Genomic DNA, 113,999 nt, shown 5'->3' with positions numbered 1-113,999 from the left:
AGATCGCGCTGGGCCTCAAGCCCCTCCATCTCGAAATCCCGCAGGATCAGCTTGATCTCCATCTCGGAGGAGCCGCCATTCATGTCAGTGACATGGATGAACCCTTCGCGCCCGTCGGTGACTTCGGGGGTCAACGTCGCCTGCGGCAGGGTCTGTACGATCTTTGCGGCCAGATGGGTGGCATTGACCATCTTTTCCTTCGCCAGACCGGGATGGATCGACACGCCGGTGATCTTGATCACCGCACGGTCGGCCGAGAAGCTTTCATATTCGATCTCGCCCACCTCTTGTCCGTCCAGCGTATAGGCGAAATCGGCCTTGAGGTCCTTTGGCAGTTGCTCGGTAACGCCGCGCCCGATTTCTTCATCCGGGGTGAAAGCAATGCGGATTGGCCCGTGTGGAATGTCTGGATTTTCGATCAGGTGCCGCGCCATGGTCATCAGAATCGACACGCCGGCCTTGTCATCAGCTCCCAAAAGGGTGGTGCCCGAAGCGGTGACCAGATCATGACCTATCTTTTCGGCCAGATAAGGGTGTTCCTCCGGGGACAGAACCAAATCGGGATCGTCGGGAAAGGTGATCTCACCGCCGTTATACCCTTTGATGGCGCGCGGTTTGACACCGGTTGCATTGAATTGCGGGGCCGTGTCGACATGGGCGAGGAACCCCACTGTCGGCCCTTCGGCGGTGCCGGGAATGGTCGCCACAATGACGCTGTCGCCAGTCATCTCGACATCCTGCGCGCCGATTTCAGTCAGCTCCTGCTGCAGCAGGTTCAGCATGTCGAACTGAATGGGCGTACTTGGGGTCGAAGGTGATGTCTCATCGCTTTGGCTGTCGATAGCCGCGTAGCGCATCAGACGGTCTTCAAGTTCCTGATCGAATTTTTTGGTCATGGCACCTCTCCTGCGCGGAAGAAAGGGCGCAAAAGAAAACGGAGTCAAGCAGGTGGCCTGACTCCGTTCCATTCACTTAAAGGCGGCTTACGAACCCAGCTTTTGGCTCACCAATTCGTTGACGGCCTTGGGGTTGGCCTTGCCTCCGGTGGCCTTCATCACCTGACCGACGAACCAGCCTGCCAGCTTGGGGTTCACTTTGGCCTTTTCAACCTGCGCCGGGTTGGCGGCGATGATCTCGTCCAAAGCGGCCTCGATGGCGCCGGTATCGGTGACCTGCTTCATGCCACGCTGTTCGACGATCTGCGCCGGATCGCCACCTTCGGTGTAGACGATCTCGAACAGATCCTTGGCGATCTTGCCCGAGATTGCATCCGAGGAAATCAGATCAATGATCCCGCCCAACTGCGCCGGTGACACAGGCGAGTCGGTGATCTCGTGGTCTTCTTTCTTGAGGCGACCAAACAGTTCGTTGATGACCCAGTTCGCGGCCAGCTTACCGTTGCGGCCTTTGGCGACCTCTTCGAAATAGGCGGCGCTTTCGACCTCGGCGGTCAGGACAGAGGCGTCATAGTCGGTTAGGCCGAAGGCTTCGATGAACCGCGCTTTTTTCTCGTCTGGCAGCTCAGGAAGTTTGGCGGCGATGTCGTCGACCCATGCCTGTTCGATCTCCAAAGGCAGCAGGTCCGGGTCAGGGAAATAGCGGTAATCATGCGCTTCTTCCTTGGACCGCATCGAGCGGGTCTCACCTTTGTCCGGATCGTACAGGCGGGTTTCCTGGTCTACCGTTCCACCAGCTTCGACGATGGCGATCTGACGTCGGGCTTCGACCTCAATCGCCTGCTGGATAAAGCGCATCGAGTTCATGTTCTTGATCTCGCAGCGCGTGCCCAGATGCGAGAAGTCCTGCGTTTCCTGATACTTCTCATAAGCCCCCGGCAAACAGATCGAAACGTTCACATCCGCCCGCAGGTTGCCGTTCTGCATGTTACCATCACAGGTGCCTAAGTAACGCATGATCTGGCGCAGTTTGGCGATATAGGCGGCGGCCTCTTCGGGACCACGGATGTCGGGGCGCGAGACGATCTCCATCAGGCAAACGCCGGTCCGGTTCAGGTCGACGAAGGACATATGCGGGTCCATGTCGTGAATCGATTTGCCCGCGTCCTGCTCCATGTGGATGCGTTCGATACGGACCATACGTGCGGTGCCGTCGCCCATCTCAACCAGCACTTCACCTTCGCCCACGATAGGGTGGTACAGCTGAGAAATCTGGTAGCCCTGCGGCAGGTCAGGGTAGAAATAGTTCTTGCGGTCAAAAGCCGATTTCAGGTTGATATCCGCCTTCAGGCCCAGCCCGGTGCGTACAGCCTGTTCGACGCAATACTCGTTGATCACAGGCAGCATGCCAGGCATCGCCGCGTCCACGAAGGCCACGTTCGAGTTCGGCTCGGCCCCGAATTGGGTCGACGCGCCGGAAAACAGCTTGGCATTGGACGAGACCTGAGCGTGCACCTCCATCCCGATCACCAGCTCCCAATCGTGCTTGGCCCCGGCAATGGTTTTAACTTTGGGCATTTCGTATGTCAGGTCGAGCATGGCGCGCCTCATTTCCGCAGAAGTCTAAGCCTGCGTATTAGGCCCGGCGGGGCCTAGGGGCAAGGGGGAAAGGCGCGATTCAGTGCTGCGAGAATTGCAGACCGGTGGGTGTAAAAGTCACATCCTTGCCGCTGCCTAACTCATCCCGGAAGAAATCACCGATCGTACGCAGTGCATCGCGCTGTCCACGTGCTGCAAATCGCTCGGGTGAATTGATACGCACTGAGTTGTTGAAGCCCGCAGTTGCATGGGCCCAAATCAGCGGATGCAGCTCGGTCAGGTGGTCGCGGATCAGCCAATTGGCGGTCTCGCGCATCTGGCTGCGGACCTGATCGGCCTTCTCGTTCAAGCCCAGTCCATTTTGCACTGTAATCGCGCAATAGGCGGACAGCATATTAACCATTTGCTGACCGGGGTGCAGCCGCAGAATATCGCGCAGGCCTTCAAGGAAATACTCGACATCCACCCGCGCGCAAGCTTCGGCATCCATCGCGATGGCGTCGAACTGGACCCATGTGTAACCGCCTGCGCCCCATGTGTCGTGTGTTCTGGCCGCGTTGCGTAGGGCTTGTAGTTCAAGCTCCTCATAGCTGCCGAACCAGCGAGGCAGCAGATGACTGCCCATCGCGCGCATATGGCGCTGGTTTTTCGGGTCGAGGTCAATTAGGCGCTCATACCTATAGGCGACCCGAGCGGTCTCCTTGCGTTGACCGGCTAGCAACGCACAGTTGGCCGCAGCGATAAGCGGGCTATCGGGTGCGGTGGCTGTGCAGTCCGGTAGGATTTGCCCGGCGCGATCGAAATGGGCCGCGCAACGCGAACTGTGCAGCGCAGGCAAAGTCGCATCCGCCGAATTGCCTCGCCAAGCCCACGCAATATCAATATGTGCCAGCGCGACGATTGCAGCAATCATTGGATCACCCGGATGATCGCGCATCTCGGTTTCAAGTTCCGAAATTCCCCCCAGAAGATCATAGTCGGAAACGGCCTTGCCATCTGACAACGCATGTTCCGCCGCCAAAACCACGTCAGACCGGGCGCCAAAACCCAACAAATCGGCAATCGGCATCCCATCCGGCGCCGTCGCGCCTGTCTGATCTGCAGCGTGCATTTCTGCGGACAATTCATCCCACCGATCCTGACGCGCCAAATGACGCCCGCGCTCGATCGTCTCTCGGCCCACAAGATCCTTGGGGTCAAGCTTGGCAACGGGAATGTTCAACTGGCCCTGTTCGGGTAATGCTGCGGCCAAGGCAGAATTAGCTGGACAGAGATCAGGTGCAGCTTGCGGTTTCTGAGGTGAAAATCGGGCAGAGATTGCCCGTGCAATGCGGAACATAGTGGAACTCGAGAACTTAAAAACTGGTAACTGCAGGGTAGGCTGGCCGGAAAACCCGACGATTTCAAGTTAAATGCGCGTTACCTTCCATGAATCCTGTGCAATCGCACTCCGCTGCGCGGATCGTTTCAGAAAACAGAGAAATGATGGCGCTCAACGCGGAAACCGGCTTGGGTGACAACGTTTTCAAACTCTCGATGCGGCGGCAACGACTCATCGGGCAGGCGGATGCGCTTTTCCGATTTCAGCACCAGTGAGACGCGGACCGAGAAATCCCAGCGCGTATCAAATCGAAAGAAATCAACCTCTTCCAAAGCGATCTGGCCCTGCCGTTTGCCGGAATTCCAGCGCAGGCTATCCTGATCGAATTGAATACCTGCGCTGCTGTCGTGCAAAACATCCCATATCGCGGGCAGGGTCGTCAAAGCCAGCAAAGCCATCAGCCACCATACAGCGTCAAACAGAATAATCAGCGCAAGCAAAGCCGCGTAGATGCCGATCAGCAGAATGACAGTCCGAGGGTTCCGATTGCGCCGCGTGAACGCGTAGGTCGTCATGCGACCAGGATGCGCGAGATCATTTCGGTCGTGTCGCGCGACAGGTTTGGTGTTTCGGAGATGCGGGTCAGTTGCGCCTGAATCAGGTCCTGTCGGCCCGCATCATACCGCCTCCAGGTCTGGAAGGCCGAACACATGCGCGCCGTGGTTTGCGGGTTCACGGGGTCCAGTTTGATCAACCAATCGGTCAGTAGTTGATACCCTGCGCCATCAAGCTGATGAAAGCCTGCATGATTCATTGCCAAACCACCCATCACAGCGCGGAATCGGTTGGGGTTTTTCCAATTGAAATCAGCATGTTCCGTTAGCTTCTGTGCGACATCCGCCGTGACTTCGGGCGCGGCCATTGCCACTTGCAAACCGAACCATTTGTCGATGACCAACCGATCATGCTGCCATTGATCATAGAATCCGGCCAATTCCGCCTTGCCTTTCCGGGCGCGCAGAAGGCAGGACAGGGCCGAGAGTTGCAAGGTCATGTTATCCGACTTCGCGTAGGATTCAGCGGCCAGTGCGCCTCCATCCAGACGGGTGGTCAAAGCCAATGCCGCGCCGCCCAGTGCGCGCTTGCCAGATTGTTCGGCATCCGGCGCATAGGGCGCGTCTACGAGGGCTTCGCCATGAAGGCGGGGCAGCAGGTCTTGCAGGTGCTGGGCTGTGGCTTGTCGCAAGGTTTCGGTTGCGGTCCAGATCGCCATCGGATCGGGCGTACGGCCCCGTTCGTGCAAAGCCGCTGCAAGTTCCGATTGTGTGGGCAGGCCCAGCATCAGCGCTCGGTAGGCGGGGTCTAAATCCCTATCGCGTAGCACGGCCAGCAACCCGTCCAGGTAGTCGGTTCCTGGTGTTGCGTCCTCTGTAATCATGCGCAGTAGCGTATCTTCGGCCAGCGAACGCCCGGCTTGCCAGCGATTGAATGGGTCTGTGTCATGGGCCAACAAGAAGGCACGATCTGCGTTGATGTGATCGTGTTCAAGGATCACAGGGGCCGAGAAATCTCGCAGGATCGACGGTACCGGCTTGGCCGTGAGACCCGAGAAGGTAAAGCTCTGCTCGGTTTTGGTCAGTTCCAGCACTTCGGTGGCGCGCACTTCGTCCCCGTTTGGACCAAGCAGGCCGACCGCGATGGGGATGACCTGCGGCAGCTTTTCAGTCTGTCCTGGTGTCGGCTCTGTGCGCTGGCTCAGCGTCAGAGTATAGGTCCCATCGTTCCAGTCTTCGGCGACCGAAACCTTTGGCGTGCCGGATTGGCTGTACCAGCGCTTGAACTGGCTGAGGTCGCGGCCCGTCGTGTCTTCGAACACTTGTAGCCAGTCCTCGATCGTGCAGGCCTGCCCGTCATGGCGGTCAAAGTAGAGGTTTAGCGCTTTGGCATATGCCTCATCGCCGACCAGCCGTTTCAGCATACAAATCACCTCGGCGCCTTTCTCATAGACTGTTGAGGTATAGAAGTTGTTGATTTCCTGAAAGCTTTCCGGTCTCACTGGATGCGACAGCGGCCCATTGTCCTCGGGGAACTGGCGTGCGCGCAGGTCGATAGCATCGTGGATGCGCTTCACCGGGGCCGAACGCATATCGGAGGTGAACTGCGCATCACGGAACACCGTCAGCCCCTCTTTTAAACACAGCTGGAACCAATCGCGGCAGGTGATGCGGTTGCCGGTCCAGTTGTGGAAATACTCATGCGCGATGATGGCCTCGATCCGTTCGAAATTCAGATCGGTTGAAGTTTCAGGACTGGCCAGAACAGCGGAGGAGTTGAAGATGTTCAACCCCTTGTTCTCCATCGCGCCCATGTTGAAATCATCCACGGCGACGATGTTGAACACATCCAGATCGTATTCGCGGCCATAGACGTCCTCGTCCCATTTCATGGACTTTTTCAGCGCCTCCATCCCGAAGGCGCATTTGCCTTCGTCACCGGGGCGCACCCAGAGGTTCAGCGCTACCTCGCGGCCCGACATGGTGGTGAACTGGCCCGGATGCGCGATCAGGTCTCCGGCGACCAAAGCGAACAGATACGCGGGTTTGGGCCATGGATCGGTCCATTCGGCCCAGCCTTTGCCTTTGCCCGATGGGTTGCCATTAGAAAGCAGAACAGGAAGGTCGCCGTTGATCCGCACTGTGAATGTGGACATCACATCGGGGCGGTCGGGATAGTAGGTGATCTTGCGAAACCCCTCGGCCTCGCATTGGGTGCAGTACATGCCGTTTGACATGTACAACCCCTCCAGCGCGGTGTTGTTGCCGGGGTCGATCTCGACCTCGGCCTCCCAGATGAATGGCGCATCGGGGACATCGGCAGTCAAACCTTGCTCGGTCACCGCAGGGTTCACATCTGTGCCATCAATGGACGCACGTATCAGCTTTAACTCTTCCCCATGCAAAAAGAAGCGGTGGTCCGAGGCATCGGGGTTTGGTCGAAATGCGATGCGCGATTTCACACGCGTTGCATGTGGTGCGAGATCAAAGGTGAGATGAACGCTGTCCACCAGGAACCCAAAGGGCGTGTAGTCTTTCAGATAGATTGTCTTGCCAGTTTCGTCGCGCATCCGAGGCCTCGCATCGGTTTTGGGTTTTTCGCGACGTTATGAGCTTCGATCCGGGGCTGCAACCGGCCAGCGCGATTGCCTTGCCGCTCTTGAAACAGCTTTAGGCAAAATTGGGCGATGAGAAACCTTAGACAAAAGTTGCCTATCGGAAACATTCGGCCTAAGTCAATTTGGCATACATCGGCACACAAACGCGGGAGAGTAACATATGAGTGGCAGACAGACCCTGAGCGGGTTGCAGGTAGACCCAATACTGGTTGAGTTTATCGAGACGCAGGCGCTGCCAGGGACAGGAGTATCGCCCCAGCATTTCTGGGCTGGTCTTGCGCGTATGGCTCAAGAACTGGGCCCCAAGAATCGCGCCCTTCTGGCCAAACGCGCGGATATCCAAAGCCGTATTGATGGCTGGCATCTCGCAGAAAAATCACAACCCATGGATCCTTCCGCCTATCAGGCTTTCTTGAAAGAGATCGGGTATCTGGTCGATGAAGGCGAGGCGTTTCAGATCGAAACAGCAAATGTGGACCCAGAAATCGCGCTGACCCCTGGCCCGCAGCTTGTCGTGCCAATTACCAATGCCCGCTTTGCTTTGAACGCGGCAAACGCACGATGGGGCAGCCTATATGATGCACTCTACGGGACAGACGCAATGGGCGATCTGCCTGTGGGTGGGGGCTATGACGAAAAGCGTGGGGCGCGTGTAATTGCATGGGCCAAAGCGTTTCTGGATGAGGTTGCGCCGCTTGCCGAAGGATCATGGGCTGATGTCGCGGGGCTGACCATCGATGCCGGAGCGTTGACTCCCGCGTTGGCCAATCCTGCACAGTTTGCCGGTTTCGGCGGGGAAGCAAATAAGCCTGCGTTCGTATTGTTGAAAAACAATGGCTTGCACATTCAAATCATGATCGACCCGTCCAGCGCAATTGGGACGAGTGATCCTGCGGGCATTGCCGATATGCGCCTGGAATCGGCGCTGTCGACCATCATGGATTGCGAAGATTCGGTCGCCTGCGTGGATGCCGAAGACAAGGTTGTCGCTTATGGCAACTGGCTGGGCTTGATGAAAGGCGACCTGACCGAGGAGGTCACGAAGGGCGGCGAAACCTTCGCCCGTAAGCTTGCGGATGATGTGGAATACACCACAGCTGAAGGCGGTCAGGCGTGGCTAAAGGGCCGGTCGCTGATGTTGATACGGAATGTGGGCCACCTGATGACCAACCCGGCCGTATTGGACACTGAAGGAAATGAGATCGGTGAGGGGCTGATGGATGCGCTGTGCACCACGTTGATCGCAATGCATGACCTGAAGCGCGACGGCGGGAACTCGGTCGAAGGGTCTGTCTATGTGGTCAAACCCAAGATGCATGGCCCCGCAGAGGTCGCTTTCGCGGTTGAGATTTTCGACATGGTCGAAGATGTTCTGGGACTGCCGCGCAACACCGTGAAACTGGGCATCATGGACGAGGAACGCCGCACCTCGGCAAACCTGACCGAGTGCATCCGCGCCGCGAAATCGCGCGTGGCGTTTATCAATACCGGGTTCCTGGATCGTACCGGGGATGAGATTCATACCTCGATGGAAGCGGGTCCGATGCTGCCCAAGGGGGACATCAAAACCACGCCCTGGATTGCCTCATATGAGGATCGCAATGTCGATATCGGCCTAGCCTGCGGTCTTAAGGGCAAGGCGCAGATCGGCAAAGGCATGTGGGCGATGCCTGACCGGATGGGCGAGATGTTGGAGACCAAGATTGGTCACCCACAATCGGGCGCGACCTGCGCTTGGGTTCCATCTCCCACAGCGGCGACTCTGCATGCAACGCATTACCACAAGGTGGATGTGCTGGCGCGCCAGGATGAACTCGCAGCAAGTGGCGCGCGCGGCACTTTGGATGATCTGCTGACCATTCCATTGTTGGATGGTCGCAACCTCAGCGATAAGGAAATCACCCGCGAGATCGAGAACAACGCGCAGGGCATCCTGGGCTATGTGGTCCGCTGGGTCGATCAGGGCGTGGGCTGTTCGAAAGTGCCGGACATCCATGATGTCGGGTTGATGGAGGATCGCGCGACCTGCCGTATCTCATCCCAGGCGCTGGCGAACTGGCTGCATCATGATGTGGTGAGCGAGGCACAAGTGATGACCGCGATGCAGAAAATGGCAGCTGTAGTGGATCGCCAGAATGCGAACGATTCAAACTATGTTCCGATGGCGCCGGGATTTGACGGTGTCGCTTTTCAGGCTGCTTGCGATCTGGTCTTCAAGGGCCGGGTTCAGCCGTCAGGCTATACCGAGCCGGTTCTGCATGCGCGGCGGTTGGAATTCAAAGCCAGTCAGGATTGAGTGGTAGTTGCGGGAACGAGGGGGCTGTCTGCCCCCTCGCGCTCCCCCGAGGATATTTTTGGCCAGATGAAGGGATCAGGTATGGGTATTTCTTTGCGCAAGGCGCGGACCATTATACGTAAAGCGATGGAAAAAGGGCGGGAAGTGGAACTAAAACCACTGTCGGTTGTGGTTCTGGATGCCGGCGGTCATGTTATCGCGTTTGAACGTGAAGACGGTGCCGCCCCCGGCCGGTTCGCCATTGCGCAGGGCAAGGCATATGGTGCGGTCATGCTGGGCATGGCAGGCACGGCGCAGATGCAGCGGGCCGAAGCGCAGGACTATTTCATGGCTGCGGTGAACGGCGTGTATGGCGGACAGGTCGTGCCAGTGCCGGGTGGCATTCTGCTGCGCGACCGCAAAGGTGCCGTGATCGGTGCGGTTGGTGTGACAGGCGATACCTCTGACAATGATGCTGTTGCAGGCATGGCAGGGATCGAAGCAGCTGGGCTGACGGGCGAAATCTAAGCCGGCACTGTCCAGTTAATAGGCGTGTGCGCAATTGAACATTGCTTTGCGCTGTTATGCAGCCTGTGCTCTGTTGCACGGTCTGCTTTGTGTCGATAGCGTCAGTTCCAATCAATGCAAAAGCAAGGACATTGGAATGGTGCGACCCGTTGTTGGTATTATCGGCAATTCTTATCTGATGAATGATCAGTATCCCACACATGCGGGTGGGACGATGAATTCGGATGCAGTGGCCAATGTATCGGGTTGTCTGCCGCTGCTGATACCAGCTGATCCGCGGTATGTTTCGGTCGATGAATTGCTTGAGGTCTGTGACGGGTTCCTGCTGACGGGTGGTCGCCCCAACGTACACCCTGAGGAATATGGCGAAGCGGCCACAGATGCGCATGGAGATTTCGACCGGGCGCGGGATGCAATCACGCTGCCTTTAGTGCGCGCCTGTGTCGAACGTGGCCAGCCCTTTCTGGGGATATGTCGCGGGTTTCAAGAGGTGAACGTGGCCATGGGCGGCACGCTTTATCCCGAAATCCGGGACCTGCCGGGCCGCATGAACCACCGGATGCCGCCCGATGGGACGCTTGAGGAAAAATTTGCCCTCCGCCACATCGTAACCCTGTCGGAAAATGGTATGTTTCATGATCTTTTTGGTGCGACCGAGGTGATGACGAACACGTTGCACGGTCAGGGCATCAAACGGATTGGCGAACGCGTTGTGATCGACGGCCATGCGCCGGATGGCACACCTGAGGCGATCTATATCAAGGATGCGCCCGGTTTTACCCTTTCGGTTCAGTGGCACCCGGAATGGGATGCGATCAATGATCCGGTGTCTCGTCCGCTGTTTGAAGCGTTTGGGGCGGCTGTGCGGAACTGGGCTTCAGGAACCGCGCTGCAACAGATGCAGAGATTGGCATGATATTGTCAGCGGCCCGGCTATGGGTGCCGGGCCGCCACTCTGTCATCAGATCAACAGATCGAACTGATTAATCAAAGGCAGGCTGCGTGCGCGTTCCCCGGTCAGGTCGAACAAAGCGTTGCCGAGCGCGGGCATGGATGGCGGTGTGCCGGGCTCACCCGCGCCGCCCATATGGCGGTTGGTTTCCAGCACGCGCACCTCAACCTGTGGCGCAGTGTGCATGCGGATCGCATCATAGTCGGGGAAGTTGTACTGCTCCACTTCGCTGTCGGCAAAGGTAATCTCGCCGTAGCAGGCCGCTGACAGGCCATACATCATGCCGCCGAACATCTGGGCTTTGACATTCTCGGGATCCAGCGCCAGCCCCATGTCACAGGCGATCCACGCCTTGTTGATACGGATCGTGCCGTCTTCATCCACCACTTCGATGACTTGCGCAACAGGGGTGCCGAAGCTGTAGGTGAAGGCCACACCGCGCCCGACACCGCGGGGTGTCTGGCCCGTCCAGCCCGACATGTCGCGGACCGCTTCGAGGCATCCTGCGGATGGGGCGTGCTCGCCTTGCATCAGTTCCAGTCTGAACTCCAGAGGATCACGACCTGCAGCATGGGCCAATTCATCCATGAAGGTCTCATGAAAGAACCCGTTATGGCTGTTGCCGACTGAGCGCCAGAACCCGACAGGGATATCGAGATTGGCGATATGTCCGCTCATGCGGTAGTTCGGGACGCCATAGGGCTGGTTGAAGAAACCTTCGACCAATACCTTATCCGGGCCTGCGCCAGGTAAGCCGGTATACCGCTGAACAGCCTGTTGCGTGCAGGACTGTGAGGCGACGGCCCCTTCTATCAAAACCGCTTTGCCATCCTGAACCGCGCCCCGCATCCGGGCGATGGCACCGGGGCGGTAGTAGTCGTGGCGCATGTCTTCTTCGCGGCTCCAGGTGGTTTGGACCGGCGTTCCCGGCATCGCCATGGCGACCTTGGTGGCAATGTCACCAAAATCCAGCTCACCACGTCGGCCAAAACCGCCACCCAGATAGGTGGTATGAATTTGCACGGCTTCGGTCTCCAACCCGGCTGTGTTGGCAACCCGGAACTGGATCAGAGTGGGGGCCTGGTTGCCGCACCAAAGTTCCAGTGCGTTTCCGGTGTAAAGCGCGGTGGCGTTCATCGGCTCCATCGTTGCATGGGCCAGATAGGGCAGTTGATACTCGGCTGTGATCTCTGTTGCGCCCTCGGGCATAAAGCTGACATCACCATCGTCGCGCATTGTCGAGTTCGGGGCGTCGTCGAACGCCTTGGCGATCTCGGCAAAGACCTGATCGGTTTCGGGCGGGTAGGGGGCGTCGCCCCAATCCACGTCAATTGCGTCAACCGCCTGTTGGGCGAGCCATGTGTTGTTGGCGATGACCGCAACTCCGGTGCCCAGATCGACAACCTTCTCAACACCCGGCATCGAGGTTGCGGCACTGTCATCATATCCGTTCATCGCGCCACCCAGCTTAGGATTCATGCGCACAGCGGCGAATTTCATACCCGGCAAGCGGACATCGACGCCAAACTCTGCCGTACCCGTTGCTTTCTCCACCATATCCAGCCGCGGCTGGGACTGCCCCAGATAGCGCCATTCGGAGGGATCGCGCAGGGGAACCTCGACCGGCTCAAGATCGGCGACATCAACGGCCAAATCGGTGTAAGGGATTTTGTCACCATTGGGGGCGATTACATGGCCAGACGCGGTCTGCAACTCTGCTGGGTCAACGCCCAGCCGGTCGGCAGCGGCGCGTTTCAGGGTTTCGCGCGCCGAAGCCCCGGCCTGACGCATGCGTTCATACCCGTCCTTCATCGAAGTCGAGCCACCGGTGACCTGAAGGCTGAGTGTACGCCCCAACACCCCTAGCGCTTCACCCAAGTTGTACTGGATATCCGGGATGTCATAGCCCTTGTTGGGCAGGCCTTCGCCAATCAGGGCCGAGTTGTAGTAAGCCGCAGCAGCAGGCCCATGCAGAACGGTGACCTGATCAAGGTCAACGTCCAGTTCCTCGGCAATCAACGCGGCCCATGTGGTCTGTACACCCTGTCCCATCTCTGCGCGGGGTGCGAATAGCGTCACGCCGTTCTGATCGATGAGAATAAACGGGTTCAGCGCAGCCTCACCCTCGCTGGGTTTCAGCGGGTTCGCGGCGGGTCGGCTGACGTAATACGCACCGAAGGCCACACCGCCGACAATCGCGGCGGACCCGATCAGGAAGGTGCGGCGCAGGATTTTTCCAACTTTGCCCATCTCTTACGCCTCCTTCAGTTTGCCAGCGGCGTCGTGAATTGCTGCACGTATCCGGGGATAAGTGCCGCAGCGGCACAGGTTGCCCTGCATCGCGTCTTCGATATCGGCATCTGAGGGCGCGGGGTTTTCGGCCAGCAAAGCTGCGGCCTGCATGATTTGACCGGACTGACAATAGCCGCATTGCGCCACCTGATGGTCGACCCAGGCTTGTTGGAGTGCTGACATGGCCGCAGGCGTTCCGATGCCTTCAATCGTTGTCACGTCGCCCCAAACATCCGACAAAGCCACCTGACAAGAGCGCACGGCCTCGCCATCGATGTGCACGGTACAGGCCCCGCAGGCCGCGACACCGCAACCGAATTTGGTACCGGTCAAGCCGACCTCATCACGCAGCACCCAAAGCAGGGGGACATCATCAGGCAGATCCACCTGATGTGCGGTTCCGTTGATCTTAAGGGTGGTCGCCATGGCGCGCCTCTCGTTAGCTGTGGCAGTTTCTGACATAATTGGTGAAAAGTGTCAGTGTGTCAATTGACAAAATATACGAAAACTGTCAGAGCTTCTGAAATGAAGGATACGAGCGACGACATACGGCAAAAGGCTATTCTGGCTTCGGCTTTCCAGGCATTTTCGAAATACGGATTCCGCAAGACATCGATGGATGACATTGCGAAAGGCGCGGGTATGTCCCGGCCTGCTGTGTATCTGCATTACAAGAACAAAGAGGCTATCGTTCGCGAACTAACCAGGCTGCACTATGCTGACAAGACAAATGCCGTAGCCGCTGCATTGAAGAAGGCAGGATCAATCTCGCAGGTGTTGAACGCAGCGATTCAGGCGCAAATGGAGGGAATGGCGGCGATACTGGCGTCACCCCATGGGGTCGAGATGCTGGATACGACCAAATCCATGTCCACCGATATTGTCGAACAGGGTGAGGCAGAACTGACTTTGCTATTTGCGGAATGGCTGACCGATATGCAGGCCAAAGGGCGCGCCCGCGTGTTCGACACGCCCCACGACACCGCAAAGACGATTACGGCCAGCCTGAAAGGGATCAAGCTGACCGCCTCCAGCGCCGAAGAGTTCGAACAGCGCACCCGGCAGCTGGCTGCGATGATCGGCGCGGGGCTTGAAGTCAGGTAACCCGCTGACGGATTTTGTATTCGGGCCGATCCCACTGCCTGTTGCGCATGATATCGGCCAGAATATCAACCGCTTGCTCCACATCCGTTACATCAATGTAAAGCGGTGTAAAGCCAAAGCGCATGATATCCGGTGCCCGGAAATCTCCGATTACGCCGCGCGCGATCAAGGCCTGCATCGCGGCGTATCCTTCGGTGAACCGGAACGACACCTGACTGCCCCGTTGCAGCGGGTCGCGGGGGCTGGCCAGTGTCAGGCCAGGGCAGGTGGCCTCGACCCGTTGAATGAAAAGCTCGGTCAATTCGATGGATCTGGCACGGACATCGGCCATATCGGCCATATCCCAGACATCCATCGCCACCGAAAGTGAGGCCATCTGAATGACTGGAGGGGTTCCGACCCGCATCCGTTCGATCCCCGCGCCGGGGCGATAGTCGAGATCAAAAGCGAACGGAGCCTCGTGCCCCAGCCAACCAGACAGTGCTGGGCGCACCCGCTCCGCCAACCGAGGGGCCACATAGACAAAGGCCGGAGCACCGGGCCCGCCGTTGAGGTACTTGTAGGTACAGCCCACTGCAAAATCGGCATTGCAGACCGTCAGATCTACAGGAATCGCCCCAGCCGAATGGGCCAGATCCCAAACGGTCACCACGCCCAAAGAGTGCGCCAATTCGGTCAGGGTTTTCATGTCATGCATGCGCCCGGTCCGGTAATCGACCTCGGTCAGCATCAGTACGGCGACGTCATCCGTCAGGGCATCGGCCACCTGTTCAGGGTCGACCACGCGCAACTCATAGTCATCGCTGAGCGAACGCAAAAGCCCGTCAACCATGTAAAGATCGGTTGGGAAGTTGCCATTGTCTGACAATACAACTTTGCGATCCGGGTTTAGCTCCAAAGCGGATGCTACCGCTTGATAGACTTTGATCGATAACGTGTCGCCCACGACAACACTGCCCGGTTTTGCTCCGATCAGTTTGCCAATCCGGTCGCCCAACGCCGCGGGCATACCCATCCAACCGGCTTTGTTCCAGCCCGTGATCAGCATTTGCCCCCATTCGTCGGTCATCATCTGATGCACGTGATCCGCCGCCGCCTTCGGAACCGGGCCCAGAGAGTTTCCGTCGAGGTAGATCATCCCCTCGGGCAGAGTGAACATGTCTTTGGTCGTCGCGAAATCAGTCATGGCGGCCCGTTTTTTTGTATATTTGGATAGCATTGCCCCTAGGGCGTAAATCATCCCATCTCTGCTGTCCATTGATGCGACAACTGGGGTTTTGCCTTTTCGGTCCCAAAGCGGTAGGACAGCGCCCAGAAACGACACGTGCCCTTACGTGACGTCAGCCCCGAGGATTGACGATGCGCTGGATCGACCTTCCCCCTGTCTGGCTAGTGGGCTTTGCCCTGCTTGCCTGGTTGCAGGGGCGCTATATGGGATTTGGCCTGTCCCTTGACGGTGGGTTGACCGATCTTCTCAGCGGTGTGCTGATCGGGGGTGGCATCCTGCTGGCCGTATTGGCTGTTGCCGAATTCCGGCGCCACAAGACGACAGTCATCCCGCATGAAACACCCAGTGCAATCGTGCAATCCGGTATCTACAAACGCAGCCGGAATCCGATCTACCTGGGAGATGTTTTGATCCTGGCGGGCTTGGTTCTGCGCTTTGACGCCGTTCTGTCACTGGCTCTGGTGCCGATCTTTGTCTGGGTGCTTGAACGTCGTTTCATCCTGCCCGAGGAGGACCGCATGCGCCGCACCTTCCGCGCTGATTTCGCCCGCTATGAACAAAAGACAAGACGGTGGGTGTAGCCAGATCAACCGAATGACACAACGTAATGGATGCTGCGCTTGCGAAATAAAATTGCGCAAGATACATCTTTTCTTAACAATCCATACCCGAGGACCTGACCGGCCTTAGAAGCAAGGGGGACTGCCAGTGAAAATAGGCACACCAAAAGAAATACTGGATGGCGAGAACCGAGTGGCAATGACGCCAGACTCGGCCGTGCAGTTGCAGAAACTGGGCTATGAGTGCCTGATCGAAAAAGGGGCTGGTGCTGCGGCTGGGTTCTCGGATGCGGCATATGAGGCTGCGGGTGTTGAGGTCGTAAAAACTGCGGCGTCTCTCTGGAAAAGCTCGGACATTGTTGCCAAGGTGCGCATCCCGACTGAGACCGAGTTGAAACGGCTGACCAAGGGTAAGACGCTGATCTCGTTCTTCAACCCCGCGGGCAATGAAGAGGGGATGGAGCTGGCCAAATCCAAAGGCGCGAATGTCATCGCCATGGAGATGGTGCCGCGTATCTCTCGTGCGCAGAAGATGGATGCGCTGTCTTCGATGGCCAACATCGCTGGGTATCGTGCGGTGATTGAGGCCGGCAACAACTTCGGCCGGTTCTTCACCGGTCAGGTGACCGCTGCCGGTAAAGTACCACCTGCCAAGGTGCTGATCGTCGGCGCTGGCGTGGCGGGTCTGGCCGCTATCGGCACCTCGACCTCGCTGGGTGCGATCACTTATGCGTTCGACGTCCGCCCGGAAGTGGCCGAACAGGTCGAGTCGATGGGGGCCGAATTCGTCTATCTGGACTTTGAAGAAGACCAGCAGGACGGCGCGGCCACCGGCGGCTATGCCTCGGTTCAGTCGGAAGAGTTCCGCGAAGCGCAGCTGGCCAAGTTCCGTGAGTTGGCACCAGAGATGGACATCGTGATCACCACCGCGCTGATCCCGAACCGCGAAGCGCCCGAGCTTTGGACCAAGGATATGGTTGAAGCGATGAAGCCCGGCTCGGTTATCGTTGATTTGGCAGCGGAAAAAGGCGGCAACTGCAAGCTGACCGTCGCTGATGAGAAGATCGTGACCGACAATGGCGTGACCATCATCGGCTATACCGACTTCCCCAGTCGGATGGCGGCGCAATCGTCGTCTCTGTACGCGACCAATATCCGTCACATGATGACCGACCTGACGCCCGAGAAGGACGGTCAGATCAATCACGACATGGAAGATGACGTGATCCGCGGCGCGACCGTGACTCATGAGGGTGAGATCACCTTCCCACCGCCTCCGCCAAAGGTGCAGGCGATTGCGGCGCAGAAGAAACCCGAGGTCAAGGAACTGACCCCGGAAGAAAAAAAGGCGCAAGAAATCGCAGCCTTCAAGGCGCAGACTAAACAGCAGTTCACCCTGCTGGGTGTCGGTGGTGCGCTGATGCTGCTGGTGGGACTGATTGCTCCGGCCAGTTTCATGCAGCACTTCATCGTCTTTGTTTTGGCGATCTTTGTGGGCTTCCAGGTGATCTGGGGCGTTGCGCACAGCTTGCACACACCGCTAATGGCGATCACCAACGCGATCTCGTCGATCATTATCGTCGGGGCGTTGATGCAGATTGGGTCCGGGTCGTTCCTGGTCATTCTGCTGGCGGCGCTGTCTGTCTTCATGGCCGGGATCAACATCTTTGGCGGCTTCCTCGTAACCCGGCGCATGCTCGCCATGTTCCAGAAATCTTAAGGAGGTCGGGCATATGATTGGCTTTACTTCTGCCGCTTATGTAGTTGCGGCTGTCCTTTTCATCTTGTCGCTCGGCGGCCTTTCGAACCAGGAAAGCGCCAAGCGCGCGGTCTGGTACGGCATCGTCGGTATGGCGCTGGCGGTCTTCGCTACGCTGGTTGGTCCGGGTTCGGGCCTGTGGCTGCTGTCCATTCTGCTGATCATCGGCGGTGGTTTGATCGGTCAATACGTGGCGCAGCGCGTCCAGATGACCGAGATGCCGCAGCTGGTGGCTGCAATGCACTCGCTGGTCGGCCTGGCGGCTGTGTTCGTGGGCTTCAACGCGCATTTTGAGATCGGCAACGTGGCGCAGGTCATGGCGATTGCGGATAGTGCCAGCCAGGCGAACCTGTCTGATCTGGGCGCGTTTGCCAAGCTGATCGCCAAGAAAACCCCTGCGGAACTGGCGATCCTGCATGTTGAGTTGTTCCTGGGCATCTTCATCGGTGCGATCACCTTTACCGGCTCGGTCGTGGCCTATGGCAAGCTGGCTGGCAAGGTGACCTCGGCGGCGACCAAACTGCCCGGTGGTCATATGCTGAACGCGGCGGCTGCAGGTCTCTCGCTGATCTGTCTGATCTGGTATACCAGCTCGGGTGGGTTTTTCCCGCTGTTCCTGATGACGCTGGCGGCGCTTTTCATTGGTTATCACCTGATCATGGGGATCGGTGGGGCCGACATGCCGGTGGTTGTGTCGATGCTGAACTCGTATTCGGGTTGGGCGGCTGCGGCGATCGGCTTCAGCCTTGGAAACGACCTGCTGATTGTGGTTGGCGCTCTTGTCGGCTCGTCGGGTGCGATCCTGTCCTACATCATGTGCAAGGCGATGAACCGTCACTTTGTCAGCGTGATCCTAGGCGGCTTCGGTGGCCCGCAGGGCGAGCAGATGGCCGTCGAGGGCGAACAGATCGCGATTGAGGCGGACGGTGTGGCCGCTGCGCTGAACGATGCGGACAGCATTGTCATTATCCCGGGTTATGGCATGGCTGTGGCGCAGGCACAGCAGTCGGTGTCCGAGCTGGTCCGCAAGCTGCGCGCCAAGGGCAAAGAGGTGCGCTTTGCGATCCACCCCGTCGCGGGCCGTCTGCCTGGCCACATGAACGTTCTGCTGGCCGAGGCGAAAGTGCCGTATGACATCGTGCTTGAGATGGATGAAATCAATGACGATTTCCCGGACACGGATGTGGCCATCGTCATCGGCTCGAACGACATCGTGAACCCTGCGGCGCAGGAGGATCCCAACAGCCCCATCGCCGGTATGCCGGTGCTGGAGTGCTGGAAGGCCAAGCAGGTGTTCGTGTCGAAACGTGGTCAGGGAACCGGCTACTCGGGGATCGAAAACCCCCTGTTCTTCAAAGAGAACACGCGCATGTTCTATGGCGATGCCAAGCAGTCGCTGGACAAGCTGCTGCCGATGATCGACTGATCGACCGTCAGTACCAAATTGCAAAGGGCGCCTGCGGGCGCCCTTTTCTTTTTTGGGTAGAGTTGGGGGCTTTGCCCCCAAACCCCCAGGATATTTGTGGCCAGATGAAGCCTGCTTAATGTGCTATCCTGAGCCGGAACACGGTGACAGGAGGTGGCCATGCAGAAAGTGAATGGTATTGGCGGGGTTTTCTTTCGGGCCCGGGATCCTGAGGCGTTGCGGGATTGGTATGAAAGGCATCTGGGCGTTAACCATTATGATCCAGTGCCCTGGAAACAGCGCGAGGGTTATACAGTGTTTGCACCTTTTGCGCAGGATACCGAGTATTTTGGCCGCGCCGAACAGCAATGGATGATCAATTTTCGCGTTGACGATCTTGCGGCGATGACCGCACAGCTTGAGGCCGCGGGGATCAAGGTTGAGACCCATGCCGACTGGGACAGCGAGGTTGGCAAGTTCGCCCGCATTCATGACCCGGAAGGCAATCCGATCGAGCTGTGGCAGCCAAATCAATGAGATAGCAGGTTTGTATACCGTTGCATTCCTGTAAGTATATGAAATAAAAAGAGAATTGATGTATTTCAGCTGTGTCGTATAGTGCCCCGGATAAGACGGAGCCGAAAAATGACGCCGATTGATGATCATCCCTTGCGCTATGCGCTGGCCAATGAGCTGCACGCACGGCCCTTTCCAAGCGCCGAGGTGCCTTGCACAGTTGCATTTCTGGCGATCAAGAAGCCGACTGAGTCGGTTGATGGAGATCGTCAGGCGGACATCGCACATCTGACCGATCTGTTGACGCGCCATGGTGCGTCTCGCCCCCAGCCGGATGCAACACATTACGCGGGTCAGATTGGGCGTCATTGGTTGAAGTGGGAACAGCATACCGAGTTTGTGACCTATACCGCGATCTCTCAGAATGTGAGCGCGCGGGCTTTTGACCCAGCTGACTTTGAAGTGTTCCCGGCGGATTGGGTTATGGCCAGCCCGGGCAAAAGGATCACATCGATCCTGATGCGTGTGGTGCGGCGGCCAGATCAGGATGCGGTCCGTGCTGTGTTGCCCGACTGGTTCGAACCCGAAAGCCTGGCCGTTTCTTGCGTTCTGGATGATGCGGCGATCTGTGCCAGCGATTTTCGCATCGATCCAGCAGGCCATATGCGTTTTGCTGTGTTTATTTCCGAAGGTACGGGTCAGCGACGGATCGGGCGTATCATTCAACGCTTGTGCGAGATCGAGACGTATAAGGCGATGTCCATGTTGGGATTTGCCAGGGTCAAAAGCCTGACGCCGCGCATCGGTGGGTTAGACCAGAAGTTGACCGCGTTGATGGGCGAGATGACGGACGGAGAAAACCATCCTGACGATCTGTTACCTGATCTGCTGCGCATCTCGACTGAGTTGGAAACCTTGTCTGCCCGTTGTGCCTTTCGCTTTGGGGCGACTGGTGCCTATGAAGCGATTGTCAATCAGCGCATCGCGGTCTTGCGGGAAGAACGTTTCATGGGCCGTCAGAGCTTTGCCGATTTCATGATGCGCCGCTATGACCCGGCCATGCGCACCGTGAAATCTACAGAAAAACGCCTGCAAACCCTTTCAGACAGAGCAATCCGCGCCGGGGATTTGTTGCGTACACGGGTTGATGTTGAACGCAGCGCACAGAACCAGGCTTTGTTGGAAAGCATGGACAAGCGTGCGGACCTGGCCTTGCGCCTACAGCATACGGTCGAGGGGCTTTCGGTTGTGGCCATCAGCTACTATGCCGTCTCGCTGGTCAGCTACGTGCTGTATCCACTCACGTCGACCGGGTTGAGCAAGGGTACATTGACCGCCTTGATCACGCTGCCGGTCATTTTGATGGTCTGGGCTGCCGTCCACAGAATTCGCAAGCGGTTGGAATGAGGTCACTTGCACAGCAGGGCAAGCTTTGTACTAGTGACCGGCAGCGATAGCCACATAATCGGAGCATCCTTGTGATCAGTGTCGTTTCAGCATGGCGGGCTGTGACCGCGATGTTCATCCTCAACGGTGCGTTGTTTGGTATCTGGGCCTCGCGCATTCCGGCGGTTCGGGATCATCTGCAGTTGAGCCATGAGGCGTTGGGCTATGGCCTGCTGTTCATGGCGGCGGGCGCGGTGTGCTCCTTTCCCGTCACTGGGCGACTGACCGACCGGTTTGGCGCCGTTGCAATCACGCGGGTTATCGCGGTTCTCTATACCGGATCTCTGGTGCTGTTAGGGCTGGCGGACAGTTTCACCCTGCTGGCCGTCTTTCTATTTGTCTTCGGGGCGTTTCACGGGTCGATGGATGTGGCCATGAATGCCTGGGCTGCCGAAGTTGAAAGCGCCTATGAGAAACCGTTGATGTCCTCATTCCACGCGATGTGGAGCCTTGGGGCGGGCTTGGGTGCGATCAGCGGGTATGCGGCTGTTCAGATGCAGATGAGCGTGTTGCAGCATTTTCTTGCCGCAGGTGGTTTGGTCGTGGCTCTGGCTTTGGCGCTGTCCTGGGTGCAATGGACATCTCGCCGGTCGGTGCAGTCGCAGGGGTCAGTTTTTGCGTTCCCGTCTGGGGTGCTGATCCTGGTGGGGTTCACGGCCTTGTGTGGTGCGCTCGGCGAAGGGGCCGTCGCGGATTGGAGCGCGATTTTCCTGCGCGATGTCACTGGCGCTGCCGAAAGCATTGCGACGCTGGGCTATGCCGTGTTCTCGGTCGCGATGGTGGTTTGTCGTCTTGCGGGGGGGCTGATGATTGCTCGGGTCGGGCCGGTTGCTGCGGCACGGGGCGGCGGGATGTTTGCCGCTATGGGCGTGTTTTGTGTTGTCTCGGCCGGGGCCGCTCCGCTGGCTTTGGTGGGCTTTACGCTGATGGGCGTGGGATATGCGGTGATCATGCCATTGGCGTTTAGCCGGGCCGCCAACGATCCGCAGATACCTCCGGGGCAGGCCATCGCCAGCGTGGCAACGCTTGGATATGGTGGGCTGTTGATCGGGCCGCCCCTGATCGGGTTTTTGGCAGAGTTGCTGACGCTGAGAATGGCCTTTGGTGTCTTGCTGCCGCTTGCCGTTCTGATCGTTGTATGCGCCGGCGCGCTGAAGCGCGCCGACTGAGTTTGCTTAACGTCCGCGAATACGCGGATCCAGCGCATCGCGCAGACCGTCGCCCAGATAGTTTACGCTGAGAACGGTAAGCGAAATCGCAAGACCGGGCCAGAACACGCGTTCAGGGTATTGCTGCAGGTAATCGACGCCGTCGAATAGCAAGCGGCCCCAGGTCGGGAAGTCGGGCGGGAAGCCCAGCCCCAAGAAGGACAGCGCGCTTTCGGTGATGATCGCGGTGGCAATCCCCAGTGTCGCCGACACCATGATCGGAGACAGCACGTTGGGCAGGATATGCCGCGTGATGATTTGGCTGTTGCTGGTGCCGATCGATCGGGCTGCCAAAACGAACTCTCGTTCCTTGATGGCCAGAACATCACCGCGCACGATCCGGGCTGTCGGCATCCACGAGGTGATGCCGATGGCGCAGACGATCAGGATGAAGATCCCGCGTTCCAGCCCGAATGCCGCAGACAAGGGCTCGCGGAACAGCAGCATCATGACCAGCAGCAAGGGCAGCAGGGGCAGGGCCAGGAACAGATCGGTCAGGCGCATCAGCGGCCCATCGAGCCGCTTGAAGAACCCGGCGACCACGCCGATGAATGAGCCCAGGAACAGCGCCAGCAGCATCGCGGTGATACCCACCGAAACCGAGGTTTGCCCACCTGACATCATCCGCGCCAGAATATCGCGGCCCAATTGGTCGGTGCCAAACGGGTGCGCCCAGCTTGGACCCTGATTACGCGACCGGATGTCGATCTGCGTCGGGTCGATGGTCCAGAGATACGGGCCCAGATACACTGCAGCGACGATGAAGATGAACAGGACTGCCCCGATCATCGCGCCTTTGTGTGTCTTGAACTGATCCCACACATCGCGCCACTGGCTGCGGGGTGGGGTGGTCAGATCGTCCATCACACCTGCGGTTGGCAGGGCGGTGGAGGCCGGCGCAATACCTTCATCCGGGACCAGCGTATCCGTACGATCATGATCAGTCATAGCGAATCCTCGGGTCCAGAATGCCGTACAGCACGTCTGCAATCAGGTTGAACAGTACGATCAGGACGGCAAAGATGAAAGTCAGGGTTTGAACCATCGGCAGGTCATTGGCCTGAATGGCCCCGATCAGCAACTGGCCGATGCCATTCACCTTGAACACCTGTTCGGTGATGATGGCGCCGCCAAAGATGGCCGGGATACCCAGCGCGATAACGGTGACCACGGGGATCATCGAGTTGCGCAGGACGTGGACCATGACAACAGTGTATTCGCTGAGACCCTTAGCGCGGGCGGTGCGAACGTAATCCTGATTGAGGTTGTCCAGCATCGAGGCGCGCATAAACCGGCTCAGTTGTGCGGTGATCTGAAGCGCCAGAACCATGACTGGCATGATCATCTGCTTGAGCTGCACGACAAAGCTGTCCCAACTGTTGACCACCAGCGTGGTGTCATAGATCGAAGGGAACCAGCCAAGCTGGACTGAGAAGATCACGATCACCAGAACGCCCGAGAAGAAGGGCGGGACCGAGAAACCAACCATCGACACGAATGTGCCCATCTGGTCGAACCAGGAATACTGGCGGTAGGCAGAATAGATGCCGATGGGCAGGGCGATCAGGATGGCGACCACATAAGCGGTGCCAACAACCCACAGGGTCTGCGGGATACGCTGAACGACGATGTCCATGACGGGTGAGCGGGTCTGCCACGAAATCACACGCAGATCACCTTCGGAAAAGGTGGTGCCGAACATGTGGTCAATCAGAACCTGCGGTTCGATCCAGAAGAACTGAACGATCCATTTCCAGAACCGGATATGCATCGGCTGGCCGAGACCAAGCGCTTCGCGCATCTTCTCTTTGACTTCGGGAGGAACGGTGAGCGGAACCTGTGCCATCGGATCGCCAGGTGCGAGTTCGAGGAGCAGGAAGATGACGAGGCTGATGAACAGCAGTGTAGGCACCGCCAATATCAGTCGTCTGATGGTAAAATTAAGCATTAAGAGGCGCCTTTATATGCGTCTTCTTGTTGGGGTGGTGTGCAAAGCACCGCGCCCCGAAGATCGGGGCGCGGCTTTGCAAGGCTAACGCTTAGGAACCGGTCTTGCGGTACCAGTCAGCGATATTCCAAAGTTCGCTGTCCCAAACGTTCAGGACAACGCCACCCAGGGTGTTTGCATGTGCCGACAGGCGACCACGGTGCACAAGCGGGATCATACCGCCGTTTTCAACCATGATGTCGTTCAGCTGTTTCGCGATCTCGGCACGCTGTTCCAGACCGGCAGTTTCGGCCAACTGCGCATGCAGCGTATCGAACTCTTCGTTGCAGAAGCGGCTGATGTTTTCACCCTGCCACTGTGTATCGGGACGAGGAGCCTTGTCGCATAGACCGTTGCCCAGATAGGACTGAGGGTCGGTGCCGTTGAAGGTGTTGGCGTACATTTCAACGTCGGCATAGAACTTCTGGAATGTGTCGGGCGAGCCCGGGTCACCACCGAAGAAGACCGACGCGTTGATGTTGCGCAGTTCAGTTTCGATACCGATCTGGCTCCACCATTCCTTGATCAACGCCTGGAAGTCCTGACGGACGGCGTTGGTAGACGTTTGATAGACGACTTTCAGCGGAACACCGTCTTTTTCACGGACGCCGTCGCCATTTGTGTCAACGATGCCTGCTTCGTCCAGCAGGGCGTTTGCGCCCGCGATATCCTGCGTGTCACAGGTCATCGAGGTCGAGTTGAACGCAGCCGGGGCCGGAACCCAGTTACAGGTCACTTTGCCTGCCTGACCATAGCCGATCTCAACCAGTAGCGGGCGGTCGATGGCCATGGACATGGCTTTGTAAACGGCCGGGTCCTGCAGGAACGGGTGCGGATGCGTTGCGGTCGACCGCTCGCCTTCCGGCAGGTCAGGCGACGGGTTGGTCTGGTTCAGCATGATACGCTCGACCAGAGGACCGAAGCCCGCAACCGGGGTACCTTTGCCACCTTCTTGCATCTGCGCGATCACTTCGGGCGCCAGTTGCAGGTTCCAGGCATAGTCAAACTCGCCGGTTTCCATAACAGCACGACCAGCCGCCGTTGCATCGCCGCCACCTTTGAAGGTGACTGTCGCAAAGGCAGGTTTCGCCGGATCGCGATAGTTGTCGTTCGCCTTGAAGGTGATCACGTCATTTGGCTTGAATTCGGTGACAACAAACGGGCCAGTGCCGATGGGGTTAAAGTTCTGCTCGGTGCATTCGGGGGCCTTCGCGCCCATGCAATCCGCGAATTGAGCGGCCTGAATGATCGGGCTTTCACCACCTACAAACGGTCCGTAGGGGAAGGGGGTCGGTTTGTCGAAGGTGACTTTGACGGTCAGATCATCCACCGCTTCGACATTGGTGACGCCTTCAAACTTGGTGACTTGCGCACAGCCGCCTTCGGGGTCCATGCAATAGTTCGCTGTAAAGACCACATCTGCCGAGGTAAACGCCGAGCCGTCCGACCAGGTGATTCCCGGTGCGATTTTCCAGGTGATCGAGGTCAGGTCCTCGCTAACCCCACCGTTTTCAACGGTTGGAATCTCTGACGCCAGATAGGGCACCATGTTGCCATCTTGGTCGTAGCGCGCGAGCGGTTCGATCACCAGCGATGCGGATTCAACGTCCTTGGTTCCGCCCGACAAAAAGGGGTTCAGGATCGACGGAGCCTGCCAATAAATGATGCTGACATTGCCGTCCGATCCACGCTCGGCCAAGGCCATCGGGGCCATCGCCGTGCTTGCGATCGCACCGAGCAAAAGGGTTTTGATCTTCATAATAAACTCCCGAAAAGGACACTTCCGTGTCTCGATTATCTCCGCAAGGCCTGCGGATTTGGCGTTGCCGCTTTGGGTAAGGGTCTGAATTGTTGCCGCAAAATCTGCTAAGACCCACGGAATCCATGATCTCCCCATCACGGTTACGCGAGGTATCGAAACAGAACTCTGGAAAAAAGCAAGGGTTGCCGTCGGGAAAAATGGCAACGGGTTTGACTTTTCCTGCCTTGCCGCCTTAGCGTCGGGCATCCGAACAAAAAAAGACTACCAACAGGAGCGCGTGCGTGCTGGATCAACCTATTGCACAGATCAAAAAACTTCGTGTCGAGTTTCAAACGAAAGATGGCCCTGTAGTGGGTGTCGAGGATGTCTCGTTCGAAGTAAATCCCGGCGAAACCGTTTGTATCGTTGGCGAATCTGGCTCAGGGAAATCGGTTTCCTCGCTGTCGTTGATGCGCTTGGTCGAGTTCGGTGGCGGCGAAATCGCGGGTGGAGAACTGTTGTTTGACCGCCGCGACGGCGAAGAGATGGACCTGTCAAACGCCGATCAGGATCTGATGAAACAGATTCGCGGCAATGAGATCGGGATGATCTTTCAGGAACCGATGACTGCGCTGAACCCGGTTTTCACGGTCGGACGCCAGCTGACCGAAGGGCTGCGCATCCACAAAGATATGTCCAAGGCGCAGGCCGAGGAGCGCGCGCTTGAGTTGCTGCGTCAGGTTCGAATCCCTGAACCTGAGCGCCGTTTGAAACAGTATCCGCATGAATTGTCGGGTGGCATGCGGCAGCGTGTTGTGATTGCGATGGCCATGGCGTGTGAACCGCGCCTGCTGATCGCGGACGAACCCACGACCGCGCTGGACGTGACTATTCAGGCCGAGATTCTGGCGTTGATGGACCGGTTGAAGCGGGAAACAGGTACAGCGGTGATGTTTATCACCCATGACATGGCCGTGGTGGCGCAGATGGCGGATCGGGTTGTCGTCATGTTCCGTGGCAACAAGGTTGAAGAGGGCACCGTAAAAGAAATCTTCGAGAACCCGCAGCATGATTATACCAAAGCGCTGCTGGCGGCGGTGCCGAAGCTGGGTGAGATGCGCGGCAAATCCGCGCCTGAGCCCATGAAACTGCTTGGCGTCGAAGGTCAGAACATCGCCCCCATTCCGGGCACCGAAGAGGTTCTGCTGACCGTCAACAACCTGACAACGCGGTTCCCGGTCAAAGGTGGCTTACTACGTCGTACTATCTCGAACGTTCATGCGGTTGAGGATGTGTCCTTTACCCTCAACAGGGGACAAACGCTGAGCCTTGTGGGCGAATCGGGGTGTGGAAAATCCTCGGCTGGACGCTCGATCCTGCGGCTGGTCGAGCCTATGGCGGGCGAGATCAATCTGGACGGCGTCGACATTATGAAACTGGATCCGTCCGGCCTACGCAAGGCACGGCTGGATATGCAGATGATCTTTCAGGACCCGTTTGCCTCGCTCAATCCGCAGATGCAACTGGTCGATCAGGTGGCCGAGCCGATGCGCAACTACGGCGTCGCCTCAGGGTCGGAATTGCAGGACCGGGTCGCGCAACTGTTCGACAAGGTACAATTGCCTCGCAGCTTCATGCGTCGCTTCCCGCATGAAATGTCTGGCGGTCAACGTCAACGGATTGCCATCGCCCGTGCATTGGCCCTGAACCCCAAGCTAATCATCGCGGATGAGGCGGTCTCGGCCCTCGATGTATCTGTGCAGGCGCAGGTTCTGAACCTGATGATGGAGCTGCAATCTGAGCTTGGCCTGTCCTACCTGTTCATCAGCCACGACATGGCTGTGGTCGAGCGTGTCAGCCATTATGTGGGCGTTATGTATTTGGGTCGGATCGTGGAACTTGGACCGCGCGCGCGTGTATTCGAGAACCCGCAACATCCTTATACGCAGGCGCTGATGAAGGCGGTTCCAATTGCCGATCCGAACCAGCGGAAGTCGGAAAAAGACCTGAATTTCAAACCAATTCCGTCGCCCATTCATCCAATTGACTACAAGCCGGAACCGTCTGAGTACCGCGAGGTCGAACCGGGGCACTTTATCCTGACCACGGATAGCGGATACTGACCCACATGGCACAGCGTCTGACGCCGCTTGAGATCATGACCAAGCTGATCTCGTTTCCAACTGTAAGCCGCGAAAGCAACCTGCCGCTGGTCGATTGGGTCGAAGGATATCTGGGCGAGCACGGGATCAAGGCGCATCGCTGGCCTGACCCGAACCAACCGCACAAAGCCGCGATCTTTGCGCATGTGGGTCCTTGGGAAGAAGGCGCGGTCGTCCTTTCTGGTCACACAGATGTGGTGCCAGTCGACGGGCAACCTTGGGATACCGACCCGTTTGTTGTGACCGAGAAAGATGGCAAGTATTTCGGTCGCGGCACCTGCGATATGAAGGGATTTAACGCGCTGGCCATCTGGGCCCTGGTCGAGGCTCAATATGCCGATCTCAAACGCCCGCTTCAATTGGCGCTGAGCTTTGATGAAGAGGTCGGCTGCACCGGCGCGCCGCCCATGATTGAGGCAATGCAGAAGGTTTTGCCCAAAGGGTCGGCTGTGATCGTGGGTGAGCCGTCGGTGATGCAGGCCGTTACGGGTCACAAGGGCGGGTTTGGCTATGACACGCATATGATCGGGTTCGAGGTCCATAGCTCAATCATGCATACAGGCGTCAATGCGATCATGGAGGCGGCGCCTCTGATCAATTGGGCCAATGAACAGAACGCCCGCAACCGGGCTGCGACGCCAAGTGACACGGCGGCGGTGTTTGATCCGCCCTGGACCACCGTTCATGTGGGTATGATCGAAGGCGGTACAGCGCATAACATCACCGCGAAAGATTGCCATTTCATGATGGATTTCCGGACCGTGCCGGATGAAGCCAAGGCCGAATGGCGAGATGCGTATTTCCAGCAGGTGCGCGCGGTTGAGACGCGGATGCAGGCCGTACACCCTGAAGCCCGTATTGAGATTTCCGAGAACTTCTCGATCCCCGGTCTGGTGCCCGAGCAGGATGGTGAGGCCGAAGCTTTGGTGCGCGCGCTTACCGGCGACAATGCCAGCCATGTGGTCAGTTACGGCACCGAAGCGGGCCAATTTCAGGACGCAGGTTATTCCGCGGTTATCTGTGGCCCTGGCGACATCGCACAGGCGCATCAACCGAACGAGTTTATCTCGGTCGCGCAGTTCGAAGCAGGGCACGCGTTCATGCAGCGGTTGGTTGAAAAATTGTCAGGCTGATCCAGCCCTTTTTAAGGAGGCATCAAATGCCGGTCAAAAACAGACTTGCCGAGATGCAGGATGAGATTACCAAATGGCGCCGCCATCTGCATATGCATCCCGAGCTGATGTATGACGTCCACGAAACCGCGGGTTTTGTGGTTGACCGCCTTAATGAGTTTGGCGTCGATGACATCACGCCGGGCATCGGCCAAACCGGTGTCGTGGCGGTGATTAAGGGTCGGACAGATACCAAAGGTCGGGTGATCGGACTGCGTGCCGATATGGATGCTTTGCCCATCGAAGAGGCGACGGGATTGGACTACGCCTCGACCGTGTCCGGCAAGATGCATGCGTGCGGGCATGATGGTCATACCTCGATGCTGCTGGGGGCGGCGCAGTATTTGGCTGAGACGCGGAACTTCGATGGCACTGTGGTGCTGATCTTTCAACCAGCCGAAGAAGGCGGGGCCGGGGGATTGGCCATGTGTCAGGACGGGTTGATGAATCGTTGGGGCATTCAGGAAGTATACGGAATGCACAATATGCCCGGCCTTCCAGTCGGTGAATTCGCGATCCGGCCCGGTGCGTTGCTGGCGTCGTCCGATGAGTTTGAGGTCGTTGTAACGGGCAAAGGTGGACATGCTGCAGCCCCGCATGAAGCTGTCGATACAACGCTCGTTGCTTCTCATATTGTTGTGTCTTTGCAGTCGGTTGTGGCGCGAACTGTCGATCCGATTAAACGCGTTGTACTGACCGTCGGTACGTTCGAGACGGACAGTGTGGCCTCGAACGTGATTGCACATACGGTCAGGTTAAAGGGTACTGTGCGGACGCTTGACCCCGAATATCGCGCCATCGCCGAGGAACGTGTACGCCGGATTGCCGAAGACACTGCCTCGGCCTTTGGTGCGACCGCTCAGGTAACATGGACGCCTGGGTATCCGGTGACGGTGAATTCCGAGGCGGAAACGGGATACGCCGCCGAAGCCGCAGCCGCTGTTGCAGGCAAGGTGAATGACAGCACCGATCCCATCATGCCGTCAGAAGATTTCGCCTACATGCTTGAAGAACGGCCCGGAGCCTACATCTTTGTTGGAAACGGGGATACGGCCATGTGCCATCACCCGGAATACAATTTCGATGACGAAGCGATTCCCGCCGGCTGCAGCTGGTTTGCCGAGCTTGTAGAACGACGATTGCCCATCGCCTAACAAAGGGAGAATGCCATGCCGATCAGAAACCGCCTTGCAGAGCTGCATCAAGAGATCACCGGTTGGCGGCGTGACATTCATAAACACCCCGAAATCCTCTACGACACCCACCGCACCAGCGCTTTGGTGGCTGACAAGCTGAAAGAATTCGGTTGTGACGAGGTGGTCACCGGCATCGGTCGTACCGGTGTGGTTGGCGTAATTAGGGGCAAGACTGATACGCAAGGTCGGGCCATTGGGTTGCGGGCGGACATGGACGCGCTGCCCATGCAGGAGCAGACCGGGCTGGATTACGCCTCAAAAACGCCTGATGCGATGCATGCCTGTGGGCATGATGGTCATACAGCGATGGTTCTTGGGGCTGCGAAATACCTGGCCGAAACGCGCAATTTCGACGGCACAGCAGTTGTGATCTTTCAACCCGCGGAAGAGGGTGGCAATGGGGCCGAGGCCATGTGTCAGGACGGGTTGATGGACCGGTTCGGCATTCAGGAAGTCTATGCGATGCACAATGTGCCGGGCCTGCCCACGGGGCAGTTCGCGATCCGCTCGGGCCCGTTGCTGGCGGCGGCGGACGAGTTCGACATCCATCTGGAAGGCCATGGGGGTCATGCCGCGAAACCGCAGGAGACGGTGGATACCACGGTGATGCTGTCTCAGTTGATCGTGGCGCTGCAGACAGTTGTTTCACGCAACGCGGACCCGATTGAACAGGGTGTTTTGTCTGTGACCTCAGTTGAGACATCATCGAAGGCGTTCAACGTGATCCCGCAATCGGCCCGCGTGCGGGGAACGGTGCGCACCCATTCCAATGAGATGCGCGCCATGATCGAAAAGCGGCTGACCGAAGTTGCCACCGGCATCGCAGCCACGATGGGCGGCACCGCGACCGTGATGTACAACAAAGGCGTTCCGGTCACGATCAACGCTGAAGAACAAACCGGCTACGCCGAAGAGGCCGCGATTGTGGTTGGTGGAAGCTGCGGCGAAGCTCCTATGGTGATGGGGGGCGAGGATTTCTCGTTCATGCTCGAAGAACGCCCCGGCGCCTTCATCATTCTGGGCAACGGCGACAGCGCCGGGCTGCACCACCCCGAATACAATTTCAATGACGAGATCATTCCAATCGGATGCTCGTGGTTTGCCGAAATGGTCGAGCGCCGGATGCCGGCGGCTTGAAATAGGAGAGAGAAGACATGCCAGTTAAGAACCGCTTTGCCGAATTGCAGGCCGAAATCACCGAATGGCGACGGGATTTGCACGAGAACCCCGAAATTCTGTTCGAAACGCATCGTACCAGCGCAATGGTTGCTGAGAAGCTGAAAGAGTTCGGCTGTGATGAGGTGGTCACCGGAATTGGCCGCACCGGCGTTGTGGGTGTGATCAAGGGCAAGTCTGACAGCAAGGGCAAGGTCATTGGCCTGCGCGCGGATATGGATGCGTTGCCAATTCACGAGGCGACAGGTCTGGACTATGCCTCAAAAACAGACGGGGCCATGCATGCCTGTGGGCATGACGGGCACACGGCGATGTTGCTGGGTGCCGCGAAGTACCTGTCGGAGACGCGAAACTTCGACGGCACCGTTGTCGTAATCTTCCAGCCCGCCGAAGAAGGCGGCGGCGGTGGGCGCGAGATGTGCGAAGACGGCATGATGGACCGCTGGAACATTCAGGAGGTCTACGGAATGCACAACTGGCCGGGTAAACCGGTTGGCAGCTTTGCGATCCGTCCGGGCTCGTTCTTTGCCGCAACTGATCAGTTCGACATCACTTTTGAAGGGCGCGGCGGGCATGCGGCGAAACCGCAGGAAACCGTCGATACAACCGTGATGACGGCGCAGGCGGTGCTGGCCTTGCAAACCATCGCGTCGCGCAACGCAGACCCGATTGATCAGGTGGTCGTGTCGGTGACGTCGTTTGAAACCTCGTCGAAGGCGTTCAACGTGATCCCGCAGACGGTGCAAATCAAAGGGACTGTTCGCACGATGAGCAGCGACATGCGTGACCTGGCCGAAAAGCGGATCAATGAGATCTGCAACGGGGTTGCGGCGACGTTTGGTGGCACCGCGGACGTGACCTATATTCGCGGCTATCCGGTCATGGTGAATAGTGACGAGCAGACCACGTTTGCCGCAGAAGTGGCCCGGTCTGTTTCTGGCGATTGCGAGGATGCACCTCTGGTGATGGGCGGCGAGGATTTCGCCTTCATGCTCGAGGAGCGGCCAGGGGCGTATATTCTGGTTGGCAATGGCGACACCGCCATGGTGCACCATCCCGAGTACAATTTTAACGATGAGGCTATTCCTGCAGGGTGCAGCTGGTGGGCTGAGATTGTCGAGCAGCGGATGCCGGCGGCCTGATGGCGAGGGTGGGGGCTCTGCCCCCACACCCCCGGGATATTTTTAGCCAGATGAAGAGGGATCCTGCGCCTTTGGGGTAAGGTTCAGGTGCGTGCAAAGCGTTTCTGCGACCTGGTTCAGCGCGTCTTTTTGAGTGCTCACGCAGGTTTGGGCAGCACGGCGCGCGGTGGTCAGGGCGCTGTCGTCGGATAGCCAGGTTGCAACAGCGTCGGAGAGGTCTTGGGCGGTTTGGACTTCGATTGCGCCTCCGCTCTCGACCAAGGGGGCAAAGGTTTCGGCGAAGTTGAAATAGCCCGGGCCGGTCAGGATGGCGGCCCCAGCTTGGGCGGGTTCAAACGGGTTGTGGCCGCCGATCTCTTTCAACGATCCACCAAGGAACACGATGGGGCAGAGCGCGTACCACGTGCCGGTTTCACCAAGCGTGTCGGCGACGTAGGTTTGAGTTTGGTCAGTGATCGGTTCACCCGCCGTGCGGAAAGCGGCTGTGAGATTGGCCTGATGTAGAAGTTTGGCGACTTCGTCACGGCGTTCCGGATGGCGCGGGATCAGAAGCAGGAGCAGATCGGGCCAGCGTTCAAGCAGCGTTTTATGCGCCGCGAACACGGTTTCCTCTTCGCCTTCATGGGTAGAACTGGCGATCCAGACGGGGCGGCCTGCGATTTGCGTGCGGATGTCGGATAGCGCCTGTTCGTCGATGTCCAACGGATCGGACATCGCTTTGAGGTTGGTGCCGGGTTTCACGTCCTCGGGTTTGGCACCCATCTCGATCAGATTGGCTGCGGTTCGGTCATTCTGGGTCAGGAAGAGATAAAAACTGTCCAATATGAAACGCGCAGTTTTGGGCCGCTTTTTCCAACCCTCGACAGATTTCTGCGAAAGACGGGCGTTCAGCAGGGCCAGTGGCACGCCGCCCCTGGCGCTTTCGACGATCAGCTGAGGCCAGATTTCACTTTCGACAAACACGCCTGCATCGGGTTTCCAGTGTGAGAGAAAGCGCTGTACCGGGCCATGCGTATCCAGCGGTGAGTATTGGTGTCGTGTCCGGGGGGGCAGGCGTTTCTCAATTAGCGCGGCAGATGTCGGCGTGCCGGATGTGATCAGAAACTCGGCGTCGGGCAAAAGCGTGCCCAACCGCCTGATCAGGCTGAGGACCGACAGGCTTTCGCCAACGCTGGCCGCGTGAAACCAGATCAGACGGCCAGAGGGTCGCGGTAGGCTGGCATGACCCAGCCGTTCCTGCTGTCTTTTGTTTGGAACACCTGCAGATTCAAGTTTGCGGCGCACGGTGCGCCAGAACAAGGGCGCTGCCACAGCAATGATCCCGCAGTAGAGATGATACAGCAGTGTCGGACGACCGGGGCGATGGTCGGGCATCCTAGCCGCCCGTATGGCTCATATGGCGGGTCATCTGGCCATCAACGGCTTGGCGGGAATAGTCGAAATCATGGCCTTTGGGTTTCAGGTTGATGGCGGCGCGGATCGCATGCTCCAAGGGCGCTTCGCTGTCGGGGTGGTCACGCAGCGGGGCGCGCAGGTCAGCCATGTCTTCCTGACCGAGACACATATAGAGCTCACCCGTGCAGGTCAGGCGCACCCGGTTGCAGCTTTCGCAGAAATTATGGGACAGGGGCGTGATGAATCCGATCTTCTGCCCGGTTTCTTCCAACCTTACATAGCGCGCGGGTCCACCGGTGCGTTCGGCCAGATCTGTGACCGAATAGTGGTTTTCATATTCCTTGCGCACGTCCTTCAGCGACCAGTACTGATCCAGACGATCTTCGTTGCCGATATCGCCCATGGGCATCACTTCGATCCAGGTAAGGTCCATATCGCGTTCGGCGCACCATTCGGTGATGCGGGGCAGTTCGGGTTCGTTGAAGCCTTTAAGAGCAACCGCGTTGATCTTGACCCGCAAACCGGCCTTTTGCGCCGCATCAATCCCGTTCAACACCTGTTTCAGGCGGCCCCAACGGGTGACTTTGGCGAATTTGTCTTCATCCAGCGTATCCAGAGAGACGTTCACACGCCGCACACCGGCGGCATAGAGTTCGTCGGCAAAGCGATGAAGTTGCGAGCCGTTGGTTGTCAGCGTCAGTTCCTTGAGCGCGCCGCTGTCCAGATGCCGCGTCATGGAGTGGAAGAAACTCATGATGTTGCGACGCACAAGAGGTTCCCCCCCGGTGATCCGCAGCTTTTGAACGCCCAGCTTCACAAAGGTCGAACACATCCTGTCCAGCTCTTCCAGGGTCAGAAGATCTTTCTTCGGCAGAAAGGTCATGTTCTCGGACATGCAGTAGACGCAGCGGAAATCGCAGCGATCCGTTACCGAGACGCGGAGATACGTGATGGCACGTGCGAAGGGGTCTATCAGCGGAGCAGTCATGCGTAATAGGTAAATCGGTAACTGGTCCGCGACAAGGGGCTAACATGCTTTGGACTGGAACAGATAGATACGTGGTTGTAAGTTTCGGGTATGAAATACGTTCTTGTTTTCCTGTGTGTTCTGCTTGCCGGCTGCGAAACGGTGCGGTCGACGGCGGATCGTGTGTTTGGGCGCAACGAGGCAGCGCCCGAGACAGAGGCCAATGGAGAACCCGAAGCGGCTGAGGCCGCACCCGAAACTGAGCTGGTCACGACGCGACCAAACTGGGTCGGTGCCAAATCCACTACCGCTGTTCTTGGGGACCCCTCAACGCCAGGGCGCTGGATGCAAACGCCGCTTGTGGACACCGAAGTCACTGCGCGTGTGGTTGTGCCCCGAACCGGGGCGCAGGCATATATCACGCTTATCCCGTCGCGGGGACCTGAAGGGGGCGGCAGCCAGTTGTCACTGGACGCGATGCGCACACTTCTCGTGCCTTTGGATGCACTGGTTGAGGTTGACGTCTACGCCAACTGATCTTTCACGTATTTCCCGGCTTCCCGCCGCGCAAAGGGGTTCATCGCCGGGCCATGTTGCTCTAGAAACGCGACAACGCGCAGGGCATCGTGTTTTGACAATTCGCGCAGCCACCAGGCGATGGCCTTCTGGATGAACCAGTCCCGATCTGGAACGTAGCTGGCTGCCCAACCCAAGATGCGGTCTCGGCGGTCCAGATCATCAGGTTTGGGATGGTTTTGCTTGGTCCAGGGCAGGGTGGCCACCAAGGCGGCGCGGCGTGTCCACATGTGATCTGATGTTGTCCAAACCTCGACCTGATCCAGCCGGGTGGGATTAGCCGTCAGCCGTTTTTGCATCGCCATAGCCGCATGATCGGCCACGGCCCAAGCATCGAAATCCGGCAGCCAGCTTTGCAACAGTTCCCAGACGGCGTCATCCGGTTTGATACGCGCCTGAGTGAGGAGTTTTGAGGCGGCGAGACGGGTTTCATGAGTATTGAGTTGCCACAGCTCATCCGCGAGCTGCACGCGCCGCGGCACGTCAAGCTCTTGCCGCCAAGCCTTGGTCAGATCATTCAGAACGGGGTTTGCGACGCCCAGATAGGGGCGATCCGCCTTGTGATAGGCCGCCATTTGCGCACCGCGTTCGGGGTCGGCATGGGCTTTGATCTGGGCCAGATAGGGGGCAAGCAGCGGCATCTCAGACAGGGACTCCTGTGGGTTTGCCATCAATCGTCTGTTGGTTCATATCCACCCAATAGGCGCGGATGTCGTCATCAGACTTGCCATCAACCCATTTCTGCATCGTGTCACGTTCCGACGTGTATTCCATGAAAGGGACCGCGTAGCCGCAGGAGGTCTGAACCATTTCAATGCTCAGGTCATAAATCTGCCGGGCGCTGCGATGGGCGGGGAAATGCCGGGACAGTTCCTCCCAACCGGCATCCCCTGTGTGGAGCGTTCTGGCCGTGCCGTAGGCGCGCAGGATCAGGGGGCGGGTGGTGAAGGAACACCACATCAAAGTCATGCGATTGACATCCAGCAGATGCCCCGCCGTTTCATTGCCGCTGCCGGTCAGGTTCATCCAGATGATACGGTTTGGGCCCAGAACGCGCAGGGAATCCATGCCCTTGGGCGAGATATTGACCCGGCCCTCAGACCCAGCGGTTCCGACGAAGAACATGTGCTGATCTTCTATGAAGGCCTGATGCGGCGGGTCGAGTTGCGGGAATTGTTTGGCCATGATGCGCTCCGGGTAAGGGGTTGCGGCAAACCTAAGCGCGTACGGATGGGCCGTCCAGCACTCAGGAGATTGAGCGCCGTTCTGCGAGCAGGGCATCCAGATGCCTGGGATAGGTTTTGTACCCTGTGAATATGAATTCGTCCTCATCCGCCGGGGCGCGCAATTTGGCCTCGTGATCCCAGATTCGGGCCCAATCCCGCAAATGCTCTTGCAGGTCTTCCAGCGCTGACATCAGTTCAGGGGCGGCTTTGAATGGAGTGTCTTCGATGAAATCCAGCACCTGTTGGTTGGTCGCGCGCAACGCCCGCGCAGGACCAAAGGTCTTGCCTTGTGCCAAATAGCGCTCGTATTCCGCACGGGAGGCACGCATCAGGGACATCAGTTGCACAATTGCGTCCTGCTGAACCATGTTCCCGCCTATTCCACCGTCACCGACTTCGCCAGATTGCGCGGCTGATCCACATCCGTGCCCTTGGCCACCGCTGTGTGATAGGCCAGCAGCTGAGCGGGGACAGAATACAGGATCGGGGCAAGGCTGGGGTGGATATGCGGCATTCGGATCGTGCTCCAAACCCCGTCCTCGGCCTCGGCAATGCCATCGTCGTCTGAGACCAGAATGACCTTTCCCTTGCGCGCCATGACCTCCTGCATGTTCGATACTGTCTTGTCGAACACGGTATCCTTAGGGGCCATCACCACAACGGGCATATGTTTGTCGATCAGCGCGATGGGGCCATGTTTCAGCTCACCTGATGCATACCCTTCGGCGTGGATATAGCTGATTTCCTTCAGCTTTAGCGCGCCTTCCATGGCCAGCGGGTACATCAGGCCGCGTCCCAAGAACAGGACATCGCGCGCCTCGGACAATCGCTGGGCGGATTTGCGGATGGCGCGATTTTGATCCAGCGCCGAGTTCAGAACCGAGGGCAGCCCACGCAAGGCGGCAGCGTGATCGGCCAGTTCATCATCGGTCAGGGTGCCCCGGTCGGCGGCGGCTTTGAGCGCCAGCATCAGCAAGACGCTGAGTTGGCAGGTGAAGGCCTTTGTCGAGGCCACGCCGATCTCGATCCCTGCGTGGATGGGCAGTGCCACATCGCTTTCCCGTGCGATCGAGCTTTCGGGGACGTTAACAACAGATACGATCTTGTCCGCCTTGCCTTCGCAATAGCGCAGGGCAGCCAGCGTATCGGCGGTTTCGCCCGACTGGCTGACAAACAGGGCCAGGGTGCGGTCGCTGATCGGAGGTTCGCGATAGCGAAACTCGCTGGCGATATCGACCTCGACCGGCATTTTGGCCAGTTGTTCGAACCAGTATTTTGCCGTCAGGCAGGCGTAGAACGCGGTTCCGCAGGCCACCATGGTTAGGCGGTCAAGCTTGGTGAAATCCAGATCGATATCTGGCAGAACCACCCGATCCCCGCCAGTTGGTAGGTAAGACCGGATCGCCTCAGCCACGACGACGGGCTGTTCAGCGATTTCCTTCGCCATGAAGTGTTTGTGCTCGCCTTTGTCGGCCCGCGCATGATCCAGCTTGATCTTGCGCATTTCCCGATTGGCCAATTCACCGGCCTCATTGCGGATTTCAAGCGAGGTGCGGGTTAACACCGCGCGGTCGCCTTCCTCAAGATAGGTGATCTTGTTTGTCAGAGGGGCCAATGCGATAGCGTCGGAACCCACAAACATCTCTCCATCTCCGTGCCCGATGGCCAAGGGAGAGCCCTTGCGCGCTGCGACAATCAAGTCATCCTGGCCGTCAAACAGAAAGGCCAGCGCAAAGGCGCCTTCCAACTGATCAATGGTCTTGAACGCCGCCTCGACCGGAGACAGGCCCGAGTTCAGAAGATGCTCAGCCATCAGAGCCACGGTCTCGGTGTCGGTCTCGGTTTCAAATCCGATCCCGTTTTCGGCCAGTTCAGCGCGCAGTTCGCGGTAGTTTTCGACGATGCCGTTATGCACAACGGCGACCGGACCGGCCTTGTGCGGGTGGGCGTTGTTGACCGATGGTGCACCATGGGTGGCCCAGCGAGTGTGGCCAATCCCGGATTTGCCGGGCAGCGGGTCATGGACCAGCAGGTCACTCAGGTTGACCAGCTTGCCTACCGCCCGGCGACGCCCCAGCGCCCCGTCATTCACGGTGGCGATCCCTGCGCTGTCATAGCCGCGATATTCCAGCCGTTTCAGCGCTTCAACCAGAATAGGGGCGACCTCATGCTGCCCCAGAACACCTACAATTCCACACATAAACTCAGGCCTCTTTATCGCGGCGAGCCTTTTTCGCCTTTAACATATCAAACAATTTGCGCGCATAGCCGGGTTTGTTTTCCTGCTTGGCCCGCGCAACGGCCAAGGCATCAGCTTCGACATCTTTGGTCACCACCGTGCCGGTCGCCGTCATCGCCCCGTCGCCCACCGTCACCGGCGCAACCAACATGGTGTTCGAGCCGATAAACACGTTCTGACCAATCGTGGTTTTGTGCTTCATCACGCCGTCATAGTTGCAAGTGATCGTGCCCGCGCCGATATTTGTTGCGGCCCCAACTACAGCATCACCGACATAGCTAAGGTGATTGACCTTCGCGCCTTCGGCAATCTCAGCGTTTTTGATCTCAACAAAATTGCCGATTTTCGCGTTTTCTGCGAGTTCTGCACCCGGGCGCAGGCGGGCATAGGGGCCGACGACGGCGCCTCGGCTGACATGGCAGCCTTCCAGATGCGAATAAGCTCGGATCGTCGCGCCGCTTTCTACGGTCACGCCGGGGCCAAAGACCACGTTGGGTTCGATTACCGTATCGCGCCCGATGACCGTATCGGCGGCCAGATAAACCGTTTCCGGCGCCATCAGAGTCACGCCCAGATCCAGCAACTCGGCGCGCGCCTGCGTCTGAAACACAGCATCCGCCGCAGCCAGATCAGCGCGAGAATTCACACCCAGTGTCTGGGCTTCGTCACAAGCTACGGCGGTTACGCTCAGACCACGGTTGCGAGCGATTTCGACCACATCCGTCAGGTAGTACTCGCCCGCGGCATTGCCATTGCTCACCGCATCAATCAGCGACAACAGTGTTTCTGCGTTACATGCTAAAAGCCCTGAATTGCAGAAACTTATCGCGCGTTCTTCATCTGATGCTTCTTTGAATTCGACAATCCGCTCCAGCGTGTCACCATTCATGACCAGACGCCCATAGCGTGCGGGATCTGCGGCCTTAAAGCCCAGGATCACAAGATCATTCTGCACGCGGGCCTCGATCATGCGTTCCAGCGTATCGGGCTTCAAGAACGGAGTGTCACCGTAGAGAACAACGACATCACCGTCGAAACCTTCGAGCGCGTCGCGCGCTTGCGCAACCGCATGCGCGGTGCCCAGCTGCTCCTCCTGAACTGCGATCTGCACCGTTTCATCTTCGGCCTGCGCGACCTTGGCGACGGCTTCGGACCCGTGGCCTGTGACGATCACGGTGCGCTCGGGCGACAGCACCGACCCGGCGCGTATGGCGTGGATCAGCATCGGAACCTGGGCGATGGGATGCAGTACCTTTGGAATATCCGAATTCATCCGGGTGCCTTTTCCAGCGGCAAGGATGACAAGGGCAGTGGTCATGAAATCGTTTTCTCTTTGTGTTTTCTTGCCGACCGTTTTATCCGCTGAGGGCAAAGGCGCAAGCCGTTCGGCCATCAAACAAGATTGCCGATTGCAACATGACATGGCGGAAAACTGCCGAGCAAGGAGGCGCGATGCGCACTGTCATCTTCGATCTGGATGGGACTTTGGCGGATACATCCGGGGATTTGCTGGCCGCTGCAAACCATTGTTTTCGCGCGATGGGACACGGGGATGTGCTGGTTCATGGGCAGGATGCGGGTATCGCCGTGCGCGGTGGTCGGATGATGTTGACCCACGGTCTGAAACGGGTCGGAGCCTTTCATGAGGGCACAGTAGACGCCTATTATCCCGTGCTGCTTGAGGCGTATTCCAAAGACATCGACACCCATACACAATTCTATCCGGGCGCGTTGGACGCGGTCGAGGCGTTGAAAACCGCAGGTTATGGAGTTGGAATCTGCACCAACAAACCGGAACGGCTGGCAGATCAATTGCTGAGCCAGATGGGCGTGCGGGATCAGTTTGCCTCGCTGGTTGGTGCGGACACATTGTCGGTGCGCAAACCTGACCCTGAACCCCTGCGCGAGGCGGCGCGGCGGGCAGGTGGGCATCCCGACCTGTGCGTTCTGATCGGGGACTCTGATACTGACCGCAACACAGCCAAGGCCGCAGGCGTGCCATCTGTGTTGGTTACGTTCGGGCCATCGGGGGATGATATGGCCGCGTTGGAGCCCGAGGCTTTGCTGCATCATTTTGACGATCTGCCTGGTGTTGTGACCGATCTGATCGGTGCGGCGGCGTGATCTCTTGACCCGAAGCGGATATAGCCCGAGAACTGAGCCATGACTGAGACATTTACCGGCAGCTTCACTCAACAGGAACCGATCCCCGACGAAGCGATCGAGGCCGCGCTGGCCGTGCTGCGTCACGGGCGTCTGCATCGCTATAACGTCGCACCGGGTGAGTTGGGCGAGACCGCATTATTGGAACAGGAATTTGCCGCCCAGATGGGGGCTAAATTTTGTCTCGCAGTGTCCTCGGGCGGGTATGCGCTTGCAACTGCCTTGCGCGCGGTGGGTGTTCAACCGGGTGATCCGGTTTTGACGAATGCTTTTACTCTTGCACCTGTGCCGGGGTCGATTGCGTCCGTTGGGGCCAAGCCTGTGTTCGTTGGCGTGTCCGAGAACCTGACCATTGATCTGGACGATCTTGCGGCCAAACTGGATCAGGCGCGGGTTCTGATGCTCAGTCATATGCGGGGGCATTTGTGCGACATGGATCGCCTGATGCAGATGTGCGATGCCGCTGGCGTCGTTGTGATCGAAGACTGCGCACACACGATGGGCGCAGCTTGGAGGGGGCAATTGTCCGGTCGGCAGGGGGCAATCGGCTGCTACTCCTGCCAGACCTACAAACATGTCAATTCCGGCGAAGGCGGCCTGCTGATCACCGATGATGAGGAGCTTGCAGCCAAGGCCACGATGTTGTCGGGGTCCTACATGCTGTACGAACGTCACCTGGCTGCACCATCACCCGAGGTTTTCGAGCGCGTCAAATACACCACCCCCAATGTTTCGGGACGGATGGATAATCTGCGCGCCGCGATCCTACGTCCGCAACTGCGCGATCTGGACCGACAGGTTGGGCGTTGGAATGAAAGATACCGGGCCATCGAGGCTGGCTTGCGCGGAACACCGGGGCTGACAATTGTGGACCGGCCAGAGGAAGAAACCTATGTCGGTTCGTCGATCCAGTTCCTGCTTCTGGACTGGGTGCCCGATCGCATCACCGAGGTTATTGGTCGGTGCGCAAAACGGGGGGTCGAGTTGAAATGGTTTGGTGGGGCTGAACCGACAGGCTTCACCTCTCGCTATGACAGCTGGCGCTATGTCGAAAGCGAACGTATGCCGGGATCGGATCGTATCCTTTCGGGTATTTTGGATATGCGTGTCCCACTCACGTTCTCTTTGCAGGACTGTGATCTGATTGCTCGAATAATTCAGGAAGAAGTCGCGCGGATTCACAATCTGGCGACGGCATAAAAACAGCAAACTCTTTTGTCCGGACACGATTTCGCTTGCGTACGGACGTTATGATGCTGGCAAATTGAGGTGTCTTTGCTTCTTTGAGCGGGCACACCATCAGAAATCATTGCGGAACCATGACCAAAGAGAAAAAATCTGAATCTCTGGAAGTCAGGCTAAGCCTGTCGGAAAAAAACGCGTTCGCCGCAAGGGTTGCTGCGCGCGGGGAAACCATGAGCGCGGCTTTGCGCCGCTTGATCGCTGAAGATGGAGTGCCTCATTCAAACTCGAAGGAGGTTTCGACCATGAAAAAGACTGTAGTTGCGGCGTCCCCAGTAATTCTGACGATCGCTATCTTAGCCGCTGTATCGATGTCTGGAGCATCTGCAAAAACCGATTTCGCTGGCAATTTTCGTGCCAAGGATACCAACGGCGATGGATTTGTCGATCGGATCGAAATGCTGAGTTACATGACGCAGCAGGCCGAGCAGGTGAACTTGCCTAGCGATTGCGATGGAACCGAACTGGCGAAAGTTTGGTCAATGTCGCCGGAAGAGCTGGCAGATGATGCAATTGGCTTCTCAGATGCTGACAACGATGGCCGCATTACCTTGTCTGAAGTCGTAGCGGCAAATGAACGCTACCGGGCTGACGATTTCACATCCGCCGATACCAACGAGGACGGATTTGTGACCTTGGCAGAGTTGGAGTTCGGCTTTCGTGAAGACGAAGCCAAGGTCAGCGCGGAATGCAGAGCGGCCATTGGTATGCACAGCGCCGCCCGTGCTTCTGAGATTTTGGAGCAAATAGATACAGATGGTGATGGGCGGATCAGCTTGGGTGAGTTCGTGAACCACTAGACCGCATTCCAACTGGACAGACACTCTTCGCCTCGCTATAAATGAACATATGTTCAATTACTGACGTATAGCGCAAAGGCAGCCCAAATGTTCCAGGCGGAAATGACTTTTGATCTCGGCGAGGATGTAAACGCGCTGCGCGAGATGGTGCATCGCTGGGCGCAGGAACGGGTCAAGCCGATGGCCGCCGAGATCGACGCATCTAATGCTTTTCCCAATGAGCTATGGGCGGAGATGGGAGAGCTTGGCCTTCTGGGCGTCACTGTGCCCGAGGAATATGGCGGGGCCGGAATGTCCTATCTGGCTCATACAATTGCAGTAGAGGAAGTGGCGCGTGCCTCGGCATCGGTTTCGCTATCATACGGGGCGCATTCCAACCTGTGCGTGAATCAGATCAAGCTGAACGGCAATGAGGAGCAAAAGCAAAAGTACCTGCCGCGGCTGATTTCTGGCGCGCATGTGGGTGCATTGGCGATGTCCGAGGCTTCGGCCGGGTCGGACGTCGTTTCGATGAAGCTGCGCGCGGAAAAGCGCAACGATCATTACCGGCTGAATGGCAACAAATACTGGATCACCAACGGGCCGGACGCGGATACGCTGGTCGTCTACGCCAAGACAGACCCAGAGGCCGGGTCCAAAGGAATCACCGCGTTTCTGATCGAAAAAGAGATGAAGGGCTTCTCGACCTCACCGCATTTCGACAAGCTTGGAATGCGCGGGTCCAATACAGCAGAACTGATCTTTGAAGATGTCGAAGTGCCGTTCGAAAATGTTCTGGGCGAAGAAGGCAAGGGCGTTGCCGTTCTGATGTCTGGGCTCGACTACGAACGTGTCGTTCTGGCCGGGATCGGAACCGGGATCATGGCGGCCTGTCTTGATGAGATCATGCCCTATCTGGCCGAACGCAAACAGTTCGGCAAACCCATCGGCAGCTTCCAACTGATGCAGGGCAAGATCGCGGATATGTACACCGCGATGAACTCTGCCCGGGCTTATGTCTACGAAGTTGCAAAGGCCTGCGATCGTGGGGATGTGACCCGTCAGGATGCAGCGGCGTGCTGTCTCTATGCCTCAGAGGCTGCGATGACGCAGGCGCATCAGGCGGTTCAGGCGATGGGCGGGGCCGGGTTCCTGTCGGACGCGCCGGTCAGCCGGATTTTCCGAGATGCCAAACTTATGGAGATCGGCGCAGGCACCAGCGAAATTCGCCGGATGCTGATTGGCCGCGAGCTGATGAACGAGATGCAGTGAAGAAAACGCCCCGCTGATTTTAGGTCGGCGGGGCGCTTTGGATTGGATCAGAACCGATGGACGTAGGACACACCGACCAGCCAAGGATCGATTTCGGCGGTGCCGATATCGGCGCCATCCAGGGTCACGTCCGAGTCGATGTCGAACCAGCGCACATTCAGTCGGACTGCACCGTTTTGGGTGACCTGATAGTCCAGCCCGGCCTGCAGCGCGACCCCGAACGAGTTATCGACCTTGAGATCCCCCAGCGGAGAGCTTTCGTCAAAGAAGATCGTGTAGTTCAGACCGGCCCCGACATAGGGTTTCCAGGCGCTGTTGGTCGGGAAGTGATAGTTCAGCGACAGGGTCGGGGGCAGGTGCTTGACGCTGCCCGCATCAGTGCTGCCTCCCAGAGTGATGTCGTGGCTGAAGGGCGTTGCAGCCAAGAGCTCGATCCCCAGATTGTCGCGGATAAAGTATTCGGCGGTGAAGATCGGGCGGGTATCCGCGTCGATATCTGCGCTAAGCCCCGCAAGCGTTCCGTTGTCGGATTTCGGGTCCAGATATCCCACACCTACGCCAAGGGTCCAGTCGCCCTGCGATTGGGCAAATGCGGGCACGGCCAAAGCGGCCAGTGCGGTCGAGAATGTCAAAGCGGCGAGCGTTTTCATCATGATCTTGCCTTTGGTTTTGTTGATGCCCCTTGTGTGGCGGCAAAGGCCAATCCGCGCTCTGATCTGTATCAAGTTTTGCTTGGTTCTGGTTGCCTGCGTCCGGCGGGAAAATTCAATGAAAAAAGAGGCCTAGCAGATGCTTGACCCTAGGCGCATACCTGGTTTGCGCCCAGAGGGTGGCTGGGACCTGCCCGATCAGTTGAACATGGCGCGTCAGTGTCTGGTTCATCCCGATGATCGTGTTGCCGTGATTGATCTAACCGGTCCCACTGAACAGCGTGTGACTTATGAGCAGCTACATCATATGACCGACGGGATTGCTCGTGCTTTGCAGCAGAAGGTACAGCCAGGTGATCGGGTCGGTGTCCTGCTCAGCCAATCCCCATGGTGTGCCGCCGCGCATCTGGCGATCTGGAAGATCGGCGCGATCTCGGCTCCCCTGTTCAAGCTGTTCAAACAGGAGGCATTGCGGTCTCGTGTCAGTGATGCGGGCGCCAGTATTGTGCTGACCGATGTCGAGGGTGCCGGGCTGCTTGAAGGGATCGCAAAGCCTCTGATCGCATCTGAAGTAGGGGTGGCCGGCGCTCCACTTCCCTTTGCCGAGACTGGGCCGGATGATCCGGCGGTGCTGATCTATACGTCGGGCACAACCGGCAGCCCCAAGGGGGCCCTGCACGGGCATCGGGTGCTGACGGGCCATTTGCCCGGCGTTTCAATCAGCCACGATCACCTGCGCGACGGAGACTGCCTGTGGACCCCTGCCGATTGGGCCTGGATCGGCGGGCTGTTCGACGTGCTAATGCCCGGTCTGGCGCTGGGCATTCCGGTGGTTGCGGCGCGGCTGGATAAGTTTTCGGCTGAGGCCTGCGCGGACGTGATTGCACGTGGGGCTGTGCGGAACGTGTTTTTCCCACCCACGGCGCTGCGGATGCTGAAGGCAGCGGATCAGAGCATCCCCGGCCTGCGTTCGGTCGCGTCAGGGGGTGAGCCTTTAGGGGCCGAGATGCTAGCGTGGGGGCAACAGGCGTTCGGATTGACGATCAACGAATTCTACGGTCAGACCGAATGCAACATGGTCGTCTCGTCGTGTGCCAAGTATTTCCCAGTGCGCCCCGGCTGTATAGGCAAACCGGTGCCAGGGCATGAGGTGGCAGTAGTCGACGAGGATGGGAACCCAACCACAGTAGAGGGCGACGTAGCCATCCGACGCGGCTCAGCCTCAATGATGCTGGAATACTGGAACCGGCCAGAGGCGACGGCTGAGAAATTCCGTGACGACTGGCTCATCTCCGGCGACCGCGGCATTTGGGAGGGGGATTACCTGCGCTTTGTGGGCCGCGAAGATGACGTAATCACGTCGTCGGGCTATCGTATTGGTCCGGCTGAGATCGAGGATTGCCTGCTGACCCACCCGGCGGTGGCAACGGTCGGCGTGGTCGGCAAGCCCGACCCGCTGCGGACCGAGATCGTGAAGGCCTATGTGGTGCTGAAACCGGGGGCTGAGGCGGCGGAGCAGGAGTTGCAGGAGTGGGTCAAGGACCGTCTGGCGCAGTATTCCTACCCGCGCGAGGTGGCGTTTTTGGAGGAACTGCCAATGACGGTCACGAGGAAGGTGATACGCAAGGAATTGAAGGCCCGAGCGGCCACAGAGGTGTTATGATACGTTTTATCGCCGTCTTGTCTCTGCTGCCCGTTCAAGCGGTGGCTGATTGGGCTCCTGACCCGGTAGCCGAGGCTGATATTTGGCATTGTGTGGCCGAGGCGGGTGAAGGCTGGCATGCTGGTGCAACGTGTGTCCGGAACTTTGCGAATGCCTGCATAGAAGAGGGCGGTTCCTATGACAGCATAGCGGTTGCACAGTGCATGGACGCAGAGACCAAAGCTTGGGATGCAGTGATGAACACAGCATACGGGTCTTTGCGCCAAGATTTATCAGATCCAGAACTGCCGCCCGTTGCAGCTGAGGCTCTCAGGGACGCACAGCGCGCCTGGATCGCATTTCGAGACGCCGAATGCCTGTCGCGGGGAAATCTGACAACCGGAACGGGCCACTTCGAAGATGGGGCGGATTGTATGTTGCGGGTAACAGCAACGCGCGCGTTGGATTTGATCGGATATGGGGGCACACAATGAGTAAATTGAAATCCGCGTTCCTTCCTAGTTCGGAAGCCGCACAAACAAACCGCACCGCCCATCTCGACGCGCTGGCGCAAATCTCCGAAGCTGCTGAAGCAGCTCGTATCGGAGGCGGCGAGAAATCTCGCGCGCGGCACGTTTCTAGGGGCAAGATGCTACCTCGGCGCCGGGTGGCGAACCTGCTTGATCCGGGGTCTCCGTTTCTGGAAATCGGCGCGACTGCAGCACATGGGATGTATGGCGATGCCGCGCCATGTGCGGGGGTCATCGCAGGCATTGGGCGGGTGCAGGGGCGCGAGGTCATGGTGGTGTGCAACGATGCCACGGTTAAGGGCGGCACCTATTACCCGATGTCGGTGAAGAAACACCTGCGCGCGCAGGAGATCGCCGAGGAAAATCAACTGCCCTGCATCTATCTGGTCGACAGCGGCGGTGCGAACCTGCCAAATCAGGATGAGGTCTTCCCCGACCGCGATCACTTTGGCCGTATCTTTTATAACCAAGCGCGGATGAGCGCGAAGGGGATCGCTCAGATCGCTGTGGTGATGGGGTCCTGTACGGCGGGTGGGGCCTATGTGCCCGCGATGTCGGATGTGACCATCATCGTGAAAGAGCAAGGGACGATCTTTCTGGCTGGACCGCCTTTGGTCAAAGCCGCGACGGGCGAGGTCGTCAGTGCCGAGGATTTGGGCGGCGGTGATGTCCATACGCGCCTGTCCGGCGTGGCGGACTATCTCGCCGAGGATGACGCCCACGCACTGGCTTTGGCGCGACGGGCTGTTGGCTCGCTGAACCTGCGCAAACCGCAGGCGGTAGATTGGGCCAGCCCGGAAGACCCAGCTTATGACCCAGAGGAAATCCTCGGCGTTGTTCCAGCTGACCTGCGCACGCCTTATGACATCCGCGAGGTCATCGCGCGTCTGGTAGATGGCTCTCGCTTCGATGAGTTCAAGCCGCGCTTCGGAGAAACGCTGGTAACTGGCTTTGCCCATGTCAAAGGTTGCCCGGTTGGAATCATCGCCAATAACGGCGTGCTGTTTTCCGAAGCCGCACAAAAGGGCGCGCATTTTGTCGAGCTGTGCTCGCAGCGGAAGACCCCTCTGGTCTTTCTGCAGAACATCACCGGCTTTATGGTTGGTCGCAAATACGAAAACGAAGGCATCGCGCGGCACGGGGCCAAGATGGTCACGGCGGTAGCGACGACGAGCGTTCCCAAGATCACCATGCTTGTCGGAGGCTCATTCGGGGCCGGAAATTACGGCATGGCCGGTCGGGCCTATCAGCCTCGGTTCCTGTGGACCTGGCCGAATTCTCGGATTTCCGTGATGGGCGGCGAGCAGGCGGCGGGCGTTCTGGCCACCGTCAAACGCGACGGAATCGAACGGCAGGGCGGCACTTGGTCCGCCGAGGAAGAAGCCGATTTCAAACGCCCGACACTGCAGATGTTCGAGGAACAGTCGCATCCGCTGTATGCCTCGGCCCGCCTCTGGGACGATGGTATCATCGACCCACGCAAATCGCGTGATGTGTTGGCCCTATCGCTCAGCGCTGCGCTGAATGCCCCGATTGAGGAGACACGTTTCGGCGTGTTCAGGATGTAAGATGACCGATCTGGAACAGCTAAAAAACCGCTACCCAGGCGCACAGACCTTCAAGTTTGGGGACAACGCGGCGCTGAGTGACGAGCTGCTGGCCCTTGTGCGTGCTGGAAAGAAAACGGCGACCTGCGATGCGTTGCGGAACTATCCCGAAGGCTCTCTCGACCTGCCCGTGGTCGGGCGGCGCGATATTGCTTTGAAGTGGGATGATCGCCCGGCCCTGGTGATAGAAACGGTCGAGGTTACGATCTGTCGCTATTGCGATGTGACCGAAGGTTTCGCGCTGGCCGAGGGCGAGAATGAAACGCTTGCGGGGTGGCGCGATGATCACCGCCGCTATTTCGAGCGCAATGGCGGGTTCGATCCTGAGATGGAGTTGGTCTGCGAGCGATTTCGTCTTGTCGAAGATCTGGCGGCTGAGGGGTAAGCCATGTTCAACAAAATCCTGATCGCCAACCGGGGCGAGATTGCTTGCAGAGTTATGGAGACGGCTCAGAAAATGGGCGTGTCCTGTGTTGCTGTTTATTCCGATGCGGATGCCTCGGCCAAGCATGTGCAGATGGCGGATGAGGCCGTGCATATCGGTGGCGCGGCCCCGTCAGAAAGCTATCTGAAGGCCGATGTGATCATTCAGGCGGCGCTTGATACCGGCGCGCAGGCGATCCATCCGGGCTATGGGTTTCTGTCCGAGAACCCGGAATTTGTGGATTCGGTTGAGGCTGCGGGCTTGACGTTCATCGGACCATCGGCAGATGCGATCCGGAAGATGGGCCTCAAAGACGCAGCAAAGGTTCTTATGGAACAGGCGGGCGTGCCTGTCGTGCCGGGTTATCATGGGGACAATCAGGACCCCGAGCACCTGGCCGAGGCGGCCGAAACTATTGGCTATCCTGTGTTGATCAAGGCCGTGGCAGGCGGCGGCGGCAAGGGGATGCGGCTGGTCGAAAATCCCGAGGATTTTCTGTCCGCTCTGGACAGCGCACGCGGCGAGGCGAAAACCGCCTTCGGCAATGATGCTGTGCTGGTTGAGAAATTCGTTGCGAAGCCTCGGCATATCGAAGTTCAGGTATTTGGCGACGGCACGCACGCAGTTCACCTATTCGAACGGGACTGCTCGTTGCAGCGACGGCATCAGAAGGTGATCGAAGAGGCTCCGGCCCCTGGCATGACAACTGAAATGCGCGACGCGATGGGACATGCAGGTGTCCGCGCGGCTGAGGCGATTGGCTACAAAGGGGCGGGGACGGTTGAGTTTATCGTCGACGCGTCCGAAGGACTGCGCCCGGATCGGTTCTGGTTCATGGAAATGAACACGCGCCTGCAGGTTGAACACCCTGTAACCGAGGCGATCACGGGCGTCGATCTGGTCGAATGGCAGTTGCGTGTGGCAGCGGGTGAGAGCTTGCCAAAACAGCAAAGGGACCTTTCGATCAACGGCCACGCGTTCGAGGCGCGGCTCTATGCCGAAGATGTACCCAAGGGATTCCTGCCAGCAACAGGTACCCTGACCCATCTGCGCTTTCCTCAAGGGTGTCGGGCAGATAGTGGCGTGAGGGCGGGGGATACAATCAGCCCCTGGTATGACCCGATGATTGCAAAGGTGATTGTGCATGGGCCGACGCGGTCGGTCGCTCTCGAACAGTTACACCGCGCGTTGCAAGGAACTGAGGTCGCCGGAACGGTTACCAACCTGTCATTCCTGGGGGCCTTGACCCGGCATACTGGCTTTGCCTCGGGCGATGTCGATACGGGGCTGATCGGGCGCGACCTTGACGAATTGGTGCAGGCGGTACCGCCACGGCCCGAGACCCTTGTGGCGGCAGCCATGCGGGCATCGAACTTGGTGGACATGCAGGCAGACGCTGGTTTCTCGCTTTGGGCGCCTCTGCATCGGGCGGTTCAGCTGATATCCGGTGAGGATCATATCGAGCTTGATGTTCAAGTTATTGGCGCCGAGCGGCAGGAGTGGCACGTGGGTGAGACGGTCGTCACGGCACAACGCCAGGACGGGCGCTGGCTGATCAACGGAAAACCGATGCCCTATGTCGTGGTCACTGGTCCCCGGATCACGGTCTTCGAGGATTATGGACAGAGTTTTGACCTGGTCGACCCACTGGACCGCGAGGCCAGCGCGGCTGGGGATACCAACCTGATCGAAGCGCCGATGCCGGGGCTTGTCAAAGCGGTCGTTGCAGTGGCCGGTCAGCCGGTCAATGAAGGCGACCGCTTGGCGGTGCTGGAGGCGATGAAGATGGAACATTCCCTGCTTGCTGCTCGGGATGGTGTTGTCGCAGAGGTTCTGGCCGAAGAAGGCGCTCAGGTCGAAGCCGGTGCCGCCTTGGTCCGGTTGGAAGATAGCTAGGCTGTTCGAAAGTCTGTGCATGTGTCACGATCAGTTTGGACACCTAAGGGAGATGAGGCATGGGCGAACGGGTCGAAATTTTTGAAGTCGGGCCTCGGGACGGGTTGCAGAACGAAACGCGCGACATTCCGGTGGCCGAGAAGATTGCGCTTGTCGATTGCCTGTCGGATGCCGGGTTCAACCGGATCGAAGTGGCCAGCTTTGTTTCACCTAAATGGGTTCCCCAAATGGCGGGAAGCGCCGATGTTCTGGCCGGCATAGCGCGCGCAAAGGGTGTGCGATATGCAGCCCTGACCCCCAATATGCGGGGGTATGAAGATGCATTGGCAACCAAAGCGGATGAGATCGCGGTTTTTGCCTCGGCTTCCGAGGGATTCTCGAAAGCGAATATCAATGCCACCATTGCCGAGTCGATTGAACGGTTCACGCCGATCCTGGACGCCGCGCGCCACATCGACCTGCCAGTGCGCGGCTATGTCTCTTGCGTGACCGACTGCCCGTATGATGGGCCGACACCGCCCGAAAAGGTGGCCGAGGTCGCGGATCTTTTGTTCTCTCACGGCTGCTATGAGGTGTCTTTGGGCGATACGATCGGGCAGGGCACGCCGGACAAGATCGCACGGATGTTGATGGCGGTGCGAGAGCGTGTTCCCGTGACCCGGCTGGCCGGTCATTTTCACGACACGAATGGCCGGGCGTTGGACAATATCGATGCCTCGCTTTCACTGGGCGTCCGTGTATTCGATGCCGCCGTTGGTGGCCTTGGTGGTTGCCCTTACGCACCCGGTGCAGCGGGCAATGTCGCGACCGAAGCCGTTGCGGCGCATCTGGAACGGTTGGGATATGCCACCGGCCTGGATGCCAAAGTGTTGGATAAAGCCGCGCAGATGGCGCGCGCCATGAGGGGCTAAGATGTACGAAACGATCTCTGTCGTCGCAGATGCACGCGGTGTTGCGACCCTGTGCCTAAACCGCGCGGAAAAACACAACGCGATGTCAGCCACGATGATCGCCGAACTGACATGCGCAGCGCAGGATTTGGGACAAGACCCCTTCGTTCGGGTCGTCGTACTGACAGGCGCTGGTAGATCTTTTTGCGCTGGCGGGGATTTGGGTTGGATGCAGGATCAGATGGCAGCCGACCCGGCAACGCGTTTCATCGAAGCACGCAAGCTTGCGGAAATGCTGCAAGCGCTCAACACGATGCCGAAACCCCTGATCGGAGCGTTGCAAGGCAATGCGTTCGGCGGTGGCGTGGGTCTGGCTGCTGTCTGTGATGTGGCGATTGGTGTTGAAACCCTGAAAATGGGCCTGACCGAGACAAAGCTGGGCCTGATCCCGGCGACGATTGGGCCCTATGTTATCGCACGTATGGGGGCGGCCAAGGCCCGCCGGGTTTTCATGTCTGCGCGTCTGTTTGATGCGGCCGAGTCGGTGAGGCTTGGGCTCTTGGCCAAAACGGTCGCGGCAGACGGGTTGGATCAGGCCATCGAGGACGAAGTTCATCCCTATCTGAACTGCGCACCGGGGGCGGTTGCCTCGGCCAAGGCGCTGGTGCAGGATCTTGGGCCTAAGATTGACGATCAGGTGATTGACCATACGATCAATGCGCTGGTTTCGCGCTGGGAAACAGAAGAAGCGCGCGAGGGTATTAACGCTTTCTTTGAGAAACGTAAGCCCAAGTGGATCAACGACGTTTAATTCTGAGACGGAATGCGGCGCTGTGCAGAATGACATACGAAATTTCAGGATGGTCAACCCCAAGGTTGATGCCCCTGCGCGCTTGTGATCGGTTGACCCTCTGACCCCGCAGAGATAGAGAATGTCCAGTCAACTCGCCAATTGACCGCGCGCTCAATATGGATCGCGCAGGAAAGGAGCTACTCTTGGAAGAGCTGTTGCGGGAATATCTCCCGATCCTGGTGTTTCTGGCCGTGGCCGTGGGCCTTGGAATAGTGCTGATTCTGGCGGCTGTCGTTCTGGCCGTCCGCAACCCCGATCCGGAAAAAGTCAGCGCATATGAATGCGGCTTCAACGCATTTGATGACGCGCGGATGAAATTTGATGTTCGATTCTATCTGGTCGCGATTCTTTTCATTATCTTCGATCTGGAAATCGCCTTCCTGTTCCCCTGGGCCGTTGGCTTCAAGGACATCAGCGATGTGGGTTTCTGGTCCATGATGGTGTTTCTGGGCGTTCTGACCATCGGCTTTGCCTATGAATGGAAGAAAGGGGCCTTGGAATGGGAGTGATGACGGGTGCAAACACCGCTGGCGTCGACAAAGAAGTCGCCACCCAGGCCTTGAATGCCGAGCTTCAGGACAAAGGGTTCTTGCTGACTTCGACCGAGGACATCATCAACTGGGCGCGCACTGGCAGCTTACATTGGATGACCTTTGGTCTAGCCTGCTGCGCGGTTGAGATGATGCACACCTCGATGCCGCGCTATGACGCGGAACGGTTCGGCATCGCGCCCCGCGCATCCCCGCGCCAGTCCGACGTGATGATCGTGGCTGGAACCCTGACCAACAAAATGGCCCCGGCGCTGCGCAAAGTTTACGATCAGATGCCCGAACCGCGCTATGTGATCTCGATGGGCTCCTGCGCGAATGGCGGTGGCTACTACCATTATTCCTATTCAGTCGTGCGCGGCTGTGACCGCATTGTGCCCGTGGATATCTACGTACCCGGCTGCCCTCCGACCGCCGAGGCGCTGCTCTATGGCCTGATGCAACTGCAACGTAAGATCCGCCGCACCGGCACAATTGTACGCTGAGGGAGGGGCAGATGAGCGAAGCACTCAAAGAACTCGGCACACAGCTTGAACTGAAACGCTCAGATTGTGTTCTGTCCTGGGACGTGACCCATGATGAGTTGAACGTTGATGTTGCGCTGTCCAACCTCGTCGAATTCATCGAATTCCTGAAAAGCGACCGGTCCTGTCAATTCTCTACCTTGGTGGATATCACCGGCGTGGACTACCCGGAACGAGCCAAGCGGTTCGACGTGGTCTATCACTTCCTGTCGATGTACCAGAACCAGCGTATTCGCCTGCGGGTCTCGATCCGCGAGGAAGACATGGTGCCCTCGATCGTTGACGTACACCCCTCGGCCAATTGGTTTGAGCGTGAGGTGTTCGACATGTTCGGCATCCTGTTCTCAGGCCATCCGGACCTGCGGCGTATCCTGACCGACTATGGCTTCCGGGGCTATCCGCTGCGCAAGGATTTCCCGACCACAGGCTATACAGAAGTGCGCTATGACGAGGCGCAAAAGCGAGTGGTCTACGAACCCGTCAGCCTCGTGCAGGAATACCGTCAGTTTGATTTCATGTCCCCGTGGGAAGGTGCGAACTACATCCTGCCGGGGGATGAGAAGCAGGAGGCCGAGTGATGGGGGGTATCTGGTGGCTGATCCTTTCCGCGCTGACCATCATCCCGATGGTAAAGATTTTGCCATTCTTCGGGATCAACAAGGTCTGGTGCCTGCTATGTCTGGTCCCTTTTGGCACGATTGCCCTGCTCTGGTGGGTCGGGATCAAGCTACAGGAAATGGAGCGCCGTTAAGATGCTGACGATGTTGGGCGAACTGATCACATTGGGCGCGCTGGGTGTTTTGCTGGCCGGGGCTGCTGCCAAAGCCGTTGAGGCAAAAAAGGTCCGAGTTCGGGCTGAAGCAAAGAAAAGACGGGGGCGTTGATGGACGGCTCAAGATATGATGACGGCAGCACGGACGCGCTGAGCGGCGAGCAGAAGATCCGTAACTTTAACATCAACTTCGGCCCGCAACACCCTGCAGCGCATGGGGTTTTGCGCTTGGTTCTTGAGTTGGACGGCGAGATCGTGGAGCGTTGCGATCCGCATATCGGCCTGCTGCATCGTGGTACTGAGAAGCTGATGGAAAGCCGGACGTATCTGCAGAACCTGCCGTATTTCGATCGTCTGGACTATGTGGCGCCGATGAACCAGGAACATGCCTGGTGTCTGGCGATTGAGAAACTGACTGGTGTTGAAGTGCCGCGTCGCGGCTCGCTGATCCGGGTTCTGTATTCCGAGATTGGTCGTATCCTGAACCATCTGCTGAACGTGACCACACAGGCGATGGATGTGGGCGCTCTGACTCCGCCGCTTTGGGGATTTGAAGAGCGCGAAAAGCTGATGGTGTTCTACGAGCGTGCCTGCGGGGCCCGCCTGCACGCTGCTTACTTCCGCCCCGGCGGTGTCCATCAGGACCTGCCACCCGAACTGCTGGATGATATCGAGGCTTGGAGCCACGAATTCCCCGCCGTTCTCGACGACATCGACGGGCTGCTCACCGAAAACCGCATCTTCAAACAGCGCAACGCCGATATTGGCGTGGTGACCGAGGATGACATACAGAAATACGGCTTCTCGGGCGTGATGGTCCGTGGCTCGGGCCTCGCATGGGACCTGCGCCGCGCGCAACCTTATGAATGCTATGACGAGTTCGAGTTCCAGATCCCGGTCGGCAAAAATGGCGACTGCTACGACCGCTATCTCTGCCGCATGGAAGAGATGCGCCAGTCCCTGCTGATCATCCGTCAGGCCATCGCCAAGATTCGCGAATGCCCGGGCGACGTTCTGGCCCGCGGTAAAATCACCCCGCCGACACGCTCGGACATGAAAACCTCGATGGAAAGCCTGATCCATCACTTCAAACTGTATACCGAAGGTTTCCACGTCCCCGCAGGAGAGGTCTACGCTGCCGTCGAAGCCCCCAAGGGCGAGTTCGGCGTCTATCTGGTCGCCGACGGCACCAACAAACCCTACCGCGCCAAACTGCGTGCGCCGGGGTTCCTGCATCTGCAAGCCATGGATCACGTCGCCGGAGGGCACCAACTGGCCGACGTCGCCGCGATTATCGGGACGATGGACGTTGTGTTTGGGGAGATTGATCGGTGAGTCTTATCTCCCTTTCTCTGATCTTTGCCGGAATTGGCGCAGTGTTTCTGCTGCTCTTGGGGTATCTGTTCTGGACTAAACCCGAGTTTGGTCTTGCTCAGACGGGACATCATAAGGAGAATCTGCCCAGCGTTATGGCAGATCGCTACTTTGCGTTTGCTCTTATTGGTGTGTTCGCCGCTCTGTACCAAGATTTGTACGTCATACTTGCCTTCTTTGCAGCATGCTCGGTTATGGCGTTTGTAGATGCGCTTATCTACTCGCGTGCTAAGAAAAACACCGCAAAACACCTGATAGCTGGCCTACTGTCGATGGTTGCCTTTGCAGTCACGGTTGTCGCCAAACTGACCGAAGGAGCCGCGTGATGCTGCGCCGTCTTCACCCCGAACAACCCGAGAGCTTTGCCTTTACCGCTGCCAACCAGCAATGGGCCGAAGCGCAGGTTACCAAGTACCCCGAGGGTCGTCAGGCCAGCGCTGTTATCCCGCTGCTCTGGCGCGCGCAAGAGCAAGAGGGCTGGCTGACCCGTCCGGCGATTGAATCCGTCGCCGACATGCTGGGCATGGCCTATATCCGCGTGCTCGAAGTGGCCTCGTTCTACTTCATGTTCCAGCTGCAACCGGTTGGTTCTGTGGCGCATATTCAGGTCTGCGGCACGACCTCTTGCATGATTTGCGGGGCCGAAGACCTGATAGCGGTCTGCAAGGACAAGATCGCCGCCAAGCCGCATGAACTGTCTGCCGATGGCAAGCTAAGCTGGGAAGAGGTCGAATGCCTGGGGTCCTGCGCGAACGCTCCAATGGCGCAGATCGGAAAAGACTATTACGAAGACCTGACGGCCGAGAGCTTTGGCAAGATCATCGACGATCTGGCCGCAGGCAAGGTTCCGACACCGGGCCCTCAGAACGGACGTTATGCAGCGGAACCGCTGGGCGGATTGACCAGCCTGACCCAGCATGACGCTGGGAAGCCAGAGCACAATGCCAGCGTGGCCTTGGCCACCGATCTGGGCGACACGGTCAAGCGCATCGACGGGACCGAGGTTCCGATCCTGACACCGTGGCTGGGCAAGGATGGCAAGGCAGCGGCGACCAAATCGGCCCCGAAACCGCCCAAAGCGCCGAAACCGGCCAAACCTGCTGTGAAGCAGGCGGAGGAGGCGAAGGCCGCCAAGGAAGATCAGCCAGAAACGCTGACCGCAGCGCGGGGTGGTAAGGCAGATGATCTGAAAATGCTGAAAGGTGTCGGCCCGAAGCTTGAGCAGACGCTGAATGAGCTGGGTTTTTTCCATTTCGATCAGATCGCAGCCTGGACGCCCGAACATGTGGCTTGGGTTGATACACGGTTGAAATTCAAAGGCCGGATCGAACGTGACGGTTGGATCGCACAGGCGGCCAAGCTGGCGACGGGGGAAGAGACCGAGTTTGCCAAGCGCGCCAAGAAAGACGGTATGTACGAAGACTGAGATGGACACGGATAAGGAACAAGCTATCGCCCGCAAGGGTCGACATATTGGCATCGTCATTGCCGTGACGATGGCGATCTGGCTTGCCATGAACCTGTTCATTGGCCCCGCGTTGGGGCTGACCACGCGCCACGCATTGTTTTTTGACCTCGCCGCCCTGGCCGGGTTCATCTATGCGGGCGTCAACATATTTCAACTCTGGCGCATGCGTCAGGAAAGCCGAAGGTAACACGCGATGCTGAAGGATCAGGACCGGATCTTTACCAACATCTACGGGATGCATGAGCGTACGCTGCGCGGTGCACAAGCTCGCGGGCATTGGGATGGCACCGCTGGATTGATCGAAAAGGGGCGCGACTGGATCATCCAGACGATGAAGGATTCCGGGCTGCGCGGGCGTGGTGGCGCGGGTTTCCCCACCGGTTTGAAATGGTCCTTCATGCCCAAGGAAAGCGATGGCCGTCCGGCCTACCTGGTTGTAAACGCAGATGAATCCGAGCCGGGCACATGCAAGGACCGTGAGATTATGCGCCACGATCCGCACACTTTGATCGAGGGGTGCCTGATCGCATCCTTCGCGATGAATGCGCATACCTGCTATATCTACCTTCGCGGCGAATACATCCGCGAGCGTGAAGCCCTACAGGCCGCGATTGACGAAGCCTATGACGCCGGCCTGCTGGGCAGGAATGCCGCTGGTTCGGGTTGGGATTTCGATCTGTTCCTGCATCACGGGGCCGGGGCCTATATTTGCGGCGAGGAAACAGCCCTGATCGAAAGCCTTGAGGGCAAGAAGGGCATGCCGCGTATGAAACCTCCGTTCCCGGCGGGGGCGGGGCTTTACGGTTGCCCAACCACAGTGAACAACGTGGAATCAATCGCGGTTGTGCCCACCATCCTACGCCGGGGCGCTGATTGGTTTGCGGGCTTTGGTCGTCAGAACAATGCGGGCACCAAACTTTTTGCGATCTCGGGCCATGTGAACCATCCTTGTGTCGTCGAAGAGGCGATGTCGATTTCGTTTGAGGAATTGATCGAAACCCATTGCGGCGGCATTCGCGGTGGCTGGGACAATCTACTGGCGGTGATCCCCGGCGGTTCCTCGGTGCCTTGCGTGCGCGGTGAGAGCATGCGCGACGCAATCATGGATTTCGACTATCTGCGCAACGATCTGGGCTCGGGCCTTGGCACGGCGGCGGTGATCGTGATGGATAAGTCCACCGACATCATCAAGGCGATCTGGCGGCTGTCGAAATTCTACAAACACGAAAGCTGTGGTCAGTGTACGCCCTGCCGCGAAGGCACAGGTTGGATGATGCGGGTGATGGATCGTTTGGTGCGCGGCGAGGCCGAGCTGGAAGAGATCGACATGCTGTTCGACGTGACCAAGCAGGTCGAAGGCCACACGATCTGCGCCCTTGGTGATGCGGCGGCCTGGCCGATCCAGGGCCTGATCCGCAATTTCCGGGACGAAATCGAAGATCGCATCAAGGCCCAGAAATCAGGCCGTTCAAGCGCGATAGCAGCGGAGTAGGAAACATGGACCTATTCACAGATTATTCTCATGCTGTTGCTTCGGTTGTGATTTTCACGCTGGTCGTATTGTTGTTGTCACCCCTCACGGCGATGGCCAAACAGAGCAAAGGCTTGGCACCGGGTGCGACGCCTGATCAGGACTATGCCGACCGTGCTTATCGTTTGAATCGGGCCTATCTGAATGGAACAGAAACGCTGCCGGCTTTCGTCGCGGTAACAATTGCCGCGATTTTTCTGGGGGCGAGCCCGTTTTGGGTGAACCTGTTGGCTTCGGTCGCTCTGGTTGCGCGGTTGGCGATGCTGGTGGTTCATATTCGCGGAACGGGTAAGCCAAATTCAGGCATCCGTTCGATCTTTTATGTGCTGAGTTGGGCCTGCATGTTTGTGATTGGGGTCATGGCTCTGGTGGCGGCGTTCTGATGGGGAGCAAGGATAAAGTGAACTGGTCGACGGTTGGGCGCATTCGTTCAGGCACCTGCGTTGCTATTGCAGCCGTAGCGCTTGTGTCGTCCTGTGGTACGATCACAAAGTCAAGTGACCGGGTTCAATTCGAAGGCAATTTCTTCCGTGCCAAGGCCAAGCCTGTGGACAAGAAAAAGGCCCCGACTGATTTTACTGTTGTCGTGAACGGCGTCTCGCAGTCCTTGAACGGCGCGCGTGAAGCCGGGCGCTATGAGGGCACGAAGTACTGTATTGAGCAATTCGGCTCCTCCCGTATTGAATGGAAGGTCGGGCCTGATACCGAGCCAGATCAGCTTCAGATCAGCGACGACAAACTGTCTTTTGCAGGAACGTGCCAGCGACCATGATCTGTGTTTTTGCATATCAGCGCGTGAAAGCGTGTTTGCTATCGCATAGCAGGCCGTCAGGCCTTTGTTTTGGGGAACCCAAAACAAAAGGAAATAACATGTCTGTAGCAAAATCTTTAAGTCTGGCCGTTTTGTTTACATTGCCAGTTGCGGCCGAGGCAAAACCGCCCCTGCGCGATGTTCAAGAGATCGACAACGAGCTGTACTATATCGCCATCGCCAATGAGATTTCTGAATATTGCCCCTCGATCAGTGGTCGGCGCCTCAAGGCGATCAACGTGATGTGGGGGCTGCGGTCCAAAGCCCACAAGCTGGGATATTCCGACAAGGAAATCCGCGCTTATGTGGAATCGGACGCGGAAAAAGACCGGATGCGTACCAAGGGCGAGGCTTATCTGGCGCAAAACGGAGTGTCTTATGACACACCGAACTCATTTTGCACCTTGGGTCAGGCCGAAATTCAAAGAAATAGCGCCATCGGCGTCTATCTGAGGGCGAATTGAGGATGCGGTTCAGGGTAGCGCAAACGAATCTACTTGGCGGATTGCTTCTGCTTGTTGTGGCAGGATGTCAGACTACCACCAGCGAGTCCCCAGAGGTGGCGGCTGCACGTGCGCCGTTCCGTACTGAGATGCCGGAGAACCTGTATAATGTTGCCTTTGCCAATGCGATGGCCGAACAAATTTCAATCGGATGCCCTTCATTGTCGATGAACCGGCCACAGATCGCGAGCAGTATGAAAGCGGTGGCTGACGATCTTGAGGCCAAAGGGTATCAGGAAAGCGACTTTAAATATCTTGAACAAAATCTGCCTCGGAAACGGATTCAGGACGATGCAATCCGGTACATCCAAAGCAACGGGATCGTCATCGGTGTGCCTGAAACCATGTGTTCGGCGGGCCGTCGCGAGATCGCCAAAGGCTCTGCCATTGGCACATTCCTAAAAGGGTAACGTCACAATGTCTGACCTCCGCAAGATCAATATCGACGGCCAGGAAATCGAAGTCGATGGCGCGATGACCCTGATCCAGGCTTGTGAGCAAGCCGGGGTCGAGGTGCCGCGCTTTTGCTATCACGAGCGTCTGTCGATTGCCGGAAACTGCCGGATGTGTCTGGTCGAGGTCGTGGGCGGTCCGCCGAAACCTGCGGCATCTTGCGCGATGCAGGTGCGCGATCTGCGCCCCGGTCCGGAAGGTCAGGCGCCTCAGGTCAAGACGAACTCGCCCATGGTGAAAAAGGCCCGCGAAGGGGTGATGGAGTTTTTGCTGATCAACCACCCTCTGGACTGCCCGATCTGTGACCAAGGCGGTGAGTGCGACCTGCAAGATCAGGCCATGGCCTATGGCGTCTCGGGGTCGCGCTTCAAGGAAGCGAAGCGTGCGGTGGATGATTTGGATCTGGGGCCGCTGGTTGGCACCGCGATGACCCGCTGTATCAGCTGCACCCGCTGCGTGCGCTTCACCACCGAGGTTGCTGGGATCACTCAGATGGGTCAGACCGGGCGCGGGGAAGATGCTGAAATTACCTCGTATCTGAACCAGACGCTGGAATCGAACCTTCAGGGCAATATCATCGATCTTTGCCCGGTTGGGGCACTGACCTCGAAGCCTTACGCCTTCACCGCCCGTCCTTGGGAACTGACCAAGACCGAGAGCATCGACGTGATGGACGCGCTTGGCTCGAACATTCGCGTGGACACTAAGGGGCGCGAAGTTATGCGTTTCCTGCCGCGGAACCATGATGGCGTGAACGAGGAATGGATCAGTGACAAGACCCGTTTTGTCTGGGATGGCCTGCGCCGTCAGCGTCTGGATACGCCTTACATCCGTGAAAACGGCAAGCTGCGACCTGCGTCCTGGCCAGAGGCGCTGACCAAAGCCGCTGAGGCGTTGAAGGGCAAGAAAGTTGCGGCCTTAGTGGGTGATCTTGTGCCGGTTGAAGCTGCATTTGCGCTCAAGCAGCTAGTCGAAGGTCTGGACGGCAACATTGAATGCCGCGTGGACAATGCGCGTTTGCCTGCCGGAAACCGCTCGGGATATGTCGGGACGGCGTCAATCGAAGATGTCGATGACGCAAAATACATCCTTCTGATCGGAACCAACCCGCGTGACGAAGCGCCGGTATTGAATGCACGCATCCGAAAGGCCTGGTTGAACGGGGCCAAGATCGCCAATATCGGACCTCAGGCTGATCTGACCTACGACGTCTTCCAGATGGGCGAGGGGCGCGATGCACTGATTGATCTTCAAAAGCACGAGTTCGACGATATTCTGAAAAAACCCTCGGTGATCATCGTCGGAATGGGCGCTTTGCGTGAAGCGGATGGTGCAGCGGTGCTGGGACATGCCATGGAGGCAGCGGCCCGGACCAACGGCAAACTGATGGTCCTGCATACTGCTGCGGGTCGTGTCGGAGCAATGGACGTAGGTGCTGTGACAGAAGGCGGGCTCGAGGCTGCAATTGACGGAGCAGAGGTGATCTATAACCTCGGTGCGGATGAGGTCGAAATCGATGATGGGGCCTTCGTCATCTATCAAGGCAGCCACGGCGACCGGGGTGCGCATCGTGCCGATGTGATCCTGCCGGGCGCGGCCTATACCGAAGAAAACGGACTGTTCGTGAACACCGAAGGCCGCCCGCAACTGGCGATGCGCGCCGGGTTTGCACCGGGCGAGGCCAAGGAGAACTGGGCTATCCTGCGGGCCCTTTCCGCAGAACTGGGCGCAACGCTGCCCTATGACTCGTTGGCGCAACTGCGCACGGCCCTGATCGAAGCGGTTCCACATCTGGCCCGCATCGACGAGGTGATCGAAAACGAGATGCAGCCGCTGGAAGCTGGTGCATTGGGCGACGCGACATTCCGCAATGCGGTTAAGGATTTCTACCTGACCAACCCCATCGCCCGCGCGTCGCAACTGATGGCCGAGCTTTCGGCGCAAGCCAAAGCCCTGAAAACCGACAGGATTGCCGCAGAATGATCCGAACCGCTGACATATCCCCGACGACCCACGGTGTGAGGACCAATGGCTGATTTCTTTAACACCCCAGGCGGCATCGCCCTGATCATCCTTGCCCAAGTGCTTGCGGTTGTGGCTTTCGTGATGATCTCGCTGTTGTTCCTTGTCTATGGCGACCGCAAGATTTGGGCCGCTGTCCAAATGCGCCGAGGCCCTAACGTAGTAGGGGCTTATGGCCTGCTGCAATCAGTGGCGGATGCGCTGAAATATGTGGTCAAAGAGGTTGTCATCCCGGCGGGGGCGGATCGAACGGTATTCATCCTTGCACCACTCACGTCCTTCGTGCTGGCCATGATCGCCTGGGCGGTGATCCCGTTCAACGATGGCTGGGTCCTGTCGGATATCAACGTCGCTATTCTCTATGTCTTCGCTGTCTCCTCGTTAGAGGTTTATGGCGTGATTATGGGTGGTTGGGCGTCGAACTCAAAGTACCCTTTCCTTGGATCGCTGCGGTCAGCCGCGCAGATGATTTCTTATGAAGTCTCCATTGGCCTGATCATTATCGGCATCATTATCTCGACCGGGTCGATGAATTTTGGCGACATCGTGCGCGCACAGGATGGGTCCTTCGGCTTCTTCAGCTGGTACTGGCTGCCGCATTTCCCAATGGTCTTTCTGTTCTTCATCTCGGCGTTGGCCGAAACCAACCGTCCGCCGTTCGACTTGCCCGAGGCGGAATCGGAGCTGGTCGCAGGCTATCAGGTCGAATATTCAGCCACGCCCTTCCTGCTGTTCATGGCGGGTGAGTACATCGCCATCTTCCTGATGTGCGCCCTGACCACGCTGCTGTTCTTCGGCGGTTGGTTGTCGCCGATCCCAGGCCTGCCCGACGGCGTGCTGTGGATGGTCGCCAAGATGGCGTTCTTCTTCTTCCTCTTCGCGATGGTCAAAGCGATTACACCACGCTACCGCTATGACCAACTGATGCGGCTGGGCTGGAAAGTGTTCCTGCCGTTCTCGCTGGTCTGGGTGGTGTTCGTGGCCTTTGCGGCGAAATTCGACTGGTTCTGGGGCGCGTTTGCCCGATGGAGCGTGGGGGGATGAAATGGATTGTGAGCCGCCCTTCCGCTACGACGACTACGAACGCTTTTGGAACTGTCAAAGTGGTTTGTCGCAGGAGGTCCGCGAAATGTTAGTGGAACGTTGCGCGAATGACCAAGACAGCGTGGTTCTGAATACGATTGAGGTGTCTGGAGTTGTGTATACGATTTCGGCGAAATGCGCTGACATCCGAACTCACGAAGATCACTCGACAAGTGTTGATGAGGTAACCGAATGACCCAAATCGACTACACCCGCGCCGCCAAGTATTTCCTTCTGCAGGACTTCTGGGTCGGCTTCAAACTTGGCATGAAGTACTTCTTCGCACCCAAGGCCACCGTGAACTATCCACACGAAAAAGGGCCCCTGTCCCCGCGCTTTCGGGGCGAACACGCCCTGCGCCGTTACCCAAATGGCGAAGAACGCTGCATCGCCTGCAAACTGTGTGAGGCGATCTGCCCGGCGCAGGCCATCACCATCGACGCTGAACCGCGCGAGGATGGCTCTCGTCGCACTACGCGCTATGACATCGACATGACCAAGTGCATCTATTGTGGCTTCTGCCAAGAGGCCTGCCCGGTCGATGCCATTGTCGAAGGCCCTAACTTCGAATTCGCCACCGAAACCCGGGAAGAGCTGTTCTACGACAAGGAAAAGCTGCTGGATAATGGCGAACGCTGGGAAGCCGAAATTGCCCGCAATCTGGAAATGGACGCGCCGTACCGATGAATGACGCTCCAACAAATCCGTTCGAGCTGATGATGAAGCAGGCTCAGGACATGGCCAAGGCGATGAACCCGGCGATGGAAAGCTTCTCGCCCAAAGGGTTCGAGGCGCTGTGGCCGACCATGCCTAAAGAAGTCATGGAGATGATGTTCGGCAACACCGTCAACAAAGACGGGCTGGATGCCAAAACCCGCCTACTGCTCACGCTGGCCGGGCTGACCTGTCAGGGCGCTCAGGCGGACCCAGCGGTGCGTCAGACCGTGCGCCACGCGCTTGAGGCGGGTGCCAAGAAACAAGAGATCGTGGAAACGATCGGTCAGATGTCGGTTTTTGCTGGCATCCCGGCCATGACCCGCGCGCTGGATCTGGCGCAAGAGGTCATGGGCGACAACGAGGATGAGGATCAATGACCGTCTTTGCCTTCTATCTGTTTGCCATCAGTGCCATCACAGGCGGTCTGTTCACGGTGATCAGCCGCCAGCCGGTGCATTCGGTGCTGTGGCTGATCCTGTCCTTCCTGTCGTCGGCCGGGCTGTTTGTGCTGCTAGGGGCTGAGTTTGTGGCGATGCTGCTGATCATCGTTTATGTCGGCGCGGTTGCGGTGCTATTCCTGTTCGTTGTGATGATGCTGGACGTGGACTTTGCCGAACTCAAGGCCGAGATGGCGCGATATATGCCGCTGGCCCTGCTGATCGGGCTGGTGATCCTGATGCAATTCGTCATGGCCTTTGGGGCATGGGACAGCGCGCAGGGGGCGGCAGCCAACCTGGCCCAGCCGGTTCCGGCGGATCGTCACAACACCGAGGCACTGGGTGTCATCCTTTATGATCAATACTTCCTTCTGTTCCAGCTGGCGGGTCTGATCCTGCTGGTGGCAATGATCGGAGCCATCGTGCTCACCCTGCGCCACCGTCAGGACATCAAACGTCAGGACATCATCGGCCAGATGATGCGCGACCCGGCCAAAGCGATGGAGTTGAAGGACGTGAAACCGGGGCAGGGGTTGTGATGCGGTTTGGCGTCATTCTGTTTGCCTCAGCCGCTTGGTTGGCGCTTTCCTTTGCAGCGCCTGCAGAGGTTACTTTTTATGGTCTGGGAAAAGTTGTCGGATGGGATGAGCAAGCCGACAGTCCTGTTTCCGTTGGCAAAGACAGCAGTTTTAGCGGGCGTGACATGTTTCTAGTTCCGTATGCGAACCTGAGCAATTTGGACCGAACTGTACCTAACAGAGAACAACCAAATTTGGACGATTTCTTGGAGTTTGATATTCGGTTGTATGCGAGCGCTGTCGAGGAAGGTTACAAGAACAGATTGCCTTCTACTCCGGAAAAATTCCACGAACTTCAAATGAAAAAGCGTTGTGATATCTGGGCTCAAAATGGAAATGCGCCAGAGAGGCTTTGCGATGGATAGTCTCAGTTTTCAGAAGAAACGCTTCTCAAAGATGAAAAGCCGAGGGACGTTATGATCGGACTTGAACACTATCTTACGGTCGCGGCGACGCTGTTCGTCATCGGCATCTTCGGTCTTTTCCTTAACCGCAAGAACGTCATCATCCTGCTGATGAGCATCGAGTTGATGCTGCTGGCGGTGAATATCAACCTCGTGGCGTTTTCCAGCTTCCTCGGCGATCTGGTCGGGCAGGTGTTCACGCTGTTCGTGCTGACCGTAGCGGCGGCCGAGGCGGCGATTGGTCTGGCCATTCTGGTCTGCTTCTTCCGCAACCGTGGCACCATCGCGGTTGAAGACGTCAATATGATGAAGGGCTAAGAGAACTATGGAAACCACCATCCTCTTTGCCCCGCTCGTGGGCGCGCTGCTCTGCGGGTTCGGCTGGAAGTTCATTGGCGAGAAAGCCGCCATGTGGACCGCAACGGGCCTGCTGTTCCTCGCCTGTCTGCTGTCTTGGATCGTGTTCCTGACCTTCGACGGTGTCACCCAGCAGATCGAAATTCTGCGCTGGATCGAGAGTGGCTCGCTGTCGACAAGCTGGGCGATCCGTCTGGACCGTCTGACCGCGATCATGCTGATCGTGGTGACGACTGTCTCGGCGCTCGTGCACCTCTATTCCTTCGGCTATATGGATCACGACCCGCAATGGCGTGAGGGCGAAAGCTATAAGCCGCGCTTCTTTGCCTATCTGTCCTTCTTCACCTTCGCGATGCTGATGCTGGTGACAGCCGACAACCTGGTTCAGATGTTCTTTGGCTGGGAAGGCGTGGGCGTCGCGTCCTATCTGTTGATCGGGTTCTATTATCGCAAATCCAGCGCCAATGCGGCGGCGATGAAGGCGTTTATCGTCAACCGGGTTGGCGATTTCGGCTTTGCTCTGGGCATCTTTGCGATCTTCTTCCTGACTGATAGTATCAATTTCTCAGACGTGTTCGCCTCGGCCCCGACACTGGCCGAAACGCAACTGCCCTTCCTCTGGGGTGAGTGGAACGCGATTGAGGTGATCTGCGTGCTGCTGTTCATCGGCGCGATGGGCAAGTCAGCGCAGTTGATCCTGCACACCTGGTTGCCCGACGCGATGGAAGGCCCAACGCCTGTATCAGCCCTGATCCACGCCGCGACGATGGTAACGGCGGGTGTGTTCCTGGTCTGCCGCATGTCGCCGCTGATGGAGTTCGCACCGGGTGCAACTGCGTTCATCACCTTCCTGGGCGCCTCGACAGCCTTCTTTGCGGCGACCGTGGGATTGGTTCAGACTGATATCAAGCGCGTCATCGCGTATTCGACCTGTTCGCAGCTGGGCTACATGTTCGTTGCTGCGGGTGTCGGTATGTATTCGGCGGCGATGTTCCACCTGCTGACCCACGCGTTCTTCAAGGCGCTGCTGTTCCTGGGCGCAGGCTCGGTGATCCACGCGATGCATCACGAGCAGGAGATGACCGAATATGGCGGGCTGCGAAAGAAAATCCCCTATACGTTCTGGGCGATGATGATCGGAACGCTGGCCATCACCGGTGTGGGTATCCCGCTTACCACGTTCGGTTTTGCCGGGTTCCTGTCGAAAGACGCCATTATCGAAAGCGCCTTTGCCGGCGGAACGGGCTATGCCTTCTGGATGCTGGTGATCGCGGCGGTGTTCACTTCGTTCTACAGCTGGCGTCTGATCTTCCTGACCTTCTATGGCGAACCGCGCGGGGACAAGCATACGCATGATCATGCGCATGAAAGCCCGATGGTGATGCTGGTGCCTCTGGGCGTTCTATCGCTGGGTGCGGTTTTTGCCGGGATGCTCTGGTACAACAACTTCTTCGGCCATACCGATAAGGTGGGCAAGTTCTACGGCATTCCGGTGGCTGAGGCGTCGGAGCATGGCGATGCCCATGCAGATGAGGGTCACGCCGACGATGCACATGCTGATGACTCGCATGGCGACGATGCGGGTCATGGCGAGAAAGACGATCATGGCGACCATCATTATGTGTTTGCGGGTGAGCCAGGTGAGGGCGCGTTGTACATCGCGCCTGACAACACGGTGCTGGACGATGCGCATGCAGTTCCAAAATGGGTCAAGGTCTCGCCATTTGTAGCGATGCTCTTGGGTTTCGTGGTCGCCTACTGGTTCTACATCGTGAACACCACGCTACCCGCGCGTTTGGCTGCAAACCAGCGTCCGCTGTACCTGTTCCTGCTGAACAAATGGTACTTTGACGAAATCTATGACGCGCTCTTCGTCAAACCCACCATCGCCATCGGCCGCTTCCTGTGGAAACGCGGTGACGGCAACACAATCGATGGCTTCCTGAACGGAGTAGCAATGGGCATCGTTCCCTTCTTCACCCGCCTCGCAGGCAAGGCGCAGACCGGGTACATCTTCACCTATGCCTTCTGGATGGTGCTAGGCATCGCGGCGCTTGTGACCTGGATGTCGATTGGCGGAGGGGCGCAGTAATGGACAATATCCTTTCCATCGTTACCTTCATCCCGGCGATTGCAGCAGGCATTCTGGCGCTGTTTCTGCATGGCGATGATGCGGCGGCACAGCGGAATGCCAAGTGGATTGCGCTGCTGGCGACGACTGTAACCTTCCTTGTATCCATCGGCATCTATACGGGCTTTGACCCCTCGAATACCGGTTTCCAGATGGTGGAAGAGGGTGAATGGCTGCTGGGTCTGAAATACAAGATGGGCGTGGACGGGATCAGCGTTCTGTTTGTCCTTCTGACCACATTCATCATGCCGCTGACCATTCTGGCCAGCTGGAACGTAACCGACCGCGTCAAGGAATACATGGTCGCCTTCCTGCTGCTGGAAACACTGATGCTGGGCGTGTTCATGGCGCTGGACCTGGTGCTGTTCTATCTGTTCTTCGAGGCTGGCCTGATCCCGATGTTCCTGATCATCGGCATCTGGGGCGGAGCGAACCGCATCTACGCCAGCTTCAAGTTCTTCCTTTACACCTTCCTCGGCTCGGTTCTGATGCTGGTGGCCATGGTTGCGATGTATGCGGACGCGGGCACCACGGATATCGAGGCGCTGATGACCCATCAGTTCTCGTCTGATGGGTTCAGCGTGCTGGGCATCTATATCGTCGGCGGTATGCAGACGCTGATGTTCCTGGCCTTCTTCGCCTCATTCGCTGTGAAAATGCCGATGTGGCCGGTGCACACCTGGCTGCCGGATGCGCACGTGCAGGCCCCGACAGCCGGTTCCGTCGTGCTGGCGGCGATCCTTCTGAAGATGGGCGGCTATGGCTTCCTGCGGTTCAGCCTGCCGATGTTCCCGGTGGGGTCAGCGGTGATGACCGATCTGGTGCTGTGGATGTCGGCGATTGCTGTCGTCTACACCTCGCTTGTGGCGCTGGTGCAGGAGGATATGAAAAAGCTAATCGCCTATTCCTCGGTCGCGCATATGGGCTTTGTGACCATGGGGATTTTCGCGGCGAACCAGCAGGGCATCGATGGTGCGATCTTCCAGATGCTCAGCCATGGGTTCATCTCGGCCGCGCTCTTCCTGTGCGTCGGCGTGATCTACGACCGCATGCACACGCGCGATATCGAGGCCTACGGGGGCTTGGTGATCCGCATGCCCGCCTACGCGTTGGTCTTCATGTTGTTCACTATGGCGAATGTTGGCTTGCCAGGCACGTCCGGGTTCATCGGTGAATTCCTGACCCTGATGGGGGCCTTCCAGGTCAACACCTGGGTGACCGCAGTGGCGGCGACCGGCGTGATTTTTTCAGCCGGTTATGCGCTGTGGCTGTACCGCCGGGTTGTGTTCGGCGATCTGATCAAGGAAAGCCTGAAGGCGATGACGGACATGAGTTCGCGCGAGCGGCTGATCTTCGCTCCGCTGATCATTATGACCATCCTATTGGGCGTCTACCCATCTCTGGTGACCGATGTGATCGGGCAATCCACCGCCGCGCTGATCTCGAACTATGACACGGCTCTGGCCGCGGCAGAGGCCGCGATCCAGACAGCCGCCTCGCATTAAGGGAGCTTTGGAGACATGATCCAAGCTGATCTGACAATAATCCTGCCAGAGATCGTTCTGGCCGCGTATGCGATGGTGGCTCTGATCGGAGCCGTCTACACGACGAAAGACGGCCTGGCCCCGGTGCTGGTCTGGACAACTGCAGGCCTGATGGCGCTGCTGTCCTTCTGGATTGCCACCAATGGGGACGGCACGAATGTCGCCTTCAACGGCATGTTTATCGACGATGGCTTTTCGCGGTTTGCCAAGGTCGCGATTTTACTTTCTGCCGCCGCCGTTCTGGTCATGAGCCAGGACTACATGGCGCGCCGAGACCTGTTGCGGTTCGAATACCCGCTATTGGTCGCATTGGCGGCTGTTGGCATGATGATGATGGTCAGCGCGGGCGATCTGATGTCGCTCTATATGGGGTTGGAGCTGCAGTCTCTCGCGCTCTACGTCGTAGCTGCACTGCGCCGCGACAGTGCAAAATCAACAGAGGCGGGCTTGAAATACTTCGTCCTGGGCGCGCTCAGTTCAGGCCTGCTGCTCTATGGGGCGTCGCTGGTTTATGGTTTCACCGGTACCACCCTGTTCTCGGGCATCATCGGAACCGTGCAGGCCGGAGAGGTCTCAATCGGTTTGCTGTTCGGCCTGATCTTCCTGATCTCGGGGCTGGCCTTCAAGGTTTCGGCCGTGCCGTTCCATATGTGGACCCCAGATGTGTACGAGGGCTCTCCGACCCCGATCACCGCCTTCTTCGCGACCGCGCCCAAGGTGGCCGCCATGGCGCTGTTTGCGCGGCTGTTGCATGACGCCTTTGGTGGCATTGTGAAGGATTGGCAGCAGGTGATCGTGTTGCTGTCGGTTCTGTCGATGCTATTGGGTGCAGTCGCCGCCATTGGTCAGCGCGACATCAAACGCCTGATGGCGTTTTCGTCGATCGCCCATATGGGTTACGCGCTGATCGGTCTCGCCGCAGGGACCGAGCTGGGTATCAAAGCCATGCTGATGTATCTGGCGATCTACGTGACGATGAATATCGGTACCTTTGCCTTCATCCTGATGATGGAACGCGACGGAAAACCGGTCACCGACATCGATGCCTTGCGCCAGTATTCCAAACGTGATCCGGGCAAGGCGCTGGCGGTTCTGATCTTGATGTTCAGCCTTGCGGGCGTGCCGCCGATGCTAGGCTTCTTCGCGAAGTTCGGCGTTTGGCAAGCGGGTGTCAGCGCAGGTCTGATCGGGCTTGTCATCGTCTCGGCCATCGCCTCGGTCATCGGGGCGTTCTATTATCTGCGGATCGTGTTCTACATGTATTTCGGTGCGGAAAACGAAGAACCGATCGAGACGCGTTCGACGCCTGTTTTATGGGTGGCGCTGATGGGCTCGGCCGCTTTGATGCTGGTGGGCGTATTTTATCAGTTCGGTGTTGAGGGTGCAGCGGCTGCCGCTGCGGCGACGCTTGTCAATTGATCCCTTCCGAACGAGCGGGCCTTTCCTGTCGTGAGCAATTGGCCAGACGGATACGGACTGCATGTTGTGCAGGAGATCGACAGTACCCTGAACGAGGCTGCCCGTTTGGCACCGCAGGCGCAAGGGCCTGTTTGGATTATGGCACATCACCAGACCGCCGCGCGTGGTCGGCGGGGCCGGGCCTGGACGCACCCAAAGGGTAATCTGGCGGCGACGCTGCTGATGCGCCCCAGTGGCGATCCCGAGCAGGCCGCATTGCGGAGCTTTGTGGCGGCGCTCGCGCTGTTTGATGCCTGTGTTGCGGTGACAGGTCGTGCGGCGGGTCTGGCGTTAAAATGGCCCAATGATGTGTTGCTGAATGGTGGCAAACTGGCGGGTATTTTGCTGGAAAGCACGGGGCAGGGTCGCAGTGTCTCTCATCTGTCGATCGGGATTGGCGTAAACCTTGTGGACGCTCCGGGCACAGATATGGTCGAGCCTGGCGCGGTACGCCCGGTCTCGCTCTTGTCCGAGACCGGGGCACAGGTCTCGCCCGAGGATTTCCTGACCGAACTCGCCGCCGCTTTTGCAACCTTAGAGGCGCAATTCGTGACCTATGGGTTCGAACCCATCCGCAGCGCATGGCTGGCGCGTGCAGCCCGGTTGGGCGAGGTCATCACCGCTCGCACCGCAACGTCCGAAACAGTGGGAACCTTTGAAACGGTAGACGCGGGGGGCAACCTTGTCCTAAACACCGCGAAAGGCCGCGTCAGCATTCCCGCGGCGGATGTGTTTTTCTGAAGGGGGCTCAGATGCTTCTGGCCATCGACTGCGGCAATACGAACACTGTGTTCTCGATCTGGGACGGCGATAAGTTCCTGTGCACCCTGCGCACATCGACCCACCATTCGCGCACCGCTGACGCCTATTTCACCTGGTACTCGACGCTGGTGAAACATTATGGCATCGAGGCTGAGATCAGAGATGTAATCATCGCGTCGACTGTGCCGCGTGTTGTCTTCAACCTGCGTATCTTTGCGGATCGGTTCTTTGGCTGTCGTCCGCTGGTTGTGGGTAAACCCGATTGCTTATTACCGGTGCCTCCGCGTATTGACGAAGGCACGGTCCCGGGGCCGGACCGTTTGGCCAATGCCGTTGGTGCGTTTGACCGCCATGGCGGCAATGTGGTTGTCGTGGATTTCGGCACCGCAACCAATTTCGATGTTGTTGCCGCAGATGGCGCCTATGTCGGGGGCATCATCGCACCGGGTGTGAACCTCAGCCTTGAGGCCTTACACCAAGGGGCCGCCGCCCTACCGCATATTGACATCACGCGCCCGGACAAGGTGATTGGTACGAATACGGTTGGCTGTATCCAATCGGGCGTGTATTGGGGGTATTCCGGTCTGATCGAAGGGCTGATTGCCCGCATCAAGACCGAATACGGAATGCCGATGAAAGTCGTTGGAACCGGAGGGCTTGCACCCTTGTTCGATCAGGCCGACGTGGGGTTCGACGCAATCGAAGATGATCTGACGATGCACGGCCTGACCGTGATCCATCGCTATAACAAGGAAAATGGCTCAACATGAGCAGCGAAAGACTGATCTACCTGCCGCTGGGCGGGGCCGGTGAAATTGGGATGAACGCCTATGTGTACGGCTATGGCACGCCAGGCAAGGAACGTCTGATCCTTGTCGATCTTGGGGTGACGTTTCCGGATATGGACACCACACCGGGGGTGGATCTGATCCACGCAGATATCTCATGGCTGCGGGAACGTGCCGATCGGCTTGAGGCCGTGTTTGTCACCCATGCGCATGAGGATCACGTTGGCGCCGTTGCTCATTGCTATGAGGCGCTGGGGGCACCCGTTTATGCGCGCGCCTTCACGGCCAAAATCGCGCGCCGCAAGATGGGAGAGCATGGCCACCCAGAGGACACGGTCCATACGGCTTCGGCCTGGCCAGAACAGGTCTCGGTTGGCCCGTTCACGGTTGGCTTTCTACCTGTATCACATTCGATCCCCGAAAGCGCTGCACTGGTGATTGATACGCCTGCAGGTCGGATCGTGCATTCGGGTGATTTCAAACTGGACGCAAATCCAGTGGTGGGCGAACCGTTTGATCCCGATCTCTGGGCCGAGGTTGCTAAATCGGGCGTGAAGGCGCTGGTTTGTGACAGCACGAATGTGTTTTCGTCTCATCCCGGTCGTTCCGAGTCCGAAGTCGGGCCTGAGATCACCAAGCTGGTCGAAAGCGCCGAAAGCATGGTCGTCGCAACCACTTTCGCGTCGAACGTGGCGCGGGTGAAGACACTGGCCGAGGCCGGGCAACGGGCTGGCCGGTCGGTTGTTTTGCTGGGCCGCGCCATGCGTCGGATGATCGAAGCGGCGACGGAAACCGGCATACTGTCAGACTTTCCTAAGGTGATCAGCGCCGAGGAAGCAGTGGAACTGCCACGTCAGAACCTCATGTTGATTGTAACTGGCAGCCAGGGCGAGCGCCGCGCTGCCAGTGCGCAGCTGGCACGCGGCAAATATCGTGGGATCGAGTTGAAAGAGGGTGATCTATTCCTGTTTTCATCCAAGACCATCCCCGGCAATGAGCGTGGCGTGATTTTCATCATGAACCAGCTCAGCGAAAAGGGCGTCGATGTGGTGGATGACAGCTCGGGGCTCTACCACGTCTCGGGCCATGCAAACCGGCCTGATCTTGAGAAAGTGCATGCGTTGGTTGATCCACAATTCGTGGTTCCGATGCATGGGGAACACCGCCATCTGCGTGAACACGCCAAGCTGGCTGAAGCTGGCGGACGGACGGGTGTTCTTGCTGTGAATGGTACCATGCTGGACCTGACTGGCAACGCGCCCAAAGTAGTGGATTATGTCGAAACCGGACGCACTTATCTGGACGGTACCGTTAAGATAGGCGCGTTGGATGGGATCGTGCGTGACCGTATCCGTATGGCACTAAATGGCCATGTGACTGTGACCGTTATTCTGGATGAAGAGGATGAACCGCTGGGTGAACCCTGGTGCGACACGATGGGTCTGCCCGAGATTGGAACATCGCGTGCTGCGCTGGTCGAGGTGCTGGAAGAAGATTTGAACCAGTTCCTGAGGCGGGCCGAGGCCAAGACGTTGCGAGACGATGACAAGCTAGAAGAGGCGATGCGCCGGATCGTGCGCCAGACGGCAAAAACCGAGATCGGCAAAAAGCCCGAAGTGACGGTCGTAGTCAGCCGGATGAAGTAAGCCGGGCGTCAGTCGACATCCGGCATCGGAACGCCCCTCAGGCGGAAAAACAGGCTCGCCTCGTCATTGTTGCTGTAGAATGGCACCGACGCGGGCGGGCTGGGGTCAGCGACACGGGTTTCGATTTCGGCCAGCACGACCTCGGTGATGAAGGGCAGGTCCAGATCGCGGGCGCGGTTCAGTTTGACCCATTGCAGATGCGACAGCTCATCCGAGGCGCGGCTGAAATCATCCAGATCTCCTTGAATCTGATCTGCATCCACCAGGAAGAACCGCGCATCGAACCTGCGTGGTCGACCCGGCGGGGTGACCGCGCGAAACACAAACTGCAGTGCATTGGCCGATGGCAGGAAACCCGAGTGGGCAAAGCCCGACCAGTCTGCTGGGACCTCGCCTTGCCAATCACCGGGCCGACCGAGGATCAGCCCGGTTTCCTCCCACAGCTCGCGGATCGCTGCTGCGGCCAGTGCCGATTGCAAACCGGGGTCGGAATGCTCGGCCAGGCGATCATGGCAGAGGGCAGGCAAGGCATTTGCAAGCGTAATATCGGCGTCTGCCGGATCAACCGCCCCACCTGGAAACACGAACTTGTTCGGCATGAAGACGGCATTCTTGCCGCGCTGCCCCATCAGGATCGACGGATCAGACAGCCTGTCGCGCAACACGATGACCGTTGCGGCGTCTCGTATCGCGGTCTTATCGATGCTCATGCGTGGTTGGTTCCGGTGGTAGGCGTCATCAAGCCTTTTCAAACCCGTTCATACGACGGGCCCATTGATAGGCCACGACGGCGCCTTTCAGCCGGGGCAGCAGGTACAAAGACAACGCCACACAAGCGATCGAGAGGCTGATCGCCATGGTCCAGGGATCCGGTCGCCAATGCACATACGAGACATGCAGAACAGGTGCCAGAAGGTGACCAACCAGAAGGATCGTCAGATAGGCCGGGCCGTCATCGGCGCGGTGATGAAACAGCTCCTGCCCGCAATTTGCGCAGTGGTCGTTCACCTTCAGATAGCTGTGCAGCAGCTTGCCTTCACCGCATTTGGGGCATTTGCAGCGAAATCCCTTGACCAGCGCGGGCCAAGTCTCGCGCTCATCTGCGGTTTCAGTCGATTTGTCGATTGTCTGGTCCATAGCAATACTCATGCGTTCGCCTTTCGCAGATATTGCGCCCGAATGGTGCGAGTTAAAAGGGGGGTGCGTCGCTTTGCGCCGATGTGATTTTTAGGGCCCGCGCAAAAAATATGCGATCCAAGCGACGGAAATACCCGCGGGGTGCGTTTGAATGGGTATGAGCAGCGGTGATGAGGCCGCTTCAAAAAGGGGAAAGACCTATGAAGAACTCAATATTTATTTCGGGGATCATTCTTGCCGCGGTTGCAATCACAGGCACATCCGTTTTGGCAGCGGGTCCCAAAGATCGCCAGCCAGCTTCGTTCCAAGAACTGGACGCGAATGGGGATGGTCAGATCACCAAAGATGAAATGACGGCCCATCGCAACGCACGGTTTGCAACCGCTGATACCGATGGCGATGGTCAGCTGAGCGTGGATGAAATGCAGGCCGTAGCGCAGCAGAGATCCAGCGATCGTGTAACCAAGATGTTCGAAAAGCATGACGCAAACGGGGATGGTTTTCTGAGCGATGATGAGTTGCCGAAACCGCGCCGGGCTGACAAGATGTTTGACCGGATCGATGCCGATGACAGCGGCGGCATCTCGGAACAGGAATTTGCTGATGCAAAAGACAAAATGGGTCGACACAAAAAGCGCCAGAAGGCGGACGCCGACGATAGCTGATGCAGGATGGAGGATCTGACCTCCCACTCACAGACCGGTTGCGGTGGCACCTCCGCCGCAACCGAACTTGGCGACGATGCGTTGCTAAGGCGCTTTGCTGATGGCGATGCGGGCGCGGCACGGATTTTAACCGACCGTCTGGGCCCGCGCTGCTATTCGGTGGCATTGCGCGTGTTGGGAAACCGGGCTGAGGCCGAGGATGTCACGCAGGAGGCGATGATGCGTCTGTGGCAGATGGCGCCCGATTGGGTGCCGGGGCAGGCCAAGGTTTCAACATGGCTCTATCGGGTGACGCTGAACCTATGCACCGATCTTCGGCGCAAGAAACGGCCCGAGCCGTTGTCAGATGTGCCCGAGCCCGAGGATGACAGCGCCGGTGTCGTCGAGCAAATGCAGGACGTCGCGCGAAAGGACGCGCTGCAAGCGGCTCTAGACATGCTGCCGGATCGGCAGCGGCAAGCGGTTGTGCTGCGCCATATCGAGGAATTGTCCAACCCCGAGATTGCCGGGATCATGGAGATTTCGGTAGAAGCGGTTGAAAGTCTGACCGCGCGGGGAAAACGCAGTCTGGCCGCACTTCTGGCCGAACGACGGGATGAACTGGGGTACAAGAATGGCTGATAAGGATATGGAACTGGATCACCTGTTCGCCGAGGCCCGACAGCGCCGGGATGCGTTGCCGGATGATCTGGTTGTGCGGATACAGACGGACGCCGAGGCGGTTCGGCTGGAACGTCTTTCAAAACTATCGAGGCCGACGCAAGGCCTCTGGTCTCGCGTCACGGGTCAGCTTGGAGGCTGGCAGGGATTGGGCGGCTTGGTCGCTGCAAGTGCTGCCGGGGTTTGGATCGGATTTTCAGCGCCTGCATTTCTGCCTGATCCTGCTAGCTTTGTTGGGGGGCAGGATGCTGCCTATCTGGTTTCGGATCTGGGATTTGACACAAGTTTTCTGGAGGCTGCGGAATGAGCGCGGAAACCAAACCGAAGCGGCGTTGGATGCCGATTGTTCTGGTCATCTCGCTGGCTTTGAATCTGTTGGTCATCGGAATGGCCGCAGGGACTGCTTGGCGCCTGAAAGGAAGCGATCACGCCAAGGCGCCGCCTGGCTTCGGGCCTGCCTTGTATCGCGCGTTGCCGAAAGGCGAGCGCAATGCCATGTGGCGGGAATTATCTGCGCTGCACAGAAAGGGGGCCAAGGAGCGGGCCGAGGATTTCGCCGCCATGTCGCAAGCTTTGCGGGCTGTTCCGTTTGACCCGGCTGCGGTTGAGGTTCTACTGCAGCAGCAGACCCGCTCGATGGTCGACATTCAGGACGAGCTGAAAACTCGCTGGCTGGCGCGCGTAACCGCGATGTCAGATGCCGAGCGACAGAAATACGCCGATCGCCTGCAAGAGGTGGTCGCACGTGGCCACAAGGGAAAAAAGGATAGAGACTGAGATTAGGCTGCGCTTTGCCTGATCCGGACCTGATTGCGCCCGGCTTTCTTTGCAGCATAAAGCGCTTTGTCCGCAGATTTCAGTAACCCGTTTACAGGTTCGCTTTGTTCCTCTGCCGACAGGTCCGAAGGCAAGGCGTACTTTAGGCCAATGCTGATCGTAACAGAGACTGGGGTCTTATGATCAGACAAGTGAAAGGGTTGATCGCAGATACTGTCGCATACCGCTTCGGCAAGCTTCAGCGCGCAGGCGCGCGACATGTTTGCTGCGCCGATCATGAATTCCTCACCGCCGATACGGGCGACAAAGCCTGCGTCTCCCAGCACGTGTTGCATACGTTCGGCAGCTTGTTTCAGCACCAGATCGCCGCTGGCATGCCCAAAACGGTCATTGATTGCTTTGAAATGGTCAAGATCGGCCAGCATCACGACAAACCCACGTCCGGACTTGGAAGACTGACGCGCCATTTGTGCCATTGCGTGCATTCCATAGCGACGGTTGTGCAAGCCGGTCAGAGGATCGATCCATGAATCCGCGATGCCGCGTTTCAATGAAGCGCGCATCTTGTCGATACGGGTTTTTCGCGCCAGTTGATTGGCCAGTCGCAACTGGATCTCCTGCGCGCAGTAACCCCCGAGGCAAACGGCATCTGCTCCACGATCCAAGGCCTCGGATGCCATGGCAGCGTTCTTGTCGGTCAGAACCCCGATCAGAACCGTATGACGCGTTGCACCGCGTGACCTGAGATCAGCCAGGATGTTCAACCCCGATGGGCTGGTATCCAGTTCGATGATAATCGCGTCAGACGGGGGGGCGGACAAAAGCGTCTGCAAACTTGATTGCGTGTGCCAGCCAACGGAATGCGGTGACTTGTCTGCAAGGTCTTTACACCAAGTGGCACCGGTCCGAGGGGACAGGGACAGAATGTCAACCCGCGCTGGTTCGAACGGTGAGAGGAAGGCGCTCGTTTCTTCTGCAAAGCCAATGCTTTGCGTCCCGTGATTGACGCGCAGATCCTGGGTGTCCGCGCGCGCGCGCAACAGGCTTCGAACGCGGGCCAGCAGCAACGTGTCCTTGAACGGGTGGGTCATGACGTCATCAAGACCGTCCTCTAGCGCGCGCAGGCGGACGGCTTTGTCATTCTGTGGGGCAAGGGCAATCACCGGCACATCGCCCAGGTCGGGTTCGCTCAGGATCAGTTTCTTCACATCTGCCGCCGTCCCATCTGGCAGGGAATGCGCAGTCAGCACCAGATCAGGCCGCGTCCGCCGCAAGAGTGCCCCAAGTCCTTTAAGCCGTTCCCCTTGTACTACATGGTACCAGGCCGCTGTCAGCTGAACCTTCAGCATGATGCGGTTGGTTGATACCCCGTCGAGGACAAGGATGGTTCCCTGCACGGACATTGTTGCTCACCCATTGATTGCATGCGTCAACAAAGTGTTTATGAGTCTGGTTAACAAACCCTTTCCAAGATCGTTTTCAGGGCCTGTTCATGTCACTTTCCGCCGATTCCGCCGAAACTCTGGCCCTAACCGTCTTGGGTTGGCTGGTCGGAAATGAGGAGCTTTTGCCGGTCTTTTTAGGCTCAACCGGCGCTGCATCCGAGGATTTGCGCGCCAGTGCGGGCGATCCGGCCTTTCTGACGTCAGTGCTGGATTTTCTGCTCATGGATGATTCGTGGATCGTTGCGTTTTGTGACTCGCATTCAATTCCCTATGAGCATCCAGCCCAGGCGCGCGCCGCGCTTTCGGGTGGCGAAATCCACTGGACTTGATCCCATCCCTGCAGGAGCATCTGATGCCAATTGACGCTATTGTCTTCGACAAAGACGGTACTCTGTTCGATTTCGCCAACACTTGGGGCGCGTTTGGGCGATCCCTTGTGATGCGCCTGACAAACAATGATGAAACACGGGCGGCTGCGCTGGGCGATGTGATCGGCTACGATCTTGCACAGGATCGATATGTTGAGGATAGCATCGTGATTGCCTCAACTGTCGAAGAGATTGCGGAATTCATGCTGCCACATGTCGATGGCTTCACGCTGACTGGGCTCATCGACGTTATGAATGTCGAAGCCGCCGCTGCCACGCAATCCCCAGCCGTGCCGCTCAAACCATTTCTAGAAGGCCTTCGAAAATCTGGGCTCAAACTTGGGGTGGCCACAAATGACAGTGAACACCCAGCTATGCAGCATCTGACGTCGGTCGGAATTCAGGATCATTTTGACTTTATCGCGGGCTATGACAGCGGCCATGGCTATAAGCCGGGGCCAGGTCAGTTGTTGGCCTTTGCCACGCATGTCGGGATCGATCCGTCGCGCATCGCGATGGTGGGGGACAGCCTGCATGACTTACAGGCCGGGCGCGCCGCTGGTATGGTCACCATTGGTGTGCTTACCGGGGTTGCCAAGACCGAGGCGTTGGCCCCGATGGCGGATGTCGTCTTGCCGGATATCGGGCATATCCCGGCCTGGTTGGAAAGAAACTGACAACACCAATTAGAAATTCGGCACATCGGGACTAAAAACCGACAACTTCTGTCGCAGATAGAACGGCTGAGATGCGGTCTTCAAGGCTTGCTTAGAAATTAGCAAAGCAGGAGAGGACTATGGCTGATACCAATACCCGCAGACGTCGTGGCGGCGGTCGCGCAGGCGCAGCGGCTCGTCGTGGTAGTGCTGTGATTGATCAGATGCCATGGAATCCGCCGGTTAATATCGACCGCCCGACCGAACCTTTGGGTCCAGAGGGCGTGGAAGCGATCCATGATGGCGCGATGCGCATCCTCGAAGAGATCGGGATCGAGTTCTACAATGATGAGGCCATCGGCATCCTGCGTGAAGCCGGGTGTACCATCGATGGTGACAATGTGCGCATGGGCTGCGATTTCGTCATGGAGATGATCGCCAAAGCCCCCAGTCAGTTCTCGATCACGCCCAGAAACCCGGACCATACGATTCAAATTGGTGGCAAGAACCTTCTGTTTGGAAATGTATCGTCCCCTCCGAACTACTGGGATATGGAGATCGGCAAGAAGGTTCCGGGCAATCGCGAGATGTGCCGAAACCTGCTGAAATTGACCCAGTATTTCAATTGTATTCACTTTGCCGGCGGGTATCCGGTTGAGCCGGTCGATCTGCATGCCAGCGTCCGACACCTGGACGTGCTCTATGACAAGCTGACGCTGACAGACAAGGCGATGCACGCCTATTCGCTGGGCAAAGAGCGGGTCGAAGACGTGATGGAGATGGTGCGGATTGCCGGCGGGTTGAGCCACGAGGAGTTCGAGGCGACCCCGCGGATGTACACCAACATCAACTCGACCTCACCACTGAAGCACGACTATCCGATGATCGACGGGTGCTTGCGTCTGGCACGGCGTGGTCAGGCGATTGTCGTGACGCCGTTCACCTTGGCTGGTGCTATGGCACCGGTGACAATGGCGGGCGCTGTAGCTCAGTCGCTGGCAGAAGCCCTGTGCGCAATTGCGCTGTTCCAATATGTGCGCCCCGGTACGCCCTGTGCCATTGGAACATTCACGTCAAATGTTGACATGAAAACAGGTGCGCCTGCCTTTGGTACGCCGGAGTATATCCGTTCAACCCAGATGACGGGGCAGATGGCCCGGTATTACGATCTGCCGATGCGGTCTTCGGGGGTATGCGCCGCCAACGTCCCGGACGGGCAGTCGGTTTGGGAGACGTCGAATTCCCTCTGGGCGGCTGTGCAGTCGGGTACGAATATGGTCTATCACGCGGCAGGTTGGCTGGAAGGGGGGCTGATCGCCAGTCCCGAAAAATTCATCATGGATTGTGAGGTTCTACAGCAAATTCAACGCTATATGGACCCCCAGCTTGTAGCCACCGGCCCGGATGAGATTGCGCTGGACGCAATTCGTTCGGTCGGAAATGATGGCCACTTCTTCGGCATTCAGCACACTCAGGACCGCTATACCACGGCGTTCTATCAACCCTTCCTGAGCGATTGGAAAAACTACGAAGGCTGGGAGGTTGCCGGAGGTATCTGGACGGCTGAGCGTGCGCATCACATGTTCAAAGAGATCATTACCAGCTTTGAACCCCCGGCTTTGGACGATGGCATCCGGGACGAACTGGCCGATTTTGTTACCCGTCGTAAGGCCGAAGGCGGGGCACCGACTGATTTCTGACCCGAAAACTATCGCTTTGATACTCGGTTGCATTCTCCGCAACCGGGGGTAGATTTTGGGTAATTGTTAAGATTTATCCGACCAAAGTGAGATGGAACCAAATGGGGCATCTTATGCATGGTCTGATAAATCGGGCGATCCAGTCTTTTGTTTGCGCGACCTATGGTCAATCGTGCTGGCTGCGCGTGGCTGAGACTGCGCGACTGGGCTTTGTCGAATTCGAGGCCATGTTGACCTATGAAGACGATGTCCTGTTCCGGGTTCTGGAGGCGCTAAGCGCTGAACTTGGCCGCCCGCAGCCCGAAATACTCGAAGATGTTGGAACTTATCTGGTCTCGCATCCCAATATGGAAGGGCTGCGGCGCCTGTTGCGGTTTGGCGGTGTCAGCTATGTCGAATTCCTGCACTCGCTGGATGATCTGCCAGATCGCGTCCGCCTGGCAGTCTCAGACCTGACCCTGCCCGCGCTGGAATTGCGAGAGCTTTCGGTGACTGAATATCAACTGCTCTGCCATCCCGGTCTACCGGGCTATGCCAGCGTCATGGTTGGGGTACTGCGGGCGATGGCGGATGACTATGGCGCTTTGGTGATGCTGTCGGAGGATGGTCAAAAGGACAGAGCTGAGGTCATATCCATCATGTTGGTCGAGACTGCTTTTGCCGAAGGACGTCACTTTGATTTGGGGGCGCGAAACGAATGACTAAGCCTCAGGATCTCGCACAGCTGCTCGAGACCCTTTGCCCGATGTTCATGCTGCTGGATGACAAAGGTCTTATCCAGAAGGTCGGACCGACATTGCAAAAGCTGCGACCAGATACGCCCCTGATCGGCAAAAGCTTTCTGGATGTGTTCCAGTTGATCCGACCACGGACCGTCACGACCATTCCGGCGCTGATGTCCATGGCCGGTGCAAAGCTGCATCTGAAGTTCCATGATGAGCCACGCACCGCTTTGAAGGGCCTGGTCGCCCCATTGCCGGATGGCGGCGGGGCAGTGATCAATCTGTCTTTCGGGATTTCAATTCTGGATGCGGTGCGGGATTATGCCCTGACTAGTGCCGATTTCTCGGGCACCGATCTGGCGATCGAACTGCTGTATCTGGTCGAGGCAAAATCTGCCGCGATGGAGGCGTCACGCTCGCTGAACCTGCGGCTGCAGGGGGCGATGCTTGCCGCTGAAGAGCAGGCGTACACCGACACATTGACTGGCCTGAAAAACCGCCGCGCGATGGATCACATGTTGGCGCAGCTCAGCGCGGCAAACGCGACATTTGCACTGATGCATTTGGATCTTGATTTCTTCAAATCCGTCAATGATCGCTTGGGGCATGCAGCCGGGGATTATGTGCTGCAACAGGCCGCCCAGATCATGGTCGAGGAAACCCGGTCGAACGATATGGTAGCGCGGGTTGGGGGTGATGAGTTCGTCATCATCTTCAAAGGTCTGACCCAGGAAGAAATTCTGTCATCTATAGCGGATCGTCTGATCAAGCGTCTTAACGAACCGATGATGTTCGAACAACAGCCCTGCCGCATATCCGCAAGCATCGGAACCGCGCTGTCGACGCAGTTCGAAACGGTAAAAGCGGCTGACTTACTGCATGCCGCCGATCTGGCCTTGTATCAGGCCAAACGAGAAGGGCGGTCGCGCCATCGGTTATATTCCAGCCTGTCACAGGCCCGCACCTGATCTGCGCTACGCCGCCGCAAAGGCCGCGTCGAGCTTGCGGGCGATCTGGCGTTGAATGGGTGGAAGCTCTCCGACAACCGGCAGGGTTGCGCCTTGAAATCCTGCACGTTCCAGTTCCTGTGGGACATCTTCCAGCACATGGCCTCCGGTGCAAGCGAAGAAGGGCAGACAAAGAGACTGCGCACCGGCACCGCTTGCCGCATCTGCGATGGATGGGGGTTCTTCAACAAACCCGGCTTTCAGGGTCCTGAAAGGCAGCAGCCCGCCCAAATTTTCGGCGAACTCCAATGTCACAGCGGATGGATTGCGGCTGCGCCCAGATCCATGGGCGGCGATCACCAGATCTGTATCTTCGGTGACCCAGTCCTTTGACGTCAAAGCCTCGCGCAGGGCGGTGCACACCAAAGTTGGCAACTCAGGATCGACGCCAAGCGGGTCCAGAATCCGAAGCCCACGGTTGCCGACGCGTTTGGGCAAGGCACTGGTCACAAACCAGCCTTTGGCCATGAACAAAGGATAGATCACCGCATCAGATGGCAGTTCGTCCATCACCGCCTCAAGCCGGCCAGGGGCTGCCAAGGTGGCCGAATGCACCGAGACATCCTGGGTCAGAGCATCGACCTGAGCCGCAAATCGGGCAAGAGACGCCTCTGCCGGATCCGGGTCCGAGGGTTGACCATGGGCAACGATAATGGCCTGCGGCATATGTGGTTCCTTCTGTTTGCCCGATAGGTGTCGCGCCGGACGTGTAAGTCAAGGCGGGGATTATCCCAAAAGGGTCAGCCAAAGCCAGACGGTTATGATGGACGCTGCAGTTCCGATCAGTACAGATGACGCGGCGACCCGCTTGGCCCGGCCATACATATTGGCAAAGATATAGGCATTAAAACCCGGCGCCATCGCTGCGTTTAACACGCCCGAGCGAAACAGGTCCTGTGGCAGGCCTGTGGACGCGCCAAAGATCCAAACCAGACTAGGATGCAGCATAAGGGAAATGCAACAAACGTAAGCAATCGTCCTTAAATCGCCCTCGGGTTTGTACTTAACCAGCACGCCCCCCAGCGCAAACAAGGCGCCGGGCAAGGCCGCACGGGTCACAAGGCCAAGGGCCTCATCGACCACCCGAGGTATGACAATACCCGACAGGTTCACGACAAACCCAAGCGCGATACCCAGAATCAGGGCATTCTTGAACATCGCAGACAAAACCGACCGCGCCATGCGTATGCCGCCATGACCGCGATTTCGAACAATTTCCATCACCGTGATGCCGACGCCGTAGCAAAAGGGCGAGTGGAAGGCGATGATGGCGTAGTTGCCCGTCAGGTTGTCCGGCCCGTAGGCGCGTTCCGTGATGGGCAGGCCCAACAGGACCGAGTTTGAGAACAGGCAACAGAAGCCGATGGCAACGCAATCCTCCCAATCGCGCCCAAAGATCAACCGTGCCCCGAACAGCCCTGCGGTAAAGCACAGGGCAGCAGCGGAATAGAAGCTGATCAGCAGGCGCGGATCGAAACTGGCGCTGAGGTCCAGATGCGCAATGGCTAGAAATAGCAGGCAGGGGATGGCAAACCCCTGCGTAAATTTCATCAAACCGTCGACATGAATTTCTTTGAAATAGCCAGACCGTGTTGCTGCATAGCCTGCGCCGATGACCAGAAAGACCGGAAGGATGACGTCGATCAGGCTTTGAAGCATATCGCCCCGCGGCTTGACGATATCTGGCTCGCGCAGAGCAGCGGCTTACAGCGCCTGTTCGATCACCATCCCGTCATAGGCGGGGGTGATATTGTCAGGTGTCTCGGCCTCGACCGTCGCATAATCCAGATCGATATGCATATTGGTCAGAACCGCGCGTTTCGGGCCAAGCCGCTCGATCCAACCCAGTGTCTTTTCGAGATGCGCATGGGTGGGGTGAGGTGACCGGCGCAGGGCGTCGATGATAAGGCAATCCAGCCCCTCCATCTTTGGCCATGCGTCGTTATAGATTTCCGCGACATCCGGTAGGTAGGCGAGGTTACCCATCCGGAAGCCCAGCGAGTCGATCGAACCGTGGTTCACCTTGAATGGCTCAAACGGGATCGGGCCGCCGGGACCGTCGATTTCGAACGCGCCATCAATGGATTTCAGATCGAGGATCGGCGGATAGGGTGAGCCTTCGGGCTGGATGAACGCATACCCAAACCGACCCAGCAGGGCGTTTTGCGTATCACCATCGGCCCAGACTGGAACGCGGGTTCGCATGTTGAAGACGATCATTCTCAGATCGTCGATCCCATGCATGTGATCCGCGTGCGAGTGGGTATAGACGACCCCGTCCAATCGTCCGGTTCCCGTGTCCAGCAACTGGCTGCGCATATCCGGTGTGGTGTCGATCAGCACCGATGTAGTGCCATCCGGCCCGTCCCGTTCCACCAGCAGAGAGCAGCGGCGGCGGATATTACGCGGGTTCGCGGGATCGCAATCACCCCATTGCCCGCCCAGGCGCGGCACGCCGCCCGAAGATCCGCAGCCCAGAATGGTGCAACGCAGTAAGTTCATGCAGCGGCCTTAAACTGGGTGACCTTGGAAAACAGGCGGTCGAAGTTCAACTGAGTTTGTGCGGCGAATGCGGCGTAATCCATGCCGAACACCTCGGCCCCTTTGCGGGCTGTATGCGCGGTATACGCGGGTTCGTTGCGCTTACCGCGATAGGGTGGTGGGGCCAGATAAGGCGCGTCGGTTTCCACCAGAATGCGATCGACAGGGGCTGCAGCAAAGATGTCGCGCAGCTCCTGGCTTTTGGGGAAGGCAACGATGCCGGACATGGACAGGTAGAACCCCAAATCCAAAGCGGCGCGGGCCAGTTCGGCGGACGATGAAAAGCAGTGCATGACGCAGGAATAGGGCGCGTTGCGGTATTCCTCGGTCAGGATGCGGGCCATGTCGTCATCGGCGGCGCGGGCGTGGATGATCAGCGGCAGGCCCGTGCGCTGAGCAGCCTCGATATGGATGCGCAGCGATTGTTTCTGCACCTCGGCACTATCTGCGGTGTAGTGATAGTCCAGCCCGGATTCGCCAATGCCTACGAATTTCGGGTGCTGCGCAAGGGCGACCAGCTCATCCACCGTCGCCATCGGCTCGTCTGCCGCGCTCATCGGGTGAGTGCCTGCGGCGTAGAAGACCGGAGCGTACGCCTCGGCGATGGCGCGGACGGTGGGTTCATTGCGCAGGCGGGTGCAGATCGTGATCATCCGGGTCACACCTGCATCGGCGGCGTTGGCGATGATCTGGTCCAGCTGCCCTTCGAAATCGGGGAAGTCCAGATGGCAATGGCTGTCGGTGATTTCGGGCGTATCGCTCATCTGCTCTGACCGGCGGTTTCCTGTATCTTGAACACCGTATCTAGGACCAAAGCGGCAGGGTCAAGGTTCACCGCCTGACCATGACGTGCGCGGGCTGTGATTGTCGCGGCAACCTCGGCCCAGCGGCGGGCCTGATGAGGCGAGGCGGACAGGCGGGCAAGCGTCTCGGCCTCGTTTGGGGCGGCTTCAGGCGCGGGCGGCGCCCCGGTTGCACCGGTCAGGGACAGGCGGGACAGAGCGATGTCGATCAGTGTCAATAACAGTTCGAACCGCTCGGCCGCGCCGCGCTGGGCGGCGGTTTCGGCCAGCTTCAAAGCGCGTTGGCGATCCATGCGGGGCAGCGTGCCCAGAATAGCGATCAGTTCGGCATAGAGGTCCAATCCGCCCACATTGATCAGACGCACCGCATCGCCGACCGATCCGGCAGCCAAAGCGGCCAGATGATCGGGCTGCGTTGGCAATTCTGCCCCACTTTGCGCAAGTGCGGCCTGCATGTCCTCAGGTCCTAGAGTCGACAATCGCAGCGTCCGACAACGTGACCGGATCGTCGGCAACAGGCGCGAAGGTTGGTGCGAGATCAGCAGAAGCGTGGTTCGCGCGGGTGGCTCCTCAAGCATCTTCAACAGAGCATTTGCGGCGCTGACATTCATCTCATCAGCGGAGTCGACAATGACCACGCGCCGCCCGCCATCTGCCGAGGACAAGCCAAAAAACTTACCCAACTTGCGGATGTCATCCACGACAATCTCGCCGCGCAACCGCCCCTGATCGTTCAGCGAGCGTGTGATGGCCGCCAAACCGGGCTCTGCCCCCGCCATGATACGGTGCGAGGCCGAATGGTCCGGATCAATATCCAGTGTTTCAGGGGGTGGAGGTGCGCCGAATAGCCCACCGTCATCAGCCGGAGGCGTTGCCAGAAGAAACCGCGCAATCCGCCAGGCCAATGTGGCCTTTCCAACGCCGCGCGGGCCGGTCAGAAGCCATCCGTGATGCAACCGGTCCGAGGTATAGGCAGTCAGAAACGCCTGTTCTGCCGTGTCTTGTCCAAAAAGGCGCGAGGTTTCACGCGGATGCGGCGCGCCGGGCGCCTGATCTGGGGTTGAGGTGTCGTCGCTCATCGTCTATCGCAAAGCTGCCTGGGCGATATCTCTCACATCCTGTGCAACGCTGTCCATGTCGCGATTGCCATCGACGACGCGGAACCGGTCGGAAAACTCGTCGGCCAAAGCCAGAAACCCAGAGCGCATCTGTTTTTGCAAGGCAGGGCCGAAATCTTCAAACCGTTCCTCGGTGCCCTGGCGGCCTTTGGCGCGGGACAGGCCGATTTCCGGGTCCATATCGACCAACAGGGTCATGTCGGGTTCGCGTCCGATCATGAGACTGTGCAACTGGTCCACAATGCCCCTCAGATCACCACGCGAGAGGCCCTGATACATGCGGGTGCTGTCGGCAAAGCGGTCGCAGATCACCACCTTGCCATCGGCCAGCGCTGGTTCGATGGTGCGTTCCAGGTGGTCGCGGCGGGCAGCAGTGAACAGCAGAATTTCGGTTTCAGCCGACCAACGATCCGGGTCGCCTTCCAGCACCAGCCTGCGGATTTCCTCAGCTCCGGGCGATCCCCCAGGTTCGCGCGTCAGAATGACCTGGTGGCCCGTCTCGCGCAGAAACTCGGCCAACATCCGGGCCTGAGTTGATTTACCTGATCCGTCAATGCCTTCAAAGGTCAGGAATAACCCGCGTTTCGTCACATCGACTCCAGCGGGTTATTGATCACGTCTTTCAGAACAATACCGCCCACGGTCATCATGCGCACCATGAACCCACCCAGAGGCACATCCTCGGCTGCAACCAGCGGGCGGCGAATTTCGGGCAGGCCTTCGGGTTTGATGACCAGTTCCGCCAGTTGATCGCCCTTGGCAACAGGGGCATTGATCGGGCCGTCGTATACGACCTCTGCCTGAACGTTCTGAGTGCCCAAAACCGGGAACAGAACGTTCAGATCGCCCTCGGGCACCAACCCCACGGTCTTCTTCTCACCCATCCACAGTTTGGCTTCGGCTATCGGCGTTTCTTCGGTGGCAACTGTCCTCTCGACAAAATTTCGAAACGACCAGTTAACCACGGACTCAGCCTCCTCTGCCCGCTGAGCGGTACTGTCGAGACCGGTGAGGACAAAGATCACCCGGCGGTCGCCTTGTTTGGCCGATCCGACCAGGCCATATCCCGCTTCTTGCGTGTGGCCGGTTTTGAGCCCATCGGCCCCGATGTCCAGCCGCAGCAGAGGGTTCCGGTTGCGTTTGTTCGATGGCGCGCGCCCGTCGAATTCGAACTCTTCTTCAGCAAATAGCGGGTAGTATTCCGGGAAATCGCTGATCAAGCGATCCGCAAGAACCGCGAGATCATGCACCGACATCATATGCCCTGCGGCGGGCCAGCCGTTTGAATTGGCAAAGTTGGAATTGTCCATGCCCATCTGTTTGCCGCGTTGGGTCATGTAACGGGCAAATCCCGCCTCGGTCCCATCGGGGCTGAGCGCTTCGGCGATCACCACGCAGGCATCATTGCCCGACAGAACGATAATACCGCGCAACAGATCCTCGACCGTCACACGATCTTGCGTGTTCAGGAACATGGTCGAGCCGCCATAGCTCATCGCGTGTTCAGATACAGGCAAAGTTTCCTGCAAGGTCAAACGCCCATCGCGCAGCGCTTCGAACGCGACATAGAGGGTCATGAGTTTCGACATCGACGCGGGCGGCAGCGGTTGATCAGCGTCTTTCGACAGAAGTACAGTTCCGGTTGACTGATCGATCACATAGGCGGCACGCGCCGTGGTATCAAACGCGTGTGCGGGCAGGGCCAGGACAGCCATCCCTAGGGTAAATACGGATGTGCGAATTGCGGATAGCACGAGGCGCCTCCTGTTATCAGTTGGACACGGTGAATGCGTCGGTAAAGCCCAGGTCTTTGACATCGGTCTGAATCGCCTTGCGATCGGCGCGTGTTGTGGCAGGGCCGACTAGAACGCGCCAGACGGTTTTGTCTTCAGCCTCAAGCGCACGGACCTCGGCAGCCATACCATTCTTACGGATTTTTTCTGCGGCTGTGTTTGCATTGGCTTCAACACTAAACGTGCCGATCTGAACATAGGGCTTTGTCAAGTTCGATGCAGCAGGGGCGGCAGCTGCGGCCGCTGCCGGAGTGGCCTCGGCCGCTTCAATCGCGGCGGCTGCCCCTTCGATCGGGTCCAGCGGTGTGGCCGTTATCTCTTCGGGTTGCTTTTTCTGCCACCATTTGCGTTTGGCGGGCTTATCAGCCGGGGCTTCGACAGGGGCGTCTGATAGGCCCGGTGCGGCGGCCCCAGCAGCTGAGGCGCTGTCTACCGCAGCTTCCGCAGCCTCTTCACTGGCCGAGCCAGCCGCCGCTGCAGCAGCGCCCGCTGCGCCCGCGGCAGCAGCGGGTTCTTTCTTTTGCCACCACTTGCGCTTGGCCGGCTTTTCCGGTGCAGCAGCCTCGGTTTCTGTTTCAGGCGCAGCGGCTGCAACTTCGGTTTCTTCTTTCGGAGCTTCGGCCTCGGGCGTCTGTTCCTCAGCGGGTGGTTCTTCTTTAGGTTCTTCCCTGCGCAGGGCTATAACGCTGACCCGCGTCGGCGCACCGGCCAGCATTCCCAGTTTTTCCGCCGCGGCAGAGGAAACCTGCAAGGCAGGCCCCGGCAAGTTCGCCTGACGCCGGAACAGGGCGCCAGTGACGCTTTTGTTGTTCGCGGTGTTCTTGATCAAAACGCGTTCTGGTTGGTTAACATCAGGATGCGCCACCCAGATGCCGCCCAGCGAAGGCCGCCCATCCCAAAGCCCAGCTTCGGTTACCGAAAACACATCCGGTGCCTCAATGTCGCGCTGCGAGCTGTTGGTGACCTGAGGTACGAGTTCGATTGTCGAATTGTCCGCGCTGTCGCTCCTGGGCTTCGTTGATCCGTCCTGAGATTGAAGAACGTCGTCACACCCGGACAAAACTGTCAAAGTCACAGCTAGTACAGCCAGTCCTCGCGGATTTGCGCGTGTCTGTGTCGCTCGCTTCATCTCTTGTTCCCTTGCCTGAAAGGGCTTCGTTTTTTTCCAGCCCCGCCGAATGACCGGTTCTAAGCGCCAGTCTGCTGCGATCTTAAGGCCAGATCATAACGTGGCTGAAGGTCCAAGGAAAGGCTGCTGCGCAGGCTTGAGCAAGATTTCCCGATTTCGGCTTGCCTATGATCTCAGTTGGGCTTAGACCGGGCCTCCGACGGGGAGGTGGCAGAGTGGTCGAATGCGGCGGTCTTGAAAACCGTTGAACGTGAGAGCGTTCCCAGGGTTCGAATCCCTGTCTCCCCGCCACTCATACCTGTCTCACTTCAGTTGTGTTTTCTGACCCGGAATTGTTCCGCCGGATCAGGGAGGGCGAGCCCTGTATCAGGGTCGCAGGACTTCGAGATGTCAGAAGCCGAACAGTCGCTCTCGTTCGATCCAGTCAAGTGGGTGAGTCATGCTGACCAGACGCTTGAGTGTGAGTTCAGGCGGCTGGGTCCCGTCGAGAATCTGACAAGGCGGACATTCCCATCAAGCAGAGTCGGGCGGAATGGGCCGCCCTTTTGCATGTGTTCAGGATTACACCGATCATGGTTGGAACGATCACGACTTTTTATCCCTTCCGTCGGGAAATCGGGTGATCAACCAAGAGCGAACTCTAACCAGTCGAGACACCTCCGAGCTGACACGTTGCGCCGCTTTTTCCGAGTGGTGCTAAGTATGTGCGGCACATAGGACCGCACTATTGGCGTATTTGGAACTGGTTCAAGTTGTCTTACAGAACTACTTGCCAAGCACGTCTATCCCCGGCTGGACGATATTTCCTGAAGGTGTTCGTATGCCGCGCGGAAGCGGATTTTTGACGCGTTGAATGCCTCTGTCATATTACTGTCCGGAAGCACCCGCTCACCAATTCTGGGAGGCTTGAGGATGTCCTCTGGCGACGCTCCGGATCCAGCGATCATTGCAAGTCGAGCTGCCCCAAGTGCGGCACCGAACTCACCATCCTGCGGCAACTCTATGGGCACATCCAGAACGGTTGCGATCAGTTTTACCCAGTACCGTGATTGCGCTCCACCGCCGATACCGATCAGACGGTCTATGCGGGCTCCAGTCTGCGCCAGTGCATCATACGAGTCGCTCAATCCATAGGCGACGCCTTCGAGCACCGCACAGGTAAGGTCGTTCTGGTCGGTATCCTTTCCCAGCCCGGTAAAGCTGCCGCGAATGCTGGCGTCGTTATGGGGTGTGCGTTCTCCGGACAGGTAGGGGTAGAACTGCACGCGACCGGGCGTACACAAAGTGTCGCCCAGATTGCGCGTCAGGTCGGATGGAGTCTTGCCAGTGATCTGACCGAGCCAGTTTAGGCTATCTGTTGCCGACAACATGACACCCATCTGGTACCAGCGATCAGGAACTGCGTGGCAGAACGTGTGCAGTGCGGAATCAGGGGCAGGGTAGTAACCATCCCGCGCAGCCAAAAGAACGCCTGAGGTTCCGAGAGACAGAAAGCCATCAGCCTCATTCAAAGCCCCTAGGCCACAGGCAGCTGCCGCATTATCTCCCGCACCACCCGCAACAACGACGCTGCCACTGACGCCCCAGTTTGCCGCTAAATCGGGCCGTAAGGTGCCTGCTGGCTGGCATCCTTCGACAAGCCGCGGCATCTGTGTTTCGCTCATCTGCCCGGCGGTCAACAAGGTGTCGGACCACGCGCGGCCCGACACGTCCAGCCAGGATGTTCCGGCACTGTCCGACATATCGGCGACATAGTCGCCGGTCAGGTAGTAGTTCAAATAAGCCGCAGGAAGCAGGACCTTGGCCACGCGGGCGAAACTTTCAGGCTCATGAGCCTTGACCCAGAGCAGTTTGGGCGCCGTGAAACCGGGAAACACGATGTTGCCTGAAATCTCACGAACGCCGGGCATGGCATCCAGATGCTGTGCCTCAATATCCGAGCGCGTGTCATTCCACAGAATGCAAGGCCGGATCACGTCGCCTGCAGAATCCAGCAGAGTTGCGCCATGCATATGTCCTGCGACGCTGACAGCGCGGAGGTCGGTAAACTCGGAGTGACTACCGCGCAATTCGCCAACCGCCATTTCAAGCGCCGTGATCCAATCCGCCGGGTTCTGTTCGCTCCAACCGGGGTGTTTGTGTTCAGATGAGTAAGACTGCTCAGCAGATCCGATCACGCTGCCATCTTCTGCCAGTAGCAGGGCGCGAAGCCCGGATGTTCCCAGATCAATGCCAAGGTAGCTCATGCCACGTTGTCCCCCATTGGTGCCTGTAAATCGTTTACTTTTTTTGCCCGCTACCTGAATAGGGCGGGCGCAAGTGATTCATAGGATGATATGATCAGATCAGCTCCTTGCTGACGAAGAAACTCGCCATGCTGGTCTTCAATACCACGTAGATGCGCCCCACCCACAAATCCGGCACAATACATGTTAGCCGTCTTGGCAGCGCGCACGCCATAAGGTGAGTCTTCGATCACAAGGCAGTTTCTGGGGGGAACACCAACCTGAGCAGCGGCGTATAGAAACAAGTCTGGTGCTGGTTTGCCGTGTTCAACCTGCTCGGCGCTGAAGATGTTATCAAACAACGCGGTCATCTGCATCGCCGTCAGGGCAACACTGATCCGTTCGAACGTCCCGCTGGAGGCGATGCAATACGGAAGGTTCAACCTAGTCAACACTCCCAAAAAATCTTTGACATCAGCAATAGGTGAGAGTTCCCGCTTGAAACGTCGGAACAACTTGGCCTGCCATGTATGCGCAAAACCTCTGGCAGAGGTTGTGCTGTGCTCAGTAACAAAAGCTTCAATTGTCGAGAGAGATTTGCCTAGAAATAGGCTTCGGACCTCTTGTGCCTGCAGGTCGATACCATACTCTGTCAGAGTTTCTTTTAATGTGGACAGCGAGATGATCTCGCTATCGGCAATAACTCCATCAAAATCAAAAATAATCAGATCGAACGCCTCAAGCGATATAGGAGGCTGCGCATCCGGCTTGGAACCCTTGGCGTTGTCGCCTGCCATCGCGCGCACCGTTACAATGCGCGCCCGTCGGCACTAAATTGATGCAGTCGATTTTCGGGGACTCGAACACCTACGGTTTGACCAACAGGTGTATCGTCGTCACCGCCGACGCGCGCTACGATCTCGCTATTGTCAGGGAGTGTGAGGTATAGCAAGCTCTCGCCTCCCAGCTGTTCCTTGACCCTGACCATGGCGTCGGTATTGCCCGCGTCTTGTTGCACCAGCTCAAGATGTTCGGGGCGGCAGCCGACGAAAGCCGCCTCCGGCTTGATGGTCAATCCGCTCACTGTGTTACTGGGCGCAAACACATTCATGGCCGGGGAACCGATAAACTCGGCAACAAAGCGTGACCGGGGTGAATGATACAATTCCATCGGAGTTCCAACCTGCTCGACGCGTCCGCCATTCAAAACAACGATTTTGTCGGCCATTGTCATGGCTTCAACCTGGTCATGGGTCACATAGATCATCGTTGCGGCGAGTTGTTTGTGCAGGCCTTCCAGCTCGACCCGCATCTGCACCCGCAGTTTGGCGTCCAGATTGGACAGCGGCTCGTCAAACAGGAAGACCTTTGGATTTTTGACGATGGCCCGACCAATGGCCACACGCTGGCGCTGACCACCCGACAGCTGTGAGGGCTTGCGATCAAGATAGTCTTCCAGCTGTAGGATACGGGCTGCTTCGGCGATCCGTTCCTGCCGCAAGGCAGGCGCAAATCCGTTGACTTTCATGCCGAAATCCATGTTTTCGCGCACGCTCATGTGCGGGTAGAGGGCATAGGACTGGAACACCATCGCTAGCTCACGGTCGGCAGGTTCAGCATGCGTCACGTCCAGCCCGTCAATCTCGATACGCCCCGAGTCGGCACCCTCCAATCCAGCCAGTGTTCGCAAAAGGGTTGATTTGCCACAACCCGATGGCCCTACGAATACAACAAACTCTCCGTCCTTGATGTCCAGACTGACATCGAACAGCGCCTGTGTTTCACCGTAAAACTTGTCGAGCCCTTCAATTCTGATGCCAGCCAAGGCAACCCCTCCCCAACGGCGAACGCTGCGGTCCGCAAATTATCTTTTGTTTATCAGTAGAAACAAATGTATTGACTTTCAAGTCGGAAAAATACTTTTGTATGAACTAGTATGCAAAAGAATTTTGAACTGGGAGGAGACCTGAGAATGAAAACTCTTAGAAACTTGCTGGGTACCGCAGCCGTCGCCAGCATCATCGTGACCGGTGCGGCAGTTGCAGATGATAACTGGAGCCTAAAAAAGGCTGCCGAACCCTATGCAGGCACAACCATTGACGTCGTGTTCCTGCTGCGCCCGGGCTATGAGGCGATCGAAGCCATGCTGCCCGAGTTCGAAGCGGAAACGGGAATTAGGGTAAACGTCATAAAGCATCCCTATGAGAACGCTCTGGGTGAACAGGTGCGGGATTTTGTGGCTGGCGGTGATCTGGATATCGCACTGATTGACCTTGTTTGGATAGGCAACTTTGCAGAGAACGATTGGATCATTCCGCTGGCGGATGTGCAGGCAAAGTTCCCTGACGCAGTTGATCCAGATCTGGACATCGATGACTTTTTTCCGCTGGTGCTGAACGCCTTTGGTGGATGGAATGACACGCTTTATGGCCTGCCGTTCGACAACTATTCCGGCCTGATGTTCTATAATCGCTGCATGCTGGAAGAAGCCGGGTTCGACGGCCCACCGGAAACTTGGCAAGAGCTGAAGGACACATATGGCCCGGCGCTGACAAAAGACGGAAAATACGCCTTTGCGCTGCAGTCCAAGCGGAATGAAACCCAGTCTGCCGACAGCTTTGCAAGGATGCTTTGGCCCTTTGGCGGTTCGTTCCTAGACGATGAATTCAAGTCCAATCTGATGAGTGACGAAAGCCAGGCAGGACTAAAGTTCCGTCAGGAACTGATGGAATACATGCCTGACGGTATCGTGGCTTATGACCATGCCGAAACCGTGAATGGGTTCAGTCAAGGCGACATCGCAATGATCACCGAATGGTCGGCCTTCTATTCGTCGGTCGTCTCGCCCGAGACATCGAAAGTGGCGGATTGCGTTGAAATCGCACCCGAGCCCACAGGCCCTGCGGGCCGCAAGCCAGCACTTGGTGGGTTCTCTCTGGCAGTAGCTTCGCAAGCAGACGAAGCCGAACAAGCGGCAGCCTATTTGTTCATCCAGTGGGCAACCTCGAAAGCCAACGCACGAGAATACCTTGAGCGCGGTGGTGTTCCGGCCCGTCAGTCTGTCTATCAGGAAGACGGTCTGGAAGACTTCAAGTTTGTGCCCGCGCTGGTCGAGAGCTGGCAAGACGGCGTGCCGGAATTCCGCCCCCGTTTCGCGGAATGGCCCGAGATCACCGAGATCGTTCAGGAATGGGGCACAAAAATGATGCTGGGTGAGGTCTCGACCGAGGAAGGTGCGCAAGAAATCGGCACCCGGATGGAGGCTGTACTGGACGCAGCCGGATACTATTCTGGCGACAAGCCGCTGGCTCAGTAAAACATAGATTCAGGGGCGCATATTTGGCGCCCCTGTACCCGGTTCGAGAGGGTCAGCTGGAGGACGGATATGCGCGGCCAAGTACCCCGCAGAACAATATTTGCATTCATCGGTCCAGCGGTCATTGGTCTTGCCGCGGTGGGCATCGCGCCATTGCTTTACGCGGCTTGGACTTCAGCGCATTTCTACAACCTTACAAAGCTGAAACGGGTCGAGTTCATAGGTTTCGAAAATTATTGGACCGTTCTGACGGATGAAGTGTTCTGGCAGGCGATGGGCCGCACGTTTTTCTTGCTGGGTACGGCCCTGCCGCTGCAAATCGCACTCGGTCTGGGCATTGCGTTGGTGTTGCATCAACCTGGTCTGACACTGGTAAAAACAATGGCGCGCCTAAGCCTCGTTCTACCGATGGCCACGACCTACGCGGTTGTGGGCCTGCTGGGTCAGGTGATGTTCAACCAGAAGTTTGGCGTAGTGAACCAGCTTTTGGGCGGGGCCGACATAAACTGGATCGGCGATCCCCAGAATGCTTTTGCCATGATTGTGTTCTGGGACGTCTGGCAATGGACACCGTTTGTAGCGCTGGTTCTTCTGGCAGGTCTGACCATGGTGCCGGGCGAAGTGGAAGAGGCCGCGCGCCTGGAAACCAAGTCCAAATGGATTGTTCTGCGCTATGTGCAACTGCCCTTTCTGGTGCCGGGTCTGGTTGCGGTGCTGATCCTGCGGACAGCGGACACGTTGAAGCTGTTCGATATGGTTTTCACCCTAACACGTGGCGGACCGGGATCGTCGACCGAGTTCATTTCGCTTATGATCCAACGGGTCGGTTTTCGCGGCTTCGATCAGGGGCTGGCCTCGGCGCAGGCCATCATCCTGCTGATCATCACCATTGTACTGGCGCAAATCTATATCCGCGTCTTCTACAAAGAGGTCTGAGCTATGATGACGACCCGCTCATACTGGTCTCAGATTGCCTTGCTGGCTTTGATCATTCTGGTCTGTGTCTTCCCGTTTTACTGGATGGTCACGACTTCCTTAAAAACGCAGGTGGTAGCGCTTGAATCGCCCCCCGTGTGGCTATTCGAACCGACACTGGCCAACTATCGTGAGGCCCTGTTCGAAGACGGGGTACTACGGACACTGATCAATTCGCTGATCATTGCAATCTCTACGACGCTGCTGGCGCTAGTTCTGGGCGTTCCTGCCGCCTTTGCGCTGGCCAGGTTCGAGTTTCGCGGAAAAAAAGACCTTTGGTTCTGGTTCATCACCAATCGGATGGTTTCCCCCATTGTTCTGGCTCTTCCATTCTTTCTGATCGCCCGTAACCTGTCGCTGCTGGATAAACACATCACGCTGATCCTGATATACCTGACCTTCAACTTGCCGATCGTCATCTGGATCGTGACAGATCAATTCAGAGGCATACCCTATGATCTGGACGAGGCCGCACGGCTGGAAGGGGCCTCGCAGTTTACCATCATGCGTAAAATCTGCCTGCCATTGGCCATGCCTGGTGTAGCCGTATCGGCGATCTTTTCTTTCATCTTTTCGTGGAACGAACTGATGTTCGGTCTGATCCTGACCAGGACCGAAGCCAAAACGGCCCCCGCAATGGCCGTGTCTTTCATGGAAGGCTACAACTTGCCGTATGGTAAGATCATGGCCACATCGACGCTGATCGTGATACCGGTTCTGATCTTCGCGCTCATCGCCTCCAAGCAATTGGTGCGTGGCCTGACGATGGGAGCCGTGAAATGAAGTCTTCGACCACTCCCTTTCCCGTTTCGTTGCGGTAGAACGGAACCAAAAGGAAAGGACATCCATGTCACGCTATATCAAACTCGACCAGATCGACCCGGAAGAACAGCTATTGGTGCGGCTGTGCTGGGCCTGTGAGGTCGAGGGCATGACACAGGCCGACGCGGCCGAGCGGTTTGGAACAACGCGGCTGCGTGTCAACAAAGCGCTCAGCGAGGCGCGGCGGCGTGGCATTTTGCGTGTCAGTGTGGATTCCGTTTTTGCGGCAGCGGCGCAATTTGAATGGGAGCTTGAGCGGCAGTTCAAACTGACCCGCGCAGTTGTGGTGCCTTCGCCTGAGGACCGTGTGTCAGTCACCCCGCTGGTTGCTGCGGGGCTAGGTGCGCATTTGGGCGAAGTCTTGTGCGACCCGAAACTGACTCATTTTGGCATGTCCTGGGGCAACACTTTGAACCTTGCGACGCGCCACATGCAGCCGCTCGACCGTCCTGATCTTGAGATCGTGTCGATCATGGGCGGTGTCTCGCGCGGATCAGACGTGAACGGGTACGAGATCACCACGCGGCTGGCTGATTTATGCAACGCCGAGCACAGCTTTTTCACCGCGCCGCTTTATGCGGGTAGCCCGGAGAGTCAGGCACTGTTCATGGATCAGGACGTGATCCGGGATATGCTGGAAAAGATCCGCTCTTGCGGTGCAATTGCGCTGGCTACGGGGGATCTGGAGAGTTCGCTGCTGGTGCGTGATGCCTTGCCCAACGGGGTCGATCCGGCCGATCTGGTCGCCAAAGGCGGCGTAGGCGATATCACCGGGCACATCTTGAATGCGGATGGTGAGCTGATTGATCATCCGTTGAACCAGTGCGTCATTGGCCTGTCGCTGGATGAGATGGCCGAAATAGACAATGTCATTCTGGCCGCTGGTGGCCTTCATAAAACGCCGATTATTGCTGCGGCCCTGAAGCGCGGTTTTGTCGACACACTTGTTACGGATGAGAACACGGCAGCCGCTTTGCTTGAAACCAACAGAACATAAGGGAGGTGTAGGATGGCCAAAGCTCTGGTTCTGGAAAAAGCCCGCAGCCTTGCGCTGCGCGAGATTGAGCTGGCCAAGACATTGGGCCCTGAGGATGTCCGCGTCGCGATAGATACGGTTGGGGTGTGCGGCAGCGATGTTCACTACTACACCCATGGCAAGATTGGGCCCTTTGTCGTGAACGCGCCTATGGTGCTAGGACACGAGGCTGCAGGTGTGATCACCGAGGTTGGGTCAGACGTAACGGACCTGGGTGTCGGTGATCGGGTCTGTATGGAGCCAGGCATACCCAACACCCGGTCCAAGGCCGCAAAGCTTGGTGCCTACAATGTGGACCCATCTGTGCAGTTTTGGGCCACGCCTCCGGTGCATGGCTGCCTGACCTCCTCGGTCGTACATCCTGCGGCGTTCACCTATCGCTTGCCCGACCACATCAGCTTTGCCGAAGGGGCAATGGTCGAACCCTTTGCAATTGGCATGCAGGCAGCAACCAAAGCGCAGATCAAACCGGGTGATGTGGCGCTTGTCACCGGTGCAGGGCCAATTGGCATAATGGTGGCTCTGGCCGCGCTGGCCGGTGGTTGCGCCAAGGTCTATATCTCTGACCTGGTTGAGGAAAAGCTGTCGGTTGCTGCGCAATATGACAATATCGAACCTGTTCTGATCGGACGCGATGACCCCTCAGCCGTTGTGCGCGACGCGACCGAAGGATGGGGCGCGGATGTGGTTTTCGAATGCGCCGGCGCGGCCACCTCAATTCAAACCGCTCTCGATGCCGTAGCCCCTGCGGGCTGTGTAGTCTGGGTAGGCATGCCGGTCGATCCAGTGCCGGTCGACATTGTTCTGGCTCAGTCCAAGGAAATCAGGATGGAGACGGTGTTTCGCTATGCCAATATGTATGACCGGGCCATAGCATTGCTTGGGTCGGGTAAAGTGGATGTGAAACCTCTAATCTCTAAAACATTTGACTTTGAGAACAGCATCGAAGCGTTCGAGCGTGCAGTTGAGGCGCGACCAACAGATGTCAAAATCCAGATTCGGTTGGACCGAACATGACCGACGTTTTGGACAATTTGGCCGAACAGGTCCTGTCTGAACTACGACCGGGCTTGTCCGGTCACGTTTTGAAACAGATCGCGCCTTTATCTGAGGCTCTTGCCAATTCGCGGCAGATCCTTTGCTACGGTGTCGGTCGCGAGGGCCTGATGATGAAAGCGCTGGCGATGCGGCTGTTTCACTTGGGGTGTGACGCCCATGTGGTCGGCGACATGACGGCGCCACCGGTCGGGGCATCGGACATCCTGCTTGTCAGCGCAGGACCAGGGCATTTTTCGACTGTGGCGGCGTTGGTGGGCGTTGCGCGGGAGGCCGGTGCCAAAGTTGTCTGCATCACTGCAGAACCCGAGGGTGCCGTGCCACAGGCTGTGGATCTGACCGTTCACCTTCCCGCGCAAACCATGGCCGCAGACCAAGGTCCCGATGCCACGTCTGTGCTGCCGATGGGGTCGCTCTATGAGGTGCTCATGTTCCTGTTCTTCGAGCTACTTGTGCTGGACCTGCGCGACAGGATGGCCGTCACGCCCGAGGATATGCGCGCCAATCACACGAATTTGGAATAGCTCATGCCCTGGGAAACCCGTTTCAGTTTGAAGGGAAAGAAAGCGCTGATCACCGGTGCATCTTCAGGGATTGGAACCTCAATTGCACAGGTTTTTGCGGATGCAGGAGCGGACATCGCGGCGCATGGCCGCGACAAGGACCGGCTTGCGCAATTGGGAACTGAGGTTCAAGCATTGGGGCGAGATTTTGCAGCAATAACCGGAGACTTGGCTGATGCCGAAGAAACGGCCTTGGTCGCAGCCAGGGCATTGGAGGTTTTTGGGCGGGTCGATATTCTCGTTAACTCTGCCGGAATTGCCCTGACCGGGCCGGTTGTTGACTATGATCTGGCGGATTGGCAGCGCACTTTGGCGGTAAATCTAACAGCGCCCTTTATCCTATCCCGCGCGGTACTGCCTGGCATGATGGAACGCCGACAGGGCAAGATCATCAACATTTCATCGCAGACGGGTGTTATTGCCCTAGCCGATCACGCGGCCTACGCCACCTCCAAGGGGGCGCTCAATTCTCTGACGAAATCGCTCATGACCGAAGCTGCGCCGTACAACGTACAGGTCAACGCGATCTGCCCAACCGTCGTGCTAACCGAAATGGGGAAAGAGCTATGGTCGGCGCCGGAAAAGAAAGATCCGTTTATCGAGCGAACGCCTTTGGGCCGCTTTGGCGAACCTGTCGAGATCGCAGATATGGCCCTGTATCTGGCTGCCCCCGCATCCGATCTAGTGAACGGTGCGATCATGATGATCGAAGGGGGGTATTCAAGCATATGACGCGTTTTGCAAACCAACCCTCTGGGTTTGGGATTGGCCCGTCGATCTGTTTTCGGCACTGCGGAGACTTCCCGGAAGGTGAGGAAAAACGGTACGGTTTGATGTAGAGGAGGCAACTGAATGGTTGATCTGGCGGGCAAGGTGATCGCGATAACGGGCGCTGCGTCGGGGATTGGGCTGGCTTGTGCCAAAGAGTGTATCGCGGCAGGGGCCACGGTTGCTTTGGTCGATCGGAACGAAGCGGCACTAAAGACAGTTTGCGATGACTTGGGGGACGACGCTTTTTCAATCGTTACAGACGTTGCGAGTCCTGACAGCGTGGACCAGATGCTGCCAGAAATCCTCGGAAAAGCGGGGCGTCTGGACGCGTTCCACGCCAATGCTGGCGCTTACATTGGTGGGGACGTTCTGGAAGGCGATCCGGATGCGTGGGATCGTGTTTTGAACCTCAACATAAATGCGGCGTTTCGCTCGGTGCAGGCGGTTTTGCCATATCTGGCCAAACAGGGGTCGGGTGATATCATCATGACCAGTTCCATCGCAGGTGTCATTCCCGTCGTGTGGGAGCCCATCTATACAGCCTCAAAACATGCGGTGCAGGCCTTCACCCACTCTGTCAGACGGCAGGTTGCCAAGCATGGTGTGCGGGTTGGCGCTGTTTTGCCGGGTCCTGTAGTGACCGCTTTGCTGGATGACTGGCCGAAGGAAAAAATGGAACAAGCATTGGCCGAGGGGAGTCTGATGCAACCCAAAGAAGTGGCCGATTGCGTGGTTTTCATGCTCAGCCGCCCCGCGAATGTCACGATCCGGGATCTTGTCATCCTGCCAAACGCGGTGGACCTATGAGCTGTTTCGTAGGCGTAGACGTTGGGACCGGCAGTGCCAGGGCGGGTGTTTTCGACAGCAACGGCACATTGTTTGCCAGCCGAAAGCAAGACATTCAAATGTGGCGCGACACCGGCGATATAGCCGAGCAGTCTTCGACAGACATCTGGCAGGCTGTGTGTGCCTGTGTTCGAGGCGCGGTTGAGGAGAGTGGAATCGAGGCCTCGCAGGTCAAAGGTGTTGGTTTCGATGCGGCGTGTTCAATGGTCGTCCTGGACCAAACCATGCAACCGCTGAGTATCAGCGCTTCTGGTAAGGCCGAGCGCAACGTAATCGTTTGGATGGACCACCGGGCCAAGGATCAGGCCGAGCGTATCAATGGACTGGGCCACCCCGTTTTGGACTATGTTGGCGGGCGGATTTCTCCTGAGATGCAGACGCCCAAGCTGCTGTGGATTAAAGAGAATATGCCGGACTCCTTCCGCAGCGCCGGCCAATTCTTTGACCTGCCGGATTATTTGACATGGGCCGCAACTGGGTCACTGGATCGCTCCGCTTGTACGGTGACATGCAAATGGACTTACCTGGCACATGAACGTCGGTGGGATGACAGTTATTTCAACCAGATTGGTCTGTCAGAATTGCCATCTGAGGAGTATGCCCGTATCGGGCAGAAGATCGTGGCCCCCGGGACACCTCTGGCACAGGGATTGACCGCTCAAGCCGCATCGAGCATGGGGTTGCTTGAAGGTACACCCGTTGGCGCGGGTTTGATTGATGCTCATGCCGGGGGTATCGGCACCGTAGGCGCTAATCCCGAAACAGGACCCGAGTCGACGATGGCCTATGTATTCGGAACGTCCGCCTGCACGATGTCGACTTCAAAGACTGCGCACAAGGTTCCGGGTGTGTGGGGGCCATACTATTCGGCCATGGTGCCAGGAATGTGGTTGTCAGAAGGGGGGCAATCCACGGCCGGGGAAGCGATCGCGCACCTAATCACGAGCCATCCATCAAGCAGCGACGCAACCTCCCTCGCGCAAGCAAAGGGCATGTCGCTGCAATCGTTTCTTTTGCGCGAGGTCGAACGGCGCGTGTCAGATGCAAGCGATGCAGTCCGACTGGCAGGGTCCCGGATAATTGTCCCGGATTTTCTGGGCAACCGGGCCCCTTATGCCGACCCGGACGCAACCGGAATCGTTTCTGGCCTAACGCTGGCAAATGATAGCGATGACCTCATTGCAACCTATGTCGCTGCAGTGCTTGGGGTAGGTTATGGGATGCGCCAGATTATGGAGGCGCAAGCCGCACATGGTGTTCATCCTTCGACCGTCGCGATTAGTGGTGGCGCAGGGGAAAGCGCCACGATCAAGCAACTTTTGGCAGACGCTAGCGGCGCTCCTGTTCTATCGACAACCTCACCTGAGCCGGTTCTGTTGGGTGCAGCCATGCTAGGTGCTGTGGCAAGCCAGCCAGAAACGTCTCTTGAGGAGGCAATGGCGAGGATGTCGTCAGAAAAGGATCGGTTCTCACCAAAATCTGGCGTGACCGCACAACTACATGATGCCCGTTACGAGGCCTTTAAGGGTCTGCAAGACGTTGAACGGCGTCTACGTCAGGCATTGGCAGCACCTTAAGGGCTACGTACATCGCGTTCCGGAAATAGTTTTTGAACTTCTTCGGCACAGCTTTTGAGCCCAAAAGGCGAACTGGGAACTATTCGCTAAATCTGTGACGAGGAGGCGGTGTCGCAGCCTGATTTGTCAGATATGACAATTGGCGCAATCTGGATGATTTCAGGCTCATGGGGTGGTTCACCATCAATAATCCTGAACATCGTGTCCACCATCGCCGAGACATCCTGTCGAACGGAGAACAGATTCTGCGCCATATACTGAGCAAACGGATCCCAATCAAAGCTTCCAAACAGAATTGTGTCTAGTGCGGCCCTGTCATTCTGCGCCAACCAATCAAATACACCCTCCAACGATATCGTCGAGTTTACGAACATCGCAGTCGGCATTCGGCCCGTTTCTTTCAACTTTGCGGCAAATGCGGCCTTAGACTTGGCGGCTGCGTAGCCGCAGGCCAGTATGTTCTCGTCCAAAGGTCTAGCCCCTGCGTCCGAGACCGCATCACGGAAACCGCGTATTCTTTCGCTTGTGTTGTGATCGGTCGGGCGGCCGCCCAGGAACAGAAACTCGTTCTGCCAATCCCGACCTTTTGCTTGCGCATGTTTTATCAGGGCTGCAGTCAATCTATATGCGCCTGTGTAGTTGTCGGAAATGATGGAAGTCGCTACTGTACCGGGCAGATCAAGGTTGATCGTTGGAACGCCCTGCGCCTTGCAAATCCGGGCGATGGTATCGGGGTCAGAGGCACCGGCACAGACGATCCGGTCTACATTGTACGACAGCATCTGCTTGACCGTCGCAAGTTCCAGCTCTGGTTCACGATGTGTGCAAGAGGTCATGGGCAAAAGCCCTCTGGCACGGGCCGCCATTTCGAAACGTTCGGCGATCGCGCCGAAGTAACGGTTGTCGTACATCGGAATAATCATGCCAATCATGCTTGACCTGACGCTGCGAAGGGCGCGGGCCTGCATATTGGGTGCATAGCCCATTTCGTTTGCGATTTGCTGAATCGTCTTGGCGCGCTTTTCACTGATGCGTCGATTGCGCCATGAGCCGTTCAGAACAGCACCAACAGTACTGGCCGAGGTGCCAGCCCGGTCGGCGATGTCGTAAATCGTGACCTGTTTCTTAGTCTCGGTTGTCGACACCGAAGATTCCCCTTTGACAAGATTAGTGTGTTCCATATAGCCTTTGCACCATCGATTGCGCAACAAAGAACAACCGATGGTGCAGTTTGATTTCTGCTGTGCGCTGTCTTTTCGGCGCTGGCCAACCTGGGAGGAAACTATGAAACTTAGACCGATACTCGCAGCCTCAGTCTGCGCTTTTGCTCTTGGTGCAACCAATGTCGCTGCTGAGACTACTATGGGAATCGTCGTCAAAATTGGAGGGATCCCTTGGTTCAACGCTATGGAGGAAGGAATCAAGGAACGTGCCGGTGAGCTGGGTGTCAGCGCCGAGATGATCGGACCGACCTCAGCCGACCCGGCCCTTCAGGTTCGTGCGATTGAAGATCTCATTGCGAAGGGTGTGGATGTCATCGGCGTGGTGCCCAACGATGAGGCGGCGCTTGAACCCGTGTTGCAGAAGGCCTTGGACGCTGGGATCAAAGTGATCGCGCACGAAGGGCCCGGGTTGAACAACGTGGATTGGAACTTCGAACTGGCTTCTGCAGATGGATTCGGTGAAGCGCATGCCAAGCTTCTTTGTGAGAAAACCGAAGAGCCGGGTACCTATGCTGTTTATGTGGGTTCACTGACTGTACCGCTTCACAACGCTTGGGCGGATGCTGGCATCGCCTGGCTGGCTGAGAACTGCTCCGACAAGTTGCAGCCGGTGGGTGATCGTTATGGCGTTGCAGAAAGTGTTGATGACAGCCGTTCGACCGCACTTGACCTGATCGCAGCCAATCCTGATTTGCGTGGCTTCCTTGCCTTTGGCAGCCAAGGTCCGATCGGGGCAGGGCGCGCGATCGAGGAACGTCGCTTGGGCGGCAAGGTCCATGTGCTTGGGCCGTTCTCACCCGGTCAGGGCCAGAAGCTGCTGAAAGAAGATGTCATTTCTGGCGGGTTCATGTGGAACCCAGCTGAGGCGGGCCGCGTGTTTGTCACTTTGGGCGACATGCTGGTGAACGGTGAAGAAATCTCGGAAGGAACCGAGATCGAGGGATTGGGCGTTGTCAGTCCGGATGCCGCAACCCGCAACATCATCACCGATAACCTCTTGGAGATTAACAAGAGCACTGTTGACGAGCTGGCTGCCAAGGGGCTCTGATACGATTTACTGTCGATTTGGGGGTCCGCGCATCGCGGATCTCCATTCAGATTAAGAACATACATGAAAACTGATCCAAACACGGCCCCGGCGCTGAGGCTTCGAAACGTCTCAAAAACCTTCGGTGGCGTAAAGGCGCTGCAATCCGTTGATTTCGAAGTGCGTTCGGGAGAGGTGCATTGCCTTGCCGGAGAAAACGGTTGTGGCAAGTCCACACTGATCAAGCTTGTTACTGGTGTGTATACAGCTGACCCTGGCGCGGAATTGCAACTGTTTGGTCAGCCAGTTGACACGATTTCCCCGACAAAAGCCCGAGCGTTGGGGATCGCGGTTATTTGGCAGGATCTTGCGCTATTTCCGCATATGACCGTCGCGGAAAACATCGCTTTTGATGAGATGGTTGGACTGGTGCCGCGCCTGACGTTCGGACGTCGCTATAAGACCCGCGTACAGGCAGTGCTTGATCGCCTGAAGGTGCCGTTGAACCTGGATACACGACTGGGTGATTTGCCAATTGCGCAACGTCAGATCGTTGCGATTGCGCGGGCGTTAATGGGCGACGCACGTCTGGTGTTTATGGATGAGCCGACGGCGTCGCTAACCCAAAGCGAAACGGATTCATTGCTAGAGGTCGTTCGCACGCTGTCCTCACAAGGTATTGCTGTCGTCTTCGTCAGCCACCGATTGGCAGAAGTGATCGACATTTCAGAGCGGGTCACAGTCCTGCGCGATGGCAAGCTTGTCGGCGTCTATCCGACCGAGGGTATGACGCAATCCCGTCTTGGCGAGCTTATGACCGGGGCGCTTTTGGAGAACACGGTCAGCGCTCAGGACCGTTCTCAGGCGGAACCGGTTCTGGAAACCGTTGGGTTAAGTCGGCACGAAGAGTTCTACGATGTTTCCCTTACCATCCGGCGTGGTGAAGTTCTGGGTTTGACGGGCTTGATCGGAGCCGGCCGCACGGAACTGGCCCTTGCACTAATTGGTATGAAACCACCCGATGCAGGTGAAATCCGGATGGAAGGGTCGTCTGTTCGATTTGCCTCGATCCGCGACTCTATCGCGCGCGGTGTCGCTTATGTGTCGGAAGACAGACTGTCCCTGGGGCTTATTCAGCCGCAATCAATCGCGGATAACACGTCTATTTCAGTGCTTGATCGCATTCTCAATGGGATCGGATTGTTATCCGCCAAACGCCAAGCCGATCTTGTTTGTCACTGGATCAATGAACTTGCAGTCAAGATTGGGCAGCCTAAGGATGCTGTCTCGACGCTGTCAGGCGGCAACCAGCAAAGGGTTGTACTGGCAAAATGGCTGGCAACCGAGCCGCGGCTGTTGATCCTCGACAGCCCAACCGTGGGTGTGGATGTCGGGGCTCGTGCGGGCATCTTTCGCATCGTTAGGCATTTGGCCGAAGAAGGGCTGGCGATCCTTTTGATTTCGGACGAGGTGACCGAAGCGATGTTCAATGCGGACCGTGTGCTGCATATGGCGGATGGGCGTATTGTGGGCGAGTACGATCCACGGGCGACCAGCGTTCCCGAACTTGAGGCACGTATCTATGCGTGACTTGTTTCGTACTCATCCCGTCGAGGCGCGCCTCAGCGTTGTGCTGCTGTTGATGGTCCTTGGTTTGTCGCTTGGTACGGACACGTTCCTGACATTGGGCAACATCACGTCGTTGCTGAACAATAACGCGGTGAACCTGATCTGGGCGGTGGGCCTTCTGGCCGTCCTGATTGCTGGCGGCATCGATATTTCTTTCGCGGTCGCGGCTTCGGTCGTTCAGTATGTGGCCGCGCAGGTTTTCATGGGCATAGGGGGCGGAAACTGGGCGGTGGGGTTTTTGGTCGCGGGTCTGCTTGGGATCGGTCTTGGAATGATCAATGCTCTTTTGATCCACGGGTTTCGGGTGATTTCTATTGTTATCACCATTGCCACCTTCAACGCGTTCTTTGGGTTGCTGATGTTCTTCACGAAAGGTCGAAACATCTACAACCTGCCAGATTGGTGGACTGATCGTATTTTCATTTTTGAACGACAAGCCTCGGATGGAACCTGGTCGGAACTGAATCTTTCAGTTGCCGTCATGATCGTCTGCGTCGTCGCGACTTGGGGCCTCATCCGTCTGACCACTCTGGGCCGCCAGCTTTATGCCTTTGGCGACAACCCCGAGGGAGCAATGCGTGCGGGCGTGAATATCTGGCAGATGCAAATTGTCGCCTTTGGTTGGTGCGGGATGATGGCCGGCATAGGGGGGCTGATGCAGGTGAACATTGCCCAAGAGGTTGTTCCAAATGCGCTATACGGTCGGGAACTGGACGTGCTGGCTGCGGTGGTCCTCGGTGGGGCTCGACTTGGTGGTGGGCGAGGCACTGTTCTTGGATGCATCCTTGGGGTGATGTTTGTTGCGATCACGCAGAACGGTTTGAACCTTCTTGGAATCTCGCCCTTTGCATTCCAAATGATCATCGGCGCGGCGATCCTGCTGGCCATCTCATCATCAAACCTGAGTTTTGGGCGGCTCCCACGCGGCGCTACAGCTGTCGCAAAGGTGGGCACAACATGAGCTTGCGTGACAAACTCAACACGGCAGTTGGTGCGGAAACCCTGCCATTACTTGTCTTTCTTGGCCTGGTCTTTCTGGCGTTTTCCTTTGCGACCCCTTTGTTCCTGACCGGTGCCAACCTGCGCTCGATGGCGTTTCAGATGCCGGTCTTGGGGTTGCTGACACTGGCAATGCTTGTTCCGATTCTTTCGGGTGGGCTGAACCTTGCCATCATCTTTCAAGCCAACATTTCGGGTCTCGCACTTGCTTGGGTTTTGATACAATTCGGGGGGCCTGATGCCGGACTGGGGGCTTTTGTGCTAGGTGTGGTGCTTGCATTACTGGCGGGTGCTGCTTCGGGCGCTGTCATGGGCGTCGTCGTGGCTTATGTCGGTGCACATCCCATTCTGGTATCGCTTGCCATGATGATCTTCCTGCGAGGGTTGGGTGAGTTCCTGACGCGTGGAGGGGACATATCGGGATTTCCAGAGTACATGAACGTACTGGGCCACGGCAGCGTTATGGGCGTTCCAGTTCCGATGATAGTCTTTCTGGTGGCCGCGCTCATTTGGCATATCATGCTAAGACGATCACGACACGGGTTCTCGGTCTACATGATCGGTTCGAATATCCAGGCGTCTGAATATTCCGGCCTGCATACGCGCCGGACACTTGTCTTGATCTACGCGATTTCGGGCGTGATATGCGCCGTTGCCGGGATTTTGATGGCGGCGCGTTTCAATTCTGTCCGAGTTGGCCATGGCGAGGCCCTACTGCTGGTGACAGTGCTGGCTTGTTTCCTGGGCGGTATCGATCCATTTGGCGGGTTTGGGCGTGTTCTACCGGTGGTTCTGGCCTTGACTATCCTGCAAGCACTTTCATCGGGTCTGAACCTGATCGGTGCCAACCAGCATTTGTCGACCGCTGTCTGGGGGTTGTTTCTGATTGGCGTGATGGCGCTGCGCTGGGTTGGTGAACGGTGGCGAGACAAACGACGAAGAGGGACATGATCATGGAAGGTTTCGGCGTACATACCAGCATGTGGACCATGCATTGGGATCGTGATGGGGCCGAGCGGACGATACCCGCTGCGGCGGCCTACCAGATGGATTTCATAGAAATTGCCTTGCTGGACACCGGCGTTGTGGATGCGACTCACACGCGCGACTTGCTCGAAAAACACGAAATGCGAGCAGTCTGTTCGCTCGGGCTGCCCGAACAAAACTGGGCGTCAGTCAATCCAGACGGCGCAATCGAGCACCTTGTCGATGCTATGAACATGGCCAGTAAGATGGGTGCCGAAGCCCTTTCCGGCGTCACTTATGGCGGCATCGGAGAACGTACAGGCGTCCCACCCACGCAGGCAGAATACGATAATATTGCTCGGGCTTTAGAGGGGGCCGCGAAACATGCTAGGACCCTTGGGATCGCCTTTGGTATCGAGCCGGTAAATCGCTACGAGAACCATTTGATCAATACAGGTTGGCAGGCGGTCGACATGATCGAAAAGGTGGGGGCCGACAACATCTTCATCCATCTCGACACGTATCACATGAATATCGAAGAAAAGGGCGCGGGCAACGGTATCCTCGATGCACGAGAACACTTGCGCTACATTCATTTGTCGGAAAGCGACCGCGGCACACCAGGCGAGGGGACCTGTGACTGGGACGAAATCTACGCCACGCTGGCCGCGATCGGCTTCAAGGGGGGGCTTGCGATGGAAAGTTTCATCAACATGCCCCCTCAGATTGGGTACGGTCTTGCTGTTTGGCGCCCTGTTGCCCCTTCCTTCGAAGACGTTATGGACAAGGGGTTGCCGTTCCTCAGGAACAAAGCGGCCCAGTACCGCCTCATATGATGACAGCAGCAGGTTCATTTGGGGATTTAAGGGGCGGTGTATTTGCTGACGTGCTAAGCTTTTGACCAGAAAAGCTGATATCGCTGTTATCGATGTTGGCAAAACCAATATTGAACTCTGGGTTGCCAGCAAAGACGGCACTTTGCTTGAGAGTCGGTCGACCTCAAACTCGGTTCTGGATGGTCAGACCTGGCGATACCATGACTTGGAAGGCACTTCGATATGGTTGATCACAACGCTTGCAGAGCTTTGCAAGCGGCATCCAATCCGGACGATTGTTCCGGTCGGGCATGGGTCAGGCGGGGTACTTGTCGGCTCGGACGTAGACGGCGCCGGTGCGGGACAAGCCTTGCCGATGATCGATTATGAGCAGGCATGCCCTGCTGACATTGATGCAGAATATCGCAAAAAAGCGGGAACCTTCGAGGATCGCGGCAGCCCGGTGATGATGGCATCCACGCATGCAGCGCGTCAGTTGCTTTGGATGGAACGCATATACCCGGCAGCGTTTTGCAACGCTCGGCACTTTCTGAACATCGCGCAATTTTGGGGTTGGTGGCTGACCGGAGTCGCGGCCTCTGAATACTCGGCAATGGGGGCGCAGTCGCATCTGTGGAATGTATCGCAGCGACGGTGGACGCCGATTGTTCTGGAGCAAGGTTGGGAAACACTTATGCCAGAATTCAAGGCGGCCTGGAACCCTCTTGGACCGGTGCGCGAGGACCTTGTGCAGCGATTTGACTTACCTCAGGACATGGTGGTGTTGACCGGAGCACATGACTCCACGGCCAACTTTTTTCGCTATCTGGCCGCGCAGGTTAAAGATTTTACGCTGGTTTCTACGGGAACCTGGGTTGTCGCTTTGTCGCGTGACGTTGAAACCGGAAAACTTGATCAGTCACGTGGCACCACGATTAACGCAGATATGGCTGGCAACCCGATCGGTGGGGCACTGACGATGGGTGGGCGAGAGTTTTCGGCCATTGCCGGAGCAGATACAATCAATGAAGTTGCCGAACAAAAGGTCGTGGCGCGTCTGATCGCACGGGGTACGATGGCCATGCCGAGTTTTGGTGACAATGACGGGCAGTTTCCCGGCTCAGCCAGACGAGGTTATATTGTTGGCGCTTCTCCCGAAAACCAAGCTGAGCGCGCGGCGCTTGCGGTTCTGCATTCGGCATTGCTGACAGTCACCTGCACTGATGTCTTGAACGGGGGCTCAAGGCTCATCTTGGATGGCACGTTTCTGAAGGACCCAATGTACGCGCAAATCGTCGCGGCCTTGCGTCCGGGCCTTCGCACAGAAGCGTCGCATGAAACTCATGGTGTTGTCGCAGGTGCGTTGCAACTCGCACGCAGGGCGTCGGGTAGCCTATCGACGCCTCTGACGCTTGAACCGGTCGTACCCATTGTACTGCCGGGCCTGACGGAATACGCGACGCAATGGCGCGAGGCCGCAAATCGACAAGGAGGCCAATCTTATGACTGAACAAGATCTACGCGAGCGTATGGTTGAGACATGTTTGAAAATGAACTCCACGGGGATTAATCAGGGCACGGCCGGAAATCTGTCGGTCCGTTTCGAGGATGGGTTCCTGATAACACCGTCGTCTTTGCCCTATGACAAGATGATTCCCGACGATTTGGTGGAAATGGATTTCGAAGGCACCTATGTCGGGCGCAGGCCATCATCTGAATGGCGTTTCCATCGCGATATTCTGAAAGCCCGTCCGGATATCGATGTCGTGTTGCATTGCCATTCGGTTTACGCGACGACACTTGCCTGCCATCACCGACAGATTCCGGCTTTCCACTATATGGTCGGAGTGGCTGGCGGAACGACCATCCCTTGTGCCGAATATGCCACCTTTGGAACGCAAGAGCTGTCTGAGGCGGTGCTGGATGCGCTCAAAAGCAGAACGGCGTGTTTGCTGGCTCAACACGGGCAGATCGCGATCGGCAAGACATTGGACAAGACACTTTGGCTAGCAACGGAGGTCGAGACTTTGTCTCGGCTTTACGTGCAGGCGCTACCGCTTGGGGAACCGCCGGTTTTGTTGGATGAAGAAATGTCACGTGTGATCGATCAGATGCACCGAATGGATTATGGCCTTGGACCAGAGCCTGAAGGCAGCGACGACATCGCACTACCGCGCGGCTAGTTTTTGCGGAGCTCATTGTAGCGCCCTTGTGAGAAGGACTTCATTTGTGACGTGCAGGGGGCTTTCTTAGCCTACGTATGTAAGAACACAGTCGGTATCTAGGATACCGATACCAGGTCAGCCCGTACTTGGTTCAAAAAGCGGCGCGCCCACTATGGCTCTGCTCGGAAGGCACTGAGGGCACTGGGCAGCAGGCGCAGCACCATACCGCGATCAAGGCCGTGCGGATTGTGGCTTGCGGAACCAGACAATGATTGTTGGGTCTTGTCAGAAGAACTTTGGTTGAGCGGGGCAGGGGTGTTGCGTAGCTTTTTCCTATGACCAGACCTGCCTCTTTCAAGTACTTCAAA

The 113,999-nt window shown here is 57.7% G+C and carries 114 protein-coding genes and 1 tRNA gene (1 of these 115 running past the window's edge); 80 read left to right on the top strand and 35 right to left on the bottom strand.

Annotated features, from left to right (window positions below):
• The 5 genes from pepT to pepN form a co-directional block, all read right to left on the bottom strand.
• A protein-coding gene (gene pepT / locus ACR0JE_RS04940) for a peptidase T (protein WP_480863366.1) crosses the window boundary here: on the bottom strand, positions 1–896 show its 5' portion. 361 nt of this gene lie to the left of the window's left edge; only the first 896 of its 1,257 coding nucleotides appear in the window; its start codon is at positions 894–896; its stop codon lies off the left edge, out of view.
• 87 nt (positions 897–983) lie between these two features.
• Positions 984–2,495 carry an Asp-tRNA(Asn)/Glu-tRNA(Gln) amidotransferase subunit GatB gene (gene gatB / locus ACR0JE_RS04935; RefSeq protein ID WP_480863365.1) on the bottom strand — a complete coding sequence of 504 codons (1,512 nt, stop codon included), beginning with the start codon at positions 2,493–2,495 and terminating at the stop codon, positions 984–986.
• 79 nt (positions 2,496–2,574) lie between these two features.
• On the bottom strand, positions 2,575–3,834 hold the full coding sequence (locus tag ACR0JE_RS04930; RefSeq protein WP_480863364.1) for a hypothetical protein: 1,260 nt from the start codon (positions 3,832–3,834) through the stop codon (positions 2,575–2,577).
• Between the two features lie 128 nt (positions 3,835–3,962).
• Positions 3,963–4,391, bottom strand: coding sequence for a hypothetical protein (locus ACR0JE_RS04925; RefSeq protein ID WP_480863363.1), 429 nt, complete (start codon positions 4,389–4,391; stop codon positions 3,963–3,965).
• Positions 4,388–6,940, bottom strand: a complete 2,553-nt coding sequence (gene pepN, locus ACR0JE_RS04920; protein ID WP_480863362.1) for an aminopeptidase N — start codon at positions 6,938–6,940, stop codon at positions 4,388–4,390. The genes ACR0JE_RS04925 and pepN overlap by 4 nt, the downstream gene beginning before the upstream one ends.
• A 208-nt stretch (positions 6,941–7,148) precedes the next feature.
• On the opposite strand from pepN, the gene ACR0JE_RS04915 reads away from it, so the two are divergent.
• The 3 genes from ACR0JE_RS04915 to ACR0JE_RS04905 all read left to right on the top strand — a co-directional run bounded on the left by ACR0JE_RS04915 (position 7,149) and on the right by ACR0JE_RS04905 (position 10,707).
• Positions 7,149–9,284 carry a malate synthase G gene (locus ACR0JE_RS04915; RefSeq protein ID WP_480863361.1) on the top strand — a complete coding sequence of 712 codons (2,136 nt, stop codon included), beginning with the start codon at positions 7,149–7,151 and terminating at the stop codon, positions 9,282–9,284.
• An 81-nt stretch (positions 9,285–9,365) separates the two neighbouring features.
• Complete coding sequence (locus ACR0JE_RS04910; protein WP_480863360.1) at positions 9,366–9,791, top strand: GlcG/HbpS family heme-binding protein; 426 nt, start codon at positions 9,366–9,368, stop codon at positions 9,789–9,791.
• 136 nt (positions 9,792–9,927) lie between these two features.
• A complete protein-coding gene (locus tag ACR0JE_RS04905) occupies positions 9,928–10,707 on the top strand; it encodes a gamma-glutamyl-gamma-aminobutyrate hydrolase family protein (RefSeq protein WP_480540744.1) in 780 nt (259 codons plus the stop codon).
• Positions 10,708–10,752: 45 nt separating this feature from the next.
• On the opposite strand, the gene ACR0JE_RS04900 is transcribed toward ACR0JE_RS04905, so the two are convergent.
• Together ACR0JE_RS04900 and ACR0JE_RS04895 are read right to left on the bottom strand one after the other, a co-directional pair.
• Positions 10,753–12,993 (bottom strand): xanthine dehydrogenase family protein molybdopterin-binding subunit, encoded by a 2,241-nt coding sequence (locus ACR0JE_RS04900; RefSeq protein ID WP_480863359.1) that lies wholly within the window; start codon positions 12,991–12,993, stop codon positions 10,753–10,755.
• 3 nt (positions 12,994–12,996) lie between these two features.
• Positions 12,997–13,461, bottom strand: a complete 465-nt coding sequence (locus ACR0JE_RS04895; RefSeq protein WP_480547735.1) for a (2Fe-2S)-binding protein — start codon at positions 13,459–13,461, stop codon at positions 12,997–12,999.
• Positions 13,462–13,560: 99 nt separating this feature from the next.
• Between ACR0JE_RS04895 and ACR0JE_RS04890 the strand changes: the two genes are divergently transcribed.
• Complete coding sequence (locus ACR0JE_RS04890; protein WP_480540750.1) at positions 13,561–14,139, top strand: TetR/AcrR family transcriptional regulator; 579 nt, start codon at positions 13,561–13,563, stop codon at positions 14,137–14,139.
• On the opposite strand, the gene kynU is transcribed toward ACR0JE_RS04890, so the two are convergent.
• Positions 14,132–15,325, bottom strand: coding sequence for a kynureninase (kynU, locus tag ACR0JE_RS04885; RefSeq protein ID WP_480863358.1), 1,194 nt, complete (start codon positions 15,323–15,325; stop codon positions 14,132–14,134). The genes ACR0JE_RS04890 and kynU overlap by 8 nt on opposite strands.
• Before the next feature lie 173 nt (positions 15,326–15,498).
• Here kynU and ACR0JE_RS04880 point away from each other — a divergent pair, with 173 nt between their 5' ends.
• The 6 genes from ACR0JE_RS04880 to ACR0JE_RS04855 all read left to right on the top strand — a co-directional run bounded on the left by ACR0JE_RS04880 (position 15,499) and on the right by ACR0JE_RS04855 (position 22,222).
• A complete protein-coding gene (locus ACR0JE_RS04880) occupies positions 15,499–15,948 on the top strand; it encodes a methyltransferase family protein (protein ID WP_480547739.1) in 450 nt (149 codons plus the stop codon).
• Between the two features lie 127 nt (positions 15,949–16,075).
• Entirely contained in the window at positions 16,076–17,647 is a 1,572-nt protein-coding gene (locus ACR0JE_RS04875) for a Re/Si-specific NAD(P)(+) transhydrogenase subunit alpha (RefSeq protein WP_480863357.1), read from the top strand.
• A 13-nt stretch (positions 17,648–17,660) separates the two neighbouring features.
• Positions 17,661–19,112: an NAD(P)(+) transhydrogenase (Re/Si-specific) subunit beta gene (locus ACR0JE_RS04870; protein WP_480827661.1), complete on the top strand. Its 1,452-nt coding sequence runs from the start codon at positions 17,661–17,663 to the stop codon at positions 19,110–19,112.
• Positions 19,113–19,271: 159 nt separating this feature from the next.
• The gene (locus tag ACR0JE_RS04865; RefSeq protein WP_480863356.1) at positions 19,272–19,628 is read left to right on the top strand and encodes a VOC family protein; all 357 of its coding nucleotides are present in this window, start codon (positions 19,272–19,274) and stop codon (positions 19,626–19,628) included.
• 108 nt (positions 19,629–19,736) lie between these two features.
• Positions 19,737–21,014 (top strand): DUF3422 domain-containing protein, encoded by a 1,278-nt coding sequence (locus ACR0JE_RS04860; RefSeq protein WP_170532223.1) that lies wholly within the window; start codon positions 19,737–19,739, stop codon positions 21,012–21,014.
• Between the two features lie 71 nt (positions 21,015–21,085).
• A complete protein-coding gene (locus ACR0JE_RS04855) occupies positions 21,086–22,222 on the top strand; it encodes an MFS transporter (protein WP_480863354.1) in 1,137 nt (378 codons plus the stop codon).
• Between the two features lie 6 nt (positions 22,223–22,228).
• On the opposite strand, the gene ACR0JE_RS04850 is transcribed toward ACR0JE_RS04855, so the two are convergent.
• The 3 genes from ACR0JE_RS04850 to ACR0JE_RS04840 all read right to left on the bottom strand — a co-directional run bounded on the left by ACR0JE_RS04850 (position 22,229) and on the right by ACR0JE_RS04840 (position 26,007).
• Complete coding sequence (locus ACR0JE_RS04850; protein WP_170532225.1) at positions 22,229–23,209, bottom strand: ABC transporter permease; 981 nt, start codon at positions 23,207–23,209, stop codon at positions 22,229–22,231.
• A complete protein-coding gene (locus ACR0JE_RS04845; RefSeq protein ID WP_170532227.1) occupies positions 23,202–24,209 on the bottom strand; it encodes an ABC transporter permease in 1,008 nt (335 codons plus the stop codon). Before ACR0JE_RS04845 ends, ACR0JE_RS04850 begins: the two co-directional genes overlap by 8 nt.
• Positions 24,210–24,300: 91 nt before the next feature.
• The gene (locus tag ACR0JE_RS04840; protein ID WP_480540766.1) at positions 24,301–26,007 is read right to left on the bottom strand and encodes a peptide ABC transporter substrate-binding protein; all 1,707 of its coding nucleotides are present in this window, start codon (positions 26,005–26,007) and stop codon (positions 24,301–24,303) included.
• A gap of 284 nt (positions 26,008–26,291) precedes the next feature.
• Between ACR0JE_RS04840 and ACR0JE_RS04835 the strand changes: the two genes are divergently transcribed.
• The 5 genes from ACR0JE_RS04835 to ACR0JE_RS04815 are packed head-to-tail and all read left to right on the top strand — an operon-like array spanning position 26,292 to position 32,837.
• Complete coding sequence (locus ACR0JE_RS04835) at positions 26,292–28,112, top strand: ABC transporter ATP-binding protein (RefSeq protein ID WP_480540768.1); 1,821 nt, start codon at positions 26,292–26,294, stop codon at positions 28,110–28,112.
• Positions 28,113–28,117: 5 nt separating this feature from the next.
• Positions 28,118–29,284, top strand: a complete 1,167-nt coding sequence (gene argE, locus ACR0JE_RS04830; protein ID WP_480863352.1) for an acetylornithine deacetylase — start codon at positions 28,118–28,120, stop codon at positions 29,282–29,284.
• 26 nt (positions 29,285–29,310) lie between these two features.
• Complete coding sequence (locus ACR0JE_RS04825; RefSeq protein WP_480863350.1) at positions 29,311–30,477, top strand: M20 aminoacylase family protein; 1,167 nt, start codon at positions 29,311–29,313, stop codon at positions 30,475–30,477.
• 15 nt (positions 30,478–30,492) lie between these two features.
• Positions 30,493–31,656 (top strand): M20 aminoacylase family protein, encoded by a 1,164-nt coding sequence (locus ACR0JE_RS04820; RefSeq protein ID WP_480863348.1) that lies wholly within the window; start codon positions 30,493–30,495, stop codon positions 31,654–31,656.
• A gap of 17 nt (positions 31,657–31,673) precedes the next feature.
• A complete protein-coding gene (locus ACR0JE_RS04815) occupies positions 31,674–32,837 on the top strand; it encodes a M20 aminoacylase family protein (protein ID WP_480540775.1) in 1,164 nt (387 codons plus the stop codon).
• Positions 32,838–32,879: 42 nt separating this feature from the next.
• On the opposite strand, the gene ACR0JE_RS04810 is transcribed toward ACR0JE_RS04815, so the two are convergent.
• A complete protein-coding gene (locus ACR0JE_RS04810; RefSeq protein ID WP_480863346.1) occupies positions 32,880–34,211 on the bottom strand; it encodes a 3-deoxy-D-manno-octulosonic acid transferase in 1,332 nt (443 codons plus the stop codon).
• A gap of 1 nt (position 34,212) precedes the next feature.
• Positions 34,213–35,220, bottom strand: coding sequence for a GTP 3',8-cyclase MoaA (moaA, locus tag ACR0JE_RS04805; protein ID WP_480547749.1), 1,008 nt, complete (start codon positions 35,218–35,220; stop codon positions 34,213–34,215).
• A gap of 90 nt (positions 35,221–35,310) precedes the next feature.
• On the opposite strand from moaA, the gene ACR0JE_RS04800 reads away from it, so the two are divergent.
• A complete protein-coding gene (locus ACR0JE_RS04800) occupies positions 35,311–35,736 on the top strand; it encodes a hypothetical protein (protein ID WP_480863344.1) in 426 nt (141 codons plus the stop codon).
• On the opposite strand, the gene ACR0JE_RS04795 is transcribed toward ACR0JE_RS04800, so the two are convergent.
• The 5 genes from ACR0JE_RS04795 to glmU form a co-directional block, all read right to left on the bottom strand.
• Positions 35,724–36,446, bottom strand: a complete 723-nt coding sequence (locus ACR0JE_RS04795) for a DNA alkylation repair protein (RefSeq protein WP_480863342.1) — start codon at positions 36,444–36,446, stop codon at positions 35,724–35,726. The genes ACR0JE_RS04800 and ACR0JE_RS04795 overlap by 13 nt on opposite strands.
• Complete coding sequence (locus tag ACR0JE_RS04790) at positions 36,418–36,960, bottom strand: pyridoxamine 5'-phosphate oxidase family protein (RefSeq protein ID WP_480863340.1); 543 nt, start codon at positions 36,958–36,960, stop codon at positions 36,418–36,420. The genes ACR0JE_RS04795 and ACR0JE_RS04790 overlap by 29 nt, the downstream gene beginning before the upstream one ends.
• A gap of 61 nt (positions 36,961–37,021) precedes the next feature.
• Entirely contained in the window at positions 37,022–37,369 is a 348-nt protein-coding gene (locus ACR0JE_RS04785) for a hypothetical protein (RefSeq protein ID WP_480863338.1), read from the bottom strand.
• 8 nt (positions 37,370–37,377) lie between these two features.
• Positions 37,378–39,201 (bottom strand): glutamine--fructose-6-phosphate transaminase (isomerizing), encoded by a 1,824-nt coding sequence (gene glmS / locus ACR0JE_RS04780; protein ID WP_480863336.1) that lies wholly within the window; start codon positions 39,199–39,201, stop codon positions 37,378–37,380.
• Positions 39,202–39,205: 4 nt separating this feature from the next.
• Positions 39,206–40,558, bottom strand: coding sequence for a bifunctional UDP-N-acetylglucosamine diphosphorylase/glucosamine-1-phosphate N-acetyltransferase GlmU (gene glmU / locus ACR0JE_RS04775; RefSeq protein ID WP_480863335.1), 1,353 nt, complete (start codon positions 40,556–40,558; stop codon positions 39,206–39,208).
• A gap of 134 nt (positions 40,559–40,692) precedes the next feature.
• Here glmU and ACR0JE_RS04770 point away from each other — a divergent pair, with 134 nt between their 5' ends.
• The 4 genes from ACR0JE_RS04770 (at position 40,693) to ACR0JE_RS04755 (ending at position 44,696) form a co-directional block, all read left to right on the top strand.
• The gene (locus tag ACR0JE_RS04770; protein ID WP_480863333.1) at positions 40,693–41,364 is read left to right on the top strand and encodes an HAD-IA family hydrolase; all 672 of its coding nucleotides are present in this window, start codon (positions 40,693–40,695) and stop codon (positions 41,362–41,364) included.
• A 39-nt stretch (positions 41,365–41,403) separates the two neighbouring features.
• Positions 41,404–42,603 (top strand): DegT/DnrJ/EryC1/StrS family aminotransferase, encoded by a 1,200-nt coding sequence (locus ACR0JE_RS04765; RefSeq protein WP_480863331.1) that lies wholly within the window; start codon positions 41,404–41,406, stop codon positions 42,601–42,603.
• A gap of 287 nt (positions 42,604–42,890) precedes the next feature.
• A complete protein-coding gene (locus ACR0JE_RS04760) occupies positions 42,891–43,445 on the top strand; it encodes an EF-hand domain-containing protein (protein WP_170532259.1) in 555 nt (184 codons plus the stop codon).
• Between the two features lie 87 nt (positions 43,446–43,532).
• Positions 43,533–44,696, top strand: a complete 1,164-nt coding sequence (locus tag ACR0JE_RS04755) for an isovaleryl-CoA dehydrogenase (RefSeq protein ID WP_480863329.1) — start codon at positions 43,533–43,535, stop codon at positions 44,694–44,696.
• A 47-nt stretch (positions 44,697–44,743) separates the two neighbouring features.
• Here ACR0JE_RS04755 and ACR0JE_RS04750 read toward each other — a convergent pair whose 3' ends face one another.
• The gene (locus tag ACR0JE_RS04750) at positions 44,744–45,349 is read right to left on the bottom strand and encodes an OmpW family outer membrane protein (RefSeq protein WP_170532263.1); all 606 of its coding nucleotides are present in this window, start codon (positions 45,347–45,349) and stop codon (positions 44,744–44,746) included.
• A gap of 136 nt (positions 45,350–45,485) precedes the next feature.
• On the opposite strand from ACR0JE_RS04750, the gene ACR0JE_RS04745 reads away from it, so the two are divergent.
• From ACR0JE_RS04745 to ACR0JE_RS04580, 34 genes are all read left to right on the top strand, one after another.
• Entirely contained in the window at positions 45,486–47,009 is a 1,524-nt protein-coding gene (locus tag ACR0JE_RS04745) for an AMP-binding protein (RefSeq protein ID WP_480863326.1), read from the top strand.
• Positions 47,006–47,482 carry a lysozyme inhibitor LprI family protein gene (locus ACR0JE_RS04740; protein WP_480540803.1) on the top strand — a complete coding sequence of 159 codons (477 nt, stop codon included), beginning with the start codon at positions 47,006–47,008 and terminating at the stop codon, positions 47,480–47,482. The genes ACR0JE_RS04745 and ACR0JE_RS04740 overlap by 4 nt, the downstream gene beginning before the upstream one ends.
• The gene (locus tag ACR0JE_RS04735) at positions 47,479–49,086 is read left to right on the top strand and encodes a carboxyl transferase domain-containing protein (protein ID WP_480863324.1); all 1,608 of its coding nucleotides are present in this window, start codon (positions 47,479–47,481) and stop codon (positions 49,084–49,086) included. The genes ACR0JE_RS04740 and ACR0JE_RS04735 overlap by 4 nt, the downstream gene beginning before the upstream one ends.
• Before the next feature lies 1 nt (position 49,087).
• Positions 49,088–49,510: an ASCH domain-containing protein gene (locus tag ACR0JE_RS04730; RefSeq protein ID WP_480863322.1), complete on the top strand. Its 423-nt coding sequence runs from the start codon at positions 49,088–49,090 to the stop codon at positions 49,508–49,510.
• 3 nt (positions 49,511–49,513) lie between these two features.
• Entirely contained in the window at positions 49,514–51,445 is a 1,932-nt protein-coding gene (locus tag ACR0JE_RS04725) for an acetyl/propionyl/methylcrotonyl-CoA carboxylase subunit alpha (protein WP_480863320.1), read from the top strand.
• Between the two features lie 59 nt (positions 51,446–51,504).
• Positions 51,505–52,356, top strand: a complete 852-nt coding sequence (locus ACR0JE_RS04720) for a hydroxymethylglutaryl-CoA lyase (RefSeq protein WP_480540813.1) — start codon at positions 51,505–51,507, stop codon at positions 52,354–52,356.
• Between the two features lies 1 nt (position 52,357).
• Positions 52,358–53,146: a crotonase/enoyl-CoA hydratase family protein gene (locus ACR0JE_RS04715; protein ID WP_480863318.1), complete on the top strand. Its 789-nt coding sequence runs from the start codon at positions 52,358–52,360 to the stop codon at positions 53,144–53,146.
• Positions 53,147–53,331: 185 nt separating this feature from the next.
• On the top strand, positions 53,332–53,697 hold the full coding sequence (locus tag ACR0JE_RS04710; protein WP_170532281.1) for an NADH-quinone oxidoreductase subunit A: 366 nt from the start codon (positions 53,332–53,334) through the stop codon (positions 53,695–53,697).
• Positions 53,688–54,221: a NuoB/complex I 20 kDa subunit family protein gene (locus ACR0JE_RS04705; RefSeq protein ID WP_037307875.1), complete on the top strand. Its 534-nt coding sequence runs from the start codon at positions 53,688–53,690 to the stop codon at positions 54,219–54,221. Before ACR0JE_RS04710 ends, ACR0JE_RS04705 begins: the two co-directional genes overlap by 10 nt.
• Before the next feature lie 11 nt (positions 54,222–54,232).
• Positions 54,233–54,838 (top strand): NADH-quinone oxidoreductase subunit C, encoded by a 606-nt coding sequence (locus tag ACR0JE_RS04700; RefSeq protein ID WP_480863316.1) that lies wholly within the window; start codon positions 54,233–54,235, stop codon positions 54,836–54,838.
• Positions 54,838–55,011: a hypothetical protein gene (locus ACR0JE_RS04695; RefSeq protein WP_170532285.1), complete on the top strand. Its 174-nt coding sequence runs from the start codon at positions 54,838–54,840 to the stop codon at positions 55,009–55,011. Before ACR0JE_RS04700 ends, ACR0JE_RS04695 begins: the two co-directional genes overlap by 1 nt.
• Before the next feature lies 1 nt (position 55,012).
• Positions 55,013–55,144, top strand: a complete 132-nt coding sequence (locus ACR0JE_RS04690; protein WP_480540819.1) for a hypothetical protein — start codon at positions 55,013–55,015, stop codon at positions 55,142–55,144.
• The gene (locus ACR0JE_RS04685) at positions 55,144–56,367 is read left to right on the top strand and encodes an NADH-quinone oxidoreductase subunit D (RefSeq protein WP_170532287.1); all 1,224 of its coding nucleotides are present in this window, start codon (positions 55,144–55,146) and stop codon (positions 56,365–56,367) included. Before ACR0JE_RS04690 ends, ACR0JE_RS04685 begins: the two co-directional genes overlap by 1 nt.
• Positions 56,364–56,732, top strand: a complete 369-nt coding sequence (locus ACR0JE_RS04680) for a hypothetical protein (RefSeq protein WP_480540821.1) — start codon at positions 56,364–56,366, stop codon at positions 56,730–56,732. The genes ACR0JE_RS04685 and ACR0JE_RS04680 overlap by 4 nt, the downstream gene beginning before the upstream one ends.
• On the top strand, positions 56,732–57,832 hold the full coding sequence (nuoE, locus tag ACR0JE_RS04675) for an NADH-quinone oxidoreductase subunit NuoE (RefSeq protein ID WP_480863314.1): 1,101 nt from the start codon (positions 56,732–56,734) through the stop codon (positions 57,830–57,832). The genes ACR0JE_RS04680 and nuoE overlap by 1 nt, the downstream gene beginning before the upstream one ends.
• A gap of 1 nt (position 57,833) precedes the next feature.
• Complete coding sequence (locus tag ACR0JE_RS04670) at positions 57,834–58,061, top strand: DUF5337 domain-containing protein (RefSeq protein ID WP_170532293.1); 228 nt, start codon at positions 57,834–57,836, stop codon at positions 58,059–58,061.
• Between the two features lie 6 nt (positions 58,062–58,067).
• Entirely contained in the window at positions 58,068–59,366 is a 1,299-nt protein-coding gene (gene nuoF, locus ACR0JE_RS04665; protein WP_480863312.1) for an NADH-quinone oxidoreductase subunit NuoF, read from the top strand.
• Positions 59,367–59,371: 5 nt separating this feature from the next.
• Positions 59,372–59,788, top strand: coding sequence for an MAPEG family protein (locus ACR0JE_RS04660; RefSeq protein ID WP_480827641.1), 417 nt, complete (start codon positions 59,372–59,374; stop codon positions 59,786–59,788).
• A 17-nt stretch (positions 59,789–59,805) separates the two neighbouring features.
• Positions 59,806–60,177: a hypothetical protein gene (locus ACR0JE_RS04655; protein ID WP_480827640.1), complete on the top strand. Its 372-nt coding sequence runs from the start codon at positions 59,806–59,808 to the stop codon at positions 60,175–60,177.
• A gap of 98 nt (positions 60,178–60,275) precedes the next feature.
• Complete coding sequence (locus ACR0JE_RS04650) at positions 60,276–60,680, top strand: DUF5333 domain-containing protein (protein ID WP_480540830.1); 405 nt, start codon at positions 60,276–60,278, stop codon at positions 60,678–60,680.
• Between the two features lie 95 nt (positions 60,681–60,775).
• Entirely contained in the window at positions 60,776–61,129 is a 354-nt protein-coding gene (locus ACR0JE_RS04645; protein WP_480863311.1) for a DUF5333 family protein, read from the top strand.
• Positions 61,130–61,136: 7 nt separating this feature from the next.
• On the top strand, positions 61,137–63,155 hold the full coding sequence (gene nuoG / locus ACR0JE_RS04640; protein ID WP_480863309.1) for an NADH-quinone oxidoreductase subunit NuoG: 2,019 nt from the start codon (positions 61,137–61,139) through the stop codon (positions 63,153–63,155).
• A gap of 45 nt (positions 63,156–63,200) precedes the next feature.
• On the top strand, positions 63,201–64,238 hold the full coding sequence (gene nuoH / locus ACR0JE_RS04635; protein WP_480863307.1) for an NADH-quinone oxidoreductase subunit NuoH: 1,038 nt from the start codon (positions 63,201–63,203) through the stop codon (positions 64,236–64,238).
• 231 nt (positions 64,239–64,469) lie between these two features.
• Positions 64,470–64,964, top strand: coding sequence for an NADH-quinone oxidoreductase subunit NuoI (gene nuoI, locus ACR0JE_RS04630; protein ID WP_353008116.1), 495 nt, complete (start codon positions 64,470–64,472; stop codon positions 64,962–64,964).
• Positions 64,961–65,371, top strand: coding sequence for a carboxymuconolactone decarboxylase family protein (locus ACR0JE_RS04625; protein WP_480863305.1), 411 nt, complete (start codon positions 64,961–64,963; stop codon positions 65,369–65,371). Before nuoI ends, ACR0JE_RS04625 begins: the two co-directional genes overlap by 4 nt.
• On the top strand, positions 65,368–65,970 hold the full coding sequence (locus tag ACR0JE_RS04620; RefSeq protein ID WP_152458578.1) for an NADH-quinone oxidoreductase subunit J: 603 nt from the start codon (positions 65,368–65,370) through the stop codon (positions 65,968–65,970). Before ACR0JE_RS04625 ends, ACR0JE_RS04620 begins: the two co-directional genes overlap by 4 nt.
• Positions 65,970–66,374: a hypothetical protein gene (locus tag ACR0JE_RS04615; RefSeq protein WP_480863303.1), complete on the top strand. Its 405-nt coding sequence runs from the start codon at positions 65,970–65,972 to the stop codon at positions 66,372–66,374. Before ACR0JE_RS04620 ends, ACR0JE_RS04615 begins: the two co-directional genes overlap by 1 nt.
• A gap of 51 nt (positions 66,375–66,425) precedes the next feature.
• Complete coding sequence (gene nuoK / locus ACR0JE_RS04610; RefSeq protein WP_005984024.1) at positions 66,426–66,731, top strand: NADH-quinone oxidoreductase subunit NuoK; 306 nt, start codon at positions 66,426–66,428, stop codon at positions 66,729–66,731.
• 7 nt (positions 66,732–66,738) lie between these two features.
• The gene (gene nuoL / locus ACR0JE_RS04605) at positions 66,739–68,862 is read left to right on the top strand and encodes an NADH-quinone oxidoreductase subunit L (protein ID WP_480863301.1); all 2,124 of its coding nucleotides are present in this window, start codon (positions 66,739–66,741) and stop codon (positions 68,860–68,862) included.
• Positions 68,862–70,406: an NADH-quinone oxidoreductase subunit M gene (locus ACR0JE_RS04600; protein ID WP_480540842.1), complete on the top strand. Its 1,545-nt coding sequence runs from the start codon at positions 68,862–68,864 to the stop codon at positions 70,404–70,406. Before nuoL ends, ACR0JE_RS04600 begins: the two co-directional genes overlap by 1 nt.
• Positions 70,407–70,421: 15 nt before the next feature.
• The gene (nuoN, locus tag ACR0JE_RS04595) at positions 70,422–71,864 is read left to right on the top strand and encodes an NADH-quinone oxidoreductase subunit NuoN (protein WP_480863299.1); all 1,443 of its coding nucleotides are present in this window, start codon (positions 70,422–70,424) and stop codon (positions 71,862–71,864) included.
• A 30-nt stretch (positions 71,865–71,894) separates the two neighbouring features.
• Positions 71,895–72,644 carry a biotin--[acetyl-CoA-carboxylase] ligase gene (locus ACR0JE_RS04590; RefSeq protein ID WP_480863297.1) on the top strand — a complete coding sequence of 250 codons (750 nt, stop codon included), beginning with the start codon at positions 71,895–71,897 and terminating at the stop codon, positions 72,642–72,644.
• An 11-nt stretch (positions 72,645–72,655) separates the two neighbouring features.
• The gene (locus ACR0JE_RS04585; protein ID WP_480540848.1) at positions 72,656–73,435 is read left to right on the top strand and encodes a type III pantothenate kinase; all 780 of its coding nucleotides are present in this window, start codon (positions 72,656–72,658) and stop codon (positions 73,433–73,435) included.
• Complete coding sequence (locus ACR0JE_RS04580) at positions 73,432–75,099, top strand: ribonuclease J (RefSeq protein WP_480863294.1); 1,668 nt, start codon at positions 73,432–73,434, stop codon at positions 75,097–75,099. The genes ACR0JE_RS04585 and ACR0JE_RS04580 overlap by 4 nt, the downstream gene beginning before the upstream one ends.
• A gap of 8 nt (positions 75,100–75,107) precedes the next feature.
• On the opposite strand, the gene ACR0JE_RS04575 is transcribed toward ACR0JE_RS04580, so the two are convergent.
• Complete coding sequence (locus ACR0JE_RS04575) at positions 75,108–75,809, bottom strand: NUDIX hydrolase (RefSeq protein WP_480863292.1); 702 nt, start codon at positions 75,807–75,809, stop codon at positions 75,108–75,110.
• Positions 75,810–75,837: 28 nt separating this feature from the next.
• Complete coding sequence (locus ACR0JE_RS04570) at positions 75,838–76,236, bottom strand: DUF983 domain-containing protein (protein WP_480498836.1); 399 nt, start codon at positions 76,234–76,236, stop codon at positions 75,838–75,840.
• A 200-nt stretch (positions 76,237–76,436) separates the two neighbouring features.
• On the opposite strand from ACR0JE_RS04570, the gene ACR0JE_RS04565 reads away from it, so the two are divergent.
• The 4 genes from ACR0JE_RS04565 to ACR0JE_RS04550 are packed head-to-tail and all read left to right on the top strand — an operon-like array spanning position 76,437 to position 78,338.
• The gene (locus tag ACR0JE_RS04565; protein WP_480547782.1) at positions 76,437–76,901 is read left to right on the top strand and encodes an EF-hand domain-containing protein; all 465 of its coding nucleotides are present in this window, start codon (positions 76,437–76,439) and stop codon (positions 76,899–76,901) included.
• Between the two features lie 6 nt (positions 76,902–76,907).
• Positions 76,908–77,522: an RNA polymerase sigma factor gene (locus ACR0JE_RS04560; protein ID WP_480863290.1), complete on the top strand. Its 615-nt coding sequence runs from the start codon at positions 76,908–76,910 to the stop codon at positions 77,520–77,522.
• Complete coding sequence (locus tag ACR0JE_RS04555; RefSeq protein WP_480863288.1) at positions 77,515–77,868, top strand: hypothetical protein; 354 nt, start codon at positions 77,515–77,517, stop codon at positions 77,866–77,868. Before ACR0JE_RS04560 ends, ACR0JE_RS04555 begins: the two co-directional genes overlap by 8 nt.
• Positions 77,865–78,338: a periplasmic heavy metal sensor gene (locus ACR0JE_RS04550; RefSeq protein ID WP_480863286.1), complete on the top strand. Its 474-nt coding sequence runs from the start codon at positions 77,865–77,867 to the stop codon at positions 78,336–78,338. The genes ACR0JE_RS04555 and ACR0JE_RS04550 overlap by 4 nt, the downstream gene beginning before the upstream one ends.
• Positions 78,339–78,340: 2 nt before the next feature.
• Here ACR0JE_RS04550 and ACR0JE_RS04545 read toward each other — a convergent pair whose 3' ends face one another.
• On the bottom strand, positions 78,341–79,741 hold the full coding sequence (locus tag ACR0JE_RS04545; protein ID WP_480863284.1) for a diguanylate cyclase: 1,401 nt from the start codon (positions 79,739–79,741) through the stop codon (positions 78,341–78,343).
• Positions 79,742–79,830: 89 nt separating this feature from the next.
• Here ACR0JE_RS04545 and ACR0JE_RS04540 point away from each other — a divergent pair, with 89 nt between their 5' ends.
• The 5 genes from ACR0JE_RS04540 to ACR0JE_RS04520 all read left to right on the top strand — a co-directional run bounded on the left by ACR0JE_RS04540 (position 79,831) and on the right by ACR0JE_RS04520 (position 84,197).
• On the top strand, positions 79,831–80,112 hold the full coding sequence (locus ACR0JE_RS04540) for a DUF3572 domain-containing protein (protein ID WP_480547786.1): 282 nt from the start codon (positions 79,831–79,833) through the stop codon (positions 80,110–80,112).
• Between the two features lie 23 nt (positions 80,113–80,135).
• Positions 80,136–80,828, top strand: coding sequence for an HAD family hydrolase (locus ACR0JE_RS04535; RefSeq protein WP_480540866.1), 693 nt, complete (start codon positions 80,136–80,138; stop codon positions 80,826–80,828).
• A gap of 119 nt (positions 80,829–80,947) precedes the next feature.
• Positions 80,948–82,507: a trimethylamine methyltransferase family protein gene (locus tag ACR0JE_RS04530; RefSeq protein WP_480540868.1), complete on the top strand. Its 1,560-nt coding sequence runs from the start codon at positions 80,948–80,950 to the stop codon at positions 82,505–82,507.
• Between the two features lie 113 nt (positions 82,508–82,620).
• Complete coding sequence (locus ACR0JE_RS04525) at positions 82,621–83,208, top strand: heme NO-binding domain-containing protein (protein ID WP_480863282.1); 588 nt, start codon at positions 82,621–82,623, stop codon at positions 83,206–83,208.
• Positions 83,205–84,197: a GGDEF domain-containing protein gene (locus ACR0JE_RS04520; protein WP_480863280.1), complete on the top strand. Its 993-nt coding sequence runs from the start codon at positions 83,205–83,207 to the stop codon at positions 84,195–84,197. Before ACR0JE_RS04525 ends, ACR0JE_RS04520 begins: the two co-directional genes overlap by 4 nt.
• A gap of 6 nt (positions 84,198–84,203) precedes the next feature.
• Here the strand turns inward: ACR0JE_RS04520 and ACR0JE_RS04515 are convergent, their stop codons facing one another.
• The 8 genes from ACR0JE_RS04515 to ACR0JE_RS04480 are packed head-to-tail and all read right to left on the bottom strand — an operon-like array spanning position 84,204 to position 91,620.
• Positions 84,204–84,902: a CbiX/SirB N-terminal domain-containing protein gene (locus ACR0JE_RS04515; protein WP_480863278.1), complete on the bottom strand. Its 699-nt coding sequence runs from the start codon at positions 84,900–84,902 to the stop codon at positions 84,204–84,206.
• A 60-nt stretch (positions 84,903–84,962) separates the two neighbouring features.
• The gene (locus tag ACR0JE_RS04510; protein ID WP_480863276.1) at positions 84,963–85,895 is read right to left on the bottom strand and encodes an AEC family transporter; all 933 of its coding nucleotides are present in this window, start codon (positions 85,893–85,895) and stop codon (positions 84,963–84,965) included.
• Positions 85,896–85,940: 45 nt separating this feature from the next.
• Positions 85,941–86,738: an MBL fold metallo-hydrolase gene (locus ACR0JE_RS04505; RefSeq protein ID WP_480547789.1), complete on the bottom strand. Its 798-nt coding sequence runs from the start codon at positions 86,736–86,738 to the stop codon at positions 85,941–85,943.
• Entirely contained in the window at positions 86,735–87,541 is an 807-nt protein-coding gene (locus ACR0JE_RS04500) for a TatD family hydrolase (protein ID WP_480863274.1), read from the bottom strand. Before ACR0JE_RS04500 ends, ACR0JE_RS04505 begins: the two co-directional genes overlap by 4 nt.
• Entirely contained in the window at positions 87,538–88,659 is a 1,122-nt protein-coding gene (locus tag ACR0JE_RS04495) for a DNA polymerase III subunit delta' (protein ID WP_480863272.1), read from the bottom strand. Before ACR0JE_RS04495 ends, ACR0JE_RS04500 begins: the two co-directional genes overlap by 4 nt.
• Before the next feature lie 3 nt (positions 88,660–88,662).
• Entirely contained in the window at positions 88,663–89,289 is a 627-nt protein-coding gene (gene tmk / locus ACR0JE_RS04490; RefSeq protein WP_480863270.1) for a dTMP kinase, read from the bottom strand.
• Positions 89,286–90,413: a D-alanyl-D-alanine carboxypeptidase family protein gene (locus ACR0JE_RS04485; protein ID WP_480863505.1), complete on the bottom strand. Its 1,128-nt coding sequence runs from the start codon at positions 90,411–90,413 to the stop codon at positions 89,286–89,288. The genes tmk and ACR0JE_RS04485 overlap by 4 nt, the downstream gene beginning before the upstream one ends.
• A gap of 55 nt (positions 90,414–90,468) precedes the next feature.
• A complete protein-coding gene (locus ACR0JE_RS04480) occupies positions 90,469–91,620 on the bottom strand; it encodes an SPOR domain-containing protein (RefSeq protein ID WP_480863268.1) in 1,152 nt (383 codons plus the stop codon).
• A 201-nt stretch (positions 91,621–91,821) separates the two neighbouring features.
• Between ACR0JE_RS04480 and ACR0JE_RS04475 the strand changes: the two genes are divergently transcribed.
• A tRNA-Ser gene (locus tag ACR0JE_RS04475) sits at positions 91,822–91,911 on the top strand.
• A 491-nt stretch (positions 91,912–92,402) separates the two neighbouring features.
• On the opposite strand, the gene xylB is transcribed toward ACR0JE_RS04475, so the two are convergent.
• Genes xylB through ACR0JE_RS04460 form a run of 3 tightly spaced genes read right to left on the bottom strand, consistent with a single transcriptional unit; the run spans position 92,403 to position 95,670 of the window.
• Positions 92,403–93,866, bottom strand: coding sequence for a xylulokinase (gene xylB / locus ACR0JE_RS04470; RefSeq protein WP_480863266.1), 1,464 nt, complete (start codon positions 93,864–93,866; stop codon positions 92,403–92,405).
• Positions 93,867–93,916: 50 nt separating this feature from the next.
• Positions 93,917–94,642 carry an HAD family hydrolase gene (locus ACR0JE_RS04465; RefSeq protein ID WP_480863264.1) on the bottom strand — a complete coding sequence of 242 codons (726 nt, stop codon included), beginning with the start codon at positions 94,640–94,642 and terminating at the stop codon, positions 93,917–93,919.
• An 11-nt stretch (positions 94,643–94,653) separates the two neighbouring features.
• Complete coding sequence (locus tag ACR0JE_RS04460) at positions 94,654–95,670, bottom strand: ABC transporter ATP-binding protein (RefSeq protein ID WP_480863262.1); 1,017 nt, start codon at positions 95,668–95,670, stop codon at positions 94,654–94,656.
• Positions 95,671–95,817: 147 nt separating this feature from the next.
• Between ACR0JE_RS04460 and ACR0JE_RS04455 the strand changes: the two genes are divergently transcribed.
• From ACR0JE_RS04455 to ACR0JE_RS04415, 9 genes are all read left to right on the top strand, one after another.
• Positions 95,818–97,161: an ABC transporter substrate-binding protein gene (locus ACR0JE_RS04455; protein WP_480863260.1), complete on the top strand. Its 1,344-nt coding sequence runs from the start codon at positions 95,818–95,820 to the stop codon at positions 97,159–97,161.
• Positions 97,162–97,230: 69 nt separating this feature from the next.
• Complete coding sequence (locus ACR0JE_RS04450) at positions 97,231–98,097, top strand: carbohydrate ABC transporter permease (protein ID WP_480863258.1); 867 nt, start codon at positions 97,231–97,233, stop codon at positions 98,095–98,097.
• Between the two features lie 3 nt (positions 98,098–98,100).
• The gene (locus tag ACR0JE_RS04445; protein ID WP_152460809.1) at positions 98,101–98,919 is read left to right on the top strand and encodes a carbohydrate ABC transporter permease; all 819 of its coding nucleotides are present in this window, start codon (positions 98,101–98,103) and stop codon (positions 98,917–98,919) included.
• A gap of 64 nt (positions 98,920–98,983) precedes the next feature.
• Positions 98,984–99,955: a sugar-binding transcriptional regulator gene (locus ACR0JE_RS04440; RefSeq protein ID WP_480827033.1), complete on the top strand. Its 972-nt coding sequence runs from the start codon at positions 98,984–98,986 to the stop codon at positions 99,953–99,955.
• 12 nt (positions 99,956–99,967) lie between these two features.
• Positions 99,968–101,011, top strand: coding sequence for an NAD(P)-dependent alcohol dehydrogenase (locus tag ACR0JE_RS04435; RefSeq protein ID WP_480543857.1), 1,044 nt, complete (start codon positions 99,968–99,970; stop codon positions 101,009–101,011).
• On the top strand, positions 101,008–101,574 hold the full coding sequence (locus ACR0JE_RS04430) for an SIS domain-containing protein (protein ID WP_480548195.1): 567 nt from the start codon (positions 101,008–101,010) through the stop codon (positions 101,572–101,574). Before ACR0JE_RS04435 ends, ACR0JE_RS04430 begins: the two co-directional genes overlap by 4 nt.
• Before the next feature lie 3 nt (positions 101,575–101,577).
• Positions 101,578–102,345 carry an SDR family NAD(P)-dependent oxidoreductase gene (locus ACR0JE_RS04425; RefSeq protein WP_480548197.1) on the top strand — a complete coding sequence of 256 codons (768 nt, stop codon included), beginning with the start codon at positions 101,578–101,580 and terminating at the stop codon, positions 102,343–102,345.
• A 120-nt stretch (positions 102,346–102,465) separates the two neighbouring features.
• Positions 102,466–103,191, top strand: a complete 726-nt coding sequence (locus tag ACR0JE_RS04420; RefSeq protein ID WP_480543854.1) for an SDR family oxidoreductase — start codon at positions 102,466–102,468, stop codon at positions 103,189–103,191.
• The gene (locus ACR0JE_RS04415; RefSeq protein WP_480548199.1) at positions 103,188–104,807 is read left to right on the top strand and encodes an FGGY-family carbohydrate kinase; all 1,620 of its coding nucleotides are present in this window, start codon (positions 103,188–103,190) and stop codon (positions 104,805–104,807) included. Before ACR0JE_RS04420 ends, ACR0JE_RS04415 begins: the two co-directional genes overlap by 4 nt.
• An 86-nt stretch (positions 104,808–104,893) precedes the next feature.
• Here ACR0JE_RS04415 and ACR0JE_RS04410 read toward each other — a convergent pair whose 3' ends face one another.
• Entirely contained in the window at positions 104,894–105,952 is a 1,059-nt protein-coding gene (locus ACR0JE_RS04410; protein ID WP_480863256.1) for a LacI family DNA-binding transcriptional regulator, read from the bottom strand.
• A 139-nt stretch (positions 105,953–106,091) separates the two neighbouring features.
• Between ACR0JE_RS04410 and ACR0JE_RS04405 the strand changes: the two genes are divergently transcribed.
• From ACR0JE_RS04405 to ACR0JE_RS04375, 7 genes are all read left to right on the top strand, one after another.
• On the top strand, positions 106,092–107,078 hold the full coding sequence (locus ACR0JE_RS04405; protein ID WP_480543851.1) for a substrate-binding domain-containing protein: 987 nt from the start codon (positions 106,092–106,094) through the stop codon (positions 107,076–107,078).
• Between the two features lie 63 nt (positions 107,079–107,141).
• Positions 107,142–108,647, top strand: coding sequence for a sugar ABC transporter ATP-binding protein (locus ACR0JE_RS04400; protein WP_480863254.1), 1,506 nt, complete (start codon positions 107,142–107,144; stop codon positions 108,645–108,647).
• Positions 108,640–109,647: an ABC transporter permease gene (locus tag ACR0JE_RS04395; protein ID WP_480863252.1), complete on the top strand. Its 1,008-nt coding sequence runs from the start codon at positions 108,640–108,642 to the stop codon at positions 109,645–109,647. The genes ACR0JE_RS04400 and ACR0JE_RS04395 overlap by 8 nt, the downstream gene beginning before the upstream one ends.
• Positions 109,644–110,636: an ABC transporter permease gene (locus tag ACR0JE_RS04390; RefSeq protein WP_480548207.1), complete on the top strand. Its 993-nt coding sequence runs from the start codon at positions 109,644–109,646 to the stop codon at positions 110,634–110,636. The genes ACR0JE_RS04395 and ACR0JE_RS04390 overlap by 4 nt, the downstream gene beginning before the upstream one ends.
• A complete protein-coding gene (locus tag ACR0JE_RS04385) occupies positions 110,633–111,487 on the top strand; it encodes a sugar phosphate isomerase/epimerase family protein (RefSeq protein ID WP_480863250.1) in 855 nt (284 codons plus the stop codon). The genes ACR0JE_RS04390 and ACR0JE_RS04385 overlap by 4 nt, the downstream gene beginning before the upstream one ends.
• 61 nt (positions 111,488–111,548) lie before the next feature.
• Positions 111,549–112,976 (top strand): FGGY family carbohydrate kinase, encoded by a 1,428-nt coding sequence (locus tag ACR0JE_RS04380; RefSeq protein ID WP_480863248.1) that lies wholly within the window; start codon positions 111,549–111,551, stop codon positions 112,974–112,976.
• Positions 112,969–113,649 (top strand): class II aldolase/adducin family protein, encoded by a 681-nt coding sequence (locus ACR0JE_RS04375; protein WP_480863246.1) that lies wholly within the window; start codon positions 112,969–112,971, stop codon positions 113,647–113,649. The genes ACR0JE_RS04380 and ACR0JE_RS04375 overlap by 8 nt, the downstream gene beginning before the upstream one ends.
• Positions 113,650–113,801: 152 nt before the next feature.
• Here the strand turns inward: ACR0JE_RS04375 and ACR0JE_RS04370 are convergent.
• Positions 113,802–113,999: hypothetical protein (locus tag ACR0JE_RS04370; RefSeq protein WP_480863244.1), on the bottom strand; the 198-nt coding region annotated here is incomplete at its 5' end.

It is taken from the genome of Ruegeria sp. H3, from assembly GCF_056533095.1.
This window is presented reverse-complemented; position numbering and strand designations above follow the sequence as displayed.

Coding starts and splice junctions, on each gene's coding strand:
- gatB (WP_480863365.1), bottom strand. CDS start 2,495: ATGCTCGACCTGACATACGAAATGCCCAAAGTTAAAACCATTGCCGGG.
- ACR0JE_RS04930 (WP_480863364.1), bottom strand. CDS start 3,834: ATGTTCCGCATTGCACGGGCAATCTCTGCCCGATTTTCACCTCAGAAA.
- ACR0JE_RS04925 (WP_480863363.1), bottom strand. CDS start 4,391: ATGACGACCTACGCGTTCACGCGGCGCAATCGGAACCCTCGGACTGTC.
- pepN (WP_480863362.1), bottom strand. CDS start 6,940: ATGCGCGACGAAACTGGCAAGACAATCTATCTGAAAGACTACACGCCC.
- ACR0JE_RS04915 (WP_480863361.1), top strand. CDS start 7,149: ATGAGTGGCAGACAGACCCTGAGCGGGTTGCAGGTAGACCCAATACTG.
- ACR0JE_RS04910 (WP_480863360.1), top strand. CDS start 9,366: ATGGGTATTTCTTTGCGCAAGGCGCGGACCATTATACGTAAAGCGATG.
- ACR0JE_RS04905 (WP_480540744.1), top strand. CDS start 9,928: ATGGTGCGACCCGTTGTTGGTATTATCGGCAATTCTTATCTGATGAAT.
- ACR0JE_RS04900 (WP_480863359.1), bottom strand. CDS start 12,993: ATGGGCAAAGTTGGAAAAATCCTGCGCCGCACCTTCCTGATCGGGTCC.
- ACR0JE_RS04895 (WP_480547735.1), bottom strand. CDS start 13,461: ATGGCGACCACCCTTAAGATCAACGGAACCGCACATCAGGTGGATCTG.
- ACR0JE_RS04890 (WP_480540750.1), top strand. CDS start 13,561: ATGAAGGATACGAGCGACGACATACGGCAAAAGGCTATTCTGGCTTCG.
- kynU (WP_480863358.1), bottom strand. CDS start 15,325: ATGACTGATTTCGCGACGACCAAAGACATGTTCACTCTGCCCGAGGGG.
- ACR0JE_RS04880 (WP_480547739.1), top strand. CDS start 15,499: ATGCGCTGGATCGACCTTCCCCCTGTCTGGCTAGTGGGCTTTGCCCTG.
- ACR0JE_RS04870 (WP_480827661.1), top strand. CDS start 17,661: ATGATTGGCTTTACTTCTGCCGCTTATGTAGTTGCGGCTGTCCTTTTC.
- ACR0JE_RS04865 (WP_480863356.1), top strand. CDS start 19,272: ATGCAGAAAGTGAATGGTATTGGCGGGGTTTTCTTTCGGGCCCGGGAT.
- ACR0JE_RS04860 (WP_170532223.1), top strand. CDS start 19,737: ATGACGCCGATTGATGATCATCCCTTGCGCTATGCGCTGGCCAATGAG.
- ACR0JE_RS04850 (WP_170532225.1), bottom strand. CDS start 23,209: ATGACTGATCATGATCGTACGGATACGCTGGTCCCGGATGAAGGTATT.
- ACR0JE_RS04845 (WP_170532227.1), bottom strand. CDS start 24,209: ATGCTTAATTTTACCATCAGACGACTGATATTGGCGGTGCCTACACTG.
- ACR0JE_RS04840 (WP_480540766.1), bottom strand. CDS start 26,007: ATGAAGATCAAAACCCTTTTGCTCGGTGCGATCGCAAGCACGGCGATG.
- argE (WP_480863352.1), top strand. CDS start 28,118: ATGGCACAGCGTCTGACGCCGCTTGAGATCATGACCAAGCTGATCTCG.
- ACR0JE_RS04825 (WP_480863350.1), top strand. CDS start 29,311: ATGCCGGTCAAAAACAGACTTGCCGAGATGCAGGATGAGATTACCAAA.
- ACR0JE_RS04820 (WP_480863348.1), top strand. CDS start 30,493: ATGCCGATCAGAAACCGCCTTGCAGAGCTGCATCAAGAGATCACCGGT.
- ACR0JE_RS04815 (WP_480540775.1), top strand. CDS start 31,674: ATGCCAGTTAAGAACCGCTTTGCCGAATTGCAGGCCGAAATCACCGAA.
- ACR0JE_RS04810 (WP_480863346.1), bottom strand. CDS start 34,211: ATGCCCGACCATCGCCCCGGTCGTCCGACACTGCTGTATCATCTCTAC.
- moaA (WP_480547749.1), bottom strand. CDS start 35,220: ATGACTGCTCCGCTGATAGACCCCTTCGCACGTGCCATCACGTATCTC.
- ACR0JE_RS04800 (WP_480863344.1), top strand. CDS start 35,311: ATGAAATACGTTCTTGTTTTCCTGTGTGTTCTGCTTGCCGGCTGCGAA.
- ACR0JE_RS04795 (WP_480863342.1), bottom strand. CDS start 36,446: ATGGCAAACCCACAGGAGTCCCTGTCTGAGATGCCGCTGCTTGCCCCC.
- ACR0JE_RS04790 (WP_480863340.1), bottom strand. CDS start 36,960: ATGGCCAAACAATTCCCGCAACTCGACCCGCCGCATCAGGCCTTCATA.
- ACR0JE_RS04785 (WP_480863338.1), bottom strand. CDS start 37,369: ATGGTTCAGCAGGACGCAATTGTGCAACTGATGTCCCTGATGCGTGCC.
- glmS (WP_480863336.1), bottom strand. CDS start 39,201: ATGTGTGGAATTGTAGGTGTTCTGGGGCAGCATGAGGTCGCCCCTATT.
- glmU (WP_480863335.1), bottom strand. CDS start 40,558: ATGACCACTGCCCTTGTCATCCTTGCCGCTGGAAAAGGCACCCGGATG.
- ACR0JE_RS04770 (WP_480863333.1), top strand. CDS start 40,693: ATGCGCACTGTCATCTTCGATCTGGATGGGACTTTGGCGGATACATCC.
- ACR0JE_RS04765 (WP_480863331.1), top strand. CDS start 41,404: ATGACTGAGACATTTACCGGCAGCTTCACTCAACAGGAACCGATCCCC.
- ACR0JE_RS04760 (WP_170532259.1), top strand. CDS start 42,891: ATGAAAAAGACTGTAGTTGCGGCGTCCCCAGTAATTCTGACGATCGCT.
- ACR0JE_RS04755 (WP_480863329.1), top strand. CDS start 43,533: ATGTTCCAGGCGGAAATGACTTTTGATCTCGGCGAGGATGTAAACGCG.
- ACR0JE_RS04750 (WP_170532263.1), bottom strand. CDS start 45,349: ATGATGAAAACGCTCGCCGCTTTGACATTCTCGACCGCACTGGCCGCT.
- ACR0JE_RS04745 (WP_480863326.1), top strand. CDS start 45,486: ATGCTTGACCCTAGGCGCATACCTGGTTTGCGCCCAGAGGGTGGCTGG.
- ACR0JE_RS04740 (WP_480540803.1), top strand. CDS start 47,006: ATGATACGTTTTATCGCCGTCTTGTCTCTGCTGCCCGTTCAAGCGGTG.
- ACR0JE_RS04735 (WP_480863324.1), top strand. CDS start 47,479: ATGAGTAAATTGAAATCCGCGTTCCTTCCTAGTTCGGAAGCCGCACAA.
- ACR0JE_RS04730 (WP_480863322.1), top strand. CDS start 49,088: ATGACCGATCTGGAACAGCTAAAAAACCGCTACCCAGGCGCACAGACC.
- ACR0JE_RS04725 (WP_480863320.1), top strand. CDS start 49,514: ATGTTCAACAAAATCCTGATCGCCAACCGGGGCGAGATTGCTTGCAGA.
- ACR0JE_RS04720 (WP_480540813.1), top strand. CDS start 51,505: ATGGGCGAACGGGTCGAAATTTTTGAAGTCGGGCCTCGGGACGGGTTG.
- ACR0JE_RS04715 (WP_480863318.1), top strand. CDS start 52,358: ATGTACGAAACGATCTCTGTCGTCGCAGATGCACGCGGTGTTGCGACC.
- ACR0JE_RS04705 (WP_037307875.1), top strand. CDS start 53,688: ATGGGAGTGATGACGGGTGCAAACACCGCTGGCGTCGACAAAGAAGTC.
- ACR0JE_RS04700 (WP_480863316.1), top strand. CDS start 54,233: ATGAGCGAAGCACTCAAAGAACTCGGCACACAGCTTGAACTGAAACGC.
- ACR0JE_RS04695 (WP_170532285.1), top strand. CDS start 54,838: ATGGGGGGTATCTGGTGGCTGATCCTTTCCGCGCTGACCATCATCCCG.
- ACR0JE_RS04690 (WP_480540819.1), top strand. CDS start 55,013: ATGCTGACGATGTTGGGCGAACTGATCACATTGGGCGCGCTGGGTGTT.
- ACR0JE_RS04685 (WP_170532287.1), top strand. CDS start 55,144: ATGGACGGCTCAAGATATGATGACGGCAGCACGGACGCGCTGAGCGGC.
- nuoE (WP_480863314.1), top strand. CDS start 56,732: ATGCTGCGCCGTCTTCACCCCGAACAACCCGAGAGCTTTGCCTTTACC.
- ACR0JE_RS04670 (WP_170532293.1), top strand. CDS start 57,834: ATGGACACGGATAAGGAACAAGCTATCGCCCGCAAGGGTCGACATATT.
- nuoF (WP_480863312.1), top strand. CDS start 58,068: ATGCTGAAGGATCAGGACCGGATCTTTACCAACATCTACGGGATGCAT.
- ACR0JE_RS04660 (WP_480827641.1), top strand. CDS start 59,372: ATGGACCTATTCACAGATTATTCTCATGCTGTTGCTTCGGTTGTGATT.
- ACR0JE_RS04650 (WP_480540830.1), top strand. CDS start 60,276: ATGTCTGTAGCAAAATCTTTAAGTCTGGCCGTTTTGTTTACATTGCCA.
- nuoG (WP_480863309.1), top strand. CDS start 61,137: ATGTCTGACCTCCGCAAGATCAATATCGACGGCCAGGAAATCGAAGTC.
- nuoH (WP_480863307.1), top strand. CDS start 63,201: ATGGCTGATTTCTTTAACACCCCAGGCGGCATCGCCCTGATCATCCTT.
- nuoI (WP_353008116.1), top strand. CDS start 64,470: ATGACCCAAATCGACTACACCCGCGCCGCCAAGTATTTCCTTCTGCAG.
- ACR0JE_RS04625 (WP_480863305.1), top strand. CDS start 64,961: ATGAATGACGCTCCAACAAATCCGTTCGAGCTGATGATGAAGCAGGCT.
- ACR0JE_RS04620 (WP_152458578.1), top strand. CDS start 65,368: ATGACCGTCTTTGCCTTCTATCTGTTTGCCATCAGTGCCATCACAGGC.
- ACR0JE_RS04615 (WP_480863303.1), top strand. CDS start 65,970: ATGCGGTTTGGCGTCATTCTGTTTGCCTCAGCCGCTTGGTTGGCGCTT.
- nuoK (WP_005984024.1), top strand. CDS start 66,426: ATGATCGGACTTGAACACTATCTTACGGTCGCGGCGACGCTGTTCGTC.
- nuoL (WP_480863301.1), top strand. CDS start 66,739: ATGGAAACCACCATCCTCTTTGCCCCGCTCGTGGGCGCGCTGCTCTGC.
- ACR0JE_RS04600 (WP_480540842.1), top strand. CDS start 68,862: ATGGACAATATCCTTTCCATCGTTACCTTCATCCCGGCGATTGCAGCA.
- nuoN (WP_480863299.1), top strand. CDS start 70,422: ATGATCCAAGCTGATCTGACAATAATCCTGCCAGAGATCGTTCTGGCC.
- ACR0JE_RS04585 (WP_480540848.1), top strand. CDS start 72,656: ATGCTTCTGGCCATCGACTGCGGCAATACGAACACTGTGTTCTCGATC.
- ACR0JE_RS04580 (WP_480863294.1), top strand. CDS start 73,432: ATGAGCAGCGAAAGACTGATCTACCTGCCGCTGGGCGGGGCCGGTGAA.
- ACR0JE_RS04575 (WP_480863292.1), bottom strand. CDS start 75,809: ATGAGCATCGATAAGACCGCGATACGAGACGCCGCAACGGTCATCGTG.
- ACR0JE_RS04570 (WP_480498836.1), bottom strand. CDS start 76,236: ATGGACCAGACAATCGACAAATCGACTGAAACCGCAGATGAGCGCGAG.
- ACR0JE_RS04565 (WP_480547782.1), top strand. CDS start 76,437: ATGAAGAACTCAATATTTATTTCGGGGATCATTCTTGCCGCGGTTGCA.
- ACR0JE_RS04560 (WP_480863290.1), top strand. CDS start 76,908: ATGGAGGATCTGACCTCCCACTCACAGACCGGTTGCGGTGGCACCTCC.
- ACR0JE_RS04555 (WP_480863288.1), top strand. CDS start 77,515: ATGGCTGATAAGGATATGGAACTGGATCACCTGTTCGCCGAGGCCCGA.
- ACR0JE_RS04550 (WP_480863286.1), top strand. CDS start 77,865: ATGAGCGCGGAAACCAAACCGAAGCGGCGTTGGATGCCGATTGTTCTG.
- ACR0JE_RS04545 (WP_480863284.1), bottom strand. CDS start 79,741: ATGTCCGTGCAGGGAACCATCCTTGTCCTCGACGGGGTATCAACCAAC.
- ACR0JE_RS04540 (WP_480547786.1), top strand. CDS start 79,831: ATGTCACTTTCCGCCGATTCCGCCGAAACTCTGGCCCTAACCGTCTTG.
- ACR0JE_RS04535 (WP_480540866.1), top strand. CDS start 80,136: ATGCCAATTGACGCTATTGTCTTCGACAAAGACGGTACTCTGTTCGAT.
- ACR0JE_RS04530 (WP_480540868.1), top strand. CDS start 80,948: ATGGCTGATACCAATACCCGCAGACGTCGTGGCGGCGGTCGCGCAGGC.
- ACR0JE_RS04525 (WP_480863282.1), top strand. CDS start 82,621: ATGCATGGTCTGATAAATCGGGCGATCCAGTCTTTTGTTTGCGCGACC.
- ACR0JE_RS04520 (WP_480863280.1), top strand. CDS start 83,205: ATGACTAAGCCTCAGGATCTCGCACAGCTGCTCGAGACCCTTTGCCCG.
- ACR0JE_RS04515 (WP_480863278.1), bottom strand. CDS start 84,902: ATGCCGCAGGCCATTATCGTTGCCCATGGTCAACCCTCGGACCCGGAT.
- ACR0JE_RS04510 (WP_480863276.1), bottom strand. CDS start 85,895: ATGCTTCAAAGCCTGATCGACGTCATCCTTCCGGTCTTTCTGGTCATC.
- ACR0JE_RS04505 (WP_480547789.1), bottom strand. CDS start 86,738: ATGAACTTACTGCGTTGCACCATTCTGGGCTGCGGATCTTCGGGCGGC.
- ACR0JE_RS04500 (WP_480863274.1), bottom strand. CDS start 87,541: ATGAGCGATACGCCCGAAATCACCGACAGCCATTGCCATCTGGACTTC.
- ACR0JE_RS04495 (WP_480863272.1), bottom strand. CDS start 88,659: ATGAGCGACGACACCTCAACCCCAGATCAGGCGCCCGGCGCGCCGCAT.
- ACR0JE_RS04485 (WP_480863505.1), bottom strand. CDS start 90,413: ATGGCTGTCCTGGCCCTGCCCGCACACGCGTTTGATACCACGGCGCGT.
- ACR0JE_RS04480 (WP_480863268.1), bottom strand. CDS start 91,620: ATGAAGCGAGCGACACAGACACGCGCAAATCCGCGAGGACTGGCTGTA.
- xylB (WP_480863266.1), bottom strand. CDS start 93,866: ATGAGCTACCTTGGCATTGATCTGGGAACATCCGGGCTTCGCGCCCTG.
- ACR0JE_RS04465 (WP_480863264.1), bottom strand. CDS start 94,642: ATGGCAGGCGACAACGCCAAGGGTTCCAAGCCGGATGCGCAGCCTCCT.
- ACR0JE_RS04455 (WP_480863260.1), top strand. CDS start 95,818: ATGAAAACTCTTAGAAACTTGCTGGGTACCGCAGCCGTCGCCAGCATC.
- ACR0JE_RS04450 (WP_480863258.1), top strand. CDS start 97,231: ATGCGCGGCCAAGTACCCCGCAGAACAATATTTGCATTCATCGGTCCA.
- ACR0JE_RS04445 (WP_152460809.1), top strand. CDS start 98,101: ATGATGACGACCCGCTCATACTGGTCTCAGATTGCCTTGCTGGCTTTG.
- ACR0JE_RS04440 (WP_480827033.1), top strand. CDS start 98,984: ATGTCACGCTATATCAAACTCGACCAGATCGACCCGGAAGAACAGCTA.
- ACR0JE_RS04435 (WP_480543857.1), top strand. CDS start 99,968: ATGGCCAAAGCTCTGGTTCTGGAAAAAGCCCGCAGCCTTGCGCTGCGC.
- ACR0JE_RS04430 (WP_480548195.1), top strand. CDS start 101,008: ATGACCGACGTTTTGGACAATTTGGCCGAACAGGTCCTGTCTGAACTA.
- ACR0JE_RS04425 (WP_480548197.1), top strand. CDS start 101,578: ATGCCCTGGGAAACCCGTTTCAGTTTGAAGGGAAAGAAAGCGCTGATC.
- ACR0JE_RS04420 (WP_480543854.1), top strand. CDS start 102,466: ATGGTTGATCTGGCGGGCAAGGTGATCGCGATAACGGGCGCTGCGTCG.
- ACR0JE_RS04415 (WP_480548199.1), top strand. CDS start 103,188: ATGAGCTGTTTCGTAGGCGTAGACGTTGGGACCGGCAGTGCCAGGGCG.
- ACR0JE_RS04405 (WP_480543851.1), top strand. CDS start 106,092: ATGAAACTTAGACCGATACTCGCAGCCTCAGTCTGCGCTTTTGCTCTT.
- ACR0JE_RS04400 (WP_480863254.1), top strand. CDS start 107,142: ATGAAAACTGATCCAAACACGGCCCCGGCGCTGAGGCTTCGAAACGTC.
- ACR0JE_RS04395 (WP_480863252.1), top strand. CDS start 108,640: ATGCGTGACTTGTTTCGTACTCATCCCGTCGAGGCGCGCCTCAGCGTT.
- ACR0JE_RS04390 (WP_480548207.1), top strand. CDS start 109,644: ATGAGCTTGCGTGACAAACTCAACACGGCAGTTGGTGCGGAAACCCTG.
- ACR0JE_RS04385 (WP_480863250.1), top strand. CDS start 110,633: ATGATCATGGAAGGTTTCGGCGTACATACCAGCATGTGGACCATGCAT.
- ACR0JE_RS04375 (WP_480863246.1), top strand. CDS start 112,969: ATGACTGAACAAGATCTACGCGAGCGTATGGTTGAGACATGTTTGAAA.